We start from the raw sequence: 89,484 nt of genomic DNA, 5'->3' as shown, positions 1-89,484 counted from the left end.
GAACGGTATTTGGTAACATAATATTTCCCCTTTCGAAATTAAATACCACTAAACATATGGTAATAAGATAATATAACATAAAAAATATACATAATTAATATGCAATATTACATATTGGGCCTCACTATATTAAAAAAAGAAATTTGTACGTTTAGACACAAGCAAACCCATTCCCCGTAGGTTTAGGAATGGGTTATATATTATCATTACTTCTAGCATCGCCTTAATTATTCAAATAGGCCTATTAGTATTAGCTTGTTGTGTTAATAAAATAAATAATAAAACTTATGGTATTTGCATGATTGTATTAAGTGTAATTTCATTGTTTTTAGGTTTATTTATTTTATTCCTTCCAGTGGTTTTACAAATCATTTCAGGGGCATTTGCATTTAGACCTTTAAAACAGGAGACTAATTAAAACAATAACGGACTAATGAATCTAAAAGAAACTTTATTATCATACAAATTATAGAATTGAAATACTGTTGGAATATTTATAAAAAAGACACTATATTTCAAATAAAATCACGATGTTCATACAAAATTGGTGATATTTTATCTCTTTCAATGTAGGAATTCTAAATGAGTTTTAATCAAACTTTTTTATAAAACGAAAATTATATCCAAAAAGAAAAGAAACCATTTTGATTTTCATTAAATAAGGATTTGCAATCTATTTTTGATCAAACTTTATTTCAAACCAACAGCACTAATTTTAAGTGTTCTTTTGCATCCTGAGTAAACATAATAATGCTATCTGTGCAGATTTCGTAATTACTGGAGTAACGGCTATTAAGTTAAGATGATCATAACTTAAAATATGTTAACAATAATAACAACCTTTAATAAATAGTATTGCTATTTACCTATACTATTTTCGTAGTTCAGCCATATTACTTATTTAGTATTTCAAAATTATTATAAACCTACAGGGACATTGCAATTGTCCCTGTGGGTTTTATGTATTGGCTCAAATCCTTTTGAGAGGAATTATCTTTGTATATTAATTTTAATTTTGAGAACTTTCCATTTTCAACATCCTATGCGACTTTTTATTTGTTGCAATTGTATTGTAGCTTTTTCTCTAGCGCGACTTGCCCCTTTGTGTAAAATACTTTGCAAAAGATCTGGATTCTCCATGTACATATGATACTTCTTACGTGGCTGTTCCAGCTCCCGATTCACTACATCAAACACCTCTTGTTTAACCTGTCCCCACCCTATGCCAGTTTGATAGTGCTCTTTCATTTTTTCTATTTCTTCTGATGTGGCAAACTCTTTGTATAATGTAAATAACGATGAAGTAGTATGATCTTTGGGTTCTGTTGGTAGTGTAGAATCTGTCTTAATTTTAAATATGAGTTTTTTCAGTTTTGATGGGTCTTCAAATAATGGAATCACATTTCCATAACTTTTACTCATCTTCCTACCATCTAGGCCAGGAAGCATTTCTGTATTTTCCTGTATTATATATTCTGGAAGAGAGAATGTTTCTCCATATGTATTATTAAAGTATGAGGCTATATCTCTTGCTATTTCTACATGTTGAATTTGATCTTTTCCTACAGGGACAAAATTAGATTGAAACAGTAATATATCAGAAGCCATAAGGATGGGGTATGTATACAATCCCATGTTAATTCCATGATCAATATCTATGCCCTCATCTCGATTTTTATCAATCTTACCTTTATAGGCATGGGCACGATTCATTAATCCTTTTGGTGTTAGGCAAGATAAAATCCAATGCAGCTCCAAAATCTCTGGTATGTCGGATTGGCGATAAAAAATTACATTTTCAGAATCTAGCCCAAGAGCCAACCACGCAGCTGCAATTTCATATGTAAAATTCCTGAAATGTTCTGCATTCTGAATAGCATTTAATGCATGGTAGTCTGCTATAAAATACATTCCCTGTACATTTGAATTCTTTGCCATTTCTAATGCTGGTTTAATCGCTCCAATATAGTTTCCAAGGTGAGGATGACCTGTCGGTTTAATTCCTGTTAATACAATAGGTTTATTCATATCGTTTACCTCCCAGTAAAATAAAAAGGGATCCCTTATCCATAGAAGAACGAGAGACCCCGTAGTACCTCCCTCATTAGTTGTACAAAGCCAATCGCCTTGTGCATTCTAAAATACTGTTTTTTTGTAACGGAGGAATAATTCATCAAATCTTTTTCTATAGTTTCAGATTGGGGCCCTATAGCCCGTTCCATAATTTTACGCACACTGATTTTTACCAACTATCAGCCTCCTGAAGTGCTACAAACATGTACTATCATATATTATTATATTTATATATAACAATGACTATTCCTTTGTATTTTAACTATATTTTTAAAAAATTCAATCTATATTATATAGATTTAGGGTTACGGCAACATCGCCATCAACTTAAGAAATTGATCGTTCCCCAAAACGAAAGAAATGAGCCGAATTCTCATGAATAACTGTAAAAAGTAAAAATTTTCGTTATGGGGGTGTCTCAAAATCTTAGCTTGATGGGCATGGGGTGGGACCCCTATTTAAACTAAAGCTCTCGTTAGTCCAACAACGATTTAGTCATTAAACATCTTTTCAATATTATTAAGTTCTATCTTTTCTTCTTCTTGTCGATAATCATTATTATTGTTTTTACTCATTATAAAAATATTATGGAGTAAAACAACTTAATAATCTATTAAAAGAATTGATTTCGGCATATGGTTTTATTTCGGTATCATTCTTGATCATATGAGGATTGAACCATATACCCTTTATATTTGCATTTTGACAACCACTAATATCCTTTTCTATGTCATCTCCAACGAATAATGCGGCTTCGGGTGACACATTAAGCTTATTTAATGCTAATTCAAATATGCGTTTGTCAGGTTTACTAAGTCCCACTTCTTCAGAAATAATTATTATATCAAAACAATTATTTAAATTCGTGTTAATTATTTTTGCTTTTTGTCTCTGAGTTGTGCCGTTTGTTATAATTGCAACTTTAACTTGCATCTTTATAGTATTTAAGATATTAATAGTATGTTGGTTTATAGAAAAACAATTAGGAAAATTATTATTCCAAAAATCTTGAATGTAATTGCGTGGCAATCTATATTTTGGTGGGAATTCATCAAAAAATGATTCCAAAACTTTTGTTTTATCACTATAGCCATAGCTTCTTTTATCATATTCTTTAAATTTTTGTAACATTTCATCTTTTTCTGAAAATTTAATATCCTCATAACACTTTTCTAAAATCATTAAAAACATTTTATCTACTGCTTTATCCCTATTAAGTAAGGTATCATCTAAATCAAATAGCATTGCTTTATAACCTCTCAAATAACTTCACAGCCTTTCTCACATTATATAAATAATCCCTAGTTCGCACCTTCAAACTTTTGGTTTACCAAAAAACGTAATCTTCAACTATCGCGCCCGATAATTGAAGATAAGAAATACTGAGTTGTCAATTGGCAACCAGTTCTTAAAATCAAATTCATTTCTTTGTTAATCATTATGCAAAAATTTATTACAACGGGGTTGGAGCATTAATTAGTTGGTCAAAATTTATTTCTAAAAGTTGTCCTGCGTGAACTAAACCACTTCCAAAACCGTACATAAGAACTCGGTCTCCATTTTTGACTTTTCCTTCACGGATTCCAAGATCAAGAGCTAAAGGAATTGTAGCAGCAGAGGTATTTCCATAATTGACTAAGCTATAAAGGGTTTTTTCCAATGGGTATTCTAATTTTTCGCAAATTGGTTCTATCAATCTTAAGTTAGCACTATGGGGTATAAACCAATCAACTTGATCTAAACTCGTTTGCGTTTTTTCTAAAATCTTTCGTATACTATCTGGAATATTTCTTACAACCCATCGAAAAACTTCTCTACCATTTTGTACAAGGCATTGAGTATCGATTAACTCAATATCATTGACCTTTTTGGATAGTCCAGAACGATATACATGTTGTGCTCCTCTTCCATCACTCCCTAGATGAAATCCAATGAAACGGTTTGATTGTTCATCCCTTTCAACTAATACTGCACCAGCACCATCACCAAATAGAATACATGTACTTCTATCGGTATAATCCGTAATTTTTGAGATTGTGTCTGCTCCAATAACTAATACCTTTTTGTGTAGTCCAGAAGAAATTAAACTGTTTGCTGTATGCAATGCGTAAACAAATCCTGCACACGCTGCACTTAAATCTATAGCGCCTGTTTGGGGTATATTTAATTGATCCTGTATTATACTGGAAACAGATGGGAATGGAAAATCTGGTGTGCTAGTTGCCACAATAATCATATCTACATCTTCGACTTTTTTATTATATCTGTGCATTAAATCTTTTACAGCAGATACACATAAATCACTGGTAAATTCATCAGAACGAGTTATTCTACGTTCATGAATTCCTGTTCTTTGAATAATCCAATCATTATTTGTTTCAACCATTTGCTCAAGCTCAAAATTTGTTAATTTCTTTTCAGGTACATAGGTACCAATAGCTGTAATTCTTGCTTTTGACATCATTTGTTTCTCCCCCTTTACTATAATTATACTTAGTATTATAATCTAATATTAGTATCAGATACTAATACATGTCAATAATTTAAAATGAAAATACTGGTAATTAAATATCCGCTTGTGAAAATATAAAAAGGGAGAGGGATTCATGTTCAATACTCAACAAATTAAAGAAATTATTCCACATCGTTATCCGTTTTTATTAGTTGATCGTATTCTTGAAATAGAGGAGGGAAAACGCGCAGTTGGAATTAAAAATGTTACTGCTAATGAAGAGTGCTTTAATGGTCACTTTCCAGAATATCCAGTAATTCCAGGTGTTCTAATTGTAGAAGCGCTGGCACAAGTAAGTGCAGTTATTATGTTAATGAAAGATGAAAATCGAGGGAAAATTGGATTATTTGCTGGCATTGATCGTTGTCGTTTCAAGAAACAAGTTCATCCTGGAGATCAATTGCGTTTAGAAGTAGAAATGACAAGGATTCGTGGTTTGATTGCAAAAGCAAATGCTGTTGCCACGGTAGATGGAGAAGTTGTTTGTGAAGCAGAAGTCACGTTCGCTCTTTACAACAATAAGAAATCCTAAAGGATTATTATAATCTTTAAATTAATGGAGAAAAAACATATTTTAAAAGGGCTGTTTCCCTAAGTATTGTTGCTAATAGGAGTCCCACTCCATGCCCGGCAACTTAAGCATTCGAAACGCCCAATGCCGATCAACCTAATAGAACGGGTTGCCCCCAAAACGATAAAAATGAACTTCGTTGCTACAAAAGACACAAAATTTTCGTTTTGGGGCATTAAAAAATTTTAACTTGATGGCGATGTGGCGGTACCCCATGCCCATCAACTTAAGAAAACAGATCAATCCCAAAAAGAAAAAATGTGCTTCTTTGTTGCAAGTTAACATAAAACTTTCGTTCTGGCGGGCTCTATAAAATTTTTAGTTGACGAAAATACGTCAGCATCCTTATAGCAAAATCCAAGCGTACCGACAATTGCAAAAAGCTGGAGATTTTGCTGGTGTAGAATCCATTGGTACCCACACCATGCGTAAAACCTTCAGCTATTGGTTCTATAAACAAAAAATGAAACAAAAACATTTATGATAATTCGTTTTTCTTTAAAAAGTATAAGTCATTACGTAAAACTGGATTTACCTTTAATGATTTTGTTGAACAGCCAGCAATTAAATCTATAATTGCTAATCTTACAGATAAGTTTGTATTAGATTTGGGATGTGGAACTGGTCATTTTTCTATGTACTGTGTAGAAAATGGTGCCTCGAAAGTTATAGGAGTGGACATCTCAAGAAATATGATTGAACAAGCTGAAATGTATAACAAAAACGAAAAAATAGATTATATGTGTGTACCAATAGAAGAACTTAATTTGCCAAATCAAAAATTCGACTTAATAACAAGTTCTTTAGTTATACATTACATTGAAGATTACTCACATCTAATTAAGAAAATAAGAGGTCTGCTAAAAAATGATGGTGAGTTTATCTTTTCAACAGAACATCCAATAGTAACAGCTCGAAAGGAAATGAATAATTGGTTTAAGGATAATAATGGAAACAGATTGCATTGGGCATTAGATAATTACCAAGAAGAAGGAAAAAGGGAGGAACATTGGTGGATAGATGGTGTTGTTAAATATCACAGAACAATTTCAACATTAATTAATACTCTTATAGACAACGGTCTTGTAATTGAGAAAATTATTGAGCCAGAGTCAACTCCAACAGGATTAGAAAAAATGCCAGAATTAATAAATGAAAAACGGAGACCATCTTCTATTATCATTAAATCAAGAAAATATTGAGATTGAACCCTCGTTGATTAACTACTGGCTTTATTTTTAAAAAAGAGTAAAATCTTTTTCTAATTTTAAAAATAAGATTGTAAAGAAATACACTTAAAGTAACGGGTGCTTTAAGTGAGCAAGAAACTAAAAACTTTTAATTTCCGCTTTCGGAAATTATGTAAATGAGCTATCCATATGGATGGCTTATTTTTTTTGCTTAGCATGTTTTTTTCCGAAATGCTGGCGATGCCCCATCGCTAGTAAGCTAAAATTTTATAGTACCCCCAGAACGAAATTTTGTGTTAACTTGTAACAAAAAGCTCATTTTTTCGTTTTAGGTTAATTCTGAATTCTTAAATTGATGGGCATGTATGGTGACCCCTAACAGCATAAAATACAATTCCGCTAGAAATATAAGCGCTATATTCTCTTTTGTTTTATCTTTGCACCAGAACCTAATTTTCCATAATAAAGATGACATAATTCTAAATCCTAAAGGGAAAATTTTATTAATGAATAACTTTATGTAGTAAATTTTATAAAAAGAAAAGGTGATGGAATGGAATTATCTAACGAAAGCAAAACTTATCATGCTGGAGATATTGTCTATGTTTTTTATCGCAATCCCCACACTCAGGATGTAGCAAATATACAAGCCGCAGCTGCTGTAAATAACCCTAATACTCCTAATGAATTAGCATTGTTTCTTTATGAAACTTATTATCCACTTTCACTTGAAATGGCTGTTTATTCTACAGAAGAAGAGGCAAACCAAGCTTACAACTACTATTATGGGGATGCTTCAGTGGGGAGGCTAGAATGAATAATCCATTTATGCCTAAACTTGTATACTTTGAACCCAAAGCACTGGATTATCCATTAGGGAGAGAGCTTCATGAAAAATTTGCAAAGATGGATGTAGAGATTCGGCATACTACTTCTCATAATCAAGTGAGAGATCTCCCAGGAGAAAACGATTTTCAAAAGTATCGGGTAGCAAAATCTACTCTTGTCGTGGGCGTTAGAAAAACACTAAAATTTGATACCTCAAAGCCTTCAGCAGAGTATGCTATTCCGTTTGCAACAGGCTGTATGGGCCATTGTCATTATTGCTATTTACAAACAACAATGGGAAGTAAGCCATATATCCGTACCTATGTAAATGTAGACGAAATTCTAGAAGCTGCTGACAAATATATAGAGGCACGTGCACCTGAACTGACAAGGTTTGAAGCCTCCTGTACATCCGATATTGTGGGAATTGATCATTTGACTCATACCCTCAAACGCGCAATTGAGCATTTTGGAGAATCCGAGTATGGAAAATTGAGGTTTGTTACAAAATTTCATCATGTAGATCATTTACTTGATGCAAAGCATAATGGAAAAACAAGATTTCGGTTTAGTGTAAACGCTGATTATGTTATTAAAAATTTTGAGCCAGGAACTTCGCCACTAGCTAAAAGGATTGAGGCAGCTGGAAAGGTAGCAAGATCAGGATATCCCCTCGGATTTATTGTTGCTCCTATTTATCTTCATGAAGGCTGGAAAGATGGATACTATCAGATGTTTGAGCGTCTTAATGCTGAATTACCCCCTGATGCACGTGATGATATCACGTTTGAATTTATTCAACATCGTTTTACAAAGCCCGCTAAGAGAGTGATTGAAAAAAATTACCCAATGACAAAATTGGAATTAGATGAAGAAAAAAGAAGATATAAATGGGGAAAATACGGAATTGGAAAATATATTTATCAAAAAGAAGAAGAAGAAGATATAAAAAATTATCTATATTCTTATATGGAGAAGTTCTTTCCCAATGCAAAATTAGAATATTTCACATAGAATGTATACGTGCATAAAAAAATTAGAGATTCAGGAATTAATGTACTTAATGATATAATACACATTTATAGGTATTATAATGAATAAGGAGAAACAACATTTTCAAATATTAAATTTAAAATTAAGAATTTAGAATGTAAATATTTCGGCCAGACCAACAGTGACAGGAATTATACAACGGTTATTGCAAAAAGAATTTATTTTCACAACACATAATCCAAACGACAAAAGATCGCACCTAATATTCCTAACAGAGAAAACAAAAAACTTGAGTAGAATTAGCACACGCTCAAGTTTTTTGTTTTTATTTATTGTGTAAGAAGAGTAACACATAAACTCGAGAAATTTATTCCCCAATCCATGATGATATTCTTATTACTGCTTTAACTCTTGCATACATTCTTGTACAAGAGTAACTGCCTGACTTATAGTAGCACCACCACCAAATGCAGCTGTCACTCCCACTGCCTCAAAGATCTCCTGTTCTGAAGCTCCTTGATCTAGACACCCTTTAATGTGATAAATGATACAATATTCATCCTGAGAATAAAGGCTAATACCTAAAGCAATTAGCTGTTTTTGCTTTTTGGATAAGGTGCCTTCTTTAAAGCATTCCTCTGTAAAAGAATTAAATTGTTCAGCTAGCTTAGGCATTTTCTCAGTAAATAAACCCAAACCATACTTATAATGATGAAGTGCAGATTCTGTAGAGTTTCTACCTTCAAATTCCATATTTAATCCAGCTCCATTTCTCATATATTTAAACAAAAGTTAGTATGAACCTAATCCGAATTGATTAAACCTAATGGAGGAATTAATTAAAAGTTTATCGAAATGAATTGTGATCAATTAAAAAGAGAGTATTGTAGAAAAAATAATTAAGAAGCAATCATAATGACTTACTTAGTCCGTTCCAATAAAAATCAACAATTTGTTGTGCTAAATCTTCTATATCAGGGATAAGGGGATTTTGATCAACATCTTTGTAGTCTCCAACGTATAGCAAAGCGACAAAGGCGTGAGCACTTAAAAGCGTGTGCCTTTTAGGGATTTCCCCTTCTTGTATCGCTTTATCTATAGTTTGTGCCAATACTTCATACATTTTATCTTCTGCATCTTGCATTTGTTTTAAGTGCTTATCAGACAAGGAAATCTTTGCATCCCTCATAAAGCTTTTTATATCAATGTCCATTGTAGCGGTTAAATGAATTTTTGCAACATCAAGTAAGCGCTCTTTAAGAGGCTTATTTGATGAAAGAATCCTATACATGTTTTCTCTAATTCGAACCATCATTTGAACCATTGTATCAGTAAAAAGATCAGCCTTAGTAGCATAATAATAGTAAACAGTTGCCTTTGTTACATCACATTCTTTAGCAACATCATCCATAGAAACAATTTGATATCCTTTATTTAAAAATAATTTTGTAGCAATGTTTACAATTTTATCTTTTGTAGATATAGTATTTTTATTTTGACGTGGTCTTCCCAAGGGACGCTGTTTGTGTTCCAATTCTATTCGCTCCTGACTTTTCAGAGTTAAAAACATTATAGCATATTCATATAATAGTTCTTGATTAATTAACTGACTAGTATATATAATTACTGCAAAAGTTTAGTTAGAAAGGTGGATATTTATGAAAAAGCATCCTCTATATACTTGGGGACAATTGGTTGGGGGACCAAAAGCAAGGTGGATTACTCTTTTAGTATGGGTCTTATTAACCCTGGTTTTATCATTTACATGGCCAGCAGTTAATAAAGTTGAAGATGAGACGGCTCCAAACCTTCCTGAAAACACTATGTCACAACAAGCTAATCGTTTAATTAAACAGGAGTTTCCTAATGATGCTGGAAACCCCGCGCTTATCGTTTGGCATAGAGACAAGGGTTTAGAAGCGAATGACTTTAAGACAATTCAAGATACTTACAAACAGCTAAAGAAAACACCATTAAAAGGTCAATCAATGTTACCGCCATTTGATACAATACCACAGCAAACATTAGCAAAGAGTGTTTCAGAAGATGGTACGTCTCTAGTAACTCCTGTATTTTTTAACACAACAGCAGGGACAGATATTCTTCAAGAGAATATGAATGAATTGCAGCGTATTATAAAGGATACTTTGGCAGATGATCCTTTTAAAAGAAAAATTTCTGATTCTGGTCTGCATGTTCGTCTATCAGGACCAGTTGGTATTCAGACTGATGCAGTAAGCTTATTCAGTCAGGCTGATGTAAAATTACTTATTGCAACAGTACTACTTGTTTTAGTTTTACTTATTCTTCTGTATCGCTCACCACTTTTAGCAATCTTACCTTTAATTGTAGTTGGGTTTGCTTACGGGGTAATTAGTCCAACTTTAGGATTTTTAGCAGATAAAGGATTGATTATTGCTGATGCACAAGGAATTTCAATTATGACTGTACTTTTGTTTGGAGCTGGTACCGATTATTGTTTATTTCTTATTTCAAGATATAGAGAGTTTTTATTAGTAGAACAAAATAAATTTAAAGCTCTGCAACTTGCTATCAAAGAATCGGGTGGGGCAATTATCATGAGTGCTCTTACAGTAGTAGTTGGATTAGGTACTCTTTTACTTGCTCATATTGGTTCTTTCCATAGATTTGCAGTACCATTTAGTGTTGCTGTATTCCTAATGGGGGTTGCCTCATTGACGCTTTTACCCGCATTACTAGCTATTTTGGGGAGAGTAGCATTTTTCCCATTCATTCCAAAAACAATAGAAATAAATGAAGAATATGCTAAGAAAAAAAAGAAAACAATTAAGTTAAAGGAGTTGAATGGGTTCTTAAGTAAAAAACTTGGAGATCTTGTTATTCGTAAACCATGGACAATTATCCTGTTAACACTATTCTTATTAGGTGGGTTGGCTTCATTTGTTCCACGTGTCCAATTTACGTATGATTTATTAGAATCATTTCCAAAAAATATGCCTTCACGTGAAGGATTTGATTTAATCTCTAATCATTTTTCACCTGGTGAGTTAGCACCTGTACAAATTGTTGTTGATACAAAAGGAAAAGATGTATCTGTCAAAGAAGAATTAACAAAAATTTCTTTTGTAGATCAAGTAACAGAACCAGTAAAAGGAAAACTGAATAATCAATTACAATTGTTTGAAGTTTCAATAAAAGATAATCCGTATTCTATTGAGGGGATGAATAAAATCCCTGAGTTAAGAAAAAGTTTAGAACAGGTAATGAAAAGTGCTGAAATAAGTGATGCTAATAATCACATATGGATTGGAGGAGAAACGGCTACATTATACGATACGAAACAGACAACTGAACGTGATCAAAATGTGATTATTCCTGTTATGATTGGTATTATCGCATTATTATTACTTGTATATTTACGTTCTGTTGTGGCGATGATCTACTTAATTGTAACAGTGATATTATCATTCTTCTCTGCATTAGGGGCAGGATGGTTACTACTTCACTATGGTATGGATGCGCCTGCAATACAAGGGGCGATTCCTCTATATGCATTTGTGTTCTTGGTAGCATTAGGAGAGGACTATAACATATTTATGGTTTCTGAAATATGGAAAAACAAAAGTAGCCAGCCACACCTTGAAGCAGTCAAAAACGGGGTGGTTCAAACAGGTAGTGTTATTACGTCTGCTGGTTTAATCTTAGCAGGAACGTTTGCTGTTTTAGCTTCACTACCAATCCAAGTACTTGTTCAATTTGGTATTGTTACAGCAATTGGAGTACTATTAGATACATTTATTGTAAGACCACTTCTTGTCCCTGCCATTACAGTGGTTCTAGGACGATTAGCATTTTGGCCAGGTAAACTTTGGAGAGAAAAAGAAAGAACAAAAGTAGGTGCTTGATAATATTATAAAATTAAAAAACCAAGGAAAATTAATTTCCCTTGGTTTTTTATTAGAAATAAAATATATATATAAAATAAAAGTAGTATCTAAATACTAATTATTTTTTTAAATCTCCGTTTTTTGGTGTTCTTTGTTTTCTATATCAGTTTCAGGCATTCCGTACAAACCATTCATGGCTTGTTCAACTGGTTGAAGTCCAGTTTTTGTAGTTTCAGATCTTAAGCTTTTTGAGTTTTTACTCTTTTCTTTTTTAGAATGTTGAAAATTCATTTTTATACCTCCAAACACTAAATTTTTTTGAAAATAAAAAGCGTATGAGAGAGTTTGACAGATAAACAAATGGATTATCTGCCGATTGAATGAACAATTATTTAAGCTATTAATGTAATAGCATCATATACATAGTATGTCATCTTTGCTAAAAAATATGTAAGAGGATATAGCAAGATTTTAATTTAAATGTAAATTTAGGTAATTTCTATTACATAGGGGTACAGCCCATGCCCATCAACTTAAGAGATTTTAATACCCCATTGTCATCAAGCTAGTATTTTAAATTGCCCCTAAAACAAAAAAAATTATTATTTATAGTTATTTATGAGAATTCAGCCCGTTTTTTTCGTTTTGGGGTAGTTTATTCTTGTTAGGTTGATGGGCATGTGGTAGATCCGGAACTTATACGCTTTATGGACGAGCACCACTTTCCACCTCACTTTCTATTTTAGTTTTTCTACATGCTTTTTTTACGATATGTATGAGAACGATATCGGAATATATTCAAAAATACTTCTCTCGTATCATTTCTTCTTTTTTGTCGAAATTCCTCTACCACCCTTCAAAAATGTATACATATGGAAAGACTTTTATGATGGAACAATTCCTTATATGTAAAAATGCTTCTTCCTGCATCATCTCCCTTCTATAGGAACGAACGGATCCCGATACCTCATACTGACTCTTCCGCAAGAAGGAATGTTAGGCCTTTACCTAACCACCATTCATCTCCCACCTACTCATTAGACCATGTCCTACCCATTCCTTGAGGTGGGAGTTTTCTGTTGGGGAATGATAAATGAAAAAATATTTACCTTTCAATATTTCTTCTCTTGTACATTCCATACAAATTGTGAAGCATACTATCGGTACCGTAACAGAAAAAGTAGATGAACATAAATAAAAAAAGCCTTTTATAAGCTCTTTTTATTTACCATTCTGTTTTTCTAATACATATAAATCCTCTTCTATGTTCGACAATTTATCTGTAACTAATTTTCTCGCATCTCCAATCGCTTGATTATATACATACGGTCCAAGTAATTTTATCATCTCTTCTATTAAACGCTCTGCTTGGAAACGTCCAATTGTATCTAAGTCCTCTTCTTCAAAAAACTGCTGAATTTGCTCTACAAGCTCCTCTTTCTTTTCATTTGGTATTTTTACATTCATCATGAATTATCTTCTCCTCTATTTTTGAGATAAGGTTTTCCTTAACTCTACCATAGAAAAGCGTATTCCTGGACAAGTTTTTGTAACACCTTCTAATTCACGATGACCAAGTATGTGTGCTTCACATATAGAGAATCGTTCCATTAAGTCTCTACATAACGAATGTAAAGAATCTATTTGTGCTATTGTTGGATCATATTTATCAAAATTACCTGTCATACAAATCCCTATCGTTTCACTATTATATCCTTTTGCATGGGCTCCAACATATAATCCCCTACCTTCAAACACAGTCCCCTCTTCTTCAATAAAATAATTATATCCAATACCGCTCCACCCTCTTACCTTTTGATGGAATTCATGTGTTTTATACACATCCCATCCATCTTCAGCTGTATGATGGATAATGATTTTTGTTACACATTGCAATGGATTAAGCTTATCTCGAAAAGAGAATTTCGGTCTTTGAATTTTCATCTATATCCCTTCCCTTTACAAATGAATCATAATAGCAGTTTTATCATCCGGACGAATTCGTTTCTCTTGTTCTAGCTCTTCAATTATTGAAACATATGCCGGTATACCATAGTTTTTGATATATTGTACTGTTTGTTCCAGTGACCAATCAGCATGAAATAGTCCATCAGAACAAATAAATATATCTTTTACTTCTCCTCGTGACAATATTCCTTGTTGAATCCATTCAATTGCTTCTGGCATTCCATTTGCTACTGCATATCCATTTGGCATATTAGCAAGATAACGATTATATTTTAATTGCTGTCTCACGTCATTAAATATATGTTCTTCCGGTACAGAACGTCCTTTGTTCCTATCTTCTTCACGCTTTCTTTTCGCTCGTGCACTAATCCCTTTTACTGTATCCTTTGTTAACACCTTTATGGTTCCATCATGAAATGTAGCAACAATCATACAGTCACCAAGTTGAGCATATTGAATAATTTCATCTTTTATACGAACTACAGCAATACATGTACACCATAAATGATGTTTCTTCGTCGTATCAATCCTATAATCTATCATTTTTTCTTGTAACGCTTCGTTTGCATTTACAATTTCCTCTTGTAAACTAGTCACTTCTTTTAGCGATGTAAAATGACTTGCAAATAAATGTGAGGCAAGATATGCTCCGTTATGCCCCGTTTCATCTTGAAATGGTACAAGCGGTGTTGCTCCATCACACACACCATAAACTAGCATATCTTCATTACAAAAAAGTGTATCCTCACACTCCTGTTTCAAAGGACTTTTCTGTTGGTATCTTTTTATTTCCATTTATTTACACTCTCCTATCCAACAATACTAACCATTCAAACTTTTTTGATTAATCTAATTTCCCTAAATAAACTGTTTTCCCAAAAGGCTTTCAATTTCATATATAATCTTGAAATAATATGATTTTTTTAGTGAAGGACGGGAAAAAGATGGTCAGATTTCTTGGAGTTATCATTGGTTCTATCATTATTGCAGTTGCCTTTAATCTTTTCCTCATCCCCCACAAAATATTAAGTAGTGGAATTGGTGGAATTGCTATTATCTTAGGAATTGTAACCCCTGTAAATACAGGAATTATTAACTTTGTATTAAACTTACCAATTCTTATTTTAGGATACATAGGCCTTGGAAAAAAAGTGATTTTTAATACCGTTGTCTCTGTTATAGTATTATCTGTAGCATTATACTGGATTCCAGTACAAATCGTCGCAAAAGACCCACTTCTTTCTTCCGTATTTGGAGGCGTAATTGCCGGTGCAGGAGTTGGTCTTGTCTTTAATTGTCATGGTTCCACCGGTGGATTCGATATTATCGGCATGCTATTATCTCGCAAAAGGGATATTAAACTCGGTGGTTTTCTCATTATTTTGAATACAGTTGTTATTGTAATTGCTGGATTTTTCTTTGACTGGGATGTAGCATTAACGAGTTTACTTTCAATCTATGTAACAGGTAAAGTAATCGATGCTGTCCATACAAAACATCGTAAAGTTACACTTATGATCGTAACAAACCAAGCTGAAGAAATGAAAAAGAGACTTCTTTCAACTGTGGTACGTGGAATTACACTTCTTGATGGTGAAGGAGCTTATTCAAGTGAAAAAAAACGTGTACTTATGACGGTTGTTTCGCGTGAAGAGCTTGCTGATATGAAACTAGCCATTTCTGAAATTGATCCGCAAGCATTCGTAAATATTACAGAGACGGTTGAAGTATTAGGTTTATTTAGAAAAGGTTAAAAAACTAGGTAGAATTCCACCTAGTTTTTTTATTTATTCTCCATAAATTCTACTCTATTTCCAAATGGATCTGAAACATAAAATCTAATTACATCTGGTCGAGCATGATCATCTATAACTTGAACCCCTTGCTCGATTAATTTTTGTTTAAATTCTTCAATTCTATGAACATAAAAAGCTGGATGTGCTTTTTTAGCAGGAGAAAAGGTTTGTTCAACTCCTATATGAATTTCTTGATTTCCACAACGAAACCAACAACCGCCACGTTTTCTTAATTCTTCAGGTTTTGGAATTTCTTCTAAACCTATTTTATGTCCATAAAATTCTCTTGCCTCTTCTTCACATCCTACAGGTGCTGCTACTTGTACATGATCGATTCCTTGAATGTAACTTACCATATATCTCCCCCCCTTTATATTTTTATTTTATAGTATACTGCTTAAAAAATAACTTATTTATATTTTATAAAACACGATAAGATTTACTAATCAGCTATATACATATTGTTTGTTTTATAATGAAGAGGGTATTTTAACAAGCACCGATTAAAAAGAGCGAAAAAACATTCAATTCTGTAACTTTATTTTTTATAGAAATATATAACATTTTTCATATATTATATTTATAATAGGTTATTGAATCTGTTTTAGATGCTAGTTGCATGGAGGAAAAGTTATGAGTCGGAAAAAGTTTTCATCTATTCAAAAAAATCGTCATTCGGCTGTGCCTCGCCGTTTACAAAGTCATATACAAAATTGTACTTTAACAGAAATGTATGCATCTCTTTTTGAGCATAATCCTGATAGTATTATTTCACTGAACTTACAAGGAATCATATTACATATTAATCCCTCTGCGGAAAAAATATTAGGATATACTTCAGAGGAATTAGGAAGAAAAACAATTACGTCTATTATAGAAGCACATATTTCTGATCAAGTACTACAACATATAAAGAATACTACAGCTGATAATCAAGAAGAATACATACTTTCTATCCGCCATAAAGATGGATATCAAATAGATGTAGTTACAAAATTAGTCCCTATTTTTATTCAAAATCACCTCTCGGGTGTATATGCAATTATGAAACCTCTCGAAAAATCTGAACGAATTGAAAAAATGTTAAAAGAGAGCGAAAAACGATTGCGCACATTAATGGATTCAATGCCAGCCTTTGTCATCTTTAAAGATCATGAAGGACGCTGGCTTGAAGCAAACGATTACGCACTTTCTTGCTTTGATTTTCACAACGTTCCTTATCATGGAAAAAAAGATAGTGAACTCGTTCAATATAACGAAGCGTACCGCGAAGCATTTTTACATTGCGAAGAAATTGATGAACTTGCATGGCAAAAAAAACAAATTATTCATGGTGAAGAATTGGTTTTTCATAAGGGTACATCCAATATGATTTTGGACCTTTCAAAAGTTCCACTCTTTCACCCTGACGGATCCCGAAAAGGACTCATTGTTATGGGCAGGGATGTTACTGAATTAAAAGAAACAGAGAAATTACTACGAAAATCTGAAAAATTAGCGGTAGTCGGACAGCTAACGGCAGGAATAGCTCATGAAATACGTAACCCATTAACAGCTTTAAAGGGATTCTTAACATTATTACGGCCTGATATTAGTGAAAAAAACAAGTGGTATATAGATGTTATGCTAAGTGAAATTTCACAAATTGAATCCATTACAAGTCAATTTATGGCGATGTCTAAACCACAAGTTTTATCTATCCATTCTTGTCAAATCCAAACAGTAATCGAAGAAGTTGTAACCTTCATTTTACCTACTGCGGTTATGCATAATGTACATATTATTATGGATCATTCTTCTGCTCTGCCCGAAATCCAATGTGATGCTAATCAGTTAAAACAAGTCTTTATTAATATTTTAAAAAACGCCATTGAAGCTATGCCAGATGGTGGAAATATCTTTATTAAAACGAAATCATTAAAAGATAATTTCATTTTAATACGTATTTTAGATGAGGGCTGTGGTATTCCGCAGGATCGTATTTCTCGTTTAGGTGAGCCTTTCTATAGTCTAAAAGAAAAAGGCACCGGACTGGGTTTAATGATGTGTTATAAAATTATCGATGAGCATCACGGTAAACTTCAAATCTCAAGTAAATTGAATAAAGGAACAACTGTAGATATTCGATTACCCATCTCCCCGGTGCCGAATAATAACAAGTAGCGTTTCATTCATTTTCTCTTCTCCCTATCATGTTATTCTCTTATATTTATTGCTTACATAATAAAAGAAGAACACCTTATGTGCTCTTCTTTTATTATTATTCAGATTAATGTAGCAAGATGCTGCTTTGCATCGTATTCCCCTAAGCTTTCCCCTCGTTTAACACGATGAACAAAATCCGGATTAGAAATCAATGGTCTACCAAATGCTGCTACATCAATTGTACCTTCTTGTAGTGCTTCTTCTGCCTCTTTTGGATTTAAATTCCCAACTCCTACAATTATACCCTCCCAATATTTACGAACTAATTGATGTAAGTTTTTTCCGTCAGCTATAACTTGCGTATAATTCATTGTAGAAGGATGAATCATCGTTAATCCTACTTCACAGAACATCTCTATGAAAGTTTTTATTGCTGCTTCAGGATCTTTCCACATATAACCAGGGTTATCACCTTTAAATGCCGAAAAACGAATAAGCGTTTTATCTGTACCAATCGCACTTATAACAGCTTGTAATACTTCTTTCATAAACGTTAACCTTTGTTTTAAGTCTCCGCCGTATTGATCATTTCGATGATTCGCAAACTCATAAGCAAATTGATCAATTAAATATCCATGTGCCCCATGAATTTCTACCCCATCGAAGCCTGCTTCTATCGCATTCCTAGCAGCTTGTGCATACTGTTCGATAGTCTCTTGAATTTCCTCTATCGTCATCGCTTCTGGCGTATCAAAAGGCTTCCGAAAACGCGGGACATTTCCTTGTGCCGCAATAGCTGAAGGTGCTTGTGGTAAGAATCCACCTGTTAGTTCATGATGGCTCATACGTCCTACATGCCATATTTGCGCAATAATTGTTCCACCTTCTTTATGTACTGCATCTGTTACTGACTTCCAAGATTCAATTTGCTCCCCGGTATAAATACCTGGGACACCTGGATTCCCCTTCGCTCTTGGACTAATTACTATTCCTTCTGTAATAATGAGACCAACACCATCTGCCGCACGCTTTCGATAATACTCGGCTACATCAGCTCCGACTACTCCTGTTTCATCATTTGCGAAACAACGCGTCATCGGAGCCATTGCCACACGATTACGAAGAGACCAAGCTCCAATTTGAATCGGATCAAATAACTTTGTTTCTTCCACGTTTTGAAATGATCCCCAATTGTTTATATTCGTGCCTTCATAGATACTGGCTACTTTATTATTTGAATTTGGCATCTTTCTTCCCCCTTAATTAAAAATTCCACTTACATTTCATTGAAACGATGGAAATTATCTATAACCGCATCATAATTTCTCACAAACTAGTACGTCAATTTATACGCTCTTATCACACAATATTCGTATATTGGGCCATACAAAAAAGCCTCTTCAAATAAGAAGAGACCTCTTTTTTCTTATATACTAACCTGCTTACTAATTGTTTCTCTTGCTAACAGAAAACTCATAATAACCTGAGCAGCCACACGACTTGTCATATCACGAAAATCGAGCGTTGGATCGATTTCTACAATATCCATACCTTGGACAAGTGGTTCTTGCCCAAGTGCCGTAATCGCATCAAGTAACGTCGTACTATCCATCCCACCTGGGCCGATTGCCGGACATCCTGGTGCAAATGCCTGATCTAGTACATCCATATCCACAGAGACATATATAGCTGTAACCCCTTGTCTACGTAAGGTTTCAATGCTTTCTGAAATGATATCCTTGATTGCTCTCTCACGGACATGTTTCATTGTATACACCGTCACACCATGCTCTTTTGCATACTCATGGTACGTACGAGCATTTGAGAAATTACGAATACCAATTTGAACAAGCTGCTTCCCTGTAATCACATCATTTTCCAACAAGCTACGGAATGGTGTCCCATTAGACGGACCACCATCTTCTAAATTACGCAAATCATGATGCGCATCAAATTGAATAATACCAATTTTCCCTTTACTACTTGCAAAACCACTTATACTAGGAAAGCTAATAGAATGATCTCCTCCAAGAACGATTGGTACCATTTGTGGATTCACTTTCGTCAAATGACTCAGCGTCTTAGCAATACGAGCGTGACTTTCTTTTATGTCTGTAACATGCATGGTAATATCACCACAATCATACAAGACGCTTTCCTTCATATCATGCTCTTCTGTAATCGCATATGTGCTATATGCATCTAGCATTGCACGAATGGTTTTCGGTGCAAAACATGCACCTGAATGACTAATAGAAGGTTTAGAGAGCGGCGCACCAATTAAAGCCGCTCCAAAGATTTCTTCTCCATCCCACACTTTAATCATATCGCTCCATTTCGTTACTTCACGATCTATAAACTTTGCATTCTTCTTTAAATAGTGGCCTTGCTCCACGCTTTGTCACCTCTTGTATATGCAAGATTACCATTCTTCCATACTGTATTTACATGACTCACACCATAATGATACGGTACATACGCATAATTATATGCATCCCATAAAACTAGGTCTGCCTTACGTCCGACACGAATTTTCCCAGCAACATCTCCGCGATTAATCGCATATGCTGAGTTAACTGTTACAGCATTCCAAACTTCTTCTGGTGTCATTTTCAGTTTTAACATTGCAATGCTCATAATAAGCTGGATGTTTTCAGTCGGGCAGCTACCCGGGTTGAAATCTGTCGCTAAAGCAACCGCTACACCTTCGTCAATCATTTTACGTCCTCGTGCAAAACTTTCTTTATTTAAGTAGAAAGTTGTTCCTGGAAGTAACGTTGCAACTGTATTTGAATTAGCAAGCATTTCAATACCTTTATCCGATGCTCCAACTAAATGGTCTGCTGATGCCGCACCAATTTCAGCTGCCGCTTCCGCACCGCCAAGTGGATCAATTTCATCTGCATGAATCTTCACATCAAAGCCAAGTTCTTTCGCCTTTAATAAGAACTCTTTCGATTCTTCCACAGAGAATACCCCTGTTTCACAGAAAATATCAACGAACTCCGCTAATTGCTTCTCTTTCATCTCTGGTAATAAATCTAGCATCCACTGTAAAAACTCTTTTGATCTTCCTTTGTATTCTTTCGGAACAGCATGTGCTCCTAGAAATGTTGATACTAAATCAATTGGATGCTCTTTTTGCAACTGTGCCGCAGCCTCCAATTGCTTCCACTCTGTTTCAGCATCTAATCCATACCCGCTCTTTGCCTCCACTGTTGTAACGCCGAACGATAACATACGATCTAAATGGAATTTCGCCTTCTTCACAAGTTCTTCTTTCGATGCTTGCTTCGTTGCATTCACAGTCGAAAGAATTCCGCCGCCCTTTTCTAAAATTTCTAAGTACGGTACTCCCTGTAACTTAAGAGCAATTTCATTTTCACGAGATCCGCCGAATACAAGGTGTGTATGAGGATCAACAAGCCCTGGAGAAACCATTTTCCCTTCGCAATCGATGATTTCTTTTACCTGTAAACCTTTTGCCTCTTCCGCTGTTCCAACGAAAGTAATCACACCATCTTCAATACCAACTGCACCATTTTCGATAACAGGAAGCGTGTTCATCGCTTCCCGTCTTAACAAGCCATCTTCTTGATCCATTGTTAGCAATTGGCCAATATTTGTTAGTAAAATGTCCAGCATGTTTCTTCCTCCTTATTTCATCATTGGAATGTTAACGCCTTTTTCTTTCGCTGTTTCAACAGCTAAGTCATATCCTGCGTCAACGTGACGAACAACACCCATACCTGGATCAGAAGTTAATACGCGCTCAATGCGTTTTGCTGCTGCTTCTGTTCCATCTGCAACAATAACCATTCCAGCGTGAAGTGAATATCCCATACCAACGCCACCACCATGGTGTACAGATACCCAGCTTGCACCGTTAACACTGTTAATTAATGCATTTAAAATTGGCCAGTCTGCCACTGCATCACTGCCGTCTTTCATCGCTTCTGTTTCACGATTTGGTGAAGCTACAGATCCGCAATCTAAATGATCACGGCCGATCACGATTGGTGCGGATAATTCACCATTTGCAACCATTTCATTGATGATACGTCCAAATTTTGCACGTTCCCCGTATCCAAGCCAACAAATACGTGATGGAAGTCCTTGGAACTCAACTTGCTGACGTGCCATACGGATCCAGTTACATAAATGCTCGTTATCCGCAAACTCACGTAAAATAACTTCATCTGTTTTATAAATATCTTCTGGGTCACCAGAAAGTGCTACCCAGCGGAATGGTCCTTTTCCTTCACAGAATAATGGACGAATAAACGCTGGGACGAACCCTGGGAAATCAAATGCATTTTTTAACCCTTCATCGAAAGCAACTTGGCGAATGTTATTACCATAATCAAATGTAATTGCACCTTTTTTCTGCATTTCAAGCATTGCTTCTACATGTTTTTTCATGCTTTCTTTTGATAATTGTACGTAGCGTTCTGGATCTTCTTCACGAAGTTTTGCCGCTTCTTCTAATGAATAACCCACTGGAACATATCCATTTAATGGATCATGTGCAGACGTTTGATCTGTCACTAGGTCTGGTGTAATATCACGTTTCACAAGTTCTGGTAAAATTTCTGCAGCATTTCCTAATAGTCCAATTGAAATTGGCTCTTTCTTTTCTTTATATTCTTTCGCAACAGCCAGCGCCTCTTCTAAAGATTCTGTGTACATATCACAATACCTTTTTTCAATACGGCGATCGATGCTACGCTTATCTACATCAATCGCAATAACTACCCCACCGTTCATCGTAACAGCAAGAGGTTGCGCTCCACCCATACCGCCTAAACCAGCAGTGAGTGTTAGCGTGCCTTTTAGTGAACCGCCAAAGTGTTGGCGCGCTGCTTCTCCAAACGTTTCGTATGTTCCTTGTAAAATCCCTTGTGTACCAATATAAATCCAGCTGCCAGCTGTCATTTGTCCATACATCATAAGACCTTTTTGTTCTAGTTCACGGAAGTGCTCCCAATTTGCCCATTTCGGTACTAAGTTCGAATTTGCTAAAAGAATGCGTGGTGCATCTTCATGCGATTTAAAAATAGCAACTGGTTTACCAGATTGAACAAGTAATGTTTCATCACTTTCTAATGTTTTTAACGAATCCACAATTGCATGATAGCTATCCCAGTTACGAGCTGCACGACCGATACCACCGTAAACAACTAACTCTTCTGGTTTCTCAGCTACTTCTGGATCTAAATTATTCATCAACATACGAAGAGCTGCCTCTTGAACCCAACCCTTAGTTTGTAGTTCTGTTCCTCTTGGTGCACGAATTGTTTGTTTTACATTTTCCATTTTAACCTCTCCCTTTTCCCTTTTTATAGTGTTGCATTTACATCCAATCGTTCTAATGTAAAGCGACTTGTTTTTAACCAATGTGCAAGATTTTCAATATCTGTTGAGAAAACACGATCATTTGTAATTGACGGTACTTGCTGACGTCCTTGGTGATAAAACGCTTTCGTTACTGTACTCATCTCTTGGGTACCACGGTATTCCGCAGCTTGCATTGCGCAGATCATTTCAATTGCAAGGACACGTCTTACGTTTTGAATAATTTGATGTGCATGACGTGAAGCAATTGTTCCCATACTTACATGATCTTCTTGGTTAGCTGATGATGGAATTGAGTCCACACTCGCTGGATGAGCTAGCGTTTTATTTTCTGAAACAAGTGAAGCTGCTGCGTATTGCATAATCATTGCACCAGACTGAAGCCCTGGCTCTGGACTTAAAAATGGTGGTAAATCATTTAATTGTGGGTTCACAAGACGCTCAATACGGCGCTCAGAAATATTCGCCAGTTCCGCCATTCCAACCTTCAAAAAGTCCATTGCAAATGCAATTGGCTGACCATGGAAGTTCCCGCCAGAAATTACTTTTTCTCCACCATCAAAAATCAGTGGGTTATCTGTTGCTGCGTTCATTTCAATTTCTAATTTTTCTTTCACATAATTTAAAACTTGCCAAGAAGCACCGTGCACCTGCGGAATGCAGCGAAGTGAGTATGCATCTTGTACACGCAGTTCTCCTTGCTTTGTTATTAGTTTACTGTCATGAAGTACGTCGCGAAAACGCTTCGCAACTTCCACTTGTTCTTTATAGCCACGTGCTTTATGCACATTTTCATCAAATGCATCGATAATGCCACGCAATCCTTCAATTGTCATGGAAGCAATTAATTCTGATTGATAAGCAATCGCCTCAGCTTCTATATAAGAAAGAATTCCTTGTGCTGTCATTGCTTGCGTACCATTGATTAATGCAAGCCCTTCTTTCGCTTCTAATTCAATTGGCTCTAAACCTTCTTCTGTAAGAGCTACCATTGCATGAACGCGTTTCCCCTTATAGAACACTTCTCCTTCCCCTAATAGAACAAGAGCAAGATGAGATAGTGGCGCTAAATCACCGCTCGCTCCAAGTGATCCTTGCTGCGGGATAACCGGATGAATTTTACGGTTTACAAACTCTAGCAACATATTCACAACAAGAGGGCGAACACCCGATACCCCTTTTAACATCGTATTAGCTCGTAAAATCAACATTCCGCGTGACACTTCTTCAGGGAATGGATCGCCAACTCCACATGCATGTGATTGAATTAAGTTATGTTGAAGTGCTTTTACATCATCTTTTTGAATAAATACATCACTAAATTTTCCAAACCCAGTTGTAATACCGTAAACAACTTTTCCCCCTTCTACAATTTTTTCAACAACTTCGCGGCACTCCGCTACTTTTTGCATGCTATTTGGACAAGGTGTTACTCCTTCTCCTTCAAGCAGCAAGCGCTTCATTTCTTCTACTGTCAATGAATGTCCTGTTAATGTAATCATCCTTTTTCCTCCTTAAAAAGAGCAAAAGGGGACCTTACCTTTTCAAGACAGACTTCTGTCCTAAAAAGCAAGGCCCCCTTCTAACTAATAGACTATGGGCAAATCATATGTGATTAATTCCTAAACCAATCGCCTCATGCTCAGATCCTTTTACAGGCGCACCTATCGTTCCATAAAGTGCAACAGCAAGCCATTCGCCTTCTTTTTTTCCGTCGTATGGTGTGCCGCGCACGATTGCAAACCGAAGACCTACTGTACGAAGAACGTCTGCTAACTGAATTTGACCTCTCGTTACCCCGTACAACGCTTCCATGATTGCATGATAAAGTGCATGCGTTTCTCTGTAAACGTCTGTTTCAATAACTTGGTTGCTCTTAGCCGCTGTTTCCATTGCTGCGACAACTTTTTGCGAATTCATAGAACCGACTTTCCCAGTACAATATTTCCAACCTTTCGGAGTCGATAATACAGGGCTTTCATTCTCATCCGCAAGTGCCAACAACATAGCCATACGACCAATTCGATGTGTTCCTTGAAGAAGCATGTGACTCTCTCATTTCTCGTGAATTATTTGAATATTACTTAATTTAAGAATATATGAAAACGGTTAAATCGTCAATAGTTTAAATAATTATTTAAATGAATTTTTTCAATACTCTGTTCAATTGTGTACACAATTTATTTACAGAAAATTTCTAGCCATGCTATAGTTTCACTAACAGCTGCAAGGGGGACCCGAATTGGTTAAGAGAAAAGATATTCACTTTCGAATTGACGAAAGATTACTAGAAAGATTTGAAGCAGCACTTCATTATGAATGTCTAAATAAAACAGATATTTTAACACATGCTATTCAGCAATTTTGTGTAAAGGTGGAATCAGAAAAATTGAATGATATAAAAAGGCAATACGCTGTAAGTAACCATCTGCAAACACGGATCGATACTCATAAAAAATATGAGGAAAAACGAGTAGACTTAGATGAAATTGTAATAGGTCATCTACAATTACAAGGAACGGAAAAGATATTAGAAGTTGGATGCGCTAATGGAAAGTTCCTTGCACTGCTACAAAAAAACGGTCATAAGGGGCATCTCACTGGTTTGGATCAATCTATAACTATGCTGCGAGAAGCCGCTATAAATGGAGCGCAGCAACATGTAAATATTGAATGGGAACTTGGAGATGCTACCAAACTTCCTTTCCCAGCTGATTCTTATGATTGGATCATCGCAAGACATATGCTGTATCACATGACAGATGTTGAAAAAACAATTCAAGGATTTCATAAAGTAATTTTTCCTGAAGGCAGGTTCCTAGCCACAACAAATTCCAAAATCTCATTACCCCGTATAGATGAGATGTGTAACAAAATGTTAGTCGCATTCGATTTACCCGAAAAAGCACCATCAGCTTCTCCATTTTGTTTAGAAAACGGAAAACAATTATTACAATCTGTTTTTCAAACTGTGGAGGAAACAGTTATTCATAATGCACTTCTATTTCATCATGCTACACCTATCGTTAACTATATCTCTAGTATGTTTCCATCTTTAAACATACCTGATGACATTCATCTTCATTCAGAAATGAAAGGATGGCTGACCATGGAAATAGAAAATGAATTATCTCTTCATGGCGGAGTATGGCATGATCCAAAAACACTAGCTATTTATAGATGTACAAAATGAATTTGAATCTACTTTATAATAAGCTCTTTAAATTTATCTTAGGTTGATGTTGATATGGCGATACCCCAAGAGGAGAATTATATATTACAAATATAACAATAAACAAAAATACAAGAGGTGAAACTGTTGGCTATAAAACAAAAGGAAATTAAGGTAGTAATTGGTGCAGGGGAATATAATAATAATCCAGGCTGGCTACATACAAATGAAGAGGAATTGAATTTATTAAAAAGGGAAGATTGGACAAAAAAGTTTGATCCTAATTCTTTAGCGGTAATTTTAGCGGAGCATGTATGGGAACATTTATCATATGAAGAAGGCATAGAAGCGGCGAAAGTATGTTATGAATTTTTAAAACATGGTGGTTATATTCGATGCGCCGTTCCTGATGCATTTTTCCCAGATGAAGAATACCAAGAGGCTGTACAAGTTGGAGGACCTGGACCTAAAGACCACCTCGCAGCTAGTCATAAAATAGTTCATAATTATGAAACTTTAAGGAAAATATTTGAAACTGTTGGATTCGAAGTGGAATTACTTGAATATTGTGATGAAGAGGGGCATTTTCATTACAATGAGTGGGATGGAGCCGATGGGGTTATTTTTCGTTCAAAAAAATATGATCCACGAAATCAAGGGGATACACTTGTTTTTCCGTCGTTAATTATAGATGCAATAAAGTCTTAGTTATTAAGCTAAACAGGTGCTTTTCTTGAAGAAAAGCTTTAAAGTCGATTTCCAATAGGAGATCGGCTTTTTTAGTATCATAACTCAACAATCTTGATACCTCTTCATCATTATAAAGGTATATGCGGTTTCGTAACATATATTTATAAATCGCGTGACAGTTATATACAAGCACCCAAAATACTAAAATTGAAAGTTATATAAAACTCTCATTCTTAGGGCATTAGAAAAAATTAGCTTGATGGTCATTCCGTGAACCAGAAGAACGAAAACCTTATCCTGTCTGGCGTTATCCAAATGAAAAATGGTTTGATGCACACTATCAATATATCGATAGAAAACACGGGGCGCTATGTCAAAAAATCACTGAGAATTTACTTGTACTAATGAAACAAGCCTATTCTTCCTCCATATAAAAAGCTAGCAATTTGCTAGCTTTTTATCCCCTTTACATGCACTTTCACTCTTCAACTGTTTGTTCCAAAAGCTTTTCCATTAGTATATTGCCTTTACCTCGATATACATTCCCTTTATGCTCATTCATTATCCCAAAATACTCAGCTATTGCAACTCCAAATTCGACAAAACCATGCCCTTGTGCTGTTATAATATTTTTATAACTAACAACATTTTTATAAATAAAAGTCCCTATAGGAAAACAATCTATTTTACTATAATCCAACGTAACTGTATAAGGAATATCTTTTAATACACCAGCTGTTGCCAATACAAATGGTCCAGCACAAATAGCTGCAACTAATTTTTCTTTTTTATAGAATTGACGCACGATAGAAAACAGCTCTTTAGCATCTTTAATATGTTTGACATCCCCACCAGGAATAATCATCCCTTCATAATCATCCACATGAACTTCAGTTAATTCCAAATGCGGTTGCACTTGCAATCCTGTTTCACTTGTGATGATATTTTTTGTTACTCCTACTGTTTCAATTTTATAGTCGTCTTTCAATAACGCTGTAGCCACGGTAACCTCGAATTCTGCAAATGTCGGATATACAAATAAAAGTATTTTCTTCATGTTCTCTTCTCCCTCACCCATTTCATAAAATACACCTCTGTTTCCTCTACTGTCACTTCATCAGTATTCACATATGTAACCGAAAATTGTTTATACCACTCCCTTTCCACTTCTACCAATTCTAACTGCTCTTCAAATGAACTTCGTCTTCTCGACGTATCATTCTCTTTTCTCTCCTGCAATATCTTTTTAGAAACATCCAAATAACAAATCGCATCTGAACGACATTTCCTTAATTTATGTAATTCATCTTTTAATTCCTTTTCAATATCCCAATCCATTCCTATCAATTTTGGAAAATGTATTGTATAAAATTCAACATCTTCTGGGCCCCGATCAAATATCACAATATCTCCCGTGACACTTTGAACCTGTTTAATCTTCGCTTCAATAAACATTTTTTGATTTGTAATAAATCCCTCTTTTGTGTAAATATCCAAATTTAATCTTTTTCTTTTTTCTACAATTTCATAAGGATTTTCATATATTACTTGAAAACCTCTTTGCTCTAATCTTCTTGCTAACGTTGTTTTTCCGCCTGCCATTGGTCCTTGAAGTGAAATTATATACGTCATTTTTCCCATCCTTTTCCACTAAAATAAACCTCTTTTTTACAATAAACGGAATTTTATAAACTATCAACAAAATACTTCCTACCTTGTTTCCTATTTCTATCTAGCTTATAATAAAAAATAGAGACGATTATGGACGCCTTTTGTGTAAGCTTGGATTTCCAAGCTTACATTATTTTTTGCTTTCCCTTTCATTAAAAACAGGGTATACTACAATAGAACATATGTTCTTAATGATTACATATAGTAAGGAGATAGAACAAATGGTATACGATACAAAAGTAATTTCTTGGAACGAATCTTTAAAACAACTACAACGTCGCTACACAAATCAAGCAGTAGATCGAAAACAATTTGAAGATGTTGAACTCATGGAGTTTTTCCGCGATAACGACTACATTTCTCTTCCTACACATATTAGCGGCCTATCAACAAAACGTTTTACTTCTTACTCTATTTTCACCACTGATGATAAAGATCGTAAAGTTGGAACACTCATTATTGAATATTTAGAAGATGATAATGATATATTACGTGTCGAACAACTATACTTTGTTTAATTCAGAACGCTTGGTCAAAACGGCCAAGCGTTCTTGCTTTCTATCAATCTCACTGCTTATAATACTAGTAAAAGGAAAACTGCTATCGCAAAGGGGGTATATACTTGCTTGAAGGATGGTTTAGTTGGTTTATTGTGATTTGGACCGTTATTTTACTAGGACTTATGTCTATTGGTGGATATTTCATGTTCCGAAAATTCTTAAAACGATTACCAAAAGAAGATGGCATGTCTATTTTAGATTGGGAAGAGCGTTATATTGATCAAACAAGGCACTTATGGGATGATGAGCAAAAACAATTGTTAGAAGAACTTGTAAGTCCTGTTCCTGAGCTATTTCGTGATGTTGCCAGGTCAAAAATTGCTGGTAAAATTGGAGAACTTGCATTACAAGAAAAAGCTTCAAAAATAACTGAAGATTTAATCATTAAAGGATATATTGTAGCAACTCCAAAACGAGATCATAAATTTCTCATTAAAAAATTACAAGAAAAGCAAATTGATTACTCTCGTTATCAATCACTGTTAGCCAAATAAAAAAACCTCAAGGAATCTTGAGGTTTTTTACGTTAACTTCATATCTTTCTCATTATAAAAACCATCTTCCTTTTCCATTTCCTTTTGCACTTTTGTAAATGAACGATACATAGCAATTCTCCATGATACAATCATTGCAAAAGCAAGTAAGAAGAACATACCACTTAGTTGCCCTAAATCAAGCGATTGACTTAAATATGTTTTAAAGACAATACGCACCACAAGCAAACCGATTAAAATAAATACGAAAGCTTTTGAACGTTTCAAGTAAATCTCTTGTCCACGCACTTCAAATTTAGATGTTTTAATAAGAAATATTGAGAAAAACAAACCTACACCGATCGCTTCTAACATTTCCGCTGGTGTCAGGCGAAATTCCGGAAAAATGTACATCAGTGCCCCCGTACTCATGAAAAATGGTGGGAGAATGATTTTTTTCAATGTTGCAGGTTTCTTCGCTGCTTTTAAACGAATGAACATCGCACCAACAGCCATACAAACAGCAACAATACTCGACAAAAGAACTATGTTCATACTTTCTCATCCTTTTTTGTGGCAATATGAAAATCTAGTTTCATTATATGCTTTTCTACTAGTATTTCCAACATTTTCACAGGATAATACTAAAAACCGGTGAAACCACCAAATAAACTTGAGAAATACGCAATAATTTTTGTCATCCAATTAAAGTATAAAAATATACCCATAACAATCATGATATATCCGCCTACTTTCACAAACGTTCCACTATGTCGTTTAATCCAAGACATTTTCGTAATAAAAAATGAAAGTATAAAGAACGGTATTGCAAAACCAAGTATGTAAGCAATCATATATAGCATTGCTGATTCTGGATTCGTACTAGCCAGTCCAATTACAGCTACTAAAATTGGTCCTGTACAAGGTGTCCAACCAGCAGCAAATGCCAATCCAATTAAAATAGATCCAATATAACCACTAGGACGACTTTTAAATGTAAATTTTCGATCTTGCATTAAAAACTTTGGTTTAAATACCCCCACAATTACAAGTCCGAATACAATAATGAATAGTGCCCCTAACTGTCTAATTAAATCTTTATAATCTTGAAAAAATGATCCAATAAAACTTGTACCAAAACCAATTGCGATAAAAACAATAGAAAATCCAAATAAGAAAAACGCCGTATGTATCATACTTCTTTTACGGAGCATCGCATTTTCTTCTTTTAATTCAGAAACCGACATTCCCGTTATGTAAGATAAAAATGCTGGATAAAGTGGCAAGCAACAAGGGGAAATAAATGATAAGAATCCCGCACCAAACGCTAAAAAAATATTAATATCTTGCATCGTTTCACTCCTCTCTTCTACAATATTGTAGCAAAAATGAAAGAAAATACTATGTACAATTCATGAATTCACTATTTACAACGTTTTAATAAGAAAAAATAGCTGTACACCGCTATTTTTCTAAAGCGTTTTCATTTTTCTTCTATTATAAATGTATTCTGTTATTCATTAACATATCAAAGCTTCTTCCAAACAACAAATGATTCGTCTACGATACCTCTGTATACAAGACATTCCCTATAAAAAAATATTTTTTTCAAATGATAACTTTATACAGCCCATTCCTTACCTTACAATACTTCTATAATTATAAATTTCAAGATTATGCATAAATATCATATTTTTATTATTATTCTATAAAATGCCACACTTTTCTTTCATTTGACCCTTCATTTTTAATTTTGTATACTTCCATCTAGTTATATATGTCCGTTTTAGAACAATTAAATATATAGGATGGGAGGGATTTTCATGCTTCGTTATTCTCTTTTAGTTTTATTAGGAGCATGTAGCTATGGAATTTTAGCTATCTTTGTTAAACTTGCATACGCAGAAGGTTTTTCACTTGGAGAAGTAATTGGTAGTCAATATTTGTTCGGTTGGTTTATTTTGCTTGGAATTACACTCCTATTTTCTAGGCACCGCGTTCCACTGAAACAAATGCTTATTTTATTTGTCGCTGGAACCTCTGCAAGTTTCACAGGAATTTTTTATTACGCTTCACTGAAAACTGTGCCGGCATCTATTGCCATTATACTGTTATTCCAATTCGTTTGGGTTGGTATTATCATTGAAGCTGTGGCAACAAAAACATTACCATCAAGAGAAAAAGTTATTTCTGTTCTCTTTTTACTTGCTGGTACATTCTTATCGAGCGGATTATTAGAAAAATCAGCAGGCGATTTCGATACAACTGGAATCATATTAGGTTTACTATCTGCTGTTACATTTGCAACCTACATTTTTGTAAGTGGTAGAGTTGCTGTCGAAGTACCATCATTACCACGAGGCGTTCTCTTAATGGCTGGTGCTTTAACTTTAGTAATGATAGTATTCCCACCAACATTTATTTTTAACGGGGCTATTTCACAAGGACTTTGGAAATATGGTTTAGGACTCGGAACGTTTAGTATTGTCATTCCATCCATCGCCTTCACAATCGGCATTCCAAAAATCGGTTCTGGATTAGCAACTATTCTTGGTGCAGCTGAACTACCTGTTACAACAATTATGTCTGTATTTGTTCTAAAAGAAGCGGTACTCTCTTCTCAATGGCTTGGTGTATCACTTATCTTGGTTGGTATTGCAATTCCACAAATTGCATTTGCGATGCGCGGACGATATCGAAAACATCATACACATAAGAAAGTTGCTGCATAAAAGAAAAGAGGCTTCTCATTTGAGAAACCTCTTTTTTTAGTATTTCCTATTATTTTTTAGCCCGATTCGCAATTTCTAAAGCGCGGTCTGTTTCTTTAGCTGCTTGATCTAATGCTTGTTTTACATCTGTTCCTTCTATAATACTTTCCATTGCCTTTTGTACTTTTTGACGCGATTCTGGAAATACTGTAATTAACGCGCCCTGTGTTGCAGGTGATACTTTCGAATCATGAAGTTGATTCACCGTTACTTGTAATTGTGGATATTTCTCATATTCTTTTTTAACTAACTCCTCCTCATACGCCTTTGGATTTACCGCGAAGTATCCTGTGTTTACATGCCATTCTGCTTGTATAGATGGTGTAGTCATATACTTCATAAACTCCCAAACCGCTTTTTGTTTCTCTTTCCCAATATCTTTGGCCATCCATAATGATGCGCCGCCAATAATAACACCTTCCCTTTGAACATCTTCAGGATAAGGTAGATACGCTACCCCAACTTGAAACGGTGCGCTGTTAATTATATCCTTCACACCAGCTGAAGAATCTAGGTACATTGCTGTTTTCCCCGCTAAAAAGGCAGCACGCGTATTATCCCAATCCGAACCGTAGTTACCATTAATACCTTCTTTATTAAGATTATTGACAAACTCTAAAATTCTTTGCCCCTCTTTCCCATTAAAAGTTGCTTTCGTTGCTGCTTTAGCACGACCATTATCATTATTTACATACGTTCCGCCTTGAACCGCTAACATTTCTTCAAAAAACCAAGTATCTAATAAATAAGTAAACCCGTAACGCTTTACTTGATTCCCTTCTTTTTTCGTTAATTTCTTCCCTGCTTCCTCTATTTCTTTAAATGTCTTTGGGGCTTGGTCTGGATCTAATCCCACTTCCTTAAATGCATCTTTGTTATATACCATAACAGGTGTAGAAGAGTTAAAAGGCATCGAATATTGCTTTTTATCTACTGTATAATAACTGCGAATATTTGGTTCCCATTGAGACACATCATACTTATCTTGATCGATGAACTTTTGAACCGGTTCAATTTTCCCGCTATCAATCATATATTTCGTTCCACCATCAAAAACTTGAATAACATCTGGTGCATCCTTTGTGCCTGCAATATTCTTGTACTTAATAAACGATTCATCATATGTACCTTGGAACAACGCTCTTACTTCAACCTTATCTTGAGATTGATTATACTTTTGAACAATTTGTTCTAAAACTTCTTTTGTTTTTCCACCCATTGCATGCCAAAATACAATCTCTGTCTTTCCACTGCTCATTTTTTCACTGTTCTCCTTAACTTTTGATTGCTCTTTCCCAGAAACATTTGAATTGGAGCAGGCTGTTACCAAAAACAAAATACATAATGATACAATAGTAAGAAATTTTTTCCCCACACTTCTCAACTTTCTCTCCCCCTTTTCATACAAAAAGACCATAAGTAACAATAGCGATTTTAAATCATTCTCCGCTGCGTTATACTATGGCCTCTACACGAATTTTGTATGTATTTGTGTTTACATGTTTTAGTATATCTTACATTTATGAATTTCTTGTAAATAACGATCATGTAGTGTAAAAGATACAATATTTTAATGTAAAAATTTGTTACCATTAACAAATTAAGATAGAGAAAAACCGTTAAGATTATTCTTCTTAACGGCTTTTTCATCTGTTATTACGTTAAATCGCGCTTTAAAAATACAGTATAAGAAATACCTAAAAATACAAGTAAGTAAATTAGAAGCATACAAGACGCAAATGATAATGTTACACCTTGAATGAAACTACCACCCTTTAAGATTCCATATAAATCTGTATTAGCTGGTAATAAAAACTTCATCCATTCGTACCTAGACGCTGGTATTAAAATAATTCCACCAGATAACGCCACGAATAAGGAAATACCAATTGCTCCCCCACTCGATCTCGTTAGAACAGAAATCATAAAAGCAAATGCTGCATACACAAGAGTTGGCAACCATTCTAATACATAATACTTACTCACATCAACAAATATATTTTGCTGAACGATATTACCATTTTGCATGATAAATTCCACCCATGCAGGTTGTTGAAATTTATAAATAATAAACCCGCATAAAAGTGAGAAAACCATATTAAATATAAATAATAATGCAGAGAAAATAACAATTGCAATATACTTCGCTGTTAAAATTTTAAATCGACTTGCCGGGCGAATCATTAAAAATTTATAAGTTCCCCAATTGTACTCATTCGCAAAAATTGTACTTGCATATACAAGAATAAATGGTAATAAAATTGGAAACACAATTAAACCTGTGTCCCTCATAAAAGTTAAAGGTGAATCGCCTGCTGGTGGAGTATTCGTATCTAAATGCTTCATTTTCAACTGATACTCTTTAACAAGCTCATCTCCTGATTTTTGATTCAAAATATCCTGTTTTGTACTCCCAAGTTTTTTTTCAATTTCTGCCGTTCTTTCTGTATAATCTATTTTCCAATCTCCCGATGAAGATGGAAAATATTTAACTGACACCCATCCCAAACCTATAACTAGAATTGTAATAATGGCAAATGGAATAATCGTTCGCTTCCGTTTAAAAATTTTATATATTTCATTGTAAACTAAATTAAACAATATCCTTTCCCCCTGTTAATTCTAAAAACTTCTCTTCCAGCGTTTTTCTTTCTTCATAAACACGATAAATACGAATACCTTGTTCTGTTAATGTACGAATCACATCTGGAATTTCTTCATTTTTCACAATCATAATCAATTCATTATCTTGAATCGTGACATCATGTTTTAAAAGTTCAGCCGCTTGCTTCACATCGTCCACGCGTATATGTATCATATCCATCTCTTCGTTTTCATTACGCTGAATATTTTGGGTTGCCACATATTCTCCGTGCTGAATAATAATAACTCGATCACACATCAATTCAACTTCAGATAATAAATGACTTGAAACAAGGACAGCTTTCCCTTGTTCATGAGCAATTTTCTTTATATACATACGCATTTCGTGAATCCCACTTGGATCCAGTCCATTGGTCGGTTCATCTAAAATGAGTACATCTGGATTATGTACGAGTGCTTGCGCAATTCCTAAACGCTGTCTCATACCAAGCGAATACGCTTTTACTTTACGATTAATAACCTGTCCCATACCTAATAATTGGACTACCTCGTCAATACGCTCTTCAGTAACATTACCATGCATACGTCCAAAATATGTTAAGTTTTCATACCCACTTAAAAAAGGATAAAATTCCGGATTTTCAATTACGGCACCGATTTTCATAGCTGTACCTTCAAACTCTTGTTTTACAGATTGTCCGTCAATCCATACTTCTCCTTCAGTCATACTTATCATACCGACCATCATTCGCATCAATGTTGTTTTTCCGGCACCGTTTGGTCCTAATAAACCAACAACTTCTCCCTTCTTTACTTCAAAGCTTATATTTTCTACTAATGTCTTTGAGCCGATTCGCTTTGTTAGTTGTTCTACTCTCACTATAGATTGTTTATTTACCATCCTATACAACCTTTCTCTCTAACACTTTTTTCAGTTCCTTACACTGTATCATGATTATTTTCTGCTGTAAAACGACGAAAAAGACATGATATCTCATGCCTTTCTCTCCATTTTATATACTTGTTCACATGGAAATTTCCGAATAAACTTATAACATTGCCATATGGATAATAAGATTATAATACTCACTAGCATCGTTACTACCAATAATGCGTATGATGTAATAGGTATGCTATTTATTCCATGAACTCCTGTTAGCTTTATAAAAATCACTGTAAATAACTTCAAAAATAACATTCCGTGAATTAAACCAAAAAGAATCGCTCCTCCATAAATCAAAACCTGCTCCTGAGATAACAAGCAAAAAATCGTTCTTTTTTTCATACCAGCAATTTCATACAACAGTAGTTCCTGTTTCCTATTTTTTAAGAATCTTTTTGTCATTTGGTATGTAACAGCAGTGCATACAAAAAACAACAGTACTTCCCCATAATATAACGTAGCTAGCAAAAACGGTCTATGTTGTATTTTTTCTATTACCGCTTCATTAGATCGGACAGATATAATAAAAAAATATAGCATGGTACTCATTGCTATCCATATAAATTGTTTTAATCTTTGGGCAGCGTAGTTCTGTATATTTTTCCTTGCTAACCGAAATAAAGACATAATTGATTCCCCCACCTTACTTCATAACGTCCAATCTTCTATATTACTAGTGTATAAAAATATGACCTTTTAAACATCGAACTATAATCGGAATATTTACTAGGTCTTAAGTCGCAGAAATGACCGCTTCTGAAAATAGCTTACCTAATGTCTGCATTTAAAGAAATTAGTAGCCCCATAAAAATAAAATATAATACAAGAACAGTTCTTACTGCTTGGATAAAAACAAATAAAAATCATATATTTTCACTCTCTATGGATGATGAAAGCTCACGCCAACAATTAATTCTAGAAAATGAACATGTCTACCTATTCAGTATTGAAATAAAAAAGGAGATACACCATAATAGTATCTCCTCTTTTAACACATTTGTGCCACCTTACTTATCATTCTCCACTTCTATTCGCTTTTTCTCCCTTGCAATTTTTAAAAACTCTAGCAACTCAGGATTACTATTTGACTTCCGATATGCAACCGACATCTCTGCTACAAAATTAGAATCATATATAGCCTTATATACAACTTCTGTTTTATACAACTTATTCGCAGAAACCGGAATCACTGTTAATCCAATTCCCGCTGCTACAAGCCCCATAACAGTTTGGTACTCTGTTGCTTCCTGTACAATGTGTGGGCTGAATCCAGCGTTCCTACATAAGGATAAAATCGTATCGTATAATGCAGGCCAAACCGGTCTAGTTATGAACACAAATGGCTCATCTTGTAAATCTTCAATATGAATTTCTTCTTTCTCTGCTAGTGGATGCGCTTTTGGTAAACATAATGTACACGAAAGCTTTTGAATGGGTTCTAATTCTAGTAATTGCGTATTAATTGGTGGACGTAAAAATCCAACATCAATTCGATTATCATGAAGCGCATGAACCTGATCTGGTGTCGATAATTCATGCAGTGCAACAGATACTCTCGGGAACTTCTCTCGATACTCCCTAACAATAGACGGTAAAATATCATATATAGCTGCCCCTACAAACCCAATTGAAAGTGATCCAACCTCTCCCCTTTGTGCACTTTGTGCAACTTCTACCGCCTTCTCAATTTGATCAAATGCTTTTTTCACTTCTTTTAAAAACATTTCTCCTGCTTCTGTCAGCTCAACTTTCCGCTTCGTTCTTGAAAATAATGTAACCCCCATCTCTTTCTCTAATTGCTGAATTTGTTGACTTAGCGGTGGCTGTGTCATTTGCAAGCGAGCAGCTGCCCGCCCAAAATGTAACTCTTCTGCCACAACAACAAAATATTGCAAATGCCGTAATTCCATTTTGGATCCTCTTTTCGATTAATATGTATAATAAATTAATAACATATAATTTATATATTAGACAAATATTTCGAAAGGATTTATAGTAGAAATTGTTAATTTTTTTTACAATTTTTATGTAAAAAACGAAAGAGGTGTTACTGTATGAAATGGTGGAAATTAAGCGGACAAACCTTACTCTTATTTTGTTTCGCTTGGACAGGTGAATGGATCGCAAAGCAGGCACACCTCCCAATTCCAGGAAGTATTATCGGCATTTTCTTATTGTTAATATCATTAAAATTTAACTTGGTGAAAAAAGAATGGATTCAAGATGGAGCAGACTTTTTATTAAAAGAACTTATATTATTTTTTATTCCTTCTGCCGTGGCTGTTATCCGCTACAAAGATACATTATCACAATATGGTATCGATCTCATTTTGATTATCATGATTAGTACCCTTTGTGTAACACTCGTCACTGGAATCTTAACAGAAATGCTATTAAAGCGGAAAGGATCAGCATAATGATCGGCTTTTTTTGTTTACTATTAACACTATTAACATATTGGATTTCTAAGAAACTTTATTGGTGCTGGAATTGGAGTATACTTTCACCACTTCTCGTTTGTCCAATTGTTTTAATTGCGTTATTACTTGGACTCGATACATCTTATGAAACATACAATTCTGGCGGTCAATGGTTAACTGAACTATTAAAACCAGCAACGGTAGCTTTTGCATGGCCAATCTATAAATATTTTGATTTATTAAAAAAACATGCAAGTGCAATTTTAATTAACGTCATTGTTGGTTCATTATTATCTGTTATTACTTCGGCTCTTCTGGCAGATGCTTTTCATATTGATTCATCACTGGAACAAAGCTTAGCACCGCACATTGTCACAACACCGATTGCAATGGCGATCTCAGAAATGATTGGCGGTATGTCACAATTAACAGCTGTATTCGTTGTACTTACAGCACTAACGGGAGCACTGTTAGGTCCTTCTCTTATTCGCATATGCCGCATTAAAACATCCATTGCGAAAGGTATTATGCTAGGTACTAGCGCAAACGGAACTGGTACTTCAAAAGCATTTGAAATCGGACCAGTTGAAGGTACAATTGCAAGTTTATCCATGCTTCTAACAGCTGGGGCAAGTTTAGTCATTGTGCCACTTTGCTTATCTTGGTTACAATAAACCACACGATTCTTTTATTTTATTTATCCCAATTAGTCGGGCTTTGGATAAAGTGAGGACTTACCGCCCACAAATAGTGAGATAAAAATAAATTATTACAAGAAAAAGGATAGAAACTGTAGTATAGCGCTACAGTTTCTATCCTTTTCTTAATTTTAATTGAAATCTCGATTTAAATTTCTTTCTTTCTTATACAGACATAACTATAACTGTGCAATTTTATTAGGAACTAGTAATTTTTCAATACATATTGGTAACATATCCAGTAACGTTTCAAATGCGTAATTTATGTCTAAGCGCTCTGTCCATTGGTGTGCATCTCTTCCTACTGGTCCCATATTTAATACTGGAACATCAAATTTTTCTAATTCCTGAAGCGGAATTGAATAACCTTTATTCCATAATGGCATATTTTCAACAAGTGAGCTCATTGAATCAACTGGGTACTGTAAGCCCACATAGCTTAAATCTGAAATTCCGCCAAAATAATTTTGATTTTTAAAAGTAATTCCATGACTGTAGTGAGCATACCTTTCCATTTCTCCAACTACTTCTTTAATCAAAGAATTGTGGTGTGAGCTCACAGCTGGGTAGTATGGTGGGGCAAAGAAAAGTACAATCAGTGGTGCCTTTTCTTTACATAAAATAGCTAATTTATCAACCAAATCAATTGTTACCTCACGATCATCTTTATCTTCTCTATTTTTTATAACAGTAGATTGAATACTATCTATTTTTTCTTGCCCATGTTGTTTAATTGCATAAGCGATAAGTTCTTCATACGTTAATACATTTACTTTAAGATTAGGCGGTATGAACGGATTATACTTAGAAAAACGATATGCTTGCTTCTCATACGACTCTTCAATTTTCTCTGCTACTTTCGTTACCTTTTGATGTAACAATGCAATTACATCCATCATCGTTTTTTCTAGTAAAAACAAATTAAATAATGTAACTGCACGATGAGGAATTTGTACAGAATAATCCTCCTTCAAGTCCCTCTGAAATAAATTAGTGGGCGGGGGACACGCTTCTCCTTCTACAATATCACAAAGTTCCGTATTCAATTCTAATTCAGCTGTTAATAATGAAGCCATATAATTTGCATTTAATCCTGCAAAAGGTTCACCTACATGTGTTTCTTTTCCATAGCAAAGAAAACCAGGCAACACCTTACCAATAGAGCCAGTGTAAATATACTTATTTTGATCACCTGGATATCGAGAAAACATAGGTTCTGAATTTAGGACTGTTTTATATTCTAAGTTATGTTCTTTTGCTAAATCTAATAATCTTGGAACAGCAGCCCTCATCCCTACAGAGTTCACTTCTTCATCTGGAACAGTCAATAAAAGGACATTTCCATCAAATCTTCCTTCACAAGCTTGCTCAACCATCGCCATTTGCAAAGCTAGACCACATTTCATATCCATTGTTCCTCTACCAAATAACCAATCCCCTTGTGCTATATCTTCACGTACATGATCTGGTAATTCATCTTTGTGAGAATAAAACATAGATGTTAATTTTTTAGGGTTAAATGCATCTGCTTTCCACACTCCATAATCTTGTACATCTACAACATCAAAATGACTAACAAGAATTACTGTATTTTTTGTACTATTATTTTTCTTTACTAGAGCCGTAACAAAATATCGTCCATCCCCAGTCGGATTTTTTTGCAAATGATGCGAGTTTTGTTTGAAATAGTGTAAGTCAGATAATTGTTCTACAACAAAATCAGGCAATATAACTTCAGCTTCCGAGCCAGTAATACTAGGAATTTCAACAAGATTGCTTAATAATTGAACCAATTGTTCTTTTGATTGCCATTTTGACATATAACCCCCCTGTTTTCCACATTATGAAATCCATTTCCGCTATATGAGTAAAAAATGACGACAGGCTATCAAAATTATTATTCTGATGTTCTGCCGATTTTTATTGATATTTCACTAGCCGCTTGTTTTACCTTACTAATAAGAAATGATAGTCGATCATTATTAATGCGATGACTAATTAACCCAATACTTAATGCTCCTACTACTTTATGATTAAATCCTATAATTGGTGCAGCTACTGAAGCTGTCCCTTCTGTTTTTTCACTATAACTCACAGCATATCCTTCATTTCTTATCTGCTTTAGTTGATTAAAAAGAACTTGCTTTTGTTCTGGTAAAGAAGAAAGTAAATGTTCTACAATGTGTTCCATTTCATTCGTTTTCATATTAGCAAGCATCGTTTTATTTGCGGCGCCAATCGAAAGAGGAATCTGTTCCCCTAAGTTATCGATAACTCGAATTTTTAAAGGACTATCTATTCTTTCAATAATAATAGAATGTGTTCCATTTGGAATATTCAAATAAACACTTTCTTCAACTTCAGCAGCCAAACGCTTCATCACTTCTCTTGCAACAGATCTGTAGTCTATCTTCTCTAATTGACGTAATCCTATTTCCATCCACATTGGTCCAGTTGTGTACTGTTTTGTTTCTGAAATTTGTGTAACTAATCCGTGCTCCATTAGAGAGTTAAGTAACCTATGTACTGTACTAACCGGGAGATGTGTTCTATCAGCTATATCAGAGATAGCCCAATACTCTTTTTCATTTGTAGAATTTAATAACTTAATAATACCTATCGCTCGATCAATGGACTGTACCATAACTCGCCTCAACTTTACTTGTAATATATTAGTAACCTCAATTAACTATCAATTTAGCAAAAATCTAAACTGAAATCAATTAAATTGTCGAATTTTCCAAAAATAAAAATAACAATTTAAAAACGGAAACACATCAATTTTCACCCTATCAATTATGAAATTGAGGAAAACAATGACGCAATTAAGCAATACAAATAATGAACTAAAACGTACTATGAAAAGTAGGCATTTATATGCCTCACTAGCAACTCATAGTCTTCTGGAAAAGATAAAGAAATATCCCCTAATTCAGTAACATTCTTCCAATCAATCTCGTGAATTAATCCGTCTGGATCCTGTATATTCATAAACCCTCCTATTTGTTTCACAAGATAATAATATACATGAACAGGTACACCGTATGTTATACCCTTTTTTTCATATATTTTATTTATAATTTCTACCTGATATCCAGTTTCTTCCCATACTTCTCGAACGCAACACTCCTCTAATGTTTCCCCTTTCTCTTGTCCCCCACTTGGCACTGACCACCTTTTTGGTTCGTCTTTCTTTCCTTGTAATACCATCAAAATTTCATTTTTCTGATTTATACATATAGCTGCTGTCCCAATCCATGTTTTCATTTCCTCTCCCTCCTATTCCTAATATTCTCTTTTCTTTATTCTTCTCCTTTGAAATAGAGGGAAAATTAATTTTTACAACGAAGAACTATAACAACTTCAAAGATAGCTCATTCCTTGAAATTCAGACGAAAGGATGAAAAGATGATTTCTAAATATGTTGTGGAATGTGTCTTTTGTGAAGAAAATCGAAAATCTAGGCGAGCAACTGTCATCGTGTCTGCTACCTCCCATGCGCTTGCCGTTCAAAAAGTGACAGATGAATGCAAACGCCGATTTGGAAAAACACTTCTATTACAAACAGAAATTACAGAGGAATTAGTTGGAAACAAAAAAGAAAGCTGACCATATGTTGGTCAACTTTCTTTATCCGATCATATTTTCACATGAAGATTAGGGGCATCCTCTTTAAGGATCGGGATTTCACCATTATGTACGTTCCATAATGGGCATCGAACAATATATTTCTATACAATAAAATATTGAATAGAATAGGGCAAAACTTGTTCGCATTTTTAGAAAAGGGATAGGGATATAATACTAGTAATACGTCGAATACTCGAACGTTACACTCATTATATTATAGTAAATCCTTTTATATGAGAAATATGAATTACTTACATAATTCATACGTAAAACATATTAATAAATTACTATATAGTTTCCTTACTACGGAAAACTATCAGTGCTAATATCGCTCCAATTAATGCAAATGTCATATCCCATTGTGTATCCCAAACATCTCCTTGCGTTCCAAGAAATGCTTCTGCTCCTGTCCCTGTTAATTTTGCGACTGCAAACTCTAACAATTCATATAGTGCACTAAATGCTAAGCAAACTGATATCACAAGTAGTTCTAACCACCCTTTTTTCTGAACCTCAACTACTTTTACAAGTACTTCTTTCGCTATTAAAGCTGGAACAAACCCTTGCATGAGATGCCCAACACGGTCGTAATAATTTCTTTCTAAATCAAATGTATCACGAAAATAGTTGAATAGTGGTACTTCTGCGTATGTATAATGTCCCCCAATGAGCAATATTAACATATGAATAAAAATCCATACATATGTGAACGTTGTAAATCGAAAACGTCGATATGTAATCATTAAAATGAGTACTACAATAAATGCTGGTGCGACTTCTAAACACCATGTGAAAAAATCTTTTGGGCATATTCCTGATATAAGTAACGCAATCCAAAAACTTGCACATAACAATTTATGAAGATGAACAGACACACCACTTTCCTCCTCAATATTCTTTATAACTTATTCTATTAATAACATACATCCAGCTAGAATGGGCGTCATAATCATCGAAAATTTCAAAATAATACGAGGTGCATAATTGGTAAACTTCGCTCCTATATATGCCCCAAGCATTGTTCCAATTAAAACTTGTACTAATAATAGATAATCTAAATACCCCTCAGAACTATATCCAAATCCGCCCCCAATGGCAATTGGTAAAATAATAAGCATTGTAGTCCCGACTGACTGTTGAATTGTTAAACCTAACAACACCATTAGTCCTAGTTGAATAAAAGGCGCTGACCCTATCCCAAATGCACCTGCTAATCCTCCAGTTACTAGCCCTAACAAAATACATTTTCTAATGATAGATAATTTCTTTACTATGTTCATAGACAATTTCTTTTGATTTTGAAAAAAAAGTAATCGAATGAACATAAATATTGCTGATAAAAACAACATACCAGCCGTAAACCAATGAAGAAGGTGTGCTGGAATCACTGCACCAAATTTAGAACCAATATATGATCCAACTGCTCCAAATCCTCCAACAATACTACCAATTTTCAATACAACATTTCCTTCTCTATAATGACTCACCACTCCTGAAAATGTTGTAAATGCCATTGCGGTTAATGATGTTGCAAGGGCTACATGAATTGGAACTTGAAATATGAGAGTCAGTACCCCAATAATAAATCCAGCACCGCCTGCTCCAACAAACCCTAATAAAATCCCCATTAAAAACATTGTTATAATAATAGCCACTTTCTTTCCCTCCAGTAGCTCTATTATCTGATATATCTCTTTTTTTACGCAAACAAAAAAGCATCCACATAGGACGCTTTTCATTATTTTCCTATATTCATCATATGTACTCAACTAATCTTGATTAATTAAAATGACAGCTGGTCCAGATACCACCACTCCAGCTACTTCAATCTTCTCAAATTCTTTAACTGTAATTGATATAACACCTTTTCGTTCCATTAATTCCTTACTCAGGACTTCAGTCGGTACGTTTTTCACCGTCTTACCTCCTTTTCATTCTTGTTTCCTAAAATCTTTACTTTTCATTGATAATATTTCGTCACGGAACTGGAATCTAAAATTATAAAATTGTTCCAATGCATCTATATATACACTCTCCCTCCTATTTTCATTCCTTAAATTCCATAAAGAATGTATGATTCCTTTTTATAACATATTGAAAAAAAAATAAAAAAGCATCCTGTACGGATGCTTTCATCATTTTGATTCACGTGAAAACTTTGTATACACACCAAAACCTGCAAGCAGTACTCCTAATCCCGCGAACATAGTACCTAGGCCTAAAAAGAATGAACCGAGTGTTTGTAAATCTTCCATATATACATATATCCCCTTCCCAATATCTCTATATTCAACATAATTAATTATACATCATTTGCCATTTTTGTTGTATTTATCTTTCACTCAATTTCTTTCACAATCCTAATCGATAGCAATTAGTCTTTGTGAATCTTATATTCTATTACTCTATCTTTTTCATCAAAATTAACAATTAAACGCTCACTATCAATTCGAATCAAGCCCCGTTCATCTCCTAGATAATAAACAATTTGATTCGTTTTCATAAAACGCTCTGTTTCTGTTGGCTTACCTAACAATTGTAATATTTCTTGCTTTGATTTTCCTACCAATTGATGTTTTTCTAAAAGGTCATCTACTATATACACTCTTTTGTTTTCTTTCTCTATCCATACATCTCTATCGAATTTTGAGTTGTATTCATTTATTCCAAGTTGCATAGCACAACACAAAAATAGGCTCGCCCCAACAACTGTTATAGTTTTGAGATCTCTCTTTTGCTTTTCATTCTTTTTATTTAAAGAAACCTTCCAAATTATCCATTCAATAAACAACAAAATAACAAATGGTAATATTACAATCGATATACTCTCTACACTATAAGTTAAATGACTGATAGCAATTAAAAGAATGAAAGCAAGATATATGAATAAATACACAAAAACATAAAGATATAATATTCCCCACAATAAAGTATTTTTATGTTTCTTCAAGAAAGAACCACCTTCATTTTAAATTTGAACTTTTAACCCCCTCAGAGTTTCATATAATTCATACGTTCAATGACTTCTTTTATATCTTCTAATTCTTTTACCGTATATAATTCTTTTTCTTTTAATTTTTCATTTCTAAAATAAGTAACTAGCTGCTCTCTTCCCTTCAGCCGTGGGAGTGCTTCATTAGAAAGATCAATCACTTCATTCCTATTTCCGTTCGTCTCATTACCGAAATATAAAAGAGGCTTAATTTCTTCTTTAACTTCTTGCTGATAGCTTTCTTTAAGGCAATCATATAAAACAGAGGACGCATGTTTTATTTTATATGCTGGATTTCCTTCATTCTCGACTCTTAAACTCAATGAATTTCCGTCTGATGATCGCTCTGAAACAAAAGCAAACGTCTCTTCCTTTTGATACTTACCAATCTCATCAATCATAAACGAATATACACCGGCATTCTCTTTCGTCACTCCATGTATCAGTCGTCCCTGCCATTCTTTCGTCTCAATAACATAAATTCCAGTCGTACATAATACAAGATGATCAATTCGAGTATAGCCACTTTTATTTTCTGCCTCACTATCGGTATTTAGTACAAATACATTCGGAATAATATAGAGCTCCTCTCCAGTTATAAGGCCTTCCTGAACAAATCCCCGTTTCATATAAGTTAATATTTCATGTGTATTCATTTCTTCGCTATTTTTGGAATACGCTCTTAACTCTGTAACAAGGTTTTGTAGCAAATGAATCTCATTACTATGTTTTTGTTGCATCTCATTACGTTCCTTATTATGCTGCACAGCTAATTGATTTTTCATCATTCTCACATTTTCCAGTTCTCTTGCTGTACTCTCTTTTAAATTGTTATACTTTTTTCGTTCTACACTTTTTAACGTCTCTTGTTTTTCCTCATAAGTAGCTACTGTTGCAGCAATTTCACTTTGGTAGTTTTCTATTGATTGTGTCCTTTCAAACTCCACTTGTTGCTTGTCAGATTCTAACTGTTTATTCTTATAAAACAATACAAATATTCCAACTAGCAATGCTAAAATCACACATATGAATACATATTCCATCTTTTTTCTCCTTTATAGATTAGGTAGATATCACCTAAAATTTTAAAAATATTTTCAATCTATTATACTACGTATTATAATAACGATCTGTAAAATTTGGATAAATTTTGCATACTTTATTTACTATAAAAAGTGAACAAGTTATCTCTCAACTGATTTAAGACCAGAGGAAAACATATGTAGAAAAAAGTCAAGAACTTAAGAAGAATCAATCATAAAAAAGAAGCCCTCGAAACCTCAACATTACAAGGTTTTTCGAAAGCTTCTTTTATTGTAAAGTAAAAACATCCCATCATGTAGGAGATTTTTCATAAACGTTTATTACACTGTACTTAGACCAAAACGTTTACAGTCTTCTTGCCATTACCTCTATCTTTAAAAAAGAATAACAGCACATGATGGCCATCAAACCGTACTTTTTTCGTAATTACGATTTATTTTTCAATATACACAGAACGCACAATTGTACGAGTATAAGCTTTACCTTCTGCGTTAATACCTTTAATATCAATCGTCATATTATATACATCTGATTTTTTTATATGATCCAAAAGGCCTTTAAATGCAGCCTCATCTAACCTTTGCAGCTGGTTCGATTGTAATACTAAATTCCCTTCTCGATCAACAACTCGAACAGTAAAAGAAAGATTCTCTTGTTTTCCTAGTTCTTTAGTAGATTGCTTCAATTGAAATTCAACTTTATCAGCTTTAATTTTCCCTGGCATTTTCAATGTAAACGGCGCTGTTTGTTTATAATCACTAACAACCATATAGGCATCTTTTGTATGTGTGGTCATTAGTTTAACATGCCATTCTCCGGTTTCCATTTGATTAATTTTAAATGTCCGAATGGACGCCCCCTTAAAGTAGGAAGTTTCGTCTCCAACCGTAAACTTACTATCTTTATTCGTATATACTTTGCCCGACGGAGAAATAAGTTGTACTTTCACTTCTGAAGATGCTGTCAACACAGAGACCACACCTTCTGTTTTTGTATCTACCGCAATTGTTTGATCAATCCATTTATTCGGCTCCAGTTCTCCACCTAAAATGCTTTGATTAGATGTAGTATTTAAATTATCAACAAATTCTCTATTATTATTTAAAGTATAAGGAGGAACGAATGTAGCAGTAGAAGTACGTAAATACGATTCAATTCGAGAAAAGACGGCTGAACCTTTTCGAATATTATCATGATCAAATCTAGAATCAGTAAATAAATGTGTTCCATACGGTAATTTTGTACTCCATTCATTCACTAAACCATCATTAGAGCCATACGCAGAAAGATATAACCCACCTAAAGATAGAGCAGAGAAAGCCGGTCCCCAACTTGTACCTGCAACTGTATAATAACGATTTAATTTAGCGTTTGGATTGTTATCTATTACAGAACGAAATTGTGCCATTTCACCTGTTTGTAAAGAATAAGTGCCATCGTCTCTTTGTCCGAGTAATGAAGCCAACCACCCCGCCCACCAACTATAGGATAAGTCTGCTAAATTTGACCCATAATGCGGCGAAGCTAGTGTAATAACATTTCCTACAAAACGATTCGCACCGTATTGAATGAGCGCTGCTTGGGTGTCAATTCCACCTTTACTATGAGCCACAATATTCACTTTTTTACCAAAATGATTATAAATCTCTTCTAGCTTTGCAGCCAATAATTTACCATTATCCCACTGACTTGCAGATCCCTTTCCAGCTGCATCATATAGTTGAACAAACACCGTTTGATATCCCGCACGATACGCATAATCATACATATCGTTTACATCGTGATAAACTGTTTTTCCATACCAACTATCTGCACTTCCATTTCTCCCTTGTACAAAAACAATCGGTGGCCTATTTTCATCATAATTTAAAGGCTTCTCACCTAAAAACCAATCTCCTGGATTAAATGTTTCTTTTGGCGGAAGCACCCCACCATAATTCGGCGTAGTATTTGCTTCAGCGCTTGCAATACTAATAGGAGTAACGAGTAAAATGAATGTAGTAATCAACATCATGCATCTTTTAAACGACGCGTACATAATAACCCCTCCTTTTTTCAGAAAGATGACGCAGAGTTTATAAATTGCTATGCTATTGCAATACCATTACTTCTATAATTCCCAAGACTCCTTTGCTTCTAAAATTTCTAAGGGTCATATTTATTCAATTAATGAGTATGATAGTTTGAACACATCGTCTTATTCTTTATAAACAGTATTCTTCCTATGCATCTTAATTCCTTTCACTCATCAATAGTACAAATGTTTCTCAATAAAAAGCTCACAGATTTTCTTGATAATAATATTAAATTAAGAAAGACAACTGAAAAAAGCAGTTATAATCGGTATGATAGGAACTCTCTCAAAAATTTTATTTAGTTGGAGATAATGTAGCATTCGGTGTATGTATTGAACGAACAGAGTATCACTACGAATTCAGTATGTGGGGCATAACAAAAATTATAGAGATAGAGGCATTTTTAAGAGAATAAAAAAGAGGCCTTCAAAACCTCAATATTATAAGGCATTCTGAAGGCTCCCTTTATTCTGAAGTAAATACATGTTGTAATACAATCCTTGCTTACTCAGTAATTCTTGATGCGTTCCTCTTTCTACAATTTCTCCATCATGCATAACAAAGATTTGATCAGAATCTTGAATAGTAGATAAGCGGTGCGCAATCGCAATTGTTGTTCTACCTTTTCGCATGCGCTGCAGTGCTGTTTGAATCGCTTCTTCTGTTTCTGTATCAATATTTGCTGTTGCTTCGTCTAATACTAATACTTTCGGATTTGTAGCAATTGTTCTCGCAAACGCGATGAGTTGCCTTTGCCCACTTGAGAACGCAGCTCCTCTTTCTACTACTTCTGTATTATATCGCTCTGGTAACTTTTCAATAAATATATTCGCTTGCACAAATCTAGCAGCTTCTTCTACCTCTTCATCCGTAATACTTTCATTATACATACGAATGTTTTGTTTTACGTTTCCAGCAAACAAGAATGCATCTTGAAGTACAAGCCCAATTTTCTTTCGAATTTCCTGCTCTTCATATTTTTCTAAGTTTACCCCGTCTATTAAAATATTGCCTGACTTAATATCATAAAAACGCATCAATAAGTTCATAATCGTGCTCTTCCCACTTCCAGTATGCCCAACAAAAGCAACCGTTTGCCCAGGCTTCACATGAAAAGATACATTTTTCAAAACATCACGCTTTCCATCATAGGAAAATGTAACATCTTTAAATTCAATTTCTCCTTCATCCACTTTTGACTCTCCATTTCCTTGTTGAACAGGGGCTAAATCTTTTTCATCCATCAAATGAAAGACACGTGAGGAAGAAACAAGCGCTTGCTGAAAGAAAGAAAGTTTCATCATCATTTCATTTACAGGTTGGAAAAAACGATGAATATAATTAACAAAAGCATATAATACCCCAACTTCAACTGGACTATTCAAGGCGTTAAAGCCAAATAATGCAAGCACTAAAGCGATAGCCATAATATGAACAAGGTCTGTTGCTGGGCGTAAAAATAACGCATCTAGTTTTAACGTACGGCGCCCAGCACCGTAATGCTTATCGTTCACTTCTTCAAATTCTTTTCGCATCCGTTTTTCTTGGCGAAATACTTGCACGATATTCATACCTTGAATCGATTCATTGAGCTTAGCATTTAAAATACTTAATTGATTCCGTAGCTCCAAATAAAAAATAGAGCTTTTCTTGCGATACATCGTCATAATTGTAAGCATAATTGGAATTAATATAAGAGAACATAAAGCAAGCTTCACATCAAGTAAAAACATTGCCACCAAAATCCCGATTAAAAACACAACATTTTTTACAAATGTTGATAACACACTCACATAGAAATCTTTAATTGCTTCCGTATCATTAGTAATACGAGATACGAGAGTACCAATTGGCGTACGATCAAAAAAGCTTAATGACAACTTTTGTACATGTTCATACACTTCAACCCGCATGTCTTGCACAATTTTAAACGCAATATTTTGGAAATATAGTAAATTTAAATACGTAAATAAAACCTTTAATAAATGAGCAATCATATATACAACAAATAGGGTTACAAGTGCTGATTGTTCAAAGTTCCGTGGAACTAAATGTTCATCAAGAAACTGCTTAATTAAAAATGGCCCCATCATTTCTGTGAAAGTTGCACCAACTAGAAATAGAAATGCCAGTGCTAATAAGCCTTTATATGGTTTCATATAAGAAAGTAATCGCCATAAATCGCTTCTTTTTTTCTCAGCCATTATATGCCTCCCTTCTCAACTAACGCTTCTAACTGCTGACTTTCATACATCTCTTTATACCAACCTTCTTGCCCCATTAGTTGTTCATGCGTACCACGCTCTACAATTTTCCCTTCATCAACAACAAGAATAAGATTTGCATGTTGGATAGCACTTAATCTGTGTGCTGTAATTATTGTTGTTTTTTGTGCTCTTTCTCGTTTCAATGCCGTTAAAATTGTTTCTTCTGTTTTTGCATCAACTGCAGATAAACAATCGTCTAAAATTAAAATTTCAGCATTTGTTAATAAAGCACGTGCAATTGAAATCCGCTGTTTTTGTCCACCTGATAAAGAAACCCCGCGTTCCCCTACTACCGTGTCATACCTTTCTGGAAATTGCATAATATCATCATGAATACAAGCAATATTCGCAGCATGCGTAATGTCTTTATGCATAGCATCCACCTTTCCAAATGCAATATTTTCACCTATACTTGCTGAAAATAAGAAATGGTCTTGAGGGACATACGAAATAGCCGATCGAATACCGTGAAGCGTCATATCACGAATATCTTTTCCTCCAACTTGCAATGCTCCATTAAAATGATCATATTCTCGAATTAAACATTTTAGTAATGTCGTTTTCCCTGCACCAGTTCGGCCAACAATACCTAATGTTTCACCCTTTTTTAGCGTAAAATGAATATCTTCTAAATTAATTATTTCATTTTTCTTATAGGAAAATGTATCGATTGCAAACGTAATGTCACCGCTTGCTACATTTTGTACTGCGCTCTCCTTATTCACCACATCTGAAGTTTGAGATAATATTTTTTCCACACGGTCATATGAAGCACGACCACGTTCCATAATATTAAATAGCCAACCAAATGCAAGCATCGGCCAAACAAGTGTCCCTAAATATGTTGTAAATGTAATTAATTCACCAACTGTCAGTTCTCCACGAACAACTAATAGTGATCCATAACATACAGCGATTAAGAATGAAAAACCGACAATAAGAGAAATTGTTGGATCAAATAGTGAATCGATACGTGCAACTAACATATTTTTATGTACAACATCTTCTGATTTTTTTCTAAATGCTTGTAAATCTTCCTTTTCTTGACCGAGTGAACGAATCACTTTCATCCCACTCATGCTTTCTTGGACTTTATCATTGATCTCAGAAAACGCTTGCTGTGCTTTATGAAAGCGTCTATGTAATAAAGTACCATAATAATTAGTTGAAATCGCTACAATCGGCATTGGAATTAGACTTAACAATGTTAACTTCCAACTAATTGTAAGTCCCATAGCCACAAGTACACATCCACCTACGGCTAACGAATCCACAAGTGTCAAAACGCCCGACCCAGCTGTTTGTTGAATTGCTTGAATATCATTCGTTGCATGTGCCATTAAGTCCCCTGTACGATGTGATTGATAAAATGACGGACTCATGTTTGTAAAATGTTCATATAATTTCTTTCTTAATTGGCGTGCGAGCTTTAAAGAAGATCCAAAAATCATAATACGCCATATGTAACGTAATATATACATTGTAATCCCAACAACTACTAAAAGAACAACCCACTTTAACAACTTTTCAAATGTTAGCGTCTGGTTGTTAATTTCGTCTACAATAATCCCAATGACTTTTGGTGCCACAAGCTCAAGAAGTGCTACGCCAAACAACAAAATAATCCCCGTTATATACGCCCGTTTTTCTTGTTTAAAAAACCACGCTAAATTAAAAAATACTTTCATCATATCCTCCTCCCCTGAAATGAGCGATGTTTTCAGTGTATCAAAATCACAGAATTTTTTAAAGTTTTCAACACTAAAGTTTTCCAAAAAGAAAGGACACTCTTATCGAGTGTCCCTTTAGCGCTTATTTCATTTGTTGCTTGTTCATTGCGCTCATCATTTGATTGATTTTCTTTTGGGATGGTTTTTGTCCCATTTGCATCATCATCATTTTTAACATTTGTTCATTGATTGGTGGATTTTTTTGTAAATAATTCATCATATATTTGCGGGCGATGAAAAATCCTAACGCCACGCCTGCTACTAGTGCTAATACGCCCACTAGAACAACTACCCAAATTGACATATATTTTCCTCCTTCATGTTGTCTACCTTACAGTGTACTAAAACCTTTTCAATAAGACAAGATTGTATTCGACATTTTTTACACATATGTTCGCGCTTGTTTCAAAGGATTTAGCCAACCATACTTTTTATTCTCATAATCCATTGCCAAAAATGTCAATTCACATTTCCTAAGAACCTCAAAGAAAGTCGTTTCCATCGATACATTCCCAGATGTATTCATTTGAATATATTGTGATTTCACCGTTATTTCCCCATATTCTGCACCCGTAGATAATATGTGCGTATGGTGTATTCTCTTATACTTTCCAACACTACGTAATGCTTGTTCTAATTTATGGTGAATTTTCATTACTTGTAATGGCATCGTAATATACATCATCTGCTTATATAACACTTTCTTTTCCGAAAGGGAACCAGATTCTGAAAATCGAGCAAATAAATCGAAAAACAAATACTCCCGACCAAAGTATGCCTTCGCAATATCTTCTTGAATTAAATACAATTCATACGTTTTCATACTTTCCCTCCCGCACTGGACAACCTTTTTCTCTACATTATATAAAAGATAATATGCAATGATTGTCTGACTGCGGAGAAAGAAAAAACTTTTTCTGTCGAATAAACTCATTTACATAGAAAAATCTCTCCATGCCGGAGAGATTTTTCACAAATCATTAAAGCATTTCTTTTACTTTACGAACAACATTTTCTACAGTGAATCCATACTCTTCCATAATCTTTTCACCAGGAGCAGAAGCACCAAATGTATCGATACCTAACACATCTCCCTCAAGACCAACGTAACGGTGCCATCCGAAAGTAGCACCCATTTCGATTGCGAAGCGTTTTGTTACTGCTTTTGGTAATACAGATTCTTTATATTCAGCAGATTGTGCTTCAAAGCGATCCATAGATGGCATGCTGACAACAGCTGCATCAACACCATTTTCTGCTAATACTTTTTGCGCTTCAACCGCTAAACTTACTTCAGAACCACTTGCAAGTAAGATTACATCAGCAGTTTCTTTCTTGCTTGCAGAAATTACATACGCACCTTTTGCAACTTTTTCATACGTATCGTCTAATGCACCTTCTAATGTTGGAAGATCTTGACGAGTTAAGATTAATGCAGTTGGTTTGTTTGTAGATTCTAAAGCCAATTTCCAAGCTGCAACTGACTCGTTACCGTCAGCAGGACGAAGAACAGATACGTTTGGCATCGCACGAAGCGCCGCTAATTGTTCAACTGGTTCATGCGTTGGTCCATCTTCTCCAACAGCGATACTGTCATGTGTAAACACATATGTTACAGGCAATTGCATTAATGCTGCAAGACGGATTGCTGGACGTAAGTAATCAGAGAATACGAAGAACGTACCACCGTAAGTTTTTAAGCCACCATGAAGCGCGATACCGTTCATTGCTGCGCCCATTGCGAACTCACGTACACCGTACCAAATGTTTTTACCACTGTAGTCAGCTCTTGTGAAGTCTTTTTCGTTATTCATGTATGTTTTGTTAGAACCAGCAAGGTCTGCAGATCCACCAAAGAATGATGGTACAGCTTCTGCAATCGCGTTAATTACAGTACCTGAAGAAGAACGAGTTGCTGTTTTTGATCCTAATTCATAAGTTGGTAAGTTTTTATCCCAACCTTCTGGAAGAAGACCTTTCATTGCTGCTTGTAATTCATTAGCTAATTCTGGATATGCTTGTGCATATTCACCAAGCATTGTATTCCATTCAGTTTGAGCTGTTTCGCCAACATCTTGTACCGTTTTACGGAAGTTCTCATATACTTCTTCTGATACATGGAAGTCTTGTTCAGCCGTCCAAGCATACGCTTCTTTTGTTAATTTTGTTTCGTCTACACCTAGTGGAGAACCGTGTGAAGCTGATTTTCCTGATTTATTTGGAGAACCGAAACCGATTGTTGTTCTTACTTCAATTAGCGTTGGGCGGTTTTCATCAGCTTTTGCTTCCTCAATCGCTTTTGCAATCGCTTCAACATCGTTTCCATCCTCAACACGGATTACTTGCCAGCCGTATGCTTTATAACGATCTTCTACACTTTCAGAGAATGAGCGATTTAAATCACCATCTAATGAAATATCGTTAGAATCATATAATACAACAAGGCGACCTAATCCTAAGTGAGCAGCTAATGAAGATGCTTCAGCAGAAACGCCTTCCATTAAATCACCATCACCGCAAATTGCATATGTATAATGATCAACTACGTTGTATGCATCACGGTTATACTTCGCTGCTAAATGTCTCTCAGCCATTGCCATACCAACTGCTGTTGAAATACCTTGTCCAAGTGGACCAGTTGTTGCATCTACGCCTGCTGTATGACCATACTCAGGATGTCCTGGAGTTTTACTTCCCCATTGGCGGAAGTTCTTTAAATCATCCATTGTTACATCGTAACCAGATAGATGAAGTAAACTGTATAATAACATTGAACCATGACCTGCAGATAATACGAAACGATCACGGTTAAACCACGTTGGGTTATTTGGATTATGTTTCATAAATTGCGTCCATAATGTATAAGCCATTGGTGCTGCACCCATTGGCATTCCTGGATGACCAGAGTTTGCTTTTTCAATCGCATCAATGGATAATGTGCGAATCGTGTTGATAGAAAGTTGTTCGATTGAATGTGACATGCTATTCTTCCCTTCGCTTATATTAGTAAACGTTTTACACATTTATATGATAGCTTCCCACGCAAGATTATACAACATGTATCGACAAATATGTTGATGTTTTTTCGAGTTTGTTCAAAAAAAATACGAAATTCCACAATGTATAGGGTTTCAATCTGCTATACTTTTTTATTATTCATTTATTAACAATAAAGGGAATTATCTATATTTTTTATACGTGACTCGTAAAAATTTTTAGCAAATATTCTATCCACTCCATATCGTCCCCTCTATTCACAACATATCATTAAAATGAATATATATTAATTTTAATCGTATAGATTAAATAAAAACGGAGGAATGCGAAATAATGAGTGAAGGAATAGCTTCTTACACCTTTATAATGGTTTTGACCCTCATTTCAATTCTTTCTATTTATTTTTCAGTCAAATTAAAATCACCCCATAAATACATCCCAGGTGTCCTCATGCTTATTTTCTCCAGCGCTACATTTTGCATACTATATTTTGATCAGGGCGCAATTATAATAAGTGAAGGATTAGGATATCTATATAGTTTCATGGCGATCCTCTTGTTTTTTATTGCCGTTATTTCTTTATTTATTGCAACTGCTATTTCTTTTATTTCAGCTTTATTTAGAAAAAAATAATGTTTTTATATGTGGTCACCCCGATGGAAAAAAGATTACATTCAAAAATGCAAAAGGTATCCTTCATTATCTTTCACTTTATGAAGGAATTTAGCCAAAGAGTCTAATTCTGAACAAAAACGAGCAAAATAAGTGAACCACTATTCCTGCCCCCTTCTTCTCGTTTTTGGTAATACCATAATAAACAATTCTATTAAAATCAAAAAAGATGGGCTTCGCCCATCTTTTAATTCAACTTTGCATTATCTTGTTTTTTTAATGCCTTTAATTTCGCCGGTGTAACATCTTTACCTTCTTCATTAACGATTTTAATGCCTTTTAATTCGTTTAACATATTTTGGCGAAATCCTTTTAAATATTGTTCACGGAGCGATTGGCGCTCACGTTGTTCTTCTTCAGTTAATCCTTCAGCTTTTGCTTTTTTCGCTAAGAAATTAATGCGTTCAATGAGTTCGTGACTTAGCATCTCGAATCCCCTTTCTACTTAAAACTGATTATTATCATACAATAGTTAGTCTTGTTTATCAAGCAGTTGCTTCGTGTATTCCACGTATCTGCGATGTACTGTTGCTTTGGATACATCATGACCAAAACCACGAAGTGTTGCAGCAATTTCCTCAAATGTTAATTCATTACGACGAAGACGCACAATTTCTTCAATCGGTACTTCTTTCTTTTCACGGCCTGTACTTAAATGACGATTTGTTAAATTTTTTTCTGGACGAAATCCCCTATCCACCGCTCGCTGCATTCCACGTTTAATTTTCAAATTATGAATCTTTCTCTGATATTCTTCAACTATACCAATAATATCTAGTACCATAGAATCTGAATCAGAAAGTTGTAATTCGCCATTATGTGTATGCGTATATACCTTTATCCCTTCTTTATGTAAACAGTGCATTAAAGCAATCTTTGCATTTCCTCTTCCAAGCCTTGTTTCATCTTGAATAAGAAGCACATCGACCTGTTCAGCTCGAATCATATCCAATACTTCTAATATACCATCTCGTTCAATTGTATAGCCGCTTGCCTTCTCCTCAAACACCTTTATAACATTCATTTGATACCGCTTAGCTAAATGCAATAATTCATCTTTTTGACGTGATAATGACGTTTCTTGCGCTTCTTTTGTTGTGCTTACACGGGCATAAATAATTGCATTCATTTTAAAACCCTCTTCCTCACTTCAATTTTTACTTTAGTGTATCACAAATCACTTTTTTGTTCGAACTTATGTTTGTAGAATGTTTTTTCCCATGTTATACTTATAAGTAAGAAAATTGAAAGAAAACGAGGTGTTAAAAAACATGGAAAAGTTAACAAAACGCCAGCAAGACATTCTCGACTTCATTAAGCTAAAAGTACAAGAAAAAGGTTATCCACCTTCCGTACGCGAAATTGGTCAAGCGGTTGGCCTTGCTTCTAGTTCTACGGTGCACGGACATTTATCACGTCTAGAAGAAAAAGGTTATATTCGACGTGATCCAACAAAACCGAGAGCTATTGAAATTTTAGGAGAAGTAAAAATCGAAACAGAAACACAATCAGTTGTTCAAGTCCCAATTGTCGGAAAAGTTACAGCTGGTTTACCAATTACAGCAGTTGAAAGTGTAGAAGAGCATTTCCCACTACCTGCAAGCGTTGTTGCTGGAGCAGATCAAGTGTTTATGTTACGAATTTCTGGGGATAGCATGATTGAAGCAGGTATCTTAGACGGAGATTTAGTTGTTGTTCGTCAGCAACATTCTGCATATAACGGAGAAATTGTCGTTGCTTTAACAGAAGATAACGAAGCAACTGTAAAACGTTTTTACAAAGAAAAAGATCACTTCCGTTTACAACCTGAAAACTCTTCTTTAGAACCCATCATTTTAGATAGAGTTTCTGTTATCGGAAAAGTAATCGGTGTATATCGTGATTTACATTAAAAATAGACCAGTTAGCCTGGTCTATTTTTAATTCGATTCAATTGTATCGTCTCCTGCAGATGTTTGTCCGCTAATTTTCACTCTACCATTTCCTAGTGTTACATTTCTTTAAACCAAATCAGTTAAATACTCACGTTTTTCCATGGCTATGAAAAAACGTAACAACGGGGATATCTACTCTAAGTCCTTCGCCCCCATATGCTATTTCAAGAATGTTACTTTTTAACATTTCATATGTAATAAAAAAAAGACCGTCTCTTTAACGATCTCTTTAAGCTAAATTTCCGGCTACTAACATTGAACAATTTTGAAGGCTTTTAGAACGTAGACTATACGCGACCACTTTCTTCTTATACTGCTTGACTACATCAACGTGATCGTCATACCTGTACACAGAAAACCTAACATCATTTTTCCCTTTTTTCGTATCAATAACCAATGGCGTTCCACTGCTGTGTGGAGGAAAATAATATTTTTCTAAAAATATCGCTTCGTTAAAATAATCAACAATTTGAATTTTTTCTTCCCCTTCTAAACGCTTTCCATCAATCGTTACGGTAACAGCCTCATTATTCAATTGCGGGTGCAGTTCAAATCTACCGATAATAGACTCTATAACAGAAGTGGGCATACTCGTCACTACTATTTTTAAAGCACCGAAAAGAATTAACATAACTATAAACCAAGTCGTCATATTTTATCCTCCTCATCATATTCTAAATTCACATTATTACATTAATAATATTACCATAGTGTAATTAGTTAATTTTTGTACATTGTGTGAAACTTAATATAGTGAAGCTTCCATCAGTGGGGGAGAGCTTTATCTCTCACTGATGGAAGGCCTTCACCAGTCCAGCTCTTTTACGAGCAGTTATCAATTCATTCCCCTATGAACCTTAAGCTGTAGTGCTTACTGCCCATGGATAGTGGGATAAAATTATGCAGAAATGTCAACAGTACTTCGTAATCTTACCACATCTTGAGAAAGCTAAGACTCAATAAATTCCTCAAAATAAAAGGATGCATTTTTCATATTTAATTATGAAAAGTAATATTTCCCTTTTTAAGCTGAGCGGTTAATGCAGCCTTATATACTAAAGAGATTTACGGAACAATTCTAGTACATCTTTCATAACAAAAGGACCATCTTTTTTTACATGCTCAGCAAATTCAGAAACGAGACGCAATGTTTTAACACTTTCAATTGGATGACCACCTGATGCACTTTCAGCAGAAAGCATAACCGCATTCGTTCCATCCAGTACAGCCTGGAATACATCAGTCACCTCAGCTCTTGTAGGAATAGAATGATCCACCATAGATTGAAGCATTTGCGTCGCTGTAATCACATATGTATTTGTTCGATTGCACTCATGAATCATCATTTTTTGCAAAAGCGGAATAAATTGATACGGTAATTCCACACCTAAATCCCCCCTTGCAATCATAATTCCATCCGCTTCTTTGCACATATCTTGAAAATTCTCGATTGCTTCTATCGTTTCTATTTTTGCAATTAAATTGGGGGAAGTTTCTTTATATTGATGTATAAAGTTTCGAATTTCCTTTATATGAGAAGGTTTTCTAACAAATGAACACGCAATAAAATCCACACCCTCACCTAGAAGAAACCGAATATCTTTTTGATCCTTCTCCGTAATAGCCGGCAAGCTAACGTTTGCTCCTGGTAAATTCACCCCTTTATGCGAAGCGATATCGCCACCTATTTTCACTTTCGTTTCTATTTTTTCCATACTAACTTTTTCAACAATTAATTCAACTTGTCCATCGTTAATAAGGATTCTATTTCCAACTTTCACATCATTAGCAATCCCAGAATAATCAACACTCGCTCCTTCTTTACTTCCAGTAACGGATTGAGTATATAAAATAAAAGGATCCTCCGCTTGAAGGGTAATTTGTTCCTCCTTGATTACACCCAATCTTATTTTAGGCCCTTGTAAATCACCTAGGATTTTTATGGAATCATCTAAAGACTTTACTAAATGAATTATTTCTTGATGACTTTCATGTGAACCGTGTGATAGATTTAACCGAACAATTTTCATACCCTGTTTTATTAACTGAGCTAATGTCTCTTTATTATTGCTTGCTGGACCAATTGTACAAATTCGATCGATTGTCATATTTCCACCATCCTTTTTAGCTATGATTCCCATATAAAATGAAAAAATAATATTTCTCATACATGATTTATAATTAAATACCTGTGCTAGCTTTTTTCTCCATCACCTACTGATTATTTCCCTTCACCAATTGGACTTTCACAGGCAGTTAATCTTCCTACCAACTTTTTCCCTTGCTGACTTTTGAGATAAGAGTTTTACTGGCCGCAAATAACGAGATAAATTTATGTAGAAAAATAAGTATACGAAAAAGGGTAGTAATTTCCTCTCATAGAAATCACTACCCTTTGCATGATGAAAAAGTGAGCTTTGCAGTAAACGTGTCTGATAGATACATGTTCTAGTATATAGTACTCTTGATGACAGAACACTTATTCCATCAATTGTTGCAATTGTTTTTGTTTCAATCTTTCTTCTAGCACATGAATCATAAATAAGAAATGTTCAGCTTCCCTTGTAACATGATCAGCTAGTAACGGATTAATTACACTTTTAATTTGACATGTCTGGATAAGCTCTAATCCAGCTTTTTTGAAGTTCCTCAACTCAACTGTTGCATTTTCACTATCTTTATTCATCTTTCCAATAATCGGATATGTCGGTTGTTTTTGATACAACATTGATTCAACGTCTCTCGCTTGACCGAGTAGGACTTCAAAATCATTACCAAATTTTAAAGCAGTATGAACTAAATTCCGCTCGGATTGATCAAGTAAAGAGGCAATAAAACGAGAGTGCTCCATCATAATTCTGAGCCAAAACACATTTTCACTTATTATCGCGTCCTGAATTGGATCCATTTTTCCTTCATTAAATTTCTGAAGGGTCCGTATAAAATATTCTGCTTCTCTGGCAACATGATCTACTAATAATGGAAAATTGAAACCACTTACCTTACAATTAATAATCAAAATTAAAAGGTTTCTTTTATAATTACGAAATGCATAAACTAGTTGAATACTTTCTTCATTTAATTGCCTAACTGCTTGAACAGTTTGAGGAATAGAGAATGCTTTTTGTAAATGTCGATCAAAAAGATGATAAAACTGCTCTACTTGTTGAATTAGATTTTTATCTTTCCGATTAAATCCTTCACTAAGAAAAAGTGCATGTTCCTTCATAATCCGTAACCAAAATTGATTTTCAGTTAAGGACCTTTCAATACATAATTGTTCTGTTAATGATTCAGAAGGTGCAACTTTCAATTCCGGCGGAAGTAACATAGCCCGCTGTGTATCCATAACAAAGTGATCAGGAATAGGTTGTTGCCCTTTAGTCATTCCCCCCCCTAATGCCCTTAAAAGCATCTTTACTATAATTGTGTATATTAATCGGTAATATTTACTATACCCCCAAAAATAACAACTTGAATTCCGAATATACTGTTTTCAAAAACAATATATAAAATGCGAAAGCTCATATTCTGCTAACATGTGAACTTTCCTTTATTCTATTTATTACCTGAAGCTGATTAGGTACAAACCCTGAAACAAAATCAGCTTTTCCTATCCTACTCACCACTTGTCCATAAAGATAGAATTTATAAACTTATATGCTTAAAAGTAAATTTCATACCTATTTGCTTACTATTGAGAATTAAGAATAATGAAGTAGTTTAAAGCAAATATTATTACTGTTATAAGTCAAAAGGAGGTCATTATAATGAACAAACAACGCGCACAAGAGATTGCAGCTTCACCGATTATGGCTAATGTAACCTATAATGGAGTTGCAATTTACATTCAAAATGTAGATGAAAATAATGAAACAGCTAGAATTTATCCCCTTAACGAGCCTCAAAATGAGCAAGAAATTCCTTTATCTAACTTAATAGAACATTAAACAAACAGTAATTTTCAATACAAACTCTACTCAAAGTGGTGTTTGTTAGGGACAGCTCATACAATTGCTTGTCCCTCCCTATTTTTATAAATTCAATTATCTCACCTTATCCTCGACACAAAATGGTAGCTCAACGTTATTTGCTGAGAAATATTTCACTAGTGCACCTCGCTTATTAATTTCCACACAACCGAAGAACCAAATTTCATTTATATACGACTAGATTCAAAACAATATAATTTAAAAACGTAGAGTAGGATTTCTTTAAATGACATAGAACTTATTATGTAATAACAAGAAATCAATTCCTCAACAGTACCAACCGTTTCAGGAAAAGTTTCTTCAATTGCTCCTTAGGTTGGATTTTTTCTGCAACAAATACCTAAAAACAAATTTTGTTTTACACGAGTTATTTACATAGACCATACTTATCACAATAAAGTGAAACTTTAATCAGCGATGGTTTTCTTCATCCCCCACCTAACCTCTCTGTTTTCGCTGAATTTTGAGGTGGGATTTTACCGTCCACAAATAGTGGGATAATTTGAATGAACTAAAAAGAAAATGAAATTGGGAGGAGTACGATGACGCAACTCGATTCTTTACATCCAGTTGTAGAAAAGATAATCAATAATATTGAGAAAGCGATGGTCGGAAAGCGGAAGGAAATCACCCTTACCTTAGCGGCTCTCTTAGCTGAAGGTCATGTACTATTAGAAGATGTTCCAGGTGTTGGGAAAACAATGATGGTGCAAGCCCTTGCCAAATCCATCGATGCAGATTTCAAACGAATTCAATTCACTCCTGATTTACTGCCATCAGATGTAACAGGTGTTTCTATTTATAATCCGAAAGAATTTCAATTTAAATTTATGCCAGGACCTATTATGGGAAATATCGTGCTAGCTGACGAAATTAACCGTACATCACCGAAAACGCAATCAGCCTTGCTTGAAAGTATGGAGGAAGGCAATATAACAGTAGATGGGACAACAAGACCTTTACCGAAACCATTTTTTGTAATAGCTACCCAAAACCCAATTGAATATGAGGGAACATATCCTTTACCAGAAGCTCAGCTTGACCGTTTCTTACTAAAGCTAAAAATGGGCTATCCCACACCGGAAGAAGAGTTTGAGGTTTTAAATCGTACAGAAAAAACAAAGCCTATTTCTCATTTACAAGCCGTTATTACAATAGGAGAATTGCTACAATTACAACAAAACATACGAGAAATATATACTTCCAAGGCCATTAAGCACTACATCGTAAAACTCGTTAACCAAACCCGCTCTTATAACTCCGTTCAATTAGGAGCTAGTCCGCGTGGTTCCATTGCTTTGATGAAAGCTTCACAGGCGTATGCGCTCATAAATGGCAGGGACCATGTCATTCCGGATGATGTTAAATTTTTAGCTCCATATGTTTTGTCCCATAGAATCATTTTAAAAATAGAGGCGAAATTTGAAGGGCTAACGCCAGAAAGCGTCATTACAAAGATTCTCGCCCGGACTCCAGTTCCGGCTCAAAAGGCAAAAAACTCCTGATGAAACAGCTATTACGAGCAGCTCATAATGTCGGAAAAATATCGTCGATTGTTTTATTCGTTGCTTTAACATTTATATACGCAATGTTACAAGGAGAATTCGTAAGTTGGTTTCTATTTTACAGCTTTATTCCATTCAGTCTTTATTCATTATTGTTGCCCTTTTGTGCCCTATGGAACACTGAAGTGAGACGTATAACAAATCAAAAGGAGTACACAGCTGGACAACAATTCGTAGGCACTATTACAATAAAACGAAAAATTCCCTTTCCCTTGCTGTATTTAATTATAGAAGAGGTGCTCCCCATGGAGTTTAAAAATCGCAAACAAACAAAAAGTGCAAAAGTGATATTATTTCCAGGATTCAAACGAAATATTTCATACCAATATATAATCGACGCAATCCCTAGAGGAGAACACACCTTTTCGAATGTGCGTGTAAAAACTGGTGATGTATTCGGGATTATTGAAAAAGAGACAATCTTTTCAGTTCCCGATAATTTTTTAGTGTACCCTCAATATGTAGACATAGCTTATAGACAAGTGGAAAACTATTTCGAACAAGGTGCACTCTCCTCAAATGTGAATGTAGCAAGAGATACAACAGTCTCAGCTGGTGTCAGAGGTTATAAACCCGGTGACCGTTTTTCATGGATCGATTGGAAGGCAACTGCTCGAAAAAATAATATTATGACGAAAGAGTTTGAACAACAGCGAAGTCATGATGTCGTGATTGTTATGGACAGAACGCCCTCTCCCCTGTTCGAATTGGTCGTTACGTTTACAGCTTCTCTCATGAGATCTATCTTAAAACAGGATTCACAAGTATCATTCATATCCACCGGAAAAGAACAAACCGTACTCCCTTTACATCATAGAGAGACACAATTACAGAGAATTTTCTGTCATTTAGCAAGAGTACAAGCAGACAGTATGCTCCCGCTCTCTCAAACTATAGAAATGGAGTTAAAGAAAATCTATCAACCAGTAACATTCGTACTTGTAACAAGTAATCTTTCTCCCGATATCCAAAAAATTGCTGAAAGTATATCATTGAAAAACAGTAAGCTGATGGTATTTGTCGTCAAGGAAAAAGCACATCAACTCTCAAATCGGGAACTAAACGTACTCGAAACACTGCGAAAACAAAAAATATTTGTGAAAGCGGTTTATGAGAATCATTATGCAAATGTATTTTTTGAGGTGAACCAATGATCACATTACCTTCAACTAATAAACGAGATATTAGCAGTTTCCTAATGCATATATTCGGTTTTCTCATTTTATTAGAATGGTTACAGCCGCTTATAGAGGTTACAGATATGGTAAGACTGAACCTATTTAAAGGATTTGTAGGAATTTGCTTCGCTCTCTCTTTTTTTCAAGTACGATTCCAAATTTCTGTAAAGGTTGTAATCATCTTATTTATGATTCATTCGGTAGATTATAAAGGAGCTTTTATTAATCCTGCCTGGTTGATGGAATTTTCGGCTGATTTTTTTCATAATATCACTCTACTCTTTCAAGCAAACTGGCAGGGGCTTTCCAAAGCTTTTCAGACCTTCTTATTTTTTCTATTTCTCTGGTTTTTGTGCTTCCTTATCCTCTATTGGATTATTCGTCAAAAACGCGGGCTCTTATTTCTTACATTAACCATTATTTATATCACGATTTTTGATATATTCGGCTTATACGACATGAATAACGCGATCATTCGTACAATTATAATCGGCTTTTTCATGCTCAGTCTCCTCCATGCTGAACGCATAAAAACATCCGAGAACTTGCAAAAGCAGAACAAATTTACATCGAAATTGCTCGTACCGACTGCTGTATCTATTATACTTGCGATCACCTTTGGATATTTTTCTCCAAAACCTGCCCCTCAATGGCCTAATATCGATACTTTTTTTAAATTCGATTCACCTTCAGCGAATAAAGAAGCAGGAATCAGCAAAGTCGGTTACGGTATAGATGACTCTCAATTAGGCGGTCCTTTTAAATTGGATGACACAATTGTTTTCACGGCGCAAATGCAAAACAGCCAATATTGGAGAGTGGAAACAAAAGACTTTTATACCGGTAAAGGTTGGGAAATTTCTGAAAGCCCCAAAAAAATTTCTTTTAAGAATAAAAACAACGTAGTGACTTGGTATGAGCGGAATACAAAAACAGAAGCTGCCGAAGCGATTATCATTATGCAAAAAGACTCCCCTCACCTTATTTATCCCACAGGGTTAATAGCGGTTGAGGCTGCTTCTGATGTATCATTCAGCGCAGATCTTTTTTCGGAAAAAATTGATATAGTGAAAGAAAGATCTTCCACCACCTTAAATAAATATAAGGTGGCTTATGAGACTCCTCATTTTTCCATCGAAAACTTAAAAGCTGTAAAAGCGGCTGAGGATTTAGAGGCAAGCCCTTATTTTATAGCAAAGTATACACAACTACCCAACTCGTTACCAAAGAGGGTAAAAGACTTGGCAATACATCTTACAAAAGATAAAAGCAATCGCTATGATCAAGTATTGGCTATCGAAAGCTATTTCACAGATCATTCCTTTGTATATGAAACAGAACAGGTTAAGATTCCAAGAACAGATCAAGATTATGTAGATCAGTTTATATTTGATACAAAAAGCGGATACTGTAATAACTTTTCAACATCTATGATCGTTTTACTTCGCTCTATCGGAATTCCTGCACGCTGGGTAAAGGGATATACAGGAGGCACTCTTGAAAACAAATTAACTAATTCAGGGTATGAGAACATGTACACAATCACTAATAACAACGCACACTCTTGGGTGGAGGTATACTTTCCAGGATACGGATGGGTCCCATTCGAACCAACAAAGGGCTTTAGTAACCCTTATAACTTTACACAAGACACTTCAGCTTCTACTTCATCAAATAGCGTAACCACGATACCTAGCAATGAACAGGTTCCACAACGAAACCAAGAAGCCAAACAAAAAAATTTAATAGAAGATACAGAAATCCCATCTAACGAAAAAATTATTAAATCAAAAAAAGAATTTTCATGGTGGTACTTGTTCCTTTGTATCATATCAATGAGCATAATTGGCTATACCCTTTTTACTACTAGAATAAAGTGGTTCGTATTTTTTATCATTTTCTTCTATAGATACCGAAAGGGAGATGCCGTTTATTCAAAAGCGTACAGCGCACTTTTAAAACAATTGGCAAGAACCGGCATTCCCCGTAATGAAAGTCAAACATTGAGAGAATACGCAATCCTTGTAGATACTCTTTACAATTCGACTGACATGCAAAAGCTCACTCTTAGTTATGAAAATGTTATTTACCGAAACCATCATGCCACATCAGAATGGAACAAATCCGTACAATTATGGGAGAAACTCATGAAAAAAGCATCCACTCCGCCCAAATCTAATGAGTTTGATACGTTTATTTAAAGGCGTATGGTGATTTCTATCATTAGAATGAAACCTGTTTTCCCAAAACATATGGAGGCATCGAATAATGGATGTTAAACAGTCATTGTTAAAAGAAATATATAATATAGAGGATTCTTTTCAAGTCAATTCAAAATTTGATAAATGGCATAAAAAGCTTTTAAATAAAACAATTCAAGAATTTACATTAGATGATGTTTACACAATGTTAAGACAAAATATTTTATTAAAATTAGCTATAGAACAAGCTTATATCTTTATAAAAGAGGATCGATTAGCTGGAGTTATGTATGATGGTCAGTTACTAGAAGTATGATCAGAGTTATCGCCAGAAGCAATTAATAATAAAAGAAATTGTTTAGACAATGCTTGCATAGAAAATTTCTTTGGACACCTCAAATCAGAATGTTTGTACTTACACAACTTCCAGACAAAAGAAGAAATAATGAAAGCCGTACAAGAGTACATTTATTTTTATAACACAGAACGATTTCAAGAAAAACTAAATCACCTGAGTCCGATAGAATATCGAACTTAGGTGATAAAAAGTGCATAACCATATAGGTCTTTTCTCTAATGTCTACTTGACAGGGGTATATTCACGTAGTATCAAGGCCTCTCACTCTTAGTATAGAGACATATATTGATCGCGTTCCCATTGGTGAACTTGCGTGCGGAACATATTTTGAACTATGGATACAACGCAAGTTCAACGTAAAACATTGATTTATCAACGTTTTATAATTTTGTCACCGCAAAACGAATCAATATATACTAGGTAAAATCGGGCATCTTTCGGGCAATTACCGGGCATCTTCTCAAATAAAAACAAAAAGCAAAGCGTGTATATACAGTGCGCCAACACTATATATACCGTCCGCCTACTCTGGATAGGCAAACACTTGCTGTACTCTTACGGACTATTTTACAGTACGTAAGAGCTCCCTAGCAACAGTTTGCTTACAATTGGGCATTCTGTTGCTTTTTTGTTTTACAAAGGAGCCTGGAGACTATGAAAGAGCGCATTGATGTTATAGCAAGTGAAGAATCCTTCCACAAATTATCATCATTCACAGAAATTGAAGAATATAACCAAGCAAGAAAAGCGGCAAATAGTGCTAATAGGAAGATTCATAGAGAAAATCCTGAATTTAAAGGAAAACAAATCCATGAAATTCACCCCGTAAGATACGGCGGTAGTCCTACAGATTTAGCAAATAAAATTCCATTATCACCCCCAGAACACTATCAGTATAATAACTATTGGAACAGACTTATGAGAGAGTTAAAAAAGATAAAGGAGAATGAATAATCATGGATAATATATTTCATAAATACATTGAAGATATGGATTTGGAACAACCTACATCATTAGAAAATATCACTGTAATTGAATCTCAATTGAATATAAGTTTTCCAACAGACTATATTTCTTTTATGCTAGAATCGAACAGGGCAGAAGGTGCGATTGGTGAAAATGGATATCTACAATTGTGGTCAATTGATGTTTTAATACAGCATAACGAGGGCTACGAAGTAAAAGAATTTGCACCAGGAGTCACTTTGTTTGGTTCTGACGGTGGGAATGTAGCTTACGGTTTTTTTGAAAAAAGCGGGGAAACTCAAATAATTGAAATACCTTTAATGGGAATGGATTTAGATGAAATGGCAGTAATCAGTAACACTTTTGTTGATTTCTTAGACTGCTTATATAATGAAGAATAATGAGGTGTATATATGGGTTTGCGAGAATTAGATGAGATTGACTTTATGGGCTATGATAAAGATGAAAAAATAGCATACCTTATTATTACTGATGAAGAAGACTGGAAAAACGAAGATGGGCATATCTCATTACTGATAGAGAAAATTCATACATGTATGGCTTTTGTAGAAAGCGGTGAAGTATTTGAAAGATACCCTGAAACAAAGGAATATAATTTTGTTATCCGAATCTATGCGAAATACCGTTACACTGAATATGGTGAAGAATTTCTTGGAAAGGCTGAAGAAATAGTTATGAAGGCTGGTTACGGTTTACAGTACATACATAAACCATATGAAGATGTGGAAAGTGTAGAAGAATAAAAAAGAAGAAGAACGCCTTTTAGTGAGGGTAAACGTTCTTCTTTTTTGTTTCTATTGTAAATCAGCGTGACTATAAGTTAAATCAGGTCTTTGTGGTGCTGGTGTATCACCTTCAGCCATTGCTAGGAAACCAAATGCCATAACCGATAATAAAACAATTGTTTTTAATTTTTTCATTACACTAACGCCCCTTTTTCTTCATATTTTTTCCTTGCTTCATTACTCATGTGGAAGTACCTACTTGCTTTTTCGTGTTCTTCTTCTTGATAGAAAACATTCGCTAAAATTTCAGCATATTCTTGAACACATCGTGTTAAATCTTCTACTTCAAAGTATAATAACCCTGCTACTATGGCTTTTTCTAATGTTAATGAATCAGACTTATTATTCATTTCCTTAAGTATACTGAAACGATGTATATATTCTTTATTTTCTACTTGTGAACAAGCTGTAATCCCTTGTTCAATTAAAGTATTAGCGGCATTGTATTCACCCAGTTTATAATGTTCCCTCGCTTGTAAGAATGCCGCTTTATAGTGCTTTGATAAATTACTTGTTACTTCTGATAAATGGCGAATTGCTAAAGTAGAAAGTCCTTGACTAGCATATAACCAGCCTATATTATTTCTAAGGCGTGACAGTAATTCAATGTTATCACTCTTTTTAACAATGCCTATAGCGGCGTTTAGATGTTCTTCCGCTTGTTCGAACTGTCTTATCTGAATACACGTCAGCCCTAATACGTTCTCACATAGAGCAACATTAATTTCATATCCTTCATTTTTACAGAAAACTTCTCTTGCTTTATTGATATACGAAATAGAAGGAAGTGGCTTATATGTTTGATAGTAGAATGCTGCTAAACGATAGTTAAATTCAGCCTTTTCTAATTCATCAGGTACGTATTCTAAAAATTCTTCAGCCTTTTCAAAATGCTCCCCAGCTTCCATGTAATTAGATAACATTGTATTATATATTGCTTTATAGAAATGGTAATAATATGTTAAATAATTATCGACTGGTTTATTCAGATTTTCAATTTTATCAAATTCACCATGAGAGATATTAATACCTTCAGTTAATATTTTGTATCTAAAATCTAATAAAAAATAATATAATAATAAATTTTGGTCTTGTAATTCTGTATTTTCTTCTCTTTTCAAAATGTTAATTTGTTCGTCAATTTCTTCTTTAAGGTTAGCCGCTTTTAAATACTGTTGTGACAGCATTGCTTGATACCAGTCATTAAGTAATTTTGTTGCTTTTTCATTCCCCTTTACTGGAACGTACATATAATCCCTTCCTTTTTTTAGAAATAGTCTTACATTAAATAGTAGCAAAAAAATGTAAAAAAAAGTGAATAAGAACATTTTCTACATAATTGTCAGAATATTACCTTGGAAGCAACAATAAAAAAAACGCCTCATAAGAGCCGGATTTAGTGTGACTTTACATATACATAAGCTTCGTTTGCAGTAACATAGTATGTTTTCCCTTTGCTATTGTGTACTTTATATTGTGGTGAACCATTGACTGTAACCTTTGCATCGATTGTAAAGCCTAATCCAGTATCTAAAGTACCAGCAACATTTTTATCTTGCCAAGATGGAGAATCATAGAAACGTAGGTTGTCCACTTTAGAAACAACACGTTTTCCTGCAATCGGATTAACTGGTTCTTTCTTCTCAAACTTCATGTAAGAAGGATTGTATTTAATCCACTGATTCCCTCCAAGATTTAACCAACCATCTTTTTCACCAAATACTTTATAAGCTTCCGGTTTGTTCAACTGACGAATAACAGAATAACTTGCATCCGGTCCTTTGCGAAGATTTACATTGTAACCTTCAATATATGCAATGCCTTCCACATTAGCGATTGGTTCACCAGGTTTAGATGGTTTTTCAGGAACAGAAACATCCACACTAGAATTATTGTATGCGCGTTGCACATGAGCGCGGAATTGAGCTTCTGATACACCATGACTGCGTAAGTAATCAAGTGGATCTTCATGATCTGTTCCACCAAGATACTTCGTTACATCATAGTGAGTCCACAATCCTTTTTCTACAGATAGATTGTTATCTTTTAAGATTTCAGCTAATAATTTAACGTATTTCTCATATGAACGCTTAAATTTATCATAGTCCCTTGTCTCGCAAAGCTCAACATGTACAAAACGTTTATTTGCACCTGGTCCTGCACCATAGGCAATGTATTTTGTATCCGCAATTTGAATTGTTTCGTTCCAATCTACCGCATAATGAACGAATGCGCTACGCCATGTACGAGACTCATATTTTTGAATATTAATAGCTGGAGCTTCTGGAGTTGCTGTAGAATGTGCCACAACACCTTCATAAGCACCTACGCCATTTCGATATGATTGTTTAGGTAAATCAGGAATAATAACTTGGTCTGTAATGATAGGTGCTAAGTTGACTCCTGTTGTATATTTTGAAAAAAGGATGCTAGGTGTAGGCGTCGTAAAATCAGTCCACGTAATATACAGTGCTTCATTACCTGGATTATTCGCATCAGGTCCTACTGTAATCCACTCTTTATCTTGCAAAAATGTGTTGGGATTATCCATAGCAGGAGGATTTTGTCCCCGCCCAACGATTTGAGGTCGATTCATTGTTATTGCTCCGTTAGGATTAATAGTTCCTGTTGAAACGCTGATTACATCTTGTCGGCGACCGGGTATATTTTCTGTCCCAATTTGACCATAATAGAAAACACCATTTCTATCTACAGTTATCACAGGATCACCAGCATTGATCCCTCCTGGATTTAATGGTATAAAACCACCATCAGTCCAAGTATTACCTAAATCGTTAGAGAAAGCGAACCCTGAAAAGCTTGGAGGACTATTATTACTATCATTAAATCCATAAAGTATAAAATTTTTAAAATGAGCAAGGCTTGTCTCACTTTGGGTTATTCGTGGGAAATTTGTTACATCATTTGCGGAGTTATTAACCTGTCTCTCTAAGCTTATATAATTACAACAGGAATCATTATGTTTTTTATGATGTTTTTTCTCATCTTTAGTGTAATCAGAACAACAGTCATCCTGTTCCCTATAATGCTTTTTCCTAGCTTCCTTGCGCTCAGAACAATTATCGACATTAATATTAATAGTGGGATTTCCTACATTTGATATAGTATCTGTATCATTTTGTGTCTGTGCCTGGTTTTGTTCTTGGCGCTGAAGTTGAGCTTGAAGTTGTTTTTGTTGTTGTTTTTGTTGTTGGAGTTGAAATTGAAGGTCTTCTAATTCTACTTTTATATTTTATATATATTTCTTTTTATATATCTCGTACTCGTCATCGCAATACATAGTTTTCCACCTCTTAAAGTTATTTATCGGCTCTGAAATCAAGTTTGAATTTACTCTGGTTGGGTATCAAACATTTTGATATAAAAACCAATATACAATAAAATATGAAAGTCAAAAAAAAAGGACAAGGCTATTAGCCATTGTCCTTAGCACATTTTCAATAGGAATTAATGACACCTGATATCTCTAGCATCCTAATGAAACATAATATCAATTATCTATTAAATTCGCTCAAAGCAAGTAAACAGAGAATGAGAAATCTTAGATAATCCTCCGATTTCAGTTTGTATAAGTGTAGTAAATACGTTTCGAAAGAAGGCTATATAAACTAAGCTAAACCATTGTTTAAATCCCTCAAGACTTAATGAAATTCCTTTTAATTTTAGAAACAAAAAATTCTCACTAAAATTTCGAATGAAGAATTGTATATAGAACTAAGTCAGAATGCTCTAGCAAATGAGTATGGATATAGTAAGGAATATATATGAAAACATTCCTGAACTGTGGAATATAATATCTAAACGGTATAAGCATTTTAAAGATAATTAAAAGGTCGCTTGTAGTGAAAGGACCTTTTCTGAAATACGAGGGACTGCTATTGCATTACACAATAATGATAAGTATCCATCTATTAATAAAATATCAGGAAAATTAAATAGAGGTTGGATTTTTAACAGTGATGAAATAAGGTTATTTTATAAAAAAAGTGTTAAAAGAATTAGAGTATAAAGAAATGAAATAGTTCTTACCAGTTACGATGTATAAAAATGACGTATTTACGGAAAGTTTATGAGTTAATAAAAAGGGGCTGGCAATATTATACTTCAAATTTCGCGGGAATAGTTTCTAAAAAACTTTGGTTCACGGTAACATGATGGTTCAAAGTGCGGCTGATTTTGTTGCTCACTGGGTTCCAGAACGTTTCGTTTCTTTAACTAGCTCTTTTTATTCTGAATCAAAAACAATTCAAGAACTGTGGAAGGTCGTAAGACAGTGTAATAAAACTACTAACTTCTCTACAGGTGATAAAGCATTTACTAAAGACCAGGAGCTTACTATAGGCTTAAAAGCTATTAAAGAGTTTGTTATGAAAATTAAATCCGGAGCAACAATGAATAAGGGTAAATTCGCTTACTTCAACGGTATTGTAAATAACTTAATGGATAAGTTCTACTTTGATAGTGAGTTTATGGGAGCATAAAAAAAGCCCCCAAACACTAAATGTTCGGGGGCGAATAAGGGTAAAGAAGAAAAACATGCTGAGAGGGATTCTCTACAACCGTAATACATTTTTTCATATTGTTAAAACACTCAAAATTTCTCTTAAGGATGGAAAATCTTTATATCTTATTTATATAATTTATGTTATGGTACAATATGTTAATTAATTACAATACTTCCTAAAAGGAGGATACATAATGAAAGCAAAGAAACTAGTAAGTTTAGCACTTCCAATCATGTTACTAGGGGGTTGCGGAACAGACAATATAGAGAAGAAAGCAGACACAAAGGTAGCAAAGATAGAAGTAAAAGAAGAAGACAAGGAAAAGTTATCGAACGAAGCATACCCTTCTCGTATGTCAAACTTACATTATGAGTTAAAGTTGAAGATGGAAGAACTAACTGAAGTATCAAAAGGAAAAGACAAGGATGTAAAAGAGCAAAACAAGAAAATCTTAAAAAGTGCAGATGGGTTACAAGAAATATATGTTAGGTTTTACAAGATAGACCCACCAAAAGAGTTTGAAGAACAACACAAATCTGTTTTAAAAGCAATAGACTGTTATAAAGAAGCGATTGACACACAATTAAGTCTAGCAAAAAGTGGTTCTGTAACAAAGAATAAGACGGAGCAATTAAAAGACTTAATGTACAAAGGTAATGACTACTTAGAAAAAGGTATGAAACCAATTGAGGAAGCTGTAGAACATACCAAAAGACCTGACGCTATCCCTTTATCAAAAGACGGTAAAGAAATAGTAGGTGAATGGGGTAGTTATGTTGGTGATAAATTCACTAAAGGAACAGAGTTCCGTCAAGATGGTACATACACTATATTTGATGATGTAGACAACACACCTTATGAGAACTCACATATGGATGGAAAATGGTCTTACAATGGAGACACGAGAGAAATGACATTGACAATAGACGAATATGTAAAAGACGGCAAAAAGGCTGAACCTGGTGAAATGAAACAATCTATGACCTATAAAATGGAGAACTTTACTGATACGGGATACAAGATGGTAGGAGACGATGGTAGCGTGATGCGTCAAGTAAAACGTAGGTAATAGTCAATAACAGTATTCAAACAAAGGAGTTTTACATATGGGACGAAAAATACTAGTGTTCGTAATCATAGTTCCTGCTCTCTTTTTCGCTCTTGCAGGGGCAATAGCTAGTTTAGGAACTGGGGAAACATCGGTAGTGGCTAGAGTAATGTCCATAGCAGTACCTATTCTTCTACTAACATGGATAATAAAGAGATACACGAATAAGAAAAAGAAGTCTAACAACATTGCAGTAAGCGAAAGGGTATTTGAGACAGACGAAGAAGGTAGACTAACGAGTAAAACAGATTACGTTTTAAAAGTACAAAACATATCTATGGTTTGGGTACAAGCACAAAATAAATTCAGTGAGTTAGAAAAGAAAGACCCTACATTCCTTAACACACACGATGAATTAAAGCAAGTAGTAAGTGAAATGAAGTCAGCAAACAAGAAATTAAACCACCAGTAGAGTACGATAACTTGCAATCAGAGTTATCTCAATCTCTATATACTTTTGATAAAGGTCTAGACATAATGGTAGAGGGGTTTACAACATTAGATGAAACAAAGATTAATAAGTCAGGTGAACTGATTGATGAAGGTAGTGACGGTCTTATGGAGTCACTTGGAGTTATTTTAAGCTTAACAAAATCGTAAAACGAATAATAAGAAACCAAACAAAGGGGTATATAACAATGAAACGTAAACTATTATCTTTAGCTATTCCAATGTTAATTCTAACTGGGGTTGGTTGTGAGTCAACGAATAAGAAGGAAGACGAAGCAATGAAAGTTTCAGTTGAGCAGAATAAGAAAGAAGACTATAGAAAGAACGTATCATACTTACTTGAAGATTTTTCTGAACAATCTAAAGAAATAGATGACCTTCTAGATAGTAGAAAGTCAATGAAGAAGAAAGCGGTTAAGCTAAAAGAATTATCTAAACCTTATTTTGAATTAGTAGACAAGATAGAAAAACTAGATTATGTATCATCAAATGATTATGAAGTACAACATAACGTAGGAAAAGCAATGATTTACATAAAGAACGCGGTAGAAAACATTCAAAAAGGTTTAGAGGAAGAAGATAAAGACATAGTTGAAATCGCTAAGGAAGACTTAAAAACGGGTGCTGAGTTAATAGACAAGGCAACAAAAGAAATGAATAAAAACAAATAATAACAGCGGGGTATATGTTTATGAAACGTAAACTATTAGCAGTTGCATTGCCAGTTATGTTAATTAGTGGGGTAGTTTGTTCTAAAGACAATGCAGAAAAAAGAAGACTGATAGTTTACAAGTAGCAGTAGATTATAAAACTTCTATACTTGACTTAAGTAAAGAGTTAGAAAGCAAATTATCTACAGAAGAATTAAAAGAGTTACTTATGAATGCTAAATTTAATACATAGTAAAAAAGCCGACTCAATTAATGATGTGCACCCCAATTGTTAGACACACTTAACAATTGGAGGTGCACTTTTTTACTTAATTATTTAATTTTCACATAATAAGAACTAGCAGTAATGTAATACACATTACCTCGATTATTTTTCACTTTATATTGTTGTGAGCCATTCACAGAGACCTTATCAATGATATGCACTTGTCTTATCTCCTTTTTGCAGCATAGGATGTGCCATCCAGAAAGTACCGTTTTGTAATACATATGCTCTTAAACCGACTTTAGCTGCATCGACTGGAGCTTTCAATGTGTGAGATTGTCTAACCCATGTATCATTAGGAATAGCGAAATCGTTAGTTGCAGCTTTTAATTGTGTTCCATCAGACTTCAAAAAAATCGGTACCATTCTAATCTTACCGCGGTCATGTTCTGCTATATCTTTAGTGTAAAAATATGCAGAAACAACAACATCCTCACCCGGTGTTACAGGAACCCTATTTGACGTAAAGCTGTTATAGGCAGGTGCGGTTTCTCCAGTAACAGCTAATCTTAAACTAAAATCTCCTAAATGTGTTACGTTATTATCAACAACTGCTGGAAACTTAGAACTCAATCCCCAATATTTCGTCCCTTGATTGAAACGAGTATTCCGAAGTTCATTGTTTAAACCAACCCCACTTACATATCCCTCTAGTTGCTTTATATTTACAGCTAGTTCGAGCGCTTCCGAATGCTGTTGAATGGTTGACTTAGCATCATTTTAAAGAAAGCGAATCTGCCACCTTTACCAATTCATTCATTAAGACATACACACGCAGTACTTCAACTTGAAGCTGGTGTCAGCATGAAATATTTACAAGAACGTCTTGGACATGGTAGTATGCAAATTACATCTGATGTTTATTCACACATCAGTAAAAAATTAGATAAAGAAGCTATGAATAAATTCGAGGAACACATGAGAAATGTCCTTGAATAATTTTTTTAATTAAACCCGGGCAGTTATCGGGCAGTTGATAAAACAAACAACCGCTCAATAAAATTGCCCGAAAGAAAAAAAGACCCCGATACCGTAGTATCAAGGCCCCTCACTCTTAGTAAAGAGACATATATTGATCGCGTTCCCATTGATGAACTTGCGTTCTGAACATATCCCACTCAATTTCTTTCGCTTCAATGAAGTGCTCAAGTAAATGTTCACCTAATGCACCACATACAACTTCGTTAGATTGTAATTTAACTAACGCTTGTGCTAATGTTGCTGGTAAATCAACGATACCTGCTTCTTCACGTTCTTCTTTAGTCATTACATAGATGTTACGATCTACTGCAGCTGGCGGAGTTAATTTATTTTTAATTCCGTCAAGACCTGCTGCTAATAATGTTGCCATTACTAAATATGGGTTTGCAGCTGGATCGACACTACGCACTTCTACACGTGTACTTATGCCACGAGATGCTGGGATACGTACTAACGGACTACGGTTTTGTGCAGACCATGCTACGTAACAAGGCGCTTCATATCCAGGTACTAAACGTTTGTAAGAGTTTACAGTTGGGTTAGCTACTGCTGTAAATGCTGGCGCGTGTTTTAAAATACCTGCGATAAAGTGGCGCGCATCATCACTTAATTGTAAGTCACCATTTTGGTCGTAGAATATGTTTTCTCCATTTTTAAATAATGACAAGTTACAATGCATACCAGAACCGTTCACTCCGAATAATGGTTTTGGCATAAACGTTGCATGTAAACCATGTTTACGTGCGATTGTTTTTACAACAAGTTTAAATGTTTGAATATCGTCACATGAACGAAGTGCATTCGCATATTTGAAATCAATTTCGTGTTGTCCTGGTGCGACTTCATGGTGAGATGCTTCAATTTCAAAGCCCATTTCTTCAAGTTCAAGAACGATATCACGACGACAGTTTTCCCCTAGATCCATCGGCGCAAGGTCGAAGTATCCACCATTATCGTTTAGTTCTAATGTTGGATTTCCTTTTTCATCAACTTTGAATAAGAAGAATTCTGGTTCTGGTCCAAGGTTGAATTCAGTAAATCCTAGTGCTTCCATTTCTTTCAACATACGTTTTAAGTTATTACGTGGGTCACCTTCAAATGGAGTGCCATCAGCATTGTAGATGTCGCAAATTAAGCGGGCTACTTTACCTTTTTCAGCAGTCCAAGGGAAGATTACCCAAGTATCTAAGTCAGGATACAAGTACATATCCGATTCTTCAATACGAACAAATCCTTCAATAGAAGATCCATCAAACATCATTTTGTTATCTAGAGCTTTTGTTAACTGACTAACTGGAATCTCTACGTTTTTAATACTTCCTAAAAGATCCGTAAATTGTAAACGGATATACTTTACATTCTCTTCTTTCGCTAAACGGAAAATATCTTCTCTAGTGTACCTTGCCATTATAAATTCCTCCTTAGTCCCTCTAAACACCTTCAGAATCAGTCATTTCTAGTGAAAAAACCTTGAAATATCACCTTGTCGTAATGAAGTTCGATTAAATCTGCCTGTATGTTGCAGTTCATCTCGAAGAATTTTACGAAGCTCGGATTTTGAAATTTCTTTCGTTTCTCCTTTTGTTTGCACTGCTTCTGTTTGATTTTCTTTCATTTGTAACACTTGTTTAATACCAGCCATATTTAAGCCTTGATCTAACAAATCTTTAATTTCTAACAACTTATCTACATCGTTAAATGAAAACAACCTACGATTTCCCTTTGTACGGGTTGGAAAAATTAAATTGTGCTCTTCATAATAGCGAATTTGACGTGCAGATAGTTGTGTTAAATCCATTACAATACCAATAGGAAACAGCGGGGCAGAACGTCTATCTTCTTTCATTGTTCAGTTCCTCCTTCGCCTTAACTGTCTCTCATTTTATACCATGTTATGTTTAGTGTCAATAGATGTTAGCTTTTCTTACATGATTTTTTTATTCTTTTTTAAAATGGTACAAATCCCTTCTTCTATGCAAAAAAGCTGTCGAAATCGACAGCTTTCCCTTACGAAATTGTTAATAGGTTTTTTTCAATTAATGCATCAATTGCAGAACAAATTGCGATCTTCACATGAGAATACGTTAATCCACCTTGCACGTAAGCAACATACGGAGGACGAATTGGACCATCTGCTGACAACTCAATACTTGCACCTTGAATAAACGTACCTGCAGCCATGATGACATCATCTTCATAACCTGGCATATAGTTTGGATACGGTGTAAAGTGTGAATTAATTGGAGATGCATATTGAATCGCTTGGCAAAATGCAATCATACGCTCTTTGTCATCAAATTGAACAGACTGAATTAAGTCTGTTCTTGCAGCATCCCAAGTTGGTGATGTATTCATTCCTAACTTTTCTAAAAATGCAGCTGTAAAAATTGCACCTTTTAACGCTTGACCAGCAACATGCGGAGCTAAGAAGAAACCTTGATACATTTCTTGTAAGCTATATAAAGACGCCCCCGCTTCCGCTCCAATCCCTGGAGATGTTAAACGATATGCACAAGCTTCTACATACTTTTCTTTACCAACAATATATCCACCTGTTTTTACAATTCCACCGCCCGGATTTTTAATAAGAGATCCCGCCATCAAATCCGCACCAACATGACACGGCTCTAACTCTTCCACAAACTCTCCATAACAATTGTCTACAAACACAACAACATCTGGTTTAATTTCCTTTACAAATGAAATCATCTCTTTAATTTCCGCAACGGTAAATGAAGGACGAGTCGCATAACCTTTTGAACGCTGAATCCCAATCATTTTTGTCTTTTCATGAATAGCCGCTTCTACGGCTTTAAAATCAACACGCCCCTCAACTGTTAACGGAATCGCACTGTAACCAATGTTATATTCTTTGAAAGAACCAACACCTTTACCACGTACGCCAACAATTTCTTCAAGCGTGTCATACGGTTTCCCTGTTATATATAATAACTCATCATCCGGACGTAATATACCAAATAAAGCTGTTGAAATCGCATGTGTACCTGAAATAATTTGCGGGCGAACAAGACCTGCTTCCGCCCCAAATACATCAGCATACACTTTTTCTAATGTATCACGACCGATGTCATCATAACCATATCCTGTTGTTGGGATAAAGTGCGAATCACTAATTTTATGCTCACGAAAACTTTCTAATACACGGAATTGATTACTCTCAATTACCTCATCCACGCGTTTATGTATATCTGTAATTTGACTTTCTACTTCTTTTACGATAGGAGCAATTCTTTCTCCATTTTTTAGACGATCAAACATTTCTATTCTCTTCTCCTTTTTGCACTAAAAATCTCTTTAATTGTCCATTCAATGTTGAATGAACAAATATATAACCTGTACACTCATACAAGAATTCATCCTCTTTGAATTCCATCCCAGTTAATACCGTTTCTGTTTTTAAAAGTGTTAGCAGTCTACCCTCGCTTGGAGGAATCATAACCTTATACGTTTCCATTTCTTCCATCATCTTCATCTCTACCGATTCTTTCAAGTGTAATAAATCCGTTTTTTCAAAAGCACTTGTCATAAGAAACTCACTTTTTGGAAACGGGATGAAATTTTGATGTAATTGATCCTTCTTGTTGTAAACCGTAATAATTGGAATATGATTAATTTCAAGATCTTGTAGTAATTGCTTCACTGTCTGTTCATGACCTACATAATTGGGATCTGCAGAATCAACGACATGCAAGATTACATTCGCTTCACCTGCTTCTTCCAATGTAGAGCGAAACGCAGCAACTAATGACGTCGGTAAATCCTGAATAAAACCTACCGTATCAGTTAGCAATACAGTATACCCACAAGGCAATTGCATCTTTCTTGTCGTTGGATCTAACGTCGCAAATAGCAGGTTTTCTTCAAATGTATCAGCTTCTGTTAATCTGTTAAACAACGTTGATTTGCCAGCATTTGTATAACCAATCAATGCAACTTGAAATACATGATTATCCTTTCGGCGCTCACGATACCTTTTTCGGTGCTCCACAACAACCACTAGCTGTTTCTTAATTTCATCAATACGAGAGCGAACATGCCGACGATCTGTTTCTAACTTCGTTTCACCAGGACCTCTCGTACCAATCCCGCCCCCAAGACGCGATAGTGCTAGTCCCTGCCCCATAAGACGCGGCATTGTATATTGCAACTGAGCTAATTCTACTTGAAGCTTACCTTCTTTTGATTTCGCACGCTGAGCAAAAATATCCAATATCAGTTGTGTGCGATCAATTACTCTTGCATCTAAAACAGAGGATAAATTGCGGATTTGACTCGGTGTTAACTCATTATTAAATATAATAACAGCTGGTTCCAGTTCTTCTGTCAGCGCTGCAAGTTCTTCTAATTTCCCTTTACCTATGTATGTTGCAGGATGAAATTTCGGACGTTTTTGTGTTGTAGATACTAAAACTTCCGCACGAGCTGTCTTCGCAAGCGACGCAAGCTCTTTCATGGAATGCATAAACCGTTCATCATCATCTTGAGGCAATTGGCAGCCAACTAATATGACTTTTTCTTTTTCTTCCATCAAATATGTTCACTCATCCTTTTCGAAATTTAAACCTTCTAATATAATAGCAGAGGAAGCACATTTCATCTAGTTAGCGGGGGAGAAAATTCATGGCATGGGAAATTTTTAGCATCATTGGCACAATTGCCTTCGCACTCAGCGGAGCTATTGTCGCAATGGAAGAAGATTACGATATTTTCGGGGTATATATTTTAGGAATGGCAACTGCTTTTGGGGGAGGCGCCCTTCGTAATTTATTAATTGGTTATCCAATCGGCGCTTTTTGGCAACAAGATATGTTATTTCAAATTGCACTCTTATCAATGACGATTATCTTTCTATTTCCAAATAAATTAATTACACACTGGAAACGTTGGGAGAACATTACAGATGCCATTGGCTTATCGGCATTCGCTGTACAAGGAGCGCTTTATGCGCAAAAACTCAACTTACCTATTAGCGCTACAATTGTTGCATCTGTATTAACAGGAATTGGTGGCGGTATCATTCGTGATTTACTAGCACGCCGTAAACCTCTTGTTCTTCGCTCCGAAGTGTATGCATTTTGGACGATTTTAGCAGGGGTTTTAATCGGTGCCAAAATCGTTGTTAGCGATTGGGCATTGTACATTTTATTCATTTTAATTGTTTGCTTCCGTATGATCTCTATTCATTACAAATGGCATTTACCACACAAACGCTTAGATAATAAGGAGCGTTCTCTTCATAAATAGCAACTTCACCCCTTTACATATCGTAAAGGGTTTTTTCTTTTCTGACGTGTTTTTCTGTCCATAGTGTCCATACTAAATTTTAAAGAGAGGTGAACATAATGACAAATCACGTAAACAAAGGAGCTCAAAAAAACTCAGTCAACCAAATTAACTTCGATCCAAAATCAGCACATGAAAAAAGTGAAAAAATGGAACGATATCATAGGGCATATCAACAAAAAGCTAAAGAAGAATAGAGGTGACAAAAAATGGCAAAAGGAAATAATAACCGTAATCGCGGACAAAGCAGTAGCGTTAATCCACAAGGACTTGCATCAGATGTAGCTGATACAAGTCCAAAAAGCAAACTAGAACAACGAGCAAAAACAAAAAACACAAAATAGCACCTGACGTATTACACTTACCTTCATAAAGCAAACGCACAGTTTATGAACTGTGCGTCTCTTCTTCAAGCGTTAAATCGCCACTTGATATTCCCATTAAATCATACTTATCGTATGCATCCTCTTGCAATAATCGCATCGCCTGTGTACGAATGGATTTCTCAACAATATTCCGGACATAGCGCCCATTACTAAATGATGTAATTTGTGATGAATATTTCACCGCATGTAAATGATCACGGAATTTCCACTCCGCCTCTTTTGATAACTGATATTCTCGTTCATCATACATTCTCTTACCAATTTCGAGCAACTGATTCACTGTATAATCCGCAAACTCAATAATAAATGGAAAGCGCGATTGCAAGCCGGGATTTAAAGAAAGAAAATGATTCATCTCTCTTGAATATCCCGCTAGAATTAAAACAAATCCATGTTGCTTATCTTCCATATGTTTGACAAGCGTATCAATCGCTTCTTTTCCAAAGTCTTTCTCTCCACCACGCGCAAGCGAGTACGCTTCATCAATGAACAATATTCCACCCATGGCTTTTTTAATTAAATCTCTTGTTTTTTGTGCTGTATGCCCAATATACTCTCCAACAAGATCCGCACGTTCTGCTTCGACTAAATGCCCTTTTGATAAAATGTTCATCTCAAATAATAATTTCCCAATCATTCTTGCAACAGTTGTTTTCCCCGTTCCCGGATTCCCTTTAAACAACATATGAAGCACTTGTTTTTCTGACTTTAAGCCGATTTCTTGCCTTTTTTTATTCACATAAATCCATGCATAAATTTCTTTTATTATTTTTTTTATATCTTCCATCCCAACAAGCTTACCCATTTCCTCATCAATCCGCTGTAGCATCTCATGCTTCGTAGACGTTTCACTTGAAATTACCATTTTTTTTTCTGAAGCAGGTACTGAAATTTTTTTCCGGTGATTTAACACGATATTAATTTGATTATTATTTTTTTTTCGCATCGATTGTTCCATACAATCACCTCTTTTTATCGACTCACCAAATAATATTATTAATATTTCCACTCCCCCAATAAATAACTATTTTCAGAAAAATTTGCTATAATATAAGAAAAAAGGGTGGTGGGAATATGGAAACAAAGGAACTTCATGATACAGTACAAGCTTTTTCTGCCTTTTTATTAAATAAAGGTCGAAAACCTTCAACCATTAAACGTTATGTCTATGATATTGAAGATTTCGGTCATTGGTTAGGAAAAAATAAAAAACTTCCCTCTAGTAATATATGGGCTACACTTTGTACAAAAGACTACGAAGATTATTTTTCCGACTTAAAACAAAAACGAAATTACTCTGAAAAAACAATGCACCGTGTATTTATTGTCTTAAATAGACTATATCAGTTTTTAAACCTCCCAAACCCATTAAAGGATATGGAACTCATCATCCAACCGAATCGCGCGTTACGTGATGAAGATTTCATTTCAAAAGAAGACGAAAAACGTTTAAAACATACCCTCACTTCATTAGAAGGGTTATCAGAGAAGCAACGCCCTGTCCGACCATTATTAATGGATCGTAATATTTCTATCGTTAACTTACTCATTGACTACGGCTTATCCCTCCAAGAATTGGTGTCATTAAATATGCATCACGTTCATTTTGAAACGAATACAATTTCTATTCCAGCTGTAGCAGGTATTGAAAGAACCATTAATTTAACTCACGATGACAAACAACAACTATATAACTATTATAAAAAAATCCCTGAACCAGTTCGCCCAAAATACCATAGTGATGATCCCCTATTTGTGGCATTCGATTTCAATCGCAACACATATCGGTGGGTGTACGAAAACGATGCACCAAAAGCACTAACAGAAATAGCAGTTCAAAAAATGATTCGCCTTGAGGTAGCTAGGGCAAATTTACGCAAAGGAATTTCCAGCCAGCATTTTCGAAACACCTTTATTTTACGATTAATTGAACAACACATTCCAGAACAAGAAATAATGAAACGCATTGGTTTTAAATCAAAAATTTCCTTAAAAAGGTATTATCAATATGTAAGACAAAAAGAAAACGCCTCATAAATAGGCGTTTTTGCTATTTTTTATATAAACAGCCCGTTTTCCTATTCCTTTTTATACCCAACTCGCATCTACTATGATAGGTTTTTACCACCTTACTTAGAAAGGAGCATTTTAATGTCTTACTTTAATGAGAATCCGAAAAAAGTTTCAAAACCTTATTTTCCAACACAACCTCGTCGTACCCCAGCAGTCCATTATACTCCTATCCCCGAACTATACATGAAACTTTTCTCTGATACCTTAAGTGGCTTAACTGATAGTATTCCAACTGTATTTTCTAACCCAACACCATCTAACATAACAGAACTTATGAACCTATTAGAAATAATAAACGGGTTCCTAAAACGCTTAAACTTATCACTTGCGCAACGAGAAACTGGCATTGCAATTGTCGAAAATTTAATTACGATTTTGGATAATCAACCATTTGTAGCAAATGCAACATATATTGAATTACAAAACTTACTAAACTTTTTACTGTACATTACTAAATTATTTAGAGTCAACCGTCTTGCACTGAAAGGACTCCTTGGACGAATCGAAGAATTACAAATTACCTTACTACAAATTGCATCAATTAGAATGACGGGACCTCAAGGCGAGCAAGGACGTCGGGGCGAACAAGGACCTCAAGGCGAACAAGGTTATCATGGCGAGCAAGGACCTCAAGGCGAACAAGGTTATCAGGGTGAGCAAGGGCCTCGGGGTGAGCAAGGACCTCAAGGCGAGCAAGGGCCTCAAGGCGAGCAAGGACCTCAAGGCGAGCAAGGACCTCAAGGCGAACAAGGGCCTCAAGGCGAGCAAGGACCTCAAGGCGAACAAGGTTATCAGGGTGCGCAAGGGCCTCAGGGCGAACAAGGGCTTCAGGGCGAACAAGGGCCTCAGGGTGCGCAAGGGCCTCGGGGTGAGCAAGGGCCTCAAGGCGAGCAAGGGCCTCAAGGCGAGCAAGGGCCTCAAGGTAAGCAAGGGCCTCAAGGCGAGCAAGGGCTTCAAGGCGAACAAGGTATTCAAGGAGAGCAAGGGCCTCAAGGCGAGCAAGGGCTTCAAGGCGAACAAGGTATTCAAGGTATTCAAGGAGAGCAAGGGCCTCAAGGCGAGCAAGGGCTTCAAGGCGAACAAGGTATTCAAGGCGAGCAAGGGCCTCAAGGTGAGCAAGGGCCTCAAGGTGAGCAAGGGCCTCAAGGCGAACAAGGGCCTCAGGGTGCGCAAGGGCCTCAAGGCGAACAAGGGCCTCAAGGTGCACAAGGGCCTCAAGGTGAGCAAGGACCTCAGGGTGCGCAAGGGCCTCAAGGTGAGCAAGGACCTCAAGGTGAGCAAGGACCTCAAGGCGAACAAGGTATTCAAGGCGAGCAAGGGCCTCAGGGTGAGCAAGGGCCTCAAGGCGAACAAGGGCTTCAAGGCGAACAAGGGCCTCAAGGTGAGCAAGGACCTCAAGGTGAGCAAGGACCTCAAGGTGAGCAAGGACTTCAGGGCGAACAAGGGCCTCAAGGCGAACAAGGGCCTCAAGGCGAACAAGGGCCTCAGGGTGAACAAGGGCCTCAGGGTGAACAAGGACTTCAAGGCGAACAAGGACCTCAGGGTGAACAAGGGCTTCAAGGCGAGCAAGGACCTCAGGGCGAACAAGGACTTCAGGGCGAACGAGGACCTCAGGGCGAACGAGGACCTCAGGGCGAACAAGGACTTCAGGGCGAACGAGGGCCTCAAGGGTTTAACTTTCCAGTAACTACAGCTGTACTAAAAAATACACTTCCACAAATTATAGAACCCAACCAAAACATACAGTTTAACCTTACATCAAACATAAATAACATACATTTCAATACAACAGATACAATCACAATTCTTGAAGATGGTGTTTATATCATTGACTTTTCAGCTTCAACATTATTTTCAGGATCAGCTCCTTTTGGCTTTGGCATTTCCATTAATGGCAACATACCTTCAGATAACTTCTCAGCAAACGCAATTGGAAGTTCCATTACATTTTTAACAATTGAAACTTTAAAAGCCAAAACTACGATTACTATCCAATCTACTACTAATACAATTACCATTCCTGAGACAGGTGACACTACTGTCATCCTCTCTATCTTCCGTATTTATTAAAGGATTTCTAAAATATATAAATAAAAAAGAGCGAATTTCTCGCTCTTTTTACTATGTACATTTTTCTACTCTAATTCAATTGAAACGTTTTTTTGTGGAACAAATGTAGAAATAGCATGTTTATAAATAAGCTGTTGCTTACCTTCTGTTTCCAATAAAACTGTAAAGTTATCAAAACCTTTAATCAGTCCACGAAGCTGGAAACCATTTAATAAGTACAGCGTCACAAACGTATTTTCTTTACGGAGTTGATTTAAAAACTGATCTTGAATATTGATTGATTGCTTCATGTCGAATCCTCCTCTTTTTCTCTACTTACTTATTATTCGACTTTAGTTGCAGCTTTCCTTCTATGTACCGTAAAATTTCTGTTGTTTTTTCACCGTCGGTCACATCAAACCATGTAACATCCATTTTATTACGGAACCATGTTAGTTGACGTTTTGCATAGCGACGTGAATTTGTTTTTAATTGCATTATTGCTTCTTCTAGCGAAACATGCCCTTCGAAATAATTATATAATTCTTTATAACCAATCGCCTGAATAGATTGGCAGTCTCGAACTCCGTTTTCATACAAAGTATTTACCTCTTGTACCAACCCTTGTTCCACCATAAGATCAACACGTAAGTTGATGCGATCATATAACATTTCACGATTCATAGTCAAGCCAATTAATGAAACATCATATAATAACTCATTTTCCTGTTTTTCAAGTTGATCACTCATCTTCTGCCCTGTCGTATGAAAAATTTCTAGAGCACGAATGACACGCCTTACATTATTCGCATGAATACGATTCGCACTTTCTGGATCTACCTCTTGCAGTTTCTTATGTATATATTCTACACCATTTTCTATCGCTAATTTCTCCAGTTTCTCTCGATATACAAGGTCTCCAGCTTCATCTGTAAACTGATAGTCATATAAAACTGATTGTATATAAAGACCGGTACCACCAACAATAATGGGTAGTTTTCCACGTTCCGTAATTTCTCGAATATGCCCTCTAACAAGCTCTTGAAATTCCGCCACAGAAAATGAATCTTCTGGATTTCTAATATCGATCATGTAATGCGGAATTCCTTCCATTTCTTCTGTTGTTACTTTAGCTGTCCCGATATCCATCTTACGATAAATTTGCATCGAGTCTCCACTAATGATTTCACCATTTAACGCTTTTGCAAGATCAATGCTTAATTTTGTCTTTCCTACCGCAGTTGGTCCGATGATAACAGCAACTTTTTCGCGCTGCATTTCTCCCATATACTTCAACTCTCTTTATGTAATCTTATCCATCTGATCATTATACCCAATCTTACCAATTTTAATAGTCATAATGCAAGTTCTTTCAATACGGTAAATGAAATTCAAAAAATAGGCACGATACAGTATTAACCAACAGGACCATCTGCTTCCCCTACTGATTATTACTCCTAACAAATAGAAAAAATTTTCCCTCCCTTCTCTTTGAACCTTATGGTTAGGGTGTTACTACCCAAATAGCGAGATAAAATTGACATAGTTTGTCCAATGGTACATATACATGATAAAAAATAGGATTGGAGAGGATACAATGCAAATCGGACAAGCTACCATTAATTTCTCAACATTAACGGAAGAACTCATTTTGGCAACAGCAGTAAAAGAAAAAAACTGCTCACAAGAAGAATTATATTTCGCTTTAAATTGTTTACTACGTTCCTTTCATACATTATCCAACAATCAAACTTTAGATGAACCAACTAAACAATATGCACAAACTCAATTTTGCAGTGCCTATAAGATTATTACAGGCCGAACTGTGTATCCATTTTAATAATTTTAAACTCACAAAAATAGCTGTTAGGAAATTCCTAACAGCCTCAAAGACCAGCACTCAATATTTGAAAACTGGATTTATCTCTTTATCAACAATAGCATTATTTTAAAATTTTCACT

92 protein-coding genes and 10 pseudogenes are annotated in these 89,484 nt (G+C 35.1%); 45 read left to right on the top strand and 57 right to left on the bottom strand.

Annotation, left to right across the window (positions count from 1 at the left end):
* Positions 1-196: 196 nt before the first annotated feature.
* Positions 197-418: pseudogene (locus CN288_RS29435) on the top strand (hypothetical protein); the annotation flags it as partial.
* A gap of 614 nt (positions 419-1,032) precedes the next feature.
* On the opposite strand, the gene CN288_RS05275 reads toward CN288_RS29435, so the two are convergent.
* The 3 genes from CN288_RS05275 to CN288_RS05260 form a co-directional block, all read right to left on the bottom strand.
* On the bottom strand, positions 1,033-2,028 hold the full coding sequence (locus CN288_RS05275) for a tryptophan--tRNA ligase (protein WP_098301873.1): 996 nt from the start codon (positions 2,026-2,028) through the stop codon (positions 1,033-1,035).
* A gap of 630 nt (positions 2,029-2,658) precedes the next feature.
* Positions 2,659-3,318 (bottom strand): HAD family hydrolase, encoded by a 660-nt coding sequence (locus tag CN288_RS05265; protein ID WP_098301872.1) that lies wholly within the window; start codon positions 3,316-3,318, stop codon positions 2,659-2,661.
* A 208-nt stretch (positions 3,319-3,526) separates the two neighbouring features.
* Complete coding sequence (locus CN288_RS05260) at positions 3,527-4,537, bottom strand: ketoacyl-ACP synthase III (protein WP_026593429.1); 1,011 nt, start codon at positions 4,535-4,537, stop codon at positions 3,527-3,529.
* A gap of 142 nt (positions 4,538-4,679) precedes the next feature.
* On the opposite strand from CN288_RS05260, the gene fabZ reads away from it, so the two are divergent.
* The 6 genes and pseudogenes from fabZ to CN288_RS05225 all read left to right on the top strand — a co-directional run.
* The gene (fabZ, locus tag CN288_RS05255; protein ID WP_026593430.1) at positions 4,680-5,117 is read left to right on the top strand and encodes a 3-hydroxyacyl-ACP dehydratase FabZ; all 438 of its coding nucleotides are present in this window, start codon (positions 4,680-4,682) and stop codon (positions 5,115-5,117) included.
* Between the two features lie 382 nt (positions 5,118-5,499).
* Positions 5,500-5,616, top strand: a pseudogene (locus CN288_RS05245) (tyrosine-type recombinase/integrase); the annotation flags it as partial.
* A 16-nt stretch (positions 5,617-5,632) separates the two neighbouring features.
* Positions 5,633-6,358: a class I SAM-dependent methyltransferase gene (locus tag CN288_RS05240; protein ID WP_098301870.1), complete on the top strand. Its 726-nt coding sequence runs from the start codon at positions 5,633-5,635 to the stop codon at positions 6,356-6,358.
* A 541-nt stretch (positions 6,359-6,899) separates the two neighbouring features.
* Positions 6,900-7,163, top strand: a complete 264-nt coding sequence (locus tag CN288_RS05235) for a transcriptional regulator SplA domain-containing protein (RefSeq protein ID WP_098301869.1) — start codon at positions 6,900-6,902, stop codon at positions 7,161-7,163.
* Entirely contained in the window at positions 7,160-8,188 is a 1,029-nt protein-coding gene (gene splB / locus CN288_RS05230) for a spore photoproduct lyase (protein ID WP_026592697.1), read from the top strand. Before CN288_RS05235 ends, splB begins: the two co-directional genes overlap by 4 nt.
* Before the next feature lie 142 nt (positions 8,189-8,330).
* Positions 8,331-8,459 (top strand): annotated as a pseudogene (locus CN288_RS05225) (MarR family transcriptional regulator); the annotation flags it as partial.
* A 104-nt stretch (positions 8,460-8,563) separates the two neighbouring features.
* On the opposite strand, the gene CN288_RS05220 reads toward CN288_RS05225, so the two are convergent.
* Both CN288_RS05220 and CN288_RS05215 read right to left on the bottom strand, forming a co-directional pair.
* Positions 8,564-8,920 carry a carboxymuconolactone decarboxylase family protein gene (locus CN288_RS05220; protein ID WP_026592696.1) on the bottom strand — a complete coding sequence of 119 codons (357 nt, stop codon included), beginning with the start codon at positions 8,918-8,920 and terminating at the stop codon, positions 8,564-8,566.
* Positions 8,921-9,077: 157 nt separating this feature from the next.
* Positions 9,078-9,701: a TetR/AcrR family transcriptional regulator gene (locus CN288_RS05215; RefSeq protein WP_026592695.1), complete on the bottom strand. Its 624-nt coding sequence runs from the start codon at positions 9,699-9,701 to the stop codon at positions 9,078-9,080.
* 124 nt (positions 9,702-9,825) lie between these two features.
* On the opposite strand from CN288_RS05215, the gene CN288_RS05210 reads away from it, so the two are divergent.
* Positions 9,826-12,054 (top strand): MMPL family transporter, encoded by a 2,229-nt coding sequence (locus tag CN288_RS05210; protein WP_098301868.1) that lies wholly within the window; start codon positions 9,826-9,828, stop codon positions 12,052-12,054.
* A 108-nt stretch (positions 12,055-12,162) separates the two neighbouring features.
* On the opposite strand, the gene CN288_RS05205 is transcribed toward CN288_RS05210, so the two are convergent.
* The 4 genes from CN288_RS05205 to CN288_RS05190 all read right to left on the bottom strand — a co-directional run bounded on the left by CN288_RS05205 (position 12,163) and on the right by CN288_RS05190 (position 14,799).
* Entirely contained in the window at positions 12,163-12,327 is a 165-nt protein-coding gene (locus CN288_RS05205; RefSeq protein WP_081811062.1) for a DUF4021 domain-containing protein, read from the bottom strand.
* 930 nt (positions 12,328-13,257) lie between these two features.
* Positions 13,258-13,506 carry a DUF2164 domain-containing protein gene (locus CN288_RS05200; RefSeq protein ID WP_026592693.1) on the bottom strand — a complete coding sequence of 83 codons (249 nt, stop codon included), beginning with the start codon at positions 13,504-13,506 and terminating at the stop codon, positions 13,258-13,260.
* A 15-nt stretch (positions 13,507-13,521) separates the two neighbouring features.
* A complete protein-coding gene (locus tag CN288_RS05195) occupies positions 13,522-13,980 on the bottom strand; it encodes a peptidoglycan recognition protein family protein (protein WP_098301867.1) in 459 nt (152 codons plus the stop codon).
* Positions 13,981-13,995: 15 nt separating this feature from the next.
* Positions 13,996-14,799: a protein phosphatase 2C domain-containing protein gene (locus tag CN288_RS05190; RefSeq protein ID WP_098301866.1), complete on the bottom strand. Its 804-nt coding sequence runs from the start codon at positions 14,797-14,799 to the stop codon at positions 13,996-13,998.
* A 119-nt stretch (positions 14,800-14,918) separates the two neighbouring features.
* Here CN288_RS05190 and CN288_RS05185 point away from each other — a divergent pair, with 119 nt between their 5' ends.
* The gene (locus CN288_RS05185) at positions 14,919-15,758 is read left to right on the top strand and encodes a YitT family protein (RefSeq protein ID WP_139265429.1); all 840 of its coding nucleotides are present in this window, start codon (positions 14,919-14,921) and stop codon (positions 15,756-15,758) included.
* Between the two features lie 29 nt (positions 15,759-15,787).
* On the opposite strand, the gene CN288_RS05180 is transcribed toward CN288_RS05185, so the two are convergent.
* Positions 15,788-16,156, bottom strand: a complete 369-nt coding sequence (locus CN288_RS05180) for a VOC family protein (RefSeq protein ID WP_026592689.1) — start codon at positions 16,154-16,156, stop codon at positions 15,788-15,790.
* Between the two features lie 277 nt (positions 16,157-16,433).
* Here CN288_RS05180 and CN288_RS05175 point away from each other — a divergent pair, with 277 nt between their 5' ends.
* Positions 16,434-17,963, top strand: a complete 1,530-nt coding sequence (locus CN288_RS05175; RefSeq protein WP_098301865.1) for a BA3702 family sensor histidine kinase — start codon at positions 16,434-16,436, stop codon at positions 17,961-17,963.
* A gap of 101 nt (positions 17,964-18,064) precedes the next feature.
* On the opposite strand, the gene CN288_RS05170 is transcribed toward CN288_RS05175, so the two are convergent.
* From CN288_RS05170 to hutP, 6 genes are all read right to left on the bottom strand, one after another.
* Positions 18,065-19,192, bottom strand: coding sequence for an alkene reductase (locus CN288_RS05170; protein WP_098301864.1), 1,128 nt, complete (start codon positions 19,190-19,192; stop codon positions 18,065-18,067).
* A gap of 179 nt (positions 19,193-19,371) precedes the next feature.
* Positions 19,372-20,340 (bottom strand): formimidoylglutamase, encoded by a 969-nt coding sequence (gene hutG / locus CN288_RS05165; RefSeq protein WP_026592686.1) that lies wholly within the window; start codon positions 20,338-20,340, stop codon positions 19,372-19,374.
* Positions 20,319-21,590 (bottom strand): imidazolonepropionase, encoded by a 1,272-nt coding sequence (gene hutI, locus CN288_RS05160; RefSeq protein WP_026592685.1) that lies wholly within the window; start codon positions 21,588-21,590, stop codon positions 20,319-20,321. Before hutI ends, hutG begins: the two co-directional genes overlap by 22 nt.
* A gap of 12 nt (positions 21,591-21,602) precedes the next feature.
* On the bottom strand, positions 21,603-23,261 hold the full coding sequence (gene hutU / locus CN288_RS05155) for a urocanate hydratase (RefSeq protein ID WP_098301863.1): 1,659 nt from the start codon (positions 23,259-23,261) through the stop codon (positions 21,603-21,605).
* A 23-nt stretch (positions 23,262-23,284) separates the two neighbouring features.
* Positions 23,285-24,802, bottom strand: a complete 1,518-nt coding sequence (gene hutH, locus CN288_RS05150) for a histidine ammonia-lyase (RefSeq protein WP_090686911.1) — start codon at positions 24,800-24,802, stop codon at positions 23,285-23,287.
* Positions 24,803-24,905: 103 nt separating this feature from the next.
* Positions 24,906-25,346, bottom strand: coding sequence for a hut operon transcriptional regulator HutP (gene hutP / locus CN288_RS05145; protein ID WP_098301862.1), 441 nt, complete (start codon positions 25,344-25,346; stop codon positions 24,906-24,908).
* A 196-nt stretch (positions 25,347-25,542) separates the two neighbouring features.
* Between hutP and CN288_RS05140 the strand changes: the two genes are divergently transcribed.
* Positions 25,543-26,493: a class I SAM-dependent methyltransferase gene (locus CN288_RS05140; RefSeq protein WP_098301861.1), complete on the top strand. Its 951-nt coding sequence runs from the start codon at positions 25,543-25,545 to the stop codon at positions 26,491-26,493.
* 126 nt (positions 26,494-26,619) lie between these two features.
* Positions 26,620-27,180, top strand: a complete 561-nt coding sequence (locus CN288_RS05135) for a class I SAM-dependent methyltransferase (RefSeq protein WP_098301860.1) — start codon at positions 26,620-26,622, stop codon at positions 27,178-27,180.
* Between the two features lie 460 nt (positions 27,181-27,640).
* Here the strand turns inward: CN288_RS05135 and CN288_RS05130 are convergent, their stop codons facing one another.
* Positions 27,641-28,219 (bottom strand): DJ-1/PfpI family protein, encoded by a 579-nt coding sequence (locus CN288_RS05130; protein WP_098301859.1) that lies wholly within the window; start codon positions 28,217-28,219, stop codon positions 27,641-27,643.
* A complete protein-coding gene (locus tag CN288_RS05125) occupies positions 28,216-28,794 on the bottom strand; it encodes an AAA family ATPase (RefSeq protein ID WP_090686916.1) in 579 nt (192 codons plus the stop codon). Before CN288_RS05125 ends, CN288_RS05130 begins: the two co-directional genes overlap by 4 nt.
* Positions 28,795-29,054: 260 nt before the next feature.
* Here CN288_RS05125 and CN288_RS05115 point away from each other — a divergent pair, with 260 nt between their 5' ends.
* On the top strand, positions 29,055-29,351 hold the full coding sequence (locus tag CN288_RS05115; protein ID WP_026592678.1) for a hypothetical protein: 297 nt from the start codon (positions 29,055-29,057) through the stop codon (positions 29,349-29,351).
* Positions 29,352-29,455: 104 nt separating this feature from the next.
* Positions 29,456-29,887: a DUF2621 domain-containing protein gene (locus tag CN288_RS05110; protein ID WP_026592677.1), complete on the top strand. Its 432-nt coding sequence runs from the start codon at positions 29,456-29,458 to the stop codon at positions 29,885-29,887.
* Positions 29,888-29,914: 27 nt separating this feature from the next.
* On the opposite strand, the gene CN288_RS05105 is transcribed toward CN288_RS05110, so the two are convergent.
* Both CN288_RS05105 and CN288_RS05100 read right to left on the bottom strand, forming a co-directional pair.
* Positions 29,915-30,421: a CcdC family protein gene (locus CN288_RS05105; RefSeq protein WP_026592676.1), complete on the bottom strand. Its 507-nt coding sequence runs from the start codon at positions 30,419-30,421 to the stop codon at positions 29,915-29,917.
* An 89-nt stretch (positions 30,422-30,510) separates the two neighbouring features.
* Complete coding sequence (locus CN288_RS05100; protein WP_026592675.1) at positions 30,511-31,218, bottom strand: cytochrome c biogenesis CcdA family protein; 708 nt, start codon at positions 31,216-31,218, stop codon at positions 30,511-30,513.
* Between the two features lie 471 nt (positions 31,219-31,689).
* On the opposite strand from CN288_RS05100, the gene CN288_RS05095 reads away from it, so the two are divergent.
* Positions 31,690-32,598, top strand: coding sequence for an EamA family transporter (locus CN288_RS05095; RefSeq protein ID WP_026592674.1), 909 nt, complete (start codon positions 31,690-31,692; stop codon positions 32,596-32,598).
* Positions 32,599-32,647: 49 nt separating this feature from the next.
* Here the strand turns inward: CN288_RS05095 and CN288_RS05090 are convergent, their stop codons facing one another.
* The 5 genes from CN288_RS05090 to alsR all read right to left on the bottom strand — a co-directional run bounded on the left by CN288_RS05090 (position 32,648) and on the right by alsR (position 38,094).
* Positions 32,648-34,021, bottom strand: a complete 1,374-nt coding sequence (locus CN288_RS05090; protein WP_026592673.1) for an ABC transporter substrate-binding protein — start codon at positions 34,019-34,021, stop codon at positions 32,648-32,650.
* Positions 34,022-34,293: 272 nt separating this feature from the next.
* Positions 34,294-35,238 carry an ABC transporter permease gene (locus CN288_RS05085; protein ID WP_026592672.1) on the bottom strand — a complete coding sequence of 315 codons (945 nt, stop codon included), beginning with the start codon at positions 35,236-35,238 and terminating at the stop codon, positions 34,294-34,296.
* Positions 35,231-36,142 (bottom strand): ABC transporter ATP-binding protein, encoded by a 912-nt coding sequence (locus CN288_RS05080; RefSeq protein ID WP_026592671.1) that lies wholly within the window; start codon positions 36,140-36,142, stop codon positions 35,231-35,233. The genes CN288_RS05085 and CN288_RS05080 overlap by 8 nt, the downstream gene beginning before the upstream one ends.
* 93 nt (positions 36,143-36,235) lie before the next feature.
* Entirely contained in the window at positions 36,236-36,811 is a 576-nt protein-coding gene (locus CN288_RS05075) for an ABC transporter permease (protein WP_026592670.1), read from the bottom strand.
* 380 nt (positions 36,812-37,191) lie between these two features.
* Positions 37,192-38,094 (bottom strand): acetoin biosynthesis transcriptional regulator AlsR, encoded by a 903-nt coding sequence (gene alsR, locus CN288_RS05065; protein WP_026592669.1) that lies wholly within the window; start codon positions 38,092-38,094, stop codon positions 37,192-37,194.
* Between the two features lie 144 nt (positions 38,095-38,238).
* On the opposite strand from alsR, the gene CN288_RS05060 reads away from it, so the two are divergent.
* Together CN288_RS05060 and CN288_RS05055 are read left to right on the top strand one after the other, a co-directional pair.
* Positions 38,239-38,601 (top strand): CidA/LrgA family holin-like protein, encoded by a 363-nt coding sequence (locus CN288_RS05060; protein ID WP_098301858.1) that lies wholly within the window; start codon positions 38,239-38,241, stop codon positions 38,599-38,601.
* Positions 38,601-39,278, top strand: a complete 678-nt coding sequence (locus tag CN288_RS05055; RefSeq protein WP_026592667.1) for an LrgB family protein — start codon at positions 38,601-38,603, stop codon at positions 39,276-39,278. Before CN288_RS05060 ends, CN288_RS05055 begins: the two co-directional genes overlap by 1 nt.
* 203 nt (positions 39,279-39,481) lie before the next feature.
* On the opposite strand, the gene CN288_RS05050 is transcribed toward CN288_RS05055, so the two are convergent.
* The 3 genes from CN288_RS05050 to CN288_RS05035 all read right to left on the bottom strand — a co-directional run bounded on the left by CN288_RS05050 (position 39,482) and on the right by CN288_RS05035 (position 42,569).
* The gene (locus tag CN288_RS05050) at positions 39,482-41,122 is read right to left on the bottom strand and encodes a M20/M25/M40 family metallo-hydrolase (RefSeq protein ID WP_098301857.1); all 1,641 of its coding nucleotides are present in this window, start codon (positions 41,120-41,122) and stop codon (positions 39,482-39,484) included.
* 77 nt (positions 41,123-41,199) lie between these two features.
* Positions 41,200-41,946 (bottom strand): IclR family transcriptional regulator, encoded by a 747-nt coding sequence (locus tag CN288_RS05045; RefSeq protein ID WP_098301856.1) that lies wholly within the window; start codon positions 41,944-41,946, stop codon positions 41,200-41,202.
* Positions 41,947-42,158: 212 nt separating this feature from the next.
* Positions 42,159-42,569 (bottom strand): NUDIX hydrolase, encoded by a 411-nt coding sequence (locus CN288_RS05035; protein WP_026592664.1) that lies wholly within the window; start codon positions 42,567-42,569, stop codon positions 42,159-42,161.
* A 141-nt stretch (positions 42,570-42,710) separates the two neighbouring features.
* On the opposite strand from CN288_RS05035, the gene CN288_RS05030 reads away from it, so the two are divergent.
* On the top strand, positions 42,711-42,911 hold the full coding sequence (locus CN288_RS05030) for a DUF3903 domain-containing protein (protein WP_098301854.1): 201 nt from the start codon (positions 42,711-42,713) through the stop codon (positions 42,909-42,911).
* Positions 42,912-43,219: 308 nt separating this feature from the next.
* Here CN288_RS05030 and CN288_RS05025 read toward each other — a convergent pair whose 3' ends face one another.
* From CN288_RS05025 to CN288_RS05000, 6 genes are all read right to left on the bottom strand, one after another.
* On the bottom strand, positions 43,220-43,807 hold the full coding sequence (locus CN288_RS05025) for a DUF2238 domain-containing protein (RefSeq protein WP_090686927.1): 588 nt from the start codon (positions 43,805-43,807) through the stop codon (positions 43,220-43,222).
* Positions 43,808-43,837: 30 nt separating this feature from the next.
* Positions 43,838-44,587 carry a sulfite exporter TauE/SafE family protein gene (locus CN288_RS05020; protein WP_026592661.1) on the bottom strand — a complete coding sequence of 250 codons (750 nt, stop codon included), beginning with the start codon at positions 44,585-44,587 and terminating at the stop codon, positions 43,838-43,840.
* Between the two features lie 114 nt (positions 44,588-44,701).
* The gene (locus CN288_RS05015) at positions 44,702-44,848 is read right to left on the bottom strand and encodes a BC1881 family protein (protein WP_035415214.1); all 147 of its coding nucleotides are present in this window, start codon (positions 44,846-44,848) and stop codon (positions 44,702-44,704) included.
* 458 nt (positions 44,849-45,306) lie between these two features.
* On the bottom strand, positions 45,307-45,882 hold the full coding sequence (gene bamE / locus CN288_RS05010) for an outer membrane protein assembly factor BamE domain-containing protein (RefSeq protein ID WP_090686930.1): 576 nt from the start codon (positions 45,880-45,882) through the stop codon (positions 45,307-45,309).
* Between the two features lie 41 nt (positions 45,883-45,923).
* Positions 45,924-46,967 carry a nuclease-related domain-containing protein gene (locus CN288_RS05005; RefSeq protein WP_098301853.1) on the bottom strand — a complete coding sequence of 348 codons (1,044 nt, stop codon included), beginning with the start codon at positions 46,965-46,967 and terminating at the stop codon, positions 45,924-45,926.
* A gap of 434 nt (positions 46,968-47,401) precedes the next feature.
* On the bottom strand, positions 47,402-49,006 hold the full coding sequence (locus tag CN288_RS05000) for a lipase family alpha/beta hydrolase (protein WP_026592658.1): 1,605 nt from the start codon (positions 49,004-49,006) through the stop codon (positions 47,402-47,404).
* 329 nt (positions 49,007-49,335) lie between these two features.
* Here CN288_RS05000 and CN288_RS30185 point away from each other — a divergent pair.
* A pseudogene (locus CN288_RS30185) lies at positions 49,336-49,458 on the top strand (YxiF family protein); the annotation flags it as partial.
* A 25-nt stretch (positions 49,459-49,483) separates the two neighbouring features.
* On the opposite strand, the gene CN288_RS04990 reads toward CN288_RS30185, so the two are convergent.
* The 5 genes from CN288_RS04990 to tkt form a co-directional block, all read right to left on the bottom strand.
* Entirely contained in the window at positions 49,484-51,247 is a 1,764-nt protein-coding gene (locus CN288_RS04990; RefSeq protein ID WP_026592657.1) for an ABC transporter ATP-binding protein, read from the bottom strand.
* The gene (locus CN288_RS04985) at positions 51,247-52,998 is read right to left on the bottom strand and encodes an ABC transporter transmembrane domain-containing protein (protein ID WP_026592656.1); all 1,752 of its coding nucleotides are present in this window, start codon (positions 52,996-52,998) and stop codon (positions 51,247-51,249) included. The genes CN288_RS04990 and CN288_RS04985 overlap by 1 nt, the downstream gene beginning before the upstream one ends.
* 124 nt (positions 52,999-53,122) lie before the next feature.
* Positions 53,123-53,344 carry a YneF family protein gene (locus tag CN288_RS04980; RefSeq protein WP_003199214.1) on the bottom strand — a complete coding sequence of 74 codons (222 nt, stop codon included), beginning with the start codon at positions 53,342-53,344 and terminating at the stop codon, positions 53,123-53,125.
* 78 nt (positions 53,345-53,422) lie between these two features.
* Positions 53,423-53,863, bottom strand: coding sequence for a sporulation inhibitor of replication protein SirA (gene sirA, locus CN288_RS04975; RefSeq protein WP_026592655.1), 441 nt, complete (start codon positions 53,861-53,863; stop codon positions 53,423-53,425).
* Between the two features lie 157 nt (positions 53,864-54,020).
* Entirely contained in the window at positions 54,021-56,021 is a 2,001-nt protein-coding gene (tkt, locus tag CN288_RS04970) for a transketolase (RefSeq protein WP_026592654.1), read from the bottom strand.
* 349 nt (positions 56,022-56,370) lie between these two features.
* Between tkt and CN288_RS04965 the strand changes: the two genes are divergently transcribed.
* Positions 56,371-56,670 (top strand): hypothetical protein, encoded by a 300-nt coding sequence (locus tag CN288_RS04965; protein ID WP_026592653.1) that lies wholly within the window; start codon positions 56,371-56,373, stop codon positions 56,668-56,670.
* A gap of 226 nt (positions 56,671-56,896) precedes the next feature.
* On the opposite strand, the gene CN288_RS04960 is transcribed toward CN288_RS04965, so the two are convergent.
* Together CN288_RS04960 and CN288_RS04955 are read right to left on the bottom strand one after the other, a co-directional pair.
* A complete protein-coding gene (locus tag CN288_RS04960) occupies positions 56,897-57,136 on the bottom strand; it encodes a DUF896 domain-containing protein (protein WP_026592652.1) in 240 nt (79 codons plus the stop codon).
* Between the two features lie 45 nt (positions 57,137-57,181).
* Complete coding sequence (locus CN288_RS04955; RefSeq protein ID WP_026592651.1) at positions 57,182-57,838, bottom strand: YneB family resolvase-like protein; 657 nt, start codon at positions 57,836-57,838, stop codon at positions 57,182-57,184.
* A 142-nt stretch (positions 57,839-57,980) separates the two neighbouring features.
* Here CN288_RS04955 and lexA point away from each other — a divergent pair, with 142 nt between their 5' ends.
* Positions 57,981-58,601 (top strand): transcriptional repressor LexA, encoded by a 621-nt coding sequence (gene lexA / locus CN288_RS04950; RefSeq protein ID WP_026592650.1) that lies wholly within the window; start codon positions 57,981-57,983, stop codon positions 58,599-58,601.
* 271 nt (positions 58,602-58,872) lie between these two features.
* Here the strand turns inward: lexA and CN288_RS04945 are convergent, their stop codons facing one another.
* The 3 genes from CN288_RS04945 to CN288_RS04935 all read right to left on the bottom strand — a co-directional run bounded on the left by CN288_RS04945 (position 58,873) and on the right by CN288_RS04935 (position 62,031).
* The gene (locus CN288_RS04945) at positions 58,873-59,295 is read right to left on the bottom strand and encodes a YfmQ family protein (RefSeq protein ID WP_026592649.1); all 423 of its coding nucleotides are present in this window, start codon (positions 59,293-59,295) and stop codon (positions 58,873-58,875) included.
* A 403-nt stretch (positions 59,296-59,698) separates the two neighbouring features.
* A complete protein-coding gene (locus CN288_RS04940) occupies positions 59,699-60,784 on the bottom strand; it encodes a pyruvate kinase (protein ID WP_081811059.1) in 1,086 nt (361 codons plus the stop codon).
* Between the two features lie 338 nt (positions 60,785-61,122).
* Positions 61,123-62,031 carry a DUF2935 domain-containing protein gene (locus tag CN288_RS04935; protein ID WP_098301852.1) on the bottom strand — a complete coding sequence of 303 codons (909 nt, stop codon included), beginning with the start codon at positions 62,029-62,031 and terminating at the stop codon, positions 61,123-61,125.
* Between the two features lie 382 nt (positions 62,032-62,413).
* Between CN288_RS04935 and CN288_RS04930 the strand changes: the two genes are divergently transcribed.
* The 9 genes and pseudogenes from CN288_RS04930 to CN288_RS04890 all read left to right on the top strand — a co-directional run bounded on the left by CN288_RS04930 (position 62,414) and on the right by CN288_RS04890 (position 69,667).
* Complete coding sequence (locus tag CN288_RS04930; protein WP_026592646.1) at positions 62,414-62,593, top strand: small acid-soluble spore protein H; 180 nt, start codon at positions 62,414-62,416, stop codon at positions 62,591-62,593.
* 584 nt (positions 62,594-63,177) lie between these two features.
* The gene (locus tag CN288_RS04925) at positions 63,178-64,140 is read left to right on the top strand and encodes an AAA family ATPase (protein ID WP_098301851.1); all 963 of its coding nucleotides are present in this window, start codon (positions 63,178-63,180) and stop codon (positions 64,138-64,140) included.
* Positions 64,140-65,354 (top strand): DUF58 domain-containing protein, encoded by a 1,215-nt coding sequence (locus CN288_RS04920; protein WP_026592644.1) that lies wholly within the window; start codon positions 64,140-64,142, stop codon positions 65,352-65,354. The genes CN288_RS04925 and CN288_RS04920 overlap by 1 nt, the downstream gene beginning before the upstream one ends.
* Positions 65,351-67,579, top strand: a complete 2,229-nt coding sequence (locus tag CN288_RS04915) for a DUF4129 domain-containing transglutaminase family protein (RefSeq protein ID WP_098301850.1) — start codon at positions 65,351-65,353, stop codon at positions 67,577-67,579. Before CN288_RS04920 ends, CN288_RS04915 begins: the two co-directional genes overlap by 4 nt.
* Positions 67,580-67,646: 67 nt before the next feature.
* Complete coding sequence (locus CN288_RS04910; protein WP_090686949.1) at positions 67,647-67,895, top strand: contact-dependent growth inhibition system immunity protein; 249 nt, start codon at positions 67,647-67,649, stop codon at positions 67,893-67,895.
* A 36-nt stretch (positions 67,896-67,931) separates the two neighbouring features.
* Positions 67,932-68,117, top strand: a pseudogene (locus tag CN288_RS04905) (IS3 family transposase); the annotation flags it as partial.
* Between the two features lie 474 nt (positions 68,118-68,591).
* A complete protein-coding gene (locus tag CN288_RS04900) occupies positions 68,592-68,891 on the top strand; it encodes a hypothetical protein (protein WP_098301848.1) in 300 nt (99 codons plus the stop codon).
* A 2-nt stretch (positions 68,892-68,893) separates the two neighbouring features.
* The gene (locus tag CN288_RS04895) at positions 68,894-69,304 is read left to right on the top strand and encodes an SMI1/KNR4 family protein (protein WP_098301847.1); all 411 of its coding nucleotides are present in this window, start codon (positions 68,894-68,896) and stop codon (positions 69,302-69,304) included.
* A 12-nt stretch (positions 69,305-69,316) separates the two neighbouring features.
* Positions 69,317-69,667 carry a DUF6572 domain-containing protein gene (locus tag CN288_RS04890; protein ID WP_098301846.1) on the top strand — a complete coding sequence of 117 codons (351 nt, stop codon included), beginning with the start codon at positions 69,317-69,319 and terminating at the stop codon, positions 69,665-69,667.
* A 51-nt stretch (positions 69,668-69,718) separates the two neighbouring features.
* Here the strand turns inward: CN288_RS04890 and CN288_RS29430 are convergent, their stop codons facing one another.
* The 3 genes from CN288_RS29430 to CN288_RS04880 all read right to left on the bottom strand — a co-directional run bounded on the left by CN288_RS29430 (position 69,719) and on the right by CN288_RS04880 (position 72,137).
* A complete protein-coding gene (locus CN288_RS29430; protein WP_255259948.1) occupies positions 69,719-69,844 on the bottom strand; it encodes a hypothetical protein in 126 nt (41 codons plus the stop codon).
* Entirely contained in the window at positions 69,844-70,959 is a 1,116-nt protein-coding gene (locus CN288_RS04885) for a response regulator aspartate phosphatase (protein WP_098301845.1), read from the bottom strand. The genes CN288_RS29430 and CN288_RS04885 overlap by 1 nt, the downstream gene beginning before the upstream one ends.
* A gap of 146 nt (positions 70,960-71,105) precedes the next feature.
* On the bottom strand, positions 71,106-72,137 hold the full coding sequence (locus tag CN288_RS04880; RefSeq protein ID WP_441296547.1) for an N-acetylmuramoyl-L-alanine amidase: 1,032 nt from the start codon (positions 72,135-72,137) through the stop codon (positions 71,106-71,108).
* A 713-nt stretch (positions 72,138-72,850) separates the two neighbouring features.
* On the opposite strand from CN288_RS04880, the gene CN288_RS28620 reads away from it, so the two are divergent.
* Complete coding sequence (locus tag CN288_RS28620; RefSeq protein WP_176527645.1) at positions 72,851-73,012, top strand: hypothetical protein; 162 nt, start codon at positions 72,851-72,853, stop codon at positions 73,010-73,012.
* A 222-nt stretch (positions 73,013-73,234) separates the two neighbouring features.
* On the opposite strand, the pseudogene CN288_RS29990 reads toward CN288_RS28620, so the two are convergent.
* Positions 73,235-73,384 (bottom strand): annotated as a pseudogene (locus tag CN288_RS29990) (IS4 family transposase); the annotation flags it as partial.
* Between the two features lie 515 nt (positions 73,385-73,899).
* Here CN288_RS29990 and CN288_RS04875 point away from each other — a divergent pair.
* From CN288_RS04875 to CN288_RS04860, 5 genes and pseudogenes are all read left to right on the top strand, one after another.
* Positions 73,900-74,211: pseudogene (locus CN288_RS04875) on the top strand (helix-turn-helix domain-containing protein); the annotation flags it as partial.
* Between the two features lie 217 nt (positions 74,212-74,428).
* The gene (locus CN288_RS04870) at positions 74,429-75,304 is read left to right on the top strand and encodes a DUF3994 domain-containing protein (RefSeq protein WP_098301844.1); all 876 of its coding nucleotides are present in this window, start codon (positions 74,429-74,431) and stop codon (positions 75,302-75,304) included.
* A gap of 37 nt (positions 75,305-75,341) precedes the next feature.
* Positions 75,342-75,755 carry a hypothetical protein gene (locus CN288_RS04865; protein WP_231503952.1) on the top strand — a complete coding sequence of 138 codons (414 nt, stop codon included), beginning with the start codon at positions 75,342-75,344 and terminating at the stop codon, positions 75,753-75,755.
* Positions 75,756-75,766: 11 nt separating this feature from the next.
* Positions 75,767-75,943, top strand: a complete 177-nt coding sequence (locus CN288_RS30180) for a hypothetical protein (protein WP_231503951.1) — start codon at positions 75,767-75,769, stop codon at positions 75,941-75,943.
* Between the two features lie 38 nt (positions 75,944-75,981).
* Positions 75,982-76,464, top strand: coding sequence for a hypothetical protein (locus tag CN288_RS04860; protein ID WP_026592641.1), 483 nt, complete (start codon positions 75,982-75,984; stop codon positions 76,462-76,464).
* A gap of 312 nt (positions 76,465-76,776) precedes the next feature.
* On the opposite strand, the pseudogene CN288_RS04850 reads toward CN288_RS04860, so the two are convergent.
* Both CN288_RS04850 and CN288_RS04845 read right to left on the bottom strand, forming a co-directional pair.
* A pseudogene (locus CN288_RS04850) lies at positions 76,777-76,884 on the bottom strand (N-acetylmuramoyl-L-alanine amidase); the annotation flags it as partial.
* Complete coding sequence (locus tag CN288_RS04845; protein WP_026592640.1) at positions 76,877-77,302, bottom strand: hypothetical protein; 426 nt, start codon at positions 77,300-77,302, stop codon at positions 76,877-76,879. The gene CN288_RS04845 and the pseudogene CN288_RS04850, both read right to left, overlap by 8 nt.
* A 138-nt stretch (positions 77,303-77,440) precedes the next feature.
* Between CN288_RS04845 and CN288_RS04840 the strand changes: the two are divergent.
* A pseudogene (locus tag CN288_RS04840) lies at positions 77,441-77,668 on the top strand (tyrosine-type recombinase/integrase); the annotation flags it as partial.
* A 115-nt stretch (positions 77,669-77,783) separates the two neighbouring features.
* On the opposite strand, the gene glnA reads toward CN288_RS04840, so the two are convergent.
* The 4 genes from glnA to hflX all read right to left on the bottom strand — a co-directional run bounded on the left by glnA (position 77,784) and on the right by hflX (position 82,259).
* On the bottom strand, positions 77,784-79,118 hold the full coding sequence (glnA, locus tag CN288_RS04835) for a type I glutamate--ammonia ligase (protein ID WP_026592638.1): 1,335 nt from the start codon (positions 79,116-79,118) through the stop codon (positions 77,784-77,786).
* Positions 79,119-79,166: 48 nt separating this feature from the next.
* Positions 79,167-79,556 carry a transcriptional repressor GlnR gene (gene glnR / locus CN288_RS04830; protein WP_000656778.1) on the bottom strand — a complete coding sequence of 130 codons (390 nt, stop codon included), beginning with the start codon at positions 79,554-79,556 and terminating at the stop codon, positions 79,167-79,169.
* 161 nt (positions 79,557-79,717) lie between these two features.
* Positions 79,718-80,989 carry a methionine gamma-lyase family protein gene (locus tag CN288_RS04825; RefSeq protein WP_026592637.1) on the bottom strand — a complete coding sequence of 424 codons (1,272 nt, stop codon included), beginning with the start codon at positions 80,987-80,989 and terminating at the stop codon, positions 79,718-79,720.
* Positions 80,982-82,259, bottom strand: a complete 1,278-nt coding sequence (hflX, locus tag CN288_RS04820; protein WP_026592636.1) for a GTPase HflX — start codon at positions 82,257-82,259, stop codon at positions 80,982-80,984. Before hflX ends, CN288_RS04825 begins: the two co-directional genes overlap by 8 nt.
* Before the next feature lie 92 nt (positions 82,260-82,351).
* Here hflX and CN288_RS04815 point away from each other — a divergent pair, with 92 nt between their 5' ends.
* The 3 genes from CN288_RS04815 to CN288_RS29420 all read left to right on the top strand — a co-directional run bounded on the left by CN288_RS04815 (position 82,352) and on the right by CN288_RS29420 (position 83,358).
* Positions 82,352-82,975, top strand: coding sequence for a trimeric intracellular cation channel family protein (locus tag CN288_RS04815; protein ID WP_026592635.1), 624 nt, complete (start codon positions 82,352-82,354; stop codon positions 82,973-82,975).
* 98 nt (positions 82,976-83,073) lie between these two features.
* Positions 83,074-83,211 (top strand): hypothetical protein, encoded by a 138-nt coding sequence (locus CN288_RS28615; RefSeq protein ID WP_176527644.1) that lies wholly within the window; start codon positions 83,074-83,076, stop codon positions 83,209-83,211.
* Between the two features lie 12 nt (positions 83,212-83,223).
* On the top strand, positions 83,224-83,358 hold the full coding sequence (locus CN288_RS29420; protein ID WP_001051869.1) for a hypothetical protein: 135 nt from the start codon (positions 83,224-83,226) through the stop codon (positions 83,356-83,358).
* A gap of 43 nt (positions 83,359-83,401) precedes the next feature.
* Here the strand turns inward: CN288_RS29420 and spoVK are convergent, their stop codons facing one another.
* A complete protein-coding gene (gene spoVK / locus CN288_RS04810; RefSeq protein ID WP_026592634.1) occupies positions 83,402-84,358 on the bottom strand; it encodes a stage V sporulation protein K in 957 nt (318 codons plus the stop codon).
* A 116-nt stretch (positions 84,359-84,474) separates the two neighbouring features.
* On the opposite strand from spoVK, the gene CN288_RS04805 reads away from it, so the two are divergent.
* From CN288_RS04805 to CN288_RS30175, 4 genes and pseudogenes are all read left to right on the top strand, one after another.
* Positions 84,475-85,437, top strand: a complete 963-nt coding sequence (locus CN288_RS04805; RefSeq protein WP_026592633.1) for a tyrosine-type recombinase/integrase — start codon at positions 84,475-84,477, stop codon at positions 85,435-85,437.
* 114 nt (positions 85,438-85,551) lie between these two features.
* A pseudogene (locus tag CN288_RS29275) lies at positions 85,552-85,992 on the top strand (collagen-like repeat preface domain-containing protein); the annotation flags it as partial.
* Positions 85,993-86,086: 94 nt separating this feature from the next.
* Positions 86,087-87,160 carry a hypothetical protein gene (locus tag CN288_RS04800; RefSeq protein ID WP_217994254.1) on the top strand — a complete coding sequence of 358 codons (1,074 nt, stop codon included), beginning with the start codon at positions 86,087-86,089 and terminating at the stop codon, positions 87,158-87,160.
* Positions 87,161-87,192: 32 nt separating this feature from the next.
* On the top strand, positions 87,193-87,543 hold the full coding sequence (locus CN288_RS30175; RefSeq protein ID WP_441296546.1) for a Gly-Xaa-Xaa repeat protein: 351 nt from the start codon (positions 87,193-87,195) through the stop codon (positions 87,541-87,543).
* A 65-nt stretch (positions 87,544-87,608) separates the two neighbouring features.
* Here CN288_RS30175 and hfq read toward each other — a convergent pair whose 3' ends face one another.
* A complete protein-coding gene (hfq, locus tag CN288_RS04795; RefSeq protein ID WP_000813896.1) occupies positions 87,609-87,833 on the bottom strand; it encodes an RNA chaperone Hfq in 225 nt (74 codons plus the stop codon).
* Between the two features lie 25 nt (positions 87,834-87,858).
* Positions 87,859-88,809 (bottom strand): tRNA (adenosine(37)-N6)-dimethylallyltransferase MiaA, encoded by a 951-nt coding sequence (gene miaA, locus CN288_RS04790; protein WP_026592631.1) that lies wholly within the window; start codon positions 88,807-88,809, stop codon positions 87,859-87,861.
* 316 nt (positions 88,810-89,125) lie between these two features.
* On the opposite strand from miaA, the gene CN288_RS04785 reads away from it, so the two are divergent.
* Entirely contained in the window at positions 89,126-89,362 is a 237-nt protein-coding gene (locus tag CN288_RS04785; protein ID WP_026592630.1) for a hypothetical protein, read from the top strand.
* The last annotated feature ends 122 nt before the right edge of the window (positions 89,363-89,484 follow it).

This window comes from Bacillus sp. AFS023182, assembly GCF_002560575.1.
Classification (GTDB): domain Bacteria; phylum Bacillota; class Bacilli; order Bacillales; family Bacillaceae_G; genus Bacillus_A; species Bacillus_A arachidis.
Note: the sequence above shows the minus strand (reverse complement) of the source record. Positions and strands in the feature narration are given on the sequence as shown.

Coding starts and splice junctions, on each gene's coding strand:
- CN288_RS04825 (WP_026592637.1), bottom strand. CDS start 80,989: ATGTTTGATCGTCTAAAAAATGGAGAAAGAATTGCTCCTATCGTAAAA.
- CN288_RS04890 (WP_098301846.1), top strand. CDS start 69,317: ATGGGTTTGCGAGAATTAGATGAGATTGACTTTATGGGCTATGATAAA.
- CN288_RS04865 (WP_231503952.1), top strand. CDS start 75,342: ATGGGACGAAAAATACTAGTGTTCGTAATCATAGTTCCTGCTCTCTTT.
- hutH (WP_090686911.1), bottom strand. CDS start 24,802: ATGATTACATTAACAGGACATTCATTGACAGTAGAAGAAATGAAGCGC.
- CN288_RS04925 (WP_098301851.1), top strand. CDS start 63,178: ATGACGCAACTCGATTCTTTACATCCAGTTGTAGAAAAGATAATCAAT.
- CN288_RS05055 (WP_026592667.1), top strand. CDS start 38,601: ATGATCGGCTTTTTTTGTTTACTATTAACACTATTAACATATTGGATT.
- CN288_RS05175 (WP_098301865.1), top strand. CDS start 16,434: ATGAGTCGGAAAAAGTTTTCATCTATTCAAAAAAATCGTCATTCGGCT.
- CN288_RS05125 (WP_090686916.1), bottom strand. CDS start 28,794: ATGACGTATATAATTTCACTTCAAGGACCAATGGCAGGCGGAAAAACA.
- CN288_RS04860 (WP_026592641.1), top strand. CDS start 75,982: ATGAAACGTAAACTATTATCTTTAGCTATTCCAATGTTAATTCTAACT.
- fabZ (WP_026593430.1), top strand. CDS start 4,680: ATGTTCAATACTCAACAAATTAAAGAAATTATTCCACATCGTTATCCG.
- CN288_RS04945 (WP_026592649.1), bottom strand. CDS start 59,295: ATGACGACTTGGTTTATAGTTATGTTAATTCTTTTCGGTGCTTTAAAA.
- CN288_RS04895 (WP_098301847.1), top strand. CDS start 68,894: ATGGATAATATATTTCATAAATACATTGAAGATATGGATTTGGAACAA.
- hutI (WP_026592685.1), bottom strand. CDS start 21,590: ATGCTGGACATTTTACTAACAAATATTGGCCAATTGCTAACAATGGAT.
- spoVK (WP_026592634.1), bottom strand. CDS start 84,358: ATGGAACAATCGATGCGAAAAAAAAATAATAATCAAATTAATATCGTG.
- CN288_RS05080 (WP_026592671.1), bottom strand. CDS start 36,142: ATGGTAAATAAACAATCTATAGTGAGAGTAGAACAACTAACAAAGCGA.
- CN288_RS05235 (WP_098301869.1), top strand. CDS start 6,900: ATGGAATTATCTAACGAAAGCAAAACTTATCATGCTGGAGATATTGTC.
- CN288_RS04815 (WP_026592635.1), top strand. CDS start 82,352: ATGGCATGGGAAATTTTTAGCATCATTGGCACAATTGCCTTCGCACTC.
- sirA (WP_026592655.1), bottom strand. CDS start 53,863: ATGAAAACGTATGAATTGTATTTAATTCAAGAAGATATTGCGAAGGCA.
- CN288_RS04940 (WP_081811059.1), bottom strand. CDS start 60,784: ATGGGAATCATAGCTAAAAAGGATGGTGGAAATATGACAATCGATCGA.
- CN288_RS29420 (WP_001051869.1), top strand. CDS start 83,224: ATGGCAAAAGGAAATAATAACCGTAATCGCGGACAAAGCAGTAGCGTT.
- alsR (WP_026592669.1), bottom strand. CDS start 38,094: ATGGAATTACGGCATTTGCAATATTTTGTTGTTGTGGCAGAAGAGTTA.
- CN288_RS04900 (WP_098301848.1), top strand. CDS start 68,592: ATGAAAGAGCGCATTGATGTTATAGCAAGTGAAGAATCCTTCCACAAA.
- CN288_RS05115 (WP_026592678.1), top strand. CDS start 29,055: ATGGTATACGATACAAAAGTAATTTCTTGGAACGAATCTTTAAAACAA.
- CN288_RS05265 (WP_098301872.1), bottom strand. CDS start 3,318: ATGCTATTTGATTTAGATGATACCTTACTTAATAGGGATAAAGCAGTA.
- CN288_RS04965 (WP_026592653.1), top strand. CDS start 56,371: ATGAGTGAAGGAATAGCTTCTTACACCTTTATAATGGTTTTGACCCTC.
- CN288_RS04800 (WP_217994254.1), top strand. CDS start 86,087: ATGGCGAGCAAGGACCTCAAGGCGAACAAGGTTATCAGGGTGAGCAAG.
- splB (WP_026592697.1), top strand. CDS start 7,160: ATGAATAATCCATTTATGCCTAAACTTGTATACTTTGAACCCAAAGCA.
- CN288_RS04985 (WP_026592656.1), bottom strand. CDS start 52,998: ATGAAAGTATTTTTTAATTTAGCGTGGTTTTTTAAACAAGAAAAACGG.
- CN288_RS04930 (WP_026592646.1), top strand. CDS start 62,414: ATGAACAAACAACGCGCACAAGAGATTGCAGCTTCACCGATTATGGCT.
- CN288_RS04990 (WP_026592657.1), bottom strand. CDS start 51,247: ATGGCTGAGAAAAAAAGAAGCGATTTATGGCGATTACTTTCTTATATG.
- CN288_RS05045 (WP_098301856.1), bottom strand. CDS start 41,946: ATGGTACAGTCCATTGATCGAGCGATAGGTATTATTAAGTTATTAAAT.
- lexA (WP_026592650.1), top strand. CDS start 57,981: ATGGAAAAGTTAACAAAACGCCAGCAAGACATTCTCGACTTCATTAAG.
- CN288_RS05190 (WP_098301866.1), bottom strand. CDS start 14,799: ATGGAAATAAAAAGATACCAACAGAAAAGTCCTTTGAAACAGGAGTGT.
- hfq (WP_000813896.1), bottom strand. CDS start 87,833: ATGAAGCAATCAATCAATATTCAAGATCAGTTTTTAAATCAACTCCGT.
- glnR (WP_000656778.1), bottom strand. CDS start 79,556: ATGAAAGAAGATAGACGTTCTGCCCCGCTGTTTCCTATTGGTATTGTA.
- tkt (WP_026592654.1), bottom strand. CDS start 56,021: ATGTCACATTCAATCGAACAACTTTCTATCAACACGATTCGCACATTA.
- CN288_RS05185 (WP_139265429.1), top strand. CDS start 14,919: ATGATTTTTTTAGTGAAGGACGGGAAAAAGATGGTCAGATTTCTTGGA.
- CN288_RS05260 (WP_026593429.1), bottom strand. CDS start 4,537: ATGATGTCAAAAGCAAGAATTACAGCTATTGGTACCTATGTACCTGAA.
- CN288_RS04885 (WP_098301845.1), bottom strand. CDS start 70,959: ATGTACGTTCCAGTAAAGGGGAATGAAAAAGCAACAAAATTACTTAAT.
- CN288_RS05180 (WP_026592689.1), bottom strand. CDS start 16,156: ATGGTAAGTTACATTCAAGGAATCGATCATGTACAAGTAGCAGCACCT.
- CN288_RS05105 (WP_026592676.1), bottom strand. CDS start 30,421: ATGAACATAGTTCTTTTGTCGAGTATTGTTGCTGTTTGTATGGCTGTT.
- CN288_RS05200 (WP_026592693.1), bottom strand. CDS start 13,506: ATGATGAATGTAAAAATACCAAATGAAAAGAAAGAGGAGCTTGTAGAG.
- CN288_RS04805 (WP_026592633.1), top strand. CDS start 84,475: ATGGAAACAAAGGAACTTCATGATACAGTACAAGCTTTTTCTGCCTTT.
- CN288_RS05205 (WP_081811062.1), bottom strand. CDS start 12,327: ATGAATTTTCAACATTCTAAAAAAGAAAAGAGTAAAAACTCAAAAAGC.
- CN288_RS05075 (WP_026592670.1), bottom strand. CDS start 36,811: ATGTCTTTATTTCGGTTAGCAAGGAAAAATATACAGAACTACGCTGCC.
- CN288_RS05100 (WP_026592675.1), bottom strand. CDS start 31,218: ATGCAAGATATTAATATTTTTTTAGCGTTTGGTGCGGGATTCTTATCA.
- CN288_RS05050 (WP_098301857.1), bottom strand. CDS start 41,122: ATGTCAAAATGGCAATCAAAAGAACAATTGGTTCAATTATTAAGCAAT.
- hflX (WP_026592636.1), bottom strand. CDS start 82,259: ATGGAAGAAAAAGAAAAAGTCATATTAGTTGGCTGCCAATTGCCTCAA.
- CN288_RS05220 (WP_026592696.1), bottom strand. CDS start 8,920: ATGGAATTTGAAGGTAGAAACTCTACAGAATCTGCACTTCATCATTAT.
- CN288_RS05130 (WP_098301859.1), bottom strand. CDS start 28,219: ATGAAGAAAATACTTTTATTTGTATATCCGACATTTGCAGAATTCGAG.
- CN288_RS05095 (WP_026592674.1), top strand. CDS start 31,690: ATGCTTCGTTATTCTCTTTTAGTTTTATTAGGAGCATGTAGCTATGGA.
- CN288_RS05000 (WP_026592658.1), bottom strand. CDS start 49,006: ATGTACGCGTCGTTTAAAAGATGCATGATGTTGATTACTACATTCATT.
- glnA (WP_026592638.1), bottom strand. CDS start 79,118: ATGGCAAGGTACACTAGAGAAGATATTTTCCGTTTAGCGAAAGAAGAG.
- CN288_RS04980 (WP_003199214.1), bottom strand. CDS start 53,344: ATGTCAATTTGGGTAGTTGTTCTAGTGGGCGTATTAGCACTAGTAGCA.
- CN288_RS05035 (WP_026592664.1), bottom strand. CDS start 42,569: ATGAAAACATGGATTGGGACAGCAGCTATATGTATAAATCAGAAAAAT.
- CN288_RS04955 (WP_026592651.1), bottom strand. CDS start 57,838: ATGAATGCAATTATTTATGCCCGTGTAAGCACAACAAAAGAAGCGCAA.
- CN288_RS05060 (WP_098301858.1), top strand. CDS start 38,239: ATGAAATGGTGGAAATTAAGCGGACAAACCTTACTCTTATTTTGTTTC.
- hutP (WP_098301862.1), bottom strand. CDS start 25,346: ATGCTTCTTCAAGGAACACATCGAATTGGTCGTATGGCTATGTTGTTG.
- miaA (WP_026592631.1), bottom strand. CDS start 88,809: ATGGGAGAAATGCAGCGCGAAAAAGTTGCTGTTATCATCGGACCAACT.
- CN288_RS04935 (WP_098301852.1), bottom strand. CDS start 62,031: ATGACTAAAGGGCAACAACCTATTCCTGATCACTTTGTTATGGATACA.
- CN288_RS05195 (WP_098301867.1), bottom strand. CDS start 13,980: ATGAAAATTCAAAGACCGAAATTCTCTTTTCGAGATAAGCTTAATCCA.
- CN288_RS05170 (WP_098301864.1), bottom strand. CDS start 19,192: ATGCCAAATTCAAATAATAAAGTAGCCAGTATCTATGAAGGCACGAAT.
- CN288_RS04870 (WP_098301844.1), top strand. CDS start 74,429: ATGAAAGCAAAGAAACTAGTAAGTTTAGCACTTCCAATCATGTTACTA.
- CN288_RS05275 (WP_098301873.1), bottom strand. CDS start 2,028: ATGAATAAACCTATTGTATTAACAGGAATTAAACCGACAGGTCATCCT.
- CN288_RS05030 (WP_098301854.1), top strand. CDS start 42,711: ATGATTTCTAAATATGTTGTGGAATGTGTCTTTTGTGAAGAAAATCGA.
- CN288_RS04960 (WP_026592652.1), bottom strand. CDS start 57,136: ATGCTAAGTCACGAACTCATTGAACGCATTAATTTCTTAGCGAAAAAA.
- CN288_RS04910 (WP_090686949.1), top strand. CDS start 67,647: ATGGATGTTAAACAGTCATTGTTAAAAGAAATATATAATATAGAGGAT.
- hutU (WP_098301863.1), bottom strand. CDS start 23,261: ATGGAAAATGTAAAACAAACAATTCGTGCACCAAGAGGAACAGAACTA.
- CN288_RS05210 (WP_098301868.1), top strand. CDS start 9,826: ATGAAAAAGCATCCTCTATATACTTGGGGACAATTGGTTGGGGGACCA.
- CN288_RS04915 (WP_098301850.1), top strand. CDS start 65,351: ATGATCACATTACCTTCAACTAATAAACGAGATATTAGCAGTTTCCTA.
- CN288_RS29430 (WP_255259948.1), bottom strand. CDS start 69,844: ATGAAAAAATTAAAAACAATTGTTTTATTATCGGTTATGGCATTTGGT.
- CN288_RS04920 (WP_026592644.1), top strand. CDS start 64,140: ATGAAACAGCTATTACGAGCAGCTCATAATGTCGGAAAAATATCGTCG.
- CN288_RS28615 (WP_176527644.1), top strand. CDS start 83,074: ATGACAAATCACGTAAACAAAGGAGCTCAAAAAAACTCAGTCAACCAA.
- CN288_RS05005 (WP_098301853.1), bottom strand. CDS start 46,967: ATGGAATATGTATTCATATGTGTGATTTTAGCATTGCTAGTTGGAATA.